Raw genomic sequence first — 101,661 nt, 5'->3', positions numbered from 1 at the left:
TCACGTAGTTATGTATCTAGAATTGAAAAACGAGCGCTAATGAAGCTGTTTCATGAGTTTTATAAGCAGAGTCAAGGAAAAAACTAATTTTATAAGCAAAGATGAAGGACGGTCAAATAAACATGGATCGTCCTACTTTTATTGCCTTAAAATAGGGTTATTTGAGAGGTCAATAGAAAAGAACAGTTCCAAATGAAACAAGCTGAGAAGTATTACTTAAGAAAGATAATAATAAAAGAAGGACCGTTAATTGAGTAACGGTCCTTCTTTGTAGCAGGTTTCCTGCTCCTTTTAGGACGAGTTATTATGATGCCAATTCTTTATAATTAGCTTTCTCTGGTTTTTTAGTCAATACTGCACATAGTAACCCAATGATTGGAAATAAGAGAAACAGCATCAAAACTTGAGTGTAGCTCTGAAACACATCAAAACCTATCCCAAGTGGAAGTGGTCCAAATGAAGACGCTATAACGGTAACCGTAACAGCAACCCCTTTTATGCTTCCAAGATACTTACGTCCAAAGAAATTAGGCCAAATAATATTTAACGTGATTCGTTCAATACATCGCAATTGGTGCTCATTACTTGAAACCAATCTTTGATATTGTAAGAACAAATGGACTGCATAAGGTTATTACATGTACGGTTATCCTGATTTTTATGTCTGCAATTCCAATTAGGTCATTGGAACCAAGTATGGAGACTTATGCTGATGCTTTGTGGTGGTCTATGGTTACTGCAACAACGGTAGGGTATGGAGATATATCTCCAGAAACGGGTATTGGAAGGTTAATTGCACTAATTTTAATGGTGTTTGGAATTGGACTTTTAGGTATGATTACGGGATCGATTGCAACGTATTTCTTATCGGGTGAAAAACAAGATAACCCAACAATTGATTTCATCAAGAATGAATTGTCTCGTTATGATAACCTAAGTGAGGAAGAAATGGAGAGATTGATAATGTTAATGAAGCAATTGTCTAAAGAAAAGAAAAAAGTGGTGGAGTGATTATTTACAACGGATAGGTTATATGTTTTGTTTTTTAAATATGAAAGTTTGCATTAAACGGATGGCAGCGTTAGATTAGGACCACACATTTTAAGACAAAATGTGTAGTCCTAATTGATATAAGTCGTAACTCAATCAAAGATTACCCTATAATGAATTCCGATAAATATTGATCCAATTGGAACCGATAAAGAAGGAAATGAATTTACTTTGATTGATAGAGAGAACTCAACGGGAAATTGCAGAGAGTTAGGAATTTCTCGTCGTTATGTTTCTAGAATTGAAAAACGAGCTTTGATGCTGTTTCATGAATTTTATAAACAGAATCAGGGGAAGGGGGAATAAAATAAATAGAGAGAGCTAATTTAGTAACGATTTCGGAACAGAGAGATAAAACACTAAAAAACATTTTATTTCGAGATGTAAATCGAACCGATTTACGTTTCTTTTTTTTGTTATATCAAGTGTTTTGACACGTGACATTTCCGATCTTCTTGTTGGTCAAATTGAGTTTGTAGATATGCTGATTCTTGATGAAGTGGAAAAACTAGAGGAAACAGACAAGATTGAGTTAATGGATTTTATGACTAAATGGAATGCGGAGCAGATATAATTCCACATATGTTGAGGTTTAATAGTTTTTTACTATTCGTATTAGGTGAGGATAATTTTTTTAATCTCAAATGATCGTCTAAACAGATTTACATTTTGTTGCAGAAGGAACTGATGCGTGTTTTGTTCTATACGATTCTCACCATTGAAAGAAAAATTTTAGTGACATCGTAATGGTTGTATATGAAACGACACCGATAGCAAACGTAGGAAAATGTGCTTCCTCATCAGGAGGCAGTTCATATTTTAATACGTTCAATATCATAGCTCCTGAGATGAAAGCAAAGATAATGGATTCTGTTAAAGGGGATAAATGAATGGTTACTCCCATAATCCACCCTGCAACGATCCCGAGAGCAAGAACATACCTGCCGACTTTATTATAAATATCTGCGTATTCCCTCCATAAATCGTGAGCAACAGCAACAAAGTGAAGTCCGACGGCTAGTCCGTAAAATACTGCTTGTACCCCCAAAACATCGTGAGAAATAATCGTATAAGCAACTAACATATTATAAAAACCAAAGAATAGTATTTGTAACCAAAAAAGCGCTCTAGCTTTATTAGTTTTGTCGTTTAGCTGGGCTTTTCGTACAACTTTTTGAATACCATAAAAAATCAATACACCTATTAAACCAACAAAGTATAATTCAGATTCCATTGTAAAATAATCGCCATATTTCTTTACTAAAATTTGCTCTTTATGTAAAGTTGGGAGAACGTAGACAAAAACATAAGATACAGCTAAGCCACCTGAAAAAGAAAACCACTTTAACCTTCTAATTCTTCCTGAGGGAATAAGCTCATTAGCAAGCAAGTGGATTAAAATAAAGGCAAAACCCATAATAAAGGCGTCAAGGGACATAGTGAATACTCCTCTAATTAGTAAAGTCTTTTTAGAGTATCCAAATAAGGAAAACTAATACAAAGGGCAAAAGTTTATTGAAGTAATAGCCTTTCTAAGTCATGGTTACCCTTGCTTTAAGTAGAATAATTGTAGGAGCACATTTTCCTTCAGACATCTTTTCGGCGATAACGATTTCAATCAGTTGGTGTTTTGTCTGTTTAATAATGCTACGACAAATTTTAAGGATAAAAACGACATATGTTTAAAAAAGAAAAAAGGAAACACATCACTTTTAAAAAGGTGATGTGTTTAGCGGCGGCATTTGCTTAAAAGAATTCGCGATGAATTTCTATAAGTAAGATTAGACATTTGGAGTATGTAAAGGTAATTGAATTTCAAAGATGGTTTCATCCTGATTCGAAGAACAAGTCATTGTACCATGATGTTTTTCGATAATATTTTTACAAACGTACAAACCGATGCCTGTACCGAGATCTTTAGTAGTAAAGAAAGGTTCAAATATCGTTTCTCTCACTTCAAGTGGTATAGCTGGGCCGTTGTTGGAAATCTGAATAAGAACATTCTCTTCAGACGTGTACTCTACTGTTATTTTGATTTCTCTAGGCTTTTCTTTTTGTTGTAGAGCATCAATAGAATTCATCATTAAATTGACGAAAACTTGTTTGAATTCATCTTTATAAACCTCAATGTGCAAGTCCTCTTTTATAGTCAATGTAACATTGACGTCTACATCCACTAAGCTAGGGTACAAGAAGTTTAATATATCTTCTAACAAAGACTTTAATTGGATTTTTTTCTTTGAATCTCCAACAATATCCATCTTAGACGTGTGAAGAAACTGAGTGATTCTAAATTTTAATTGATCAAGTTCGAGTTCAATAATGTCTAGGTATCTTAAATTTGGATATTCGCTCCGAAGTAATTTATTAAATCCAATAATGGAGGTTAGTGGATTTCTAAATTCGTGAACGAAACTCGAAGACATCTGTCCAAGAATAGCTAGTTTATCCTTATGGGATTGACTGATGAAATGTTTATTTTGTTGTATTTCTTGGTTCTTAATTTCTGTGTATGTCGTTACCGCTTGGTAACAGAATTGGTCAAAATATTGGTTTACTAAAGAAACTGCTGATTTTAATTTTTCTTTATCAAGATCCGAATTTAGAATGAGTTTAACGAGTGTGCTTCTCCCTATGTTGACATTATAAACAAAATCACCAATGTTACTATTTGCTTCAAAGCGCTCGTGAGCTACTTTTATAGCTAGTTCTTTTAGTTGTGTCTCGTTATTTTTTCCAAAAAACGTGTTTTGCACAAGCTCGTACATCATAAACCCGTTCTTTTTTACGTTATCTTTAAAGATATAATGTGAGTCAATTTTAATTTTTTCTGTCCATTCTTGAAGGAAGCATGATCTGTGTTGTTCAAGGTATTCATATAATTCATCAAAATTAGTGTTAGAATCTGTTTCTGACAGCATTTTCGTCACTACTTTCTAAGAAAGGAATTATTAGTAGTATTAGACAATAAAGGAATTAATTCCTGCCAATTTGACAAATTTACAAAAAGGATGTTTTAAAAAGGCTATGATGACTTTTCAAAACATCCCTTAAAGGGTTTAACCATTTACAATCGTTCCACCATTAACATGAATGACTTGTCCAGAAACATAGGATGAATCATCAGAAGCAAGATAAACATAGGCAGGCGCTAACTCTGCTGGTTGTCCAGGTCGCCCCATCGGACTCGTTGTTCCAAAAGAGGCCACTTGATCTGCTGGAAATGAAGCAGGAATTAATGGTGTCCAAATAGGGCCAGGAGCGACGGCATTGACTCGGATCCCCTTAGACACAATGCTCTCAGAAAGTGACCGTGTCAGAGCAATCATAGCTCCTTTTGTAGAAGCATAGTCCATTAAGACAGGATTTCCTTTATAAGCTACTATAGATGCTGTATTAATGATCGTGCTTCCCTTTTTTAAATGCGGCATAGCTGCTTTAATAAAGTGGAAGCAAGAGAATATATTTGTTTTGAATGTGCGTTCAAGTTGTTCAGAAGTAATATCTTCAATATTCTCTTGATAATGCTGTTCGGCGGCGTTATTAATCAAGCAATCAATTTGCCCATATTGTTCGATTGTTTGTTGAATGGCTTGTTGGCAGAAGGATTCGTCTCCAATATCACCAGCAATTAATAAGCACTCTCCATTATATCTTTCCACTTCTGCTTTTGTTTTTGTTGCATCTTCATGCTCCTCAAGATAGACGATAGAAAGCTTAGCGCCTTCCTTAGCAAAAGCAATCGCAACAGACCTACCAATGCCACTATCGCCGCCTGTAATAAGGACCACTTTGTTTTTTAGTTTGTTACTCCCTTTATAATTTAAATCATCATATACAGGAGATGGGTCCATCTTGCTCTCTATACCAGGCTGATGGTTTTGCGTTTGTGCAGGTTGACCATTTACTTGTTTCGATGTGATTTCATTATAATCCACTTATCATCACTCCTCTATAAATTCATTCTTAGGGTTTCATATTCGTGTGGAATTTAACCATTATTTCTTGGTGTCTCGTCCGACTTTTATGTGTGCTGAAGGTTTAGAACAACACCGACACACATTAAGTCGGACTCTTCTTTAGCACAAAAATAAAGCTAGCTTGAATGACGCTCAAGCTAGCTGTGAAAATTCATATGAATAAAGGGAGGTCGAGATGATAAAGGCCTAAATGGCTATCTCTGTTTTTAAAATATATTATGCAGCATGTTCAGATGAAGATGATAAAGAGGGTTTGTTGCTCTTACGTATTTTATAAATATACCAAAGGGCAACTACTAGCGTCATTATTGCACCAATAGTTAAAGACGTTTCATAAGGCAGGGAAAAGCCCTCAGGAGCATATAGAAAATAAGTTGAGACAACAGCTGTCATGAACAAAGCTGGAATGCCACAAATCCAATGGAATTTTCGTGATTCAAGCAAGTACATGGCTCCAGTCCAAAGCATGATCGTTGCTACTAATTGATTAGTCCCACCGACGTATCTCCAGAGAAATGTATAATCAATGGTAGCAAGATAAAAAGTTGGAATGGTAACTGGAATCGTTGCTAATAATATCCCCTTCAAACCACGCACTTTAAAGAATTTCTCAAGTGCTTCCGTTACCATCATACGAGATGAGCGTAATGCAGTATCACCAGTTGTAATCGGTAAGATAATCACTCCTAATATAGCGAGGATGCCCCCTAAAGTCCCGAGTAGGGTCGTGGAAATCTCATTCACTACCCCTGCAGGGCCACCTAAAGCCAGAGCCTCTTGAAGACCGATGGTACCACCAAAAAAGGTCATACCAGCCGCAGCCCAGATGAGGGCAATGATCCCTTCAGCAACCATAGCCCCGTAAAACACTTTTCTTCCGTCTGACTCACGTTTAATGGTACGAGCAAGAATTGGGCTCTGGGTACTATGAAATCCAGAGATCGCTCCGCAAGAGATTGTGACCATTAATAGTGGCCAAATAGGTAAATCACCAGGATGCAAGTTGGTCAACGTTAAATTAGGAATGGAGCGATCAGTGAATAGTAAAGCAATTCCAATTGATACAGCCATAAAAATTAAAATCGCTCCAAAAAATGGATAGATTCTTCCTATAACTCGATTAACTGGTAAGACAGCTGCAACTAAGAAATACGCAAAAATTAGGACAAGCGCAAATGTAAATGATAGAGGTGTTAAACTAGCAATTAGTTGTGCAGGACCAGCAGTGAAAGCAGCCGCGACAAGGATCATTAAAACGATAGAAACAAGGTTAATAATGTTTTTCATATAACTACCTAGGTAACGTCCTACTAAACTTGGAAATTGCGCACCGTTATGACGAAGTGAAAGCATTCCAGAGAAATAATCATGCACAGCACCTGCAAACAAGCAGCCTACTACAATCCAAATGAAAGCAACAGGACCATATAATGCACCAGCAACAGCCCCAAAAATAGGTCCCAATCCTGCTATATTTAATAACTGAATTAAACTGGCTTTCCACCAAGGCATAGGTGTGTAATCAATGCCGTCTTGATTGGTGTAAGCAGGTGTCTTTTCTTGATCATTAATTCCGAAAATACGTTCCACGACTTTGGAATAAACAAGATAGCCTATAACAAGTAAAAGTATAGCGAAAAGAAATGTTAACATAATGAAAAAGCCTCCAAATATCAGATAAATCAAATCATGATAAGTATTGTAACGATATCTGACAATTGAATCAACCTATTTTCAGAAAAAACGAGATATTCTATAAATTAAAACGTTTTCTAACATAAAAAACGGTTTCATTTATATAACAATAAAATAATCTCACAAAAGTAAGACCATAAATGAAAAAGAACCTCTATAAAGGTTCTTGGTGAACAACTATTAATCTATAGATCTAGGGGATGTCGGATCACAGTCAGGTTCTTCTAGATGGGATGAACGAGCTACCTTCAACAAATAGTAACATTCTTCTCTAGCCATATGATCAGCCATAAGTTGGTCGAACGTTCCTAGCAATCGGTTGTTCATCTCCATTTCCTCAAGTTCATTAAGGAACACTTTAAATAAGGCAATTTCTAATTTCACATTTTCATTAAAACGATCTAAAGCAGGGAAGAGTTGAACATTAGATCTGAGGTAACCCGCCATTTCTACCGCTTTGATGTAAAACTGTTCAAACCTTTTTGTGAAGGCCTCGCTTTTTTCTTGGAGTTGTTTTTCAACTAAATCTAAATCGTCAGTAATTCCTCCCGCATGTCCGGCTGCATCCAATAACCAGACAAGGTGATGGTGAAGAGGGTGAGATAAAGGGGGATCCTGCTGCTTTAGTAGGTAAGGTAAAAGACGTAAGTACTCTTCTACTTCATTTACCATGTGATTGAGGAAAGTTGGCGATAAACCAATCGAAACGTCACCGACTAAATGTTCACGAATGATTTCGAGTTTAAATGATCTTATTTCTTGAGCTTGTTGATTGGCGGTCTCAGTTAGCTTGTTCAAAGCGTCCATTGAGAGATCTTGCCGACTCTCATGAAGAAGTTTGTCAAATATATCAATAAAGTCCAAGGATTTATTCACAAATTCGGTTTCAGTCGGCGAGAGAGTATCTCGAATAAACCTAGCATGATCACCTAATACTTGAAGCCAAAAGCGATGTTCAAACAAGGCATTTTCATAATATGAGTTCATATAAGCCACTCCAATCATAGTTAATCTCTTCACTCTATGAGGGAACACACTTTTTTATGATATAGATGTAATAATAAGTTTAAGCGGTTTGTATGAAGTGAGGGCAGGAGGCTTACACACTCAACTAAAATAAAAAAACGATGAGAGCTTGTCTCATCGTTTTATTAACTATTCGTTTACAGCATCTTTAAGTTGTTTACCAGGCTTGAAAGCTGGATTCTTTGTTGCTGGAATCTCAATTTCTTGTCCAGTTTGAGGATTACGGCCTTTACGAGCAGAACGCTCACGAACCTCGAAGCTACCAAAGCCAACAAGTTGAACTTTACCACCTTCAACTAGTGCTGATGTAATGCTGTCAAATACAGCGTCGACTGCTTTAGAAGCATCCTTTTTAGAAAGGTCTGCTTGCTCAGATACTGCGTTAATTAAATCTGTTTTGTTCATGAAAAAAAACTCCCTTTCATACCTTGTTTTGAAAAACACATCATCCGTAGGTGAAGTGCTCAATCTTCATTTTTAAATAATCCTGTCATTCGACAAGCTGAAAAAATAAAGCCGCAACTTAATTTAATAATGAAACCCTAAGTGTGTCAAGACTTTCCACGGAAAATAAATCTTTAGAACCCATATTTTTCACTTTTTTTGACATGATACCGTCAAAATTTGTAATTTTAATGAAGGTTTTGTCAAAAAAAGAGAGAGTGAATCAAACTCACAAAAATAAATTACATTTTTCTAACTTTAAATGAACTAATCATACATATTCCTAGAATTAATGTAGCGAGTAAAAAGTAAGGAGCTGGAATAAAGGGTACAAGTAACATGAGGAATGTTAACATACAACCAGCAGCTGTTATAGGAAGTCCAACAAAATAGCCTGTACTTTCTGTAATGTTAAATCGCGCTAAACGAATAGCCCCACATGCAATGAAGAAAATAGTAAGTAACATTCCAGGTAAGCCAAATGTAAATAATACGGCTTGGTAAATTAAAAATGCAGGTGCTACTCCGAAGGATAAAATATCGCTTAATGAATCTAATTGCTTTCCAAATTCAGATGTACTATTAAAACGTCTTGCTGCAGCGCCATCCAAACGATCTGTAAGTGCTGCAATTGTAATAAATAAAAGACCTAACCGTAATTCATCCTGTAAAATAAACATAATTGCAAAAGCACCAAGTCCTAAGTTTAAAATCGTTAGGAAATTTGCAATTTGCCCTTTTAGCTTTTTGACGGTATGATCCAATTGATGCAAAAGGAACACGACATCAACTCCTTACACGATTTTGTACATGATGACAACTAAAATTTACCGTTTGACCTTAAATCATAATCATACCATAGGTTTTATGAAACGACTAGGAAACAAAAACAAATAGCGCTGAATCACTTAAAATGGAGGAATATACATTGAAAAAACTATTATTTAGATCGTGCATTGAGTTAACCAATCATCGCTTATCCTCATCTGTACTACGAAAATTCTCGAGATCAAAGATTAGCAAACCGTTTATCAAACCATTTTCTACAACATTTAATCTAAATGAATCAGAAATGAATCGATCGCTTAACGAATTTGTCAATCTGCATGATTTATTCACCAGAGAACTAAAAAGTGGAGTGCGACCCATTGATACAGAGGAAGATGCGTTTGTTAGTCCTGTAGATGGGGTGGTTGCTCATTTTGGAAAGCTGGAGGAAAAGACATATTTTCATGTAAAAGGACAAACTTATACTATTGAAGAAATGCTTGGATCGAAAGAAGCGAGTCAACCCTATCTGGATGGCCACTACTTTATCTTATACTTAAGTCCGAGTCATTATCACCGAATTCACAGTCCAGTTGATGGAATAATTAAGAAGCAATGGGTGCTTGGCGGTCGATCGTATCCTGTAAATGATTTAGGGCTTCGTTATGGAAAAAAACCATTGTCTAAAAATTATCGTCTAATTACAGAAATGAATGTTAACGCTAAACATGTTGCTTTAGTAAAGGTCGGTGCGATGAATGTTAATACAATTGAAGTTACCCACAAAAATAATAACGTTAATAAAGGAGATGAAGTGGGATATTTTTCATTCGGATCAACCGTAGTATTACTTTGTGAAAAAGGATTGATTTTAGATATCACAACTAAAGAGCATGTCGATGTTCAAATGGGCCAACGTATTGCGATAATGAGTGATGATAAGGCGCAGAATCTATGAGGTTGCTTAAGCATGTAGCGCAAAGGATTGTTACAGAAGTATCGAAAGTGATAGATGAAGAAGTCATTGTAATAAATAATGAGGCCTTTATTATTGCAGGGAGTGATTCCAAGCGAATTGGTTCTTACCATGAGGGTGGAAAAGAAGTAATCAAAACGGAAAAGAAATTAATGATCTCAGAAAAGGATACACAAAGATTGAAAGGCGTTAAAGTAGGATTGAATTTGCCTATTAGGTTTCAAAAAAAAATTATCGGTGTTATAGGAATAACGGGTTCACAACCAGCGACTGTTCGATATGGAGAATTAATTCAGCGAATGACGGAGCTCATTATACAAGAGTCTTATGCCGCAGAAAGGCTTGATTCTAAGTTAAGGGGATTAGAAACTTTTGTTTATGAGTGGCTACATACCAAAAATGTGACGGAAGAATTTAGAGAACGTGGAGAGATTTTAGGCATTCACATGTCTGAACCACGTTATTGCGTGTTACTACAGTTGGATGATAAGACCAACACAGATATAGAACCAGATGTTTTAGAACGAATTCGAAATTTATATCCTAATGAAAGCAACGATGTTTTTGTTAGATGGGGAAACGGACGTTTTGTCCTTCTGATTTCCGCCATTCATCATTCAGAAAAAGAGATGTTTCATAGCTTACAAAACTTATTAAGTCATATTAATAACGTATATCATTCTGAAATGAGAGCGGGAATTAGCCGTAAGCACGATGACCCAACTGCATTGCATCTTGCTTATAAAGAAGCCAATCAAGCAATAAATGTGAAGAGTTCGATTGAAAAAGTTGTGTTCTATGACTCGCTTACTTTAGAGATTGCGCTTGGAGAAATAACTAAAGAGACTAGAGAGAAAATTGTAAACGAGGTACTAGGAAAGTTAATGGATGAACCTGAATTATTAGAAACACTACAGGCATATTTTCATCATCAATTATCGGTGAAGGAGACAGCGGCTGCTCTCCATGTTCACATTAATACATTGCATTATCGGTTAAAAAGAATTCAAGAATTATCAAGTATTCGAATGAAAGAAACGAAAGAACTTGTTACTTTGTTTTTAGCTCTGTGGTATCACCAAGACGAAATTGGGTGAAGGTATAAAAAAAATATGGTTTAATGCTTTTATTTTGTGTATTAATACATAGAGTAAGAGCTTTTTTTTATTTATACTTATCTTAAAAGAGGATGACAGGAGAGTGGAAATATGTTGGACGGAGAAGTAAGAAAGAAGCTTACGGCAATTGTTGGGGAAAGTAACGTACTAGATTCAGAGGAAAACTTGATCGTCTATTCTTATGATGCCACGCCTAACTATCAGGCAATGCCAGACGCCATAATTAAACCAGGCAATAGAGTAGAAATTCAAGACATTGTTAGAGTATGCAATGAGCACAAAATTCCCATTGTACCTAGAGGGTCTGGAACGAACCTATGTGCTGGAACTTGTCCGCTTGAAGGCGGAATTGTTCTTTTGTTTACTCGTATGAATGCCATTCTAGAGATAGATGAAGAGAACTTATCGGTCACTGTTCAACCTGGAGTTATTACTCTAGATATGATTCAAGCTGTCGAAGAAAAAGGGTTATTTTACCCGCCAGATCCTAGTTCAATGAAGATTTCAACCATTGGAGGAAATATCAATGAGAATTCAGGTGGATTACGTGGTTTAAAATACGGTGTAACTCGAGATTATGTAATGGGTCTTGAAGTTGTTTTGCCAAATGGTGAAGTCATACGTACAGGAGGGAAATTAGCAAAGGATGTGGCTGGCTATGACTTTACAAGATTAATGGTTGGCTCAGAAGGAACGCTTGGAGTAGTAACAGAAGCTACTTTGAAATTGATTCCCATTCCGGAGACGAAGAAAACGATGTTAGCTTTGTTTGATAGTTTAGAAGGAGCTGGAAAAGCAGTTTCTTCTATCATCGCTCATAAAATTATCCCTGCTACTCTTGAGTTTCTAGATCAGCCTACATTAGAAGTGGTTGAGGATTTTGCTCAGATTGGCTTGCCAACAGATGTGGGAGCAGTACTCTTAATTGAACAAGATGGACCTGTAGAAGTAGTCGAACGTGATATAGCTAAGATTGCTGAGATTTGTGAGCATATAGGTGCAACATCAGTTCAAGTTGCTAAAACGAATGAGGAGGGCTTAGCCCTTACTACAGCGCGTCGAGCAGCCTTATCTGCACTCGCTAGAAAGAAACCTACAACCATTCTAGAGGATGCAACGGTACCACGTTCCAAAATTGCTGAGATGGTTCGAGCGATTAATGAGATAGCAAAAAAGTATCAGGTTGAAATTTGCACGTTTGGGCATGCGGGAGATGGAAACTTACATCCAACGTGTATGACAGATTCAAGAAATGAAGAAGAAATGCATCGTGTCGAAGAAGCATTCTCTGAAATCTTTGCAAAAGCGATAGATTTGGGAGGAACGATTACAGGCGAGCATGGGGTAGGGGTTATGAAATCGCCTTATTTAGCTTGGAAATTAGGGAACGAAGGTGTTAATGCTATGAAAACATTAAAGTTTGCTTTTGATCCTAATAATATTATGAACCCAGGTAAAATTTTTGCTAAAGAAACTAAAAAGCGGGTGGTGGTACAAAAATGAACAAACACAAACAGCATGAACAGACAGTAGAAGACTTTAAAGAACGTATGAATTATGATGAGTTGATGAATTGCATGCGTTGTGGTTTTTGTTTACCATCTTGTCCTACTTACGTAGAAACAGATCAAAATGAAGCGGCTTCTCCAAGAGGACGAATTGCTTTAATGAAGGCGATTGTGGACGGCAAGAAGGCTCCTGACGAAGACTTTGAGCGCCAGTTGAACTTATGCTTAGGGTGTAGAGCTTGTGAGCCGGCATGCCCTTCTGGAGTCAAGTATGGTCATTTACTTGAAGAAGCACGAGATATTTTAAACAAACACAAAAAGCATAATGTAGCAGTTAGGGTCATTCGAAAATCAGTTTTCAATGGGTTATTTCCTCACCAAAATCGGATGAGGTCGTTAAATGGGATGTTATGGCTTTACCAAAGGTCAGGAGTTCAGAAAGTAGTAAGAGGAACAAGCGTCTTGAATCTGATACCAGGAAATCTTGGGACAATGGAGAGAATACTGCCTATAATCCCGTCACCACAGGAAATGAAAAAACGCCCACATCATATTAAACCTAAATCTCCTGTGAAAAAGAAAGTGGCTTTTTTCTCAGGTTGCTTGATGGATACAATGTTTATGAAAACAAATGATTCGACTTTGTTTTTACTTGAAAAAGCAGGTTGTGAAATTGTCATACCAGAAGAACAAAATTGCTGTGGGGCTCTCCATGCTCATTCCGGAGAGAAAGAAAAAGCACGTGAATTAGCAAAGAGAAATATTCTGGCATTTGAGAAGATGAATGCAAATTACATTATCTCAAATGCTGGTGGTTGTGGTGCATCTCTTGTAGAATACGATCATTTATTAAAAGATGATCCGGAGTGGTATGAACGTGCGGTATTATTCTCACAAAAGGTGACAGATATTTCAACGATATTATTGGAAGTAGGCCTGCCGAGAATGAAGTTATCTGAACAAGCTATCACTTATCAAGATTCATGTCATCTACGAAATGTTATGAATGCAGGTGTAGCTCCACGCCAATTGCTCAAACAGATTGAAGGTGTGACGTATCAAGAGATGAAGGAGTCAGACCGTTGTTGTGGTTCAGCAGGGATCTATAATATCATCCAACCTGACATGTCTACTCAGATTCTTGATCATAAAATGAAGCATGCTATAGCAACTGAAACGTCGACCATTGTAACGGCTAATCCAGGCTGTTTATTGCAAATGAAGATGGGGATTGAACGTGAAGGGCTGTCTGAATCGATGCGTTCGGTTCACATTGTTGATTTGTTAGCAGAGGCAGTTAGGGAAGCGGAAATAGAATAGAAGAAAAGGGCCGATGGATTAATCGGCCCTTTATTCATTTGAAAAGCTAGAAAAAAGACATATTAAAAACAGCATAGGAGTTATACGAAGAAGCTTTGAATGATTGATCAAGGAAGAGCAACGGCTCCACTGCATAAAAAGGCTAACGCCGTTTTCTATATTATTGAGGTTCATTCATTTTCTTTTCATACATTTCCTTTAAGTCATCTTGACCACTTTTCTCCCAAAGAGGAACTCCGGTGCGATAAGCCGCTCGTGCAACCATTAAAGCGGCAACTGGTGCTGTTAAGAATACGAATAAGATTGCTAGTAAAATCTTAACAGCGAAGACTCCTTCAATTAATAGAAAGAAGAAAAAAGTAGCGAGCATAATCGAGATTACTCCAAGTGTTGCGCTTTTCGTTGCCGCATGTGTACGTCCATACACATCTGGAAAACGAATTAACCCGATTGAGCCAAGAAGACTAAGAAACCCACCAAGAACAACAAAGATGCTTAAAAAGATTTCAATCGCGTTCAAAAACAACACCCCTTTCGATAAACTTCGATAGAGCAATCGTACCGATAAACGCTAAAATACTAATGACCAGGATGACTTCCGAATAAGCAAGAGTCTCTTGTAACATCATGAGAATACCAATGAAACCAATGAGATTAATCCCTAAGGAGTCAAGTGCGACAATTCGATCGGCCATACTTGGACCAATAACAGTACGAATAAAGCAGACGAACAATGAGATAGACATCACGACAAGAACAATCATTAAAATAGTCTGAAACATTACTTCGTCACCTCCAAGATGGCACGTTCAAACGTATTATGAATTTGACGGATCATTTCTTCTTTATCAGGTACATGAATGGAATGGATATAGATGTATTTATTATCATCTGAGAAGTCCATAGACAACGTTCCTGGTGTTAAAGAGATAAGCGAGGCAAGCAAGGTTAACTCCCACTCTGTATCAAGCTTGGTAGGCACTGCAATAATTCCAGGTTGTATATCCATTTTAGGACTTAACACGATTTTAATGACATCAATATTAGCCAAAATAAGCTCTTTAATAAACAGCAAAGTTAATTTGACTAAAGCCCAAATTCGTCTCATGTAAAAATCAAATTGTAGAAAACGTCTTAATACAAACAAAATCAAAATACCAATTACATAGCCAACTAGAAAGTCAACACCAGTATAGCTGTTTTGTAGCATGGCCCAAACGAGCGCAATGACAATGTTTAATAATATTTGATAGGCCATAGCAACTACTCCTTAAGAACAGATTCGATATAAATCGATGGATCTAGGATTTGTTCTGCCACTTGTAATGAATAGACGAAAACGGGTTCTGCAGCGAAACCTAAGATAATAGTCAGTGCAACAAGTGGAACAATTGGTAATAAGAGTTTCCCAACTTTGAAATTCGCTTGTTCCTCTGTGTGTTTTTGTTCTCCCCAGAAAGCATAGATAAAGATTTTCATCATTGAGAAAAGAGTGAGGAGCCCGACAGCTAAAGCGACAGCGGCTATGACATAATTTCCTTCTTCAAAACCAGCTAAAATAATCGGAAATTTACTGAAGAAACCACTTAAAGGTGGAATGCCAGCAAGAGAGATCGCTGAGATAAAGAACATCCAAGCTAAGTATGGGTGGGTTTTAAGCAGGCCACCCATTTTCTTTAAATCTGTTGTTCCTGTTATCCGTTGAGTAGCACCAGCAAATAGGAACAAAGCAGATTTCACGATAATATGGTGGGCAATGTAGTATATCGCACCAGCTACAGCTAGCTGAGAGAAGATACCAAGTCCCATCACCATATATCCAACCTGACTAATGATGTGATAAGAAAGAATTCGTTTAAAGTCAAATTGGGAAACGGCCCCTAATACTCCAAAGATCATTGTAAAACCAGCAATAGTTACAATGAGATAATGTGTAAATCCAGGATCATGATTAAAGATCAACGTAAAGGTGCGAAAAATCGCATAAATCCCAACCTTAGTTAGTAGCCCGCCGAATAAAGCGGCAATGGCTGCAGGCGGTCCATAGTAAGAGCGTGGAAGCCAGAAGTAAAGTGGGAATAAGCCCCCCTTCATCGCAAAGACGACGAAGAAAAGAACGGCAATCACATTCAATACACCTACTTGCTCAAGTTCTGCAACACGTTGAGCAATTTGAGCCATATTAAGTGTACCAGTGACTGCATAAATATATGCGACACCCACAATGAATAAAATAGATGCAAATACGTTGATAATGACGTACTTTATCGATTCGCGTAGCTGATATTTCGTACCTCCCATGACAATGAGAATATAAGAAGAAATCAGCATAACCTCGAAGAATACAAACAAGTTAAACAAGTCACCTGTTAGAAAAGCTCCATTAACCCCCGCTAATAAAAAGAGATAAAAAGGATAGAAAAAGTATTTCTCTCGTTCAGAAGATATCGTTTGAAATGCGAAAAACAAACAAACGACACCAACGATACTCGAGAGAATGACCATCATCGTAGCAAACATATCCGCAACAAATACAATACCAAATGGAGCGGGCCAGTTACCTAGTTCTAAAACGGTAATGCCATTTTGGTAAACAAAAATCGCTAAATAAATGGATAGAGCGAGCATACCAATAGCTGTGATTCCACTTATCACTCGCTGAAGGGTATGCTGTTTATTAAATAAGATTAAAACCGTTCCAATAATAAACGGGATTAGAACTGGTAAGATAATTAAGTTATTCATCAGCAGATCCCCTTAATTGGTCCAAATCATCTGTCTTATGTTCTTTGTATGTTCGATAAGCTAGGACAAGTAAGAAAGATGTGACCCCGAAACTGATTACAATCGCTGTAAGGATTAAAGCTTGTGGTAGTGGATCCGAATAAGCTTCAGAACCTAAACTTAACAGCGGTGGCGTTCCTCTTTGTAAGCCGGCCATTGTTAACAATAACAAATGAGCTCCATGTGACAATAGAATAAGACCTATAATGACACGTAATAAGCTTTTTGTTAACAACATATATGTACCAACCATGAAGAGGACCCCAACAGTGATGGACATTAAAATTTCCATTATGCATCATCCTCCGCAATTGTTAGTATGATTGTCAAGGCAATACCTACAACGACTAAGTACACACCTAAATCAAAAGGTAGTGCAGTTGTTAATTCTGTCTCTCCTAAAATAGGGAGTTGGTAGTATTCAAAGAATTGAGTTAAAAATGGATAACCAAACAGCATACTTGATACGCCAGTTGCAATGGCAATCAACAATCCAATTGCGATCATAGACGTATAGTTAAAGGGCAAGGCTTTTTTCATGCTTTTCACATCAAAGCCAAGGTACATGAGCAAAAGAGCTGATGCTGTCATTAAACCTCCGATAAAGCCTCCGCCGGGATTGTTATGTCCGGCGAAGAAAAGATATACGGAGAAGGCTAGGATGATGAAGGTGACAACTCTCGTTAACGTATGAAGCATGACGTCATTTGATTTTATTTGTTTCTTCATACATCTTCCCTCCCTGTCATTCGTAATTTAATCAGGGCTACAACTCCAAGTGCTGCTATTCCAAGCACAAGAACCTCAAGTAATGTATCAAGTCCACGGAAGTCTACAAGAATTACGTTAACCATGTTGTACCCACCAGCAAGTTCTTTTGAATTTTGAATGAAATATTCAGCAATGGATTCGAAATTAGCTTCGTTTCCAAGTGCAGCAGAACTTAATGCAATGACTGTGACTAGGCCACCAACCGCAATGGAAATGAGTAAGTTTACAATATTAAATCTAGGTTTAAACGATTCTTTACGCAATTCCGGTAAGTGGTAGAACGCAAGCATAAAGAGAACTACGGTTACGGTCTCAACTAACAACTGTGTCAATGCTAAATCTGGAGCACGGAAGACAACAAATAACAAAGCTAGTAGAAAACCGATAACACCAACAACGATAATCGCTGTAATACGGTGATTAATAAATGGAATAACGAGAGTTGAAGCAATAAACATAATCGTTATTACCCACATAAAAGGGTCAATCCCCGTAACATTGACGGTGTCAATTGCAAATGCATTATAACGATACATTGTATATCCAAATAGTAAGATCATAAACACGCACATATAAACAAAGTAATCTCGTAGTAAGCCAGTCATTTGAATACGAGTAACAAATTGTGAACCGCTAATTAATCCACTTAGAGAATGATCATAAAACCAGTTGAGTGGATCGCGTTCTTTTAAATAAATAGCCATCTTCGACCACTTTTTCATCATTAAGAAGATGAAAGTACCAATTAAAACCACACCAAGGGTCATAAATAATTCAGTATTAAAACCATGCCAGTGATAAATATCTACATGGAACACTTGATTTTCGGCTAGTAAGTTAGGCAAAATGGCAGCCATAGCAGGTTCAATTAAGGTGTAAGCCAATAAATTCGGGAATAGTCCGAAGATCACAACAAGTGATCCTAAAACGATAGGACTAATTAACATCCCAATAGGGGCTTCGTGCACATGAACATCATAGTTTTCGGGTTTGAATTTACCTGTGAAGGTTTTAAAGAACATGACCATACAGTAGACAAACGTAAAGACACTTGCAACCCAAGCTAAAACGATAAGTAATATACCCCAAGTTGGCATATTAAAGATTGTTAATTCAGACGCTCTTAGTAATCCAGTAAAAAACATCTCTTTACTTAAGAAACCATTAAATGGCGGTAGTCCTGCCATGGATGCGAGACCAATTAGTGAGATTGTAAACGTAATTGGCATAATCGTCATTAAACCGCCGAGTTTACGGATATCTCTCGTACCCGTTTCATGGTCTATAATCCCAGCTGTCATAAACAAACTACCTTTAAATGTTGCGTGATTAATTAAGTGAAATACAGCTGCAAGTGTGGCAGTTGTAAAAAATAAAGCTGTTTCAGTTTCAAATCCATAATAAAGTGAGGCTGAACCTAACCCTAATAAACACATAATTAATCCAAGTTGACTAATCGTTGAGAAAGCCAAGATGGATTTAAGGTCTTTTTGTCGAACGGCTGATATCGAACCCCAACATAAAGTAGTGATCCCAACGATCGTTAAAATCCAGAACCATTCAGCTGAACCGCCAAATACAGGAGTCAATCTGGCTACTAAATAGATCCCAGCTTTTACCATAGTTGCTGAATGCAAATACGCACTTACAGGTGTAGGTGCTTCCATCGCATCCGGTAACCATATATGGAATGGAAACTGAGCTGATTTTGTAAAGGCACCAAGCAAAATTAATAACATAGCAGGTAAAAAGAGTGTGCTTGTAGTAACTAAATCAACGCTTGCAATAATTTCACGAATGCTAAACGTTCCAGTCATGACGTAAAGAAGGGAGAATCCCCCAAGCATCGATAGTCCACCAAAAACGGTAATTAACATTGATTTTTGAGCGCCGTACGTTGATTTTTCACGATGGAACCAATAACTAATTAATAGGGAAGAGGCTAAACTAGTTAATTCCCAGAATACGTAGAGCACAATTAAGTTATCAGATAAAACAACACCAAACATGGCCCCCATGAACATGAGTAAATAGACATAAAAATTATTTAGCTGCTCTGTTTTCTTAGATAAATAATAAATGGAATATAGAACAACAAGCGTTCCAATACCCGATATTAATAGAGCAAATAACAAGCTCAAGCCATCTAGATAAACCGTGAAGTTAATCCCAAGCGATGGAACCCAAGGGACACTATATTCGATCACTCCACCATCGGATGTGACAGGTAAAAACCGAATGAAATAAATAAACAACACGAGCGGGAGTACAAGGACGAACCACCCCGTATGTATCGGTCTTGCGTACTTATACAAAAAAGGAATCAAAATGGCTAACAAAAATGGGGAGATTGTAGCCCAGTGTAAAACCGTCAAATCAAATACCTCCTTTTTTTCTTACGAATCATATTAAATTGTCCGACTGAATCCTTTTTCTGCCCTCTTTCTAGCTTTATAACCATGCCCTCTTTAGACTAAATAAAATTATAACCTAATTTTCAGACACGTGCATCCTAGAACATCTATAGGGTTATCCGATTTTCCCAGTCTTATTAAATATGAAGAAATGCGTGGAAATGGAGGAGAAAAAATTTTTTGTTCTAATTTGTTTCGATAAAATTGGAAAATGTATGTATATTTTTATAATGGGTACGACACTCTATAGGTAAACAACCCTTTTTAACGGAAAAGACTGTTTTCTCACTTAGGAGTGACAACCATGAATAATAAACAAAAGGGGTTAGCTGCCGTTAGTATTTTCCTTGTTCTCTTTTCAGGTGGATGGTACGCGAATGAATTTAACAAGCGTACTATTCATGAAAAGGGATTAGATCGGCCTGGCACTATTACTGTCCAAGAATTAGATAATCATATCGTGCCAATGACAGGACCATTTGAACCGAGAGAATATATTCGTATTGGCAGTCGTATCCCAAAACGAGCTGAATAATTGCCTAACAAAAAAACAGCTATCGTCAAATGATAGCTGTTTTTTTTGTTCTCCATGATTAGTGAAATGCTATAAGAAAAGTTAGAAAAAAAGCCCATCAACTCTTGGATTGAGATGTTGATGGGACCGAATCATAATCATGATGAAAGTTTTATTTTATCGGAGAGGGAACGTTTTGCAATTTCTACTCGAATTAGTTCAATGAAATCGTGATTTAAATTTAACTCAACTGCCTTATAGTAAGTCTCAATTAAAAGCTCGTCAGATAGATTTTGCATATGGTCCTGTCTGTATAACGACAGGTTCACCTCCTCGTCTTGGTTTGTCGAATTTTCAAGGAATATTCGTGGATTTATGTGAATAAATTAATACGTTATCCTGGTTGATTTAATCCTAACACGACTTCCAAAATAGAACAACCGTTCTGATTATCCACACTGATAGGTGGATAAGTTGTTAATTCCCTGTTTATTACCAGATGAAACCCTTATGTTTATTATGGTATAACGTGCATAAAGTTATCCACAGCTGTTGATTGCTGATTGTATTTGTCGAAAAGTTTTTTATATTGATGAAAATTATTGAGGTGTTGACAAAAAGGTATAAAAAATGACACGTGCCTACTTCTATGATTGAAAAAAAAAGTGAGTAAATGTATAGTTAAAGATTGGTAAGAGGTCAAGTGGTTGGATAAATTTTCTAACCTACTCTGTTTGAGTTTATAATTATGCGGGATGAAGGACTAAGTTGTCTCTAATAATATAAGAAGACTATAACTAAAAATAATCTTAGTAAAGAAAAGGGGAGGATTTCAATGGAAGAAAACAGACCTATTTGTTCTGGATGTGGTGTTGCGATTCAGACAGAAAAGAAAGAAGGATTAGGCTTCGCGCCACCTTCTGCATTAGAAAGAGAAGTGATTACATGTCAACGTTGTTTTCGTTTAAAGCATTACAATGAAGTTCAAGATGTTTCATTAACGGATGATGACTTTTTAAGAATTTTAAATGGATTAGGACAAAAAAAAGCACTAATTGTTAAAATTGTCGACATTTTTGATTTTACAGGTAGTTGGTTACCTGGCCTTCATCGTTTTGTCGGAAGAAATGACGTTTTGTTAGTTGGAAACAAAGTAGATTTGTTACCGAAATCATTGAATCACAATCGTCTAGTCAATTGGATGAAGAAATCGGCAAAGGAACTTGGTTTAAAGCCAGTTGACGTTCTACTTATGAGTGCGGAAAAGGAAGTAGGGATCGTTGAAGTTGCTTCTGAAATTGATCGTCTTCGAAAAGGTCGAGATGTCTATGTAGTAGGGTGTACGAATGTGGGGAAATCAACGTTTATCAATCAAATGATCAAAACATTTGGTGGGGACACAGAACAATTAATTACAACATCACACTTTCCCGGAACGACACTAGATATGATTGATATACCTTTAGAGGATGGACAAGCACTTTATGATACTCCAGGGATTATCAATCATCACCAAATGGCTCATCATATAGATAAACAAGAATTAAAGACCATTACTCCGAAGAAAGAGATTAAACCTATGGTATTTCAATTAAATGAAGGACAGACACTGTTTTTCGGGGGACTAGGTCGTTTTGATTTTGTACAGGGAGAGCGTACTTCTTTTACTTGTTTCTGTTCAAATGAGTTGCATATTCATCGAACGAAATTAGAAAAAGCAGAGGAACTTTATCAAAATCACTTAGGTGAATTGTTAACTCCTCCTGGACCAAAAACAAAAGAATCGCTTCCTCCTTTAGTAAAGCACTCTTTTCAGGTTAAAGGAAATAAAGTGGATATCGTTTTTTCGGGACTAGGTTGGGTCACGGTGAATGGGGCAAATTTAAAAGTAGATGGTTACGCACCTAAAGGAGTAAATGTTACCATAAGAGAATCTATTATATAAGCTAAGCGTAGAGAAAGAAATGATCGCTTCATTCAAAAAGGGTTGCTAAAGATGCTAAGCATAGGATGTAAGAACTCCTTTGTGCACTCTTTTTCCAATGCTTATTAATTAAGAAATTAACTTTTTTCTAGGGGGAGAAACAAATGGAGAAAGTATTTGGACTGTTAGGTCATCCTGTAGGACATTCAATGTCACCGCTTATTCATAATAATGCTTTTTTAAAATTGGGGATTGAAGCGAGATATCATGCATTTGATGTGAAACCAGAATTTGTTAAAGAAGCTATTGATGGAATCAGAGCCTTGAACATATCTGGTTGTAATGTCACCGTTCCGCATAAAATAGCAGTAATGGACTTTCTAGATGAAATTAATGATGAGGCTCTTCAAATTGGAGCTGTTAATACGATCGTGAACAAAGATGGCAAATTAATAGGGTATAATACGGATGGCCGTGGTTACGTTAAGTCGTTACTAGACGAGACTGAGGAAGATATTCGTGAGAAATCTGTCTTAATTATTGGTGCTGGTGGCGGAGCAAGAGGAGTGGTAACAGCACTCCTTCGTCATGGTGTTGGAAACATTGAATTTACGAACCGTACAATAGAAAAAACAATTCCATTAGTTAAATTGGCGAAAGAATTTCATGTACCGTCTGCTACTATTGAAAAAGAAGTAGCGGAGGAAAACTTAATCAACTACGATGTTATTATTAATACAACATCTGTAGGAATGAGTCCTAACATACATCATTCTCCTCTTTCCCTTAAATTACTAAAAACAGACACGATTGTAAGTGATTTAATCTATAATCCGTTAGAAACGAAGCTTTTACAAGAAGCGAAGGAACGTGGGGGAAAAACAGTTAATGGCATTGGAATGTTCGTTAATCAAGCAGCCCTTTCCTTTGAACATTGGACTGGAGTAAAACCAGATATTACACAAATGAAAAAAAATGTTTTACAACAATTAGGAGGTACAACATGTTAACTGGCAAGCAAAAAAGATTCTTACGTTCTAAAGCACATCATTTAAACCCTATTTTCCAAGTTGGGAAAGCTGGAGTAAATGACAATATGACAAAGCAAATAGAAGATGCATTAGAGGCTCGAGAGTTAATTAAAGTAAGTATTTTGCAAAATTGTGATGAAGATAAGGATGAAGTAGCAGAAAAAATCGTTTCACAAACAAAAGCAGAACTTGTTCAATTAATTGGTCATACGATTGTGTTATACAAAGAGTCAAAAGAAAATAAGGAACTTGTTCTCCCGTCTTAATCATAATTAAGAGGAGAGGAGTAGTGTAATGAAAAAAATTGGATTATTTGGTGGCACGTTTAATCCACCGCATTTAGGTCATTTATTATTCGCGCAAGAAGTTCTAGTTCAGTACAAATTGGATGAAGTTTGGTTTATCCCTGTAAATATACCTCCCCATAAGGAACGTGTAGATTTGGCGTCTAATGAAGACCGAATTGATATGCTAGTTGGTGCAATAAAAGATAATGAGTATTTTCATGTATCGACGATTGAGCTTGAACGAGAAGGTCCTTCTTATACGATTGATACGATTAAACAACTAAAACGAATATATCCAAATAATCAATTTTATTTCTTAATTGGTGGAGACATGGTAGACTATCTTCCACAATGGCATAAAATAGATGAGTTATTAGAACTTGTTACATTTATTGGGGTGCAACGTCCTGGTACATCAATTAAGAAAACTTATTATGCAGAACAAGTGCATCTGCTAGACATGATGCAAGTGGATCTCTCATCTTCTCTAATTCGTAACAGGATTCAAGAGGGCAAGCCGATTACGTATATGGTCCCCAAAGAAGTGGAAGCATTGGTGAAGGAGAGATTATTGTATGAATCAAGAACAGGCGTTGAAAAAGGTTAAACCTCATCTTACTGAACATCGTTACAAACATACATTAGGGGTTGTGCAATCTGCAACAGAGCTAGCGCATCGCTTTGGAGCAGATAGAGAAAAGGCGATGCTAGCGGCTGTCTTTCATGATTATGCAAAGTTCCGTGATAAGGAAGAAATGAAACGGCTTGTTCGGGAGAAACTAAATGATAAGAGCTTCTTAAATTATGGTGAGGAGCTATTACATGCACCATGTGGAGCTTATTATGTCGAGCATGAAATCGGAATTACGGATGACGATGTTTTAAATGCTATTCGATATCATACAACAGGTAGACCAGATATGACAGTTCTTGAAAAGGTCGTTTTTTTAGCCGATTATATTGAGCCCGGACGACATTTTAAAGGAATTGAAGAGGTTCGTGAGCTAGCAAAACAAGATTTAGATCAAGCGGTTATAGAAGCGTTAAAAAATACAACTAGTTTTCTAATGAGACGAAACCAATTAGTTTTTCCTGATACGATAGCAACGTACAACCAATTAATAGAAGAAAAAAGGAGAAGTGATGTTTAGTGAATGAAACACCAATTTTAGAACTTGCGGTTAAAGCCATTGATGATAAAAGAGCAGAGAACATTGTAGCGTTAAATATGAGAGGGGTTTCTTTAATCGCAGATTATTTTGTTATCTGTCACGGGAATTCCGATAAACAAGTGCAAGCAATTGCCTATGAATTGAAAAAAGTAGTTCAAGAAAAAGGAATTGAAATCAAACGTCTAGAAGGTTTTGATCAAGCGCGTTGGATATTAATTGATTTAGGAGACGTTGTTGTTCATGTTTTCCATAAGGATGAACGTTCTTATTATAACCTAGAAAAACTTTGGGGAGATGCTCCAGTTGTTGAATTAGAAGGAGTATTAGGTTAATGGATCTTAAAGCAGGATATAGTGTTAATCTTGAGGTGATTCGTCAATCAAACTTTGGTTTTTTTGTTAGTGATGGAACAACTGATGTTCTTCTTCATGAACGTGAGGCTACAAAAGACTTAGAAGTTGGTGAACGTGTCGATGTCTTTTTATATCACGACCACCAAGGGAGATTGGCTGCTACGATGGAAAAGCCACTTTTACAAGTTGGTGAGGTGGCATGGTTAGAAGCCGTAGAGGTAAAAACAGGACATGGAGTCTTCTTCCATAATGGTATTTCAAGGGACCTTTTCTTGTCTATGGACGAGCTTCCTTATGACCGTGAGCAATGGCCAAAGCCAGGAGATAAACTTCCTCTTTCCCTGACTTGGGATAAACGCGGACGTCTAATGGGAAAACTTGTTAAAGGAGAACCCATTGAGCGTCATGCTAGTAAGGCTCCCGCAGAAATGATGAACAAAGAAGTAACTGGACATGTCTATCATTTTCTTGATGAAGGGGCTCTCATCTTAACGGATGAAGGTTATATTGCTTTTCTTCATAATGATGAGATGCGAGGCGTTCCAAGGTATGGAGAACATATTCAAGCTCGTGTACAATTTGTTCGCGAGGATGGACGAATTAATGTAACAATGAACCCAATTCGGTCCGAACAACAAGAAGAAGATGCGGAGAGAATTTATCAATTCCTAAAAGAACGAGGAGGATCAATGCCTTATTGGGACAAGACACCTCCAGAAGATATTGAATTGCGCTTTTCAATCAGTAAAGCTAAGTTCAAACGTGCTCTTGGAAAATTGATGAAAGAAAAGAAAATAGAACAGCGTGATGGATGGACATACCTAAAAGAAGAGAATTAGAAGGAGCCTTTATGAATTATCAAGCTTTTGCTGCTTTATACGATTCGTTAATGGCGGATGCACCCTATGATAAATGGGTAGATTTTGTTCAGAGACAGCTTCAAAAAACGAGTTTAGACGGACTGTCTATTCTTGACATCGGTTGTGGAACGGGTGAGCTACTTGTTCTTTTACAACAAAGTGGGGCTAATGTATCGGGGGTGGATTTATCAGCTGAAATGCTTTCGCTTGCTAAAGAAAAGTGTGAAAAAGCGGGCTTTTCACCTCCTTTATTTCAACAATCTATGACCAACCTAGAAGGATTAGGCCAACATGATATTGTAACCATTTTTTGTGATTCTTTAAATTACTTAGAATCTGAAGAAGATGTTCGTGATACGTTTAAAAGTGCACATCAACAACTAAAAGATGAAGGCATTTTGTTGTTTGATGTTCACTCCATCACGAAGGTGAATAAAGGATTTATTAATCATACTTTTGCTGATGATACTGAAAAAATGGCTTATATTTGGACTTCTTTTCAAGGAGAGTATGAGAATAGTGTTGAGCATGAGTTAACTTTTTTTATTGAAGACGAAGAAACTGGTTTGTTTGAGCGAAGCTTTGAATTACATAAACAGCGTACATTTTCTATCGATCAATATAAAGGCTGGCTAAGTGAAGCTGGTTTTTGTCATGTTTCTGTTTATGCAGATTTTACTAACTCGGAGCCTATAGAGGATAGTGAACGACTATTTTTTTTCGCAAAGAAAAAGAAATAAAAGGATTTTGAAGATAGAAAGCGAAATAAAAAAGGAAGAGTGAGAACTCTTCCTTTTTCCTAGTAAGAAGCATGCATCATGGACGCCTATTAGCAGATAGGCTCTAGTTGTTTTCTTTATTTAACAGATTCATTTGAGAATGCTGCTGTTATTAATTCTTGATCTTCGTAGTATTTTGCATGTGTTTGTTGAAATAAGTGGTCAAACATTGATCCGATTTCTGCCTCAAGTACTTTAATTCCTTCACCTGTAATCCCACCTGGAACACATACTCTTTTTTGCAATGTAGGTAATGTGTAGTGTCCTTTCTCAAGTAATTTCCCCATACCAATCATCATATTAGTCGCAAGTGTTGTTGCATCTTCTTTTGAGATGTTTGTTTGTCTTACAGCTCCGTCAATAAACTGTTGCATAATGTAGCTGAAAAATGCAGGACCGCAACTAACAATATCGGAAGAGACACGAGTAATATCTTCATCGATAATAAGCGGTTCAGATATAGCAGACATCAGTGTTGTTAAGAACTCCTTATCTACGTCAGTGCACCTACTTCCAAAGCTTAAAAGTGACGATCCGGTTAACGCTCTATTCAAGATACTCGGTATGGCACGAGCAACTTTACAGTCAACTTTATCTTCTAACTGTTCTACTGAAATTGGACTAGTAATCGAGATCAAAAATTTGCTTACGTGACAAAAAGGTGCAATCTGATTAAGGACGATTGGGAATTGTAACGGTTTTGTACAGATAAAGATGACATTTGCTTCTTGAGCTACTTCTCGACCATCTCGCCCAACTGACAATTCTGGAAACCGTTTCTTCAGAGCTTCAGCTTTTTCTCTATTTCGGTTTGTAATAATCATTTGACTTGGTGATACCACACCGGACTCAATCAAAGACTCAATTAAAATGCTTCCCATGCTACCCGTTCCTATGATTCCTATCTTCAAGTTAGCCCCCTCCTTTTGCATGCTCAACGCGAACACCCGTTATGACTAAACGTATGATGGAAGGGACTCTGTTATGACCTTTTAACGAATGTTTACGTAATTTAATACCATTTCTCGAGTAACAAGCTTACGCGGAGGGAATTGAAATTGCATAGCGATTCTATTCATCTCTTCTGTTATTTGGTTGATCTCGGATGTTTGTACTTCTTTTCCTGCTTTTGCTAATTCAAGTGCTCTCTCAATGGCATGCTCTCTAGAAGCATCGAGGGCAAGAAATTGTTTTTGTGCTTCACGATGTTTTTTTACTTGTTCTGCAATTTGTAAATGTACAGCCATAGTTAGTTCGACTCCTTTATATATGTCTAATTTAAATGGTTTCTCTCGATTTATTATAACTCAATTAAGGAGAAAGAGTGTGATAATAATGGTGAAAAAGCAATATGTCGCGATTTCAGGAATTGTAGTACTATTAGTCAGTGTGGTGTTGTTGGTACATTTCCGTAATGCTGAAGAAGAAGCTATAGTTGACTTATTTCAAACTGAATTACAACCTGTTTCTTTGCAAACGGAACCTCCTTTATTAGATCAAGAGACAATTATTATGGTTGATATTAAAGGAGCCGTTACGCGACCGGGAGTATATGAATTAAAACACGGGGATCGTGTGTATCATGCTATCGATTTAGCTGGAGGTGTTCTGAATGAGGCGGATGAGCATCGGTTGAATCTGGCTCAACTTATTCAAGATGAGATGGTGATTTATGTGCCACTTCAGGGAGAAGAAGTACTGAACTTCCAAAGTACGACCGGAACGACTAGCCAAGATGGGAAAGTGGCTATTAATCGGGTAGATGCACTGGCATTAGAGCAACTTCCTGGCATAGGCCCTGCAAAGGCGGCGGCGATTATTAATTATCGTGATGAACATGGTCCCTTTACTGACATTAATGATTTGTTAAATGTTTCTGGAATTGGACCTAAATCTATTGGGATTTTAGAAGAATTAATGATATTTCATTAACTTGCATTGACGGTGGACAGGCATTTCACTAAACTGACCTTAATAACGTTTTAGGAGGATGAGATGGAACGAATATCGTGGGATCAATATTTTATGGCTCAAAGCCATTTACTAGCCTTAAGAAGTACATGTACACGTTTGATGGTAGGAGCGACAATCGTTAGAGAGAAGAGAATTATTGCTGGTGGTTACAATGGTTCTGTTTCAGGAGGAGCCCATTGTATTGATGATGGTTGTTATGTCGTCGATAATCATTGTATAAGAACCATTCACGCAGAAGTAAATGCTTTATTACAATGTGCTAAATTTGGTGTACCAACTGAAGGGGCAGAAATATATGTAACTCATTTCCCTTGTGTGAATTGTACGAAAGCGATTATCCAAGCAGGAATAAAAAGCGTCTACTATGCCACTGATTATAAAAATCATTCTTATGCCGTGCAGATGTTTCATGAAGCTAATATTCATGTAGTCAAGGTTGAGTTGGAAGAAGTAAGCCTAGACCAGTCTCATCTTGAAAAAAAGGAGTTTACTGTTTCGTTATTAAATAAATTAGATCAAGCTGGTTTAGAAAAGGACGAGCTCCTTCAACTAAAAGAACAAGCAACTCAATTATTTACACAAAGTTTTTATAAGGGGTGAGGGAAATAAGCCCATTTCTCTTCTTAATCCCTCTCTCTGCAACGCTCGGTCTGTTTCTTGCCCTCCGTGGATCGAGCCCTCTTTATCTCCTCATTTTGGTTTTCTTTCTATTTTTTTGTTTCATTCAACGTTCTTTTATAAAGAAAAGAATCATTTTCATTACGATTCCATTCATTATCTATTACTTAAATGGGTGCTTAGCTTGGAATCAGCCACTAACGGCCTATGAAGAGGGCATACAAAGTATATTTGGTGTGGTTCAGGCAATGCCTATAATAGACGGAGATACTATGTCCTTACGTTTAAAGACTAACTTGAGTGAGGTTATTCAAGTACAAGCATTTTTATATGAACGAGGTGATCAGGACAGGTTGAAACAACTCGAACTTGGAGATGCTTGTATGATTACTGGAAATTTAACGAGTCCTCTTCCATCAACAAATTTTGGTCAATTTGATTACCAAAGCTATTTAAAGGAGCAAACCATATTTTGGATCCTAAGACCAAATCGTGAAGGGATACAGTGCAAGAAAACAGAAGGGAATCTCTTTTTAGGTTTACAGCGTTGGAGGCAAGCTCAAATCCGAAAAGTTGAACAACACGTCCATCCGGAGTTTAGTGGAATTATGAATGCTTTATTGTTTGGAGATCGATCGTCGATAGATGGTGATGTTATGGAAGCATACCAACGTCTTGGGGTTATTCATTTATTGGCTGTATCTGGTATGCATGTTGGCATGATTGTAACGATGCTTTTTTATACATTGCTTAGAGTTGGGCTGATAAGAGAGAGGACGATTGATGTCCTGCTCGTGATACTACCCTTTTATATCGTAATTGCTGGAGCTGCTCCCTCGGTGATAAGGGCAGCCATTATGGCTATGGTCATTTTGATTTGTTTGCGATTAAAAACTAGGGTATCTCCTTTAACCGGGATTTCAATCGTTTATCTTAGTTATTTATTTATGAAACCACTGGCTCTCTTTCACCTAGGCTTTCAATTGTCGTTTCTTATTTCTTTTGGATTAATTATTTCAGCGCCTATCATTCAAAAGAGGTATGTCACTCGCTTTTCTCAATTATTAGCGGTAACTTTACTGTCTCAATGTTTGTCATTTCCTCTATTGCTTCTTCATACGTTTGAACTGACCCTGTTAGCCATTCCATTAAATTTGATTTACATTCCTTTTATTACCTTATTTGTTTTACCCCTAACTTTAATCTCGTTCTTTCTATCCTTTTCTGTTCCTTATGCTTTTAATTATCCTCTTTTATTGCTTGAGTTTGTTTTTCCATTTATTCATCAAATACTAAAAATATGCGCGGATGTCAGATTTACTTCAATTGTTGTCGGCAAACCTTCGATGATTCTTGTGTTTGCTTATTATCTATGTGTATTTTTTGGTTGTTTAATGTGGGAAAAGGGAATGAGAGGTTGGTGGAAAAAGCCAATCGCTGTATTAAGTTTAGTAGTTACCATCCAACTTGTGCTCCCTTATACAGACCCAAGAACGAAAGTAACAATGATTGATGTTGGTCAAGGGGATAGTATTTTAATTGAATTACCTCACCGTAAATCGATTTATCTTATTGATGTTGGTGGAACAATCTCTTTTTCAAATGAGGAATGGAGAAATCGAATTAGACCGTTTGAAGTGGGAACTGATATTGTTGTTCCGGCATTGAAGGCAACTGGGATATCTCGAATAGATAAACTTATTTTAACTCATGGGCATATGGATCATATAGGTGGTGCAGAGGCGCTTTTAAAAACAGTTACAGTTAAGGAAGTTTATTATGGTCAAGGGAGTGTGGACGGTGAATTTGAAAGGGAATTGTTAACTAATTTTGCCCGTCACAAGACGAACATTAAATTTGTTAAAGAAGGAGAGAGTTGGAAAGATGGTGGAGCTACATTTTTTATTCTGTCTCCAAATGGAACAGAACAAAACTTGAATGATCGTTCTATTGTTTTATATATGGAGATTGAGGGGCTTTCTTTTTTATTTACTGGTGATCTAGAGGAAAGTGGTGAAAGAAGAATTATTTCTAATTATCCCAACTTAAAAGTAGATGTATTAAAAGCCGGACACCATGGCAGCCGGACATCAACGACAGAAGCATTTTTAACACTTCTTAACCCAAAAATCGTTTTAATTTCAGCCGGACGAAACAATCGTTTTGGACACCCTCACCCTGAAGTAATTGAGCGCTTAGAGGAACGGGAGATGGTAATCTTAAGAACGGACATTTTTGGTGCAATAGAGTTAAAATTTAAAAATAAAAAAATTAAAGTGAAAACAGCGATTGAACAATAAAAAGAGGATGATTGAAAATCATCCTCTTTTTAGGTTATCAGGCTTATTTTAATTAGAAACCGCTAAATACATCAACAATTGTAGCGATGATGAATAATGTAGCGAAGAAACCAAAAGGAATGATAAACCCGACAGCAGAATCAATAGCATCGTTTCGTTTACATTGTACTTCTTTTTCAAAATGCATCAGACATTCCTCCTTTAACAAATTAAGTATAAGGGATGGGCTCTAAAATTGCTAGTTCGATTCTTTTGGTTTTTAAGAACGAGCACCAACATTGTTCAAGAAATTGTTAGAAAGTCTTGACTTCGTTGGTTCGTCTGTAAAGAGTTGTCACCTATAAGATTGCTTTGCATAGGATATCATAAATAGTGAAAGAGGTAGTGGTTATCGTCGTAGATAAGGCATCCCGGGATCTTCTTCTATGGCGTTTATCATAAATGGGGGTCTGGCATCTACGGGCTAGGCCCCTTTCTCATATTTCTTGTTTTTTTGATATACTTTGTCTATTCTTTAAAGAGGACAAGTATATAATCTATTGCGTAGTTTCTCCAATCTGAGGGAATTATGCAAGTGAAAATGAGGAATTATCTATGTCATATTTAGCAATAAAAAAAGAGGTAAAAAGAGGCGATATCAGACCGATTTATTTTATGTACGGAACTCAAACCTACTTAATGGAAGATTTAGTTTTAGACATTATTAAGCAAACAGTTGGATCTCAAGATGACCCTAATCTTATTTCTTTTAGTTTGCAAGATACGCTCTTAGATATTGCGCTTGAGGAGGCAGAAACTTTTCCTTTCTTCGGAGGGAAAAAGGTCGTAGTGGTAAAAGACTTTTCCTTGGTGACGACGCAAAAACAAGAGGCGAAATTGGATCATGATGTAACTCGACTACAGCAATACATAGAACATCCTTCACCTGAGTCGATCCTGATTTTTCTAACGCCTTACGAGAAATTAGATGAAAGAAAAAAGATAACAAAGGAATTGAAAAAAAAAGCTGCTGTTGTTGAATGTTGTCCCTTTGATGAGAAGATGTTGTCACAGTGGCTCGATGCTCAAGCTAAAATGAAAGGTTTTTCTTTCTCTGAAGATGGAAAAGAACGATTAGTAGAACGCCTTGGAGCCCAACTCCTTCTATTGGTTTCGGAAATGGAAAAGCTGGCTTTGTACGTTGGGAATGATGGAGTTGTAAATGGAGAAATAGTAGACCTTTTAGTCGCTCGTTCGTTAGAACAAGATGTTTTTGCTCTAATTGATTTTGCTGTAAAGAATCAATTAGATAAAGCTTTAATCATTTATCACGATCTGTTGAAACAAAAAGAAGAACCATTAAAATTACTTTCTTTGATTGCGAGGCAATTACGTATTTACTATCAAGTGAAAGAAATGAGTCGACGATCTTATTCTCAAAGAGATATGGCCTCTCAATTGAAATTACATCCATATGTAGTAAAACTTGCAAGTCAGCAAGTAAATCGGTTTGAGGATAAGCATTTGCTTCGATTACTCGAAGGAGCTGCAGACACGGATTATGCAATTAAGTCAGGAAAGATGGAAAAAACACTAGCTGTGGAGTTGCTCTTGATGAAATTGGCTACACTAAATACTAAATGAATAAGAAAAAAACACACGAAAGAGTCGTGTGTTTTTTTCTAATCGGCTTAATGTCTTATGCAGAAAGTCCGTTAAGCTTTTTAGCAAGACGAGACTTTTGACGAGATGCTGCATTTTTATGGATAAGGCCTTTGTTAGCTGCTTTATCAAGCTTTTTGCTTGCTTCAGTATAAGCTGCTTTAGCTACTTCCACATCACCAGCTTCTACTGTTGCTTCAAAGTTCTTGATTGCAGTACGTAGAGCAGATTTTACAGAGATATTTTGAGCACGACGCTTATCAGCTGTTTTTACACGCTTAATTGCAGATTTAATATTTGGCATATCTTTCACCTCCTAAGAAATGTTGTTCAGGTTTTGATCCCAGTCCATCTATTATGAACGGTTTCGCTTTCTTGTTCAAGGTACGGTTGACACATAATGTATCATTCATACAACAAATTGCATTCTATCAAATTCGACGAGAAAATGCAATAGCCAGAATGAAAACGAGCTGTGCCGGAAACACTACCATCAAAGAGATTCTATAGTAGGAGCGTGAATATAATGACTGAGCAATTAAATCTAAGTCAATATCAAATTCGAACGGACCTAGCCGTTGAAGCCCATCAAATGGTGATAGAACAAGAGGAGAAAAGTGGTAAAACCGCGAAGGAAGTCAGTGGGGTTCAAATAAATGAAGAAACCATTGATGATGTCACGGTTACCCATGTCATAATAGATGAAGTGGGTGCAAAACGATTAGGGAAGAAAAAAGGAAATTACCTCACCTTTGAATCTCTAGGTATTCGAAAAAAAGATACAGAAATTCAAGAAAAAATGGAACGTGTTTTTGCCGAAAAGTTCCATGCTTTTATGAAAGAAATTGGAATTAAAGATACGGATACATGTCTGGTAGTAGGTCTTGGTAACTGGAACGTCACACCAGATGCATTAGGACCTATTGCGGTTGAAAATTTACTTGTTACTAGACATTTATTTGAACTTGCTCCGGAGCAAGTTCAAGACGGATTTCGTCCAGTAAGTGCTGTTACACCGGGTGTTATGGGTTTAACAGGTATAGAAACAAGTGATGTCATTTATGGCATTATTGAAAAAACAAAACCTGATTTTGTGATTGCAATTGATGCATTAGCTTCACGTTCTATTGAAAGAGTAAATGCTACGATCCAAGTCTCGGATACAGGCATTCACCCTGGAAGTGGGGTTGGAAATAAAAGAAAAGAATTAAGTAAGGAAGCTTTGGGGATTCCAGTAATTGCAGTAGGAATTCCGACTGTAGTAGATGCTGTATCTATTACTAGTGACACGATTGACTATGTATTAAAACATTTTGGTCGAGAAATGAAAGAGGGAAGTGCTCCTTCCCGTGCCCTTGCTCCAGCAGGGATGACCTTTGGTGAACAACGGAAGTTAACCGATGAAGATTTGCCGAATGAGGCAAAGCGTGAAACGATTATGGGGATGGTTGGTAATTTACCTGAACAAGAGAAACGACAACTGATTCGCGAAGTTCTTGCTCCACTTGGTCATAATTTGATGGTAACACCTAAGGAAGTAGATGTATTCATTGATGATATGGCTAATGTCATAGCAACAGGTTTGAATGCAGCACTTCATCAAAAAATTAATCAAGAAAATGTTGGTGCCTACACACACTAAAAAATGGTTAAACCTCAACTGTTCGAGTTGGGGTTTTTTTGATCAAAACAAAAATAAAGGTTCTATAAGGCTCATGCTTCCCATATTAGTGAGGTAGAAACTCCTTTCATTGCAGCAGTGGACAAGGTTTCAATGGACAAGTTTATTTCACGAGGAGAAGGGATGAGACCATGAAAAGAAGACAAATTCGTAGCTTCACGGTTTCAATAAATCGGACGAGCTTTAAACGACTAATTGTAATGACCATTATCGGAATGGTGGCATTATTTATTTTTACGGGAATGTTAACCTCTTTTGAACCAGGATATGGATTAGCATCCAATCAAGTGCATGAATGGGCAACAGGTATTAGTGGTGAAGATTTTGTTTATGTCCTCGGAATGGAAAATAAATTTTTCACACAAGTGTTACCAGAAGATAGTCAGCCACCGAGTCTATCTAATTTAGCGTTTCAAGTGGCAACAAGTATTAACCCAAATGATCCTAGAAGTTTACTTGGTCGTGAATTACCGGGATTTTCGTTGTTTGATGGGCAAATCATTGTAGCGGGGGAAGGAACAGACTATACGAATTTACCAATTGAGTCCGCTCCGCCGATGGATGTCATTATGGCCGAACGTGAAGCTACCCAGGAAAGTTTAGCCAAATTAGAAGAATTAGAAAAAGAAGCTAAGCAATCTCGAGGAACAACAGACGGTCAAAAAGTGGTTCATATCATGCATTCACATAACTATGAATCATTTTTACCGGAGCTTGAAACAGATAAACCAAATGAGGCATTTCATAAGAAAATTAATATAACGTTAGTTGGGGAGAAATTATCTCAAGAGCTTGAAAAACGTGGAATAGGTACGAAAGTAGAGGAACGAGATATTCAAGCTACTGTCGAAGGACGAAGTTGGCAGTATTCGCAATCATATGATGCTTCTCGAGAGTATGTAAAAGAAGCGATGGCAAACAATGATGACTTGCAATTTTTCTTTGATTTACACAGAGATACTATCCCAAGAGAAAGAACTACAGTAAAAATCAATGGTGTGGAATATGCTCGTACCGTATTTGTTATAGGGGGTAGACACAGTAACCATCAACAAAACTTACAGTTAGCAAAAGAGCTTCATAATTTGCTTGAAGAACAGTATCCTGGATTAAGTCGTGGTGTCATTCTTAAAGATACACCTGGATCAAATGGGGTTTATAACCAAGACTTATCATCAAATTCAGTATTGATTGAAATGGGTGGACTTTACAATTCGTTGGACGAAACGTATCGAACAGCAGAAGCGATGGCAGAAGTATTTGCAGAGTATTACTTTAGCTCGGAAGCAGTAGACGGACAATAGGGGGAGATTTAGTTGAAAAGGCTAGCTGTGCGGATTTCGCTTATAGGGCTACTAATTTTATTTGGAGCATTATTTGGAGTTCAGATCATGAATGAAGAGCTTGGAATCTCGCAGCCTGTTCCCCTTGTTGTTGAGAAGAACGAAAAGAAAGTTATCGATCAAAAAACGCAAGTCAATGAGTTAGAAATAGGTACGCCATCGAAAGATGAACTTGCTGAAAAACGGAAAAAAGTAGAAGAGGTAGGTAGATTTAATTTCTTTTCTGATATGGGAAGCTATATTGCTGAAGGAATGAATCAAGCAAGTCGAAGCTTATTGTCTCAAGTGATGTCATTTGTTAATCATGTTCTAAATGGAAATGAAAAAGAGTGAATGGTATGGAGGAGGGCGTCTAAAGAGAACGCCCTCCTTTTTTGTTCTATACGGTTCCCGGAGTAGCCCAAGAAGCTCCAATAATCACTAACAAGATAAAAAGAACAACAATTAACGCAAACCCTCGTCCTGTACCAAATCCAGTAGCTGGAGCTGCGTATCCAGCGACAGGTGCCCCGTAGCCGTACCCTGTACCCGCTACTACTGGTGCTCCACAATCCGTACCGTACCCTGCACCATAGTCATACCCCGTATCAAACCCTGTTCCAAATCCAGTGCCAGTCATTGGGTCACCAAAATTATACATGAAGAAAACCTACCTTTCAGAGAAGATACTCTCACTGTATGCAATAGTTTACTAAGTGAGATAGTAAACAGAGCCCAAATTTAAGTAATCAAAAAACGAACAATACGATACTAAAGCGAAAGAGAGTTGTTGCTTGACTTCTAATCGATTGGTATAATTAGAAATAGTGTACATTGTACGAGAATGTAGGAGTGATCATGTCATGAATAAAGAACAAAGACTAGCACGTCAGGCGAAGATCCGGAACTTTTCGATCATCGCTCATATTGACCACGGGAAATCTACACTTGCTGATCGGATATTAGAGAAGACAGGTGCCTTAACGAATCGTGAAATGAAAGAACAAACGCTTGATGCGATGGATTTAGAACGTGAGCGTGGAATTACGATAAAACTAAATGCTGTACAGCTTACTTATAAAGCGAAAGATGGAGAAGAATACATTTTCCACTTAATTGATACACCAGGGCATGTTGATTTTACGTATGAAGTGTCACGTAGTTTAGCCGCTTGTGAAGGAGCATTATTAATCGTTGATGCTGCTCAAGGAATAGAAGCTCAGACTCTTGCTAATGTTTATTTAGCGTTAGATAATGACTTGGAAATTTTACCAGTTATTAACAAAATTGATTTACCGAGTGCAGATCCTGAGCGTGTAAAGCAAGAAGTAGAAGATGTCATTGGATTAGATACTTCCGATGCAGTTTTAGCTTCAGCCAAAAATGGTATTGGGATTGAAGAAATTTTAGAGCAAGTAGTTGAGAAAGTACCTGCTCCAACAGGCGATCCTGAAGCACCTCTTAAAGCACTGATTTTTGATTCACTTTATGATCCTTACCGTGGAGTTGTAGCTTACATCCGTATCATGGAAGGTACAGTGAAGCCAGGACAAAAGATTAAAATGATGGCGACGGGCAAAGAATTTGAAGTAAACGAAATTGGTGTGTTTACTCCAAAGACTGAAAAACGTGATGAGTTAACCGTAGGAGATGTTGGATTTTTATCAGCAGCCATTAAAAATGTTGGAGATACACGGGTTGGTGATACGATTACAGATGCGAATAATCCAGCTGAAGCGCCATTACCAGGCTATCGACGTATGAACCCAATGGTTTATTGTGGGTTATACCCTGTTGATACGAATGAATACAATGATTTACGTGAAGCTTTGGAACGTTTGGAATTAAACGATGCTTCTTTGCAATATGAGCCAGAGACATCACAAGCATTAGGTTTTGGTTTTAGATGCGGATTTTTAGGCTTATTACACATGGAAATTATTCAAGAACGAATTGAACGTGAATTTAATATTACGTTAATTACAACGGCTCCAAGTGTTATATACCAGGTGACAACGACAAGTGGTGAAGAAATTCGTATCGATAATCCAGCTAATATGCCTGAAACTCAAAAAATTGATTCAGTTGAAGAACCGTATGTAAAATCAAAGGTCATGGTACCAAATGATTATGTAGGTTCAGTAATGGAGCTTTGTCAAAAGAAACGTGGTATTTTTATTGATATGCAATACCTAGATGATAATCGGGTTCAAATTGTTTATGAAATCCCACTTTCTGAGATTGTGTATGATTTCTTTGATCAATTAAAATCCAATACCAAGGGTTATGCATCATTTGATTATGAGCTTATTGGATATAAACCATCAAAACTTGTGAAGATGGATATTTTATTAAATGGTGAGACGGTAGATGCGTTATCTGTGATCGTTCACAGGGATTTTGCTTACGAGCGAGGCAAGATTATTGTTGAGAAATTGAAAGAATTGATTCCGCGTCAACAATTTGAAGTTCCGGTTCAAGCCAGTATAGGTCAAAAAATTATCGCAAGGTCGACCATTAAAGCAATTCGCAAGAACGTCTTAGCCAAATGTTATGGTGGGGATATTTCTCGTAAGCGTAAGTTGCTTGAGAAACAAAAAGAAGGAAAGAAACGGATGAAATCAGTAGGGAATGTAGAAGTGCCTCAAGAAGCGTTTATGGCCGTTTTACGAATGGACGATTAATGATGACAGCAACCGCAGGATTTTCCTGCGGTTTTGGTTGTTACATAAGTAAAAATGTTGCTTAAGCTTTTTTCTACTTGATGTGGAGACTTACAGTAGGTCGAAGTACTTTTTTAGTTTTTGCAGAAAGATTAAGATATTACAACAATTTAGGGGCTAAATGAACCCCTTTAGAAAGGGGAGGCAAATGGTTAAAGCTGCATACGTACATATTCCATTTTGTGAACATATTTGCCACTACTGCGACTTTAATAAAGTATTTTTGAAAAATCAGCCGGTGGATAATTACATTACTTCCTTGTTACTAGAAATGGAAAGAATGATGGAAAGTCATCCTACATCTGCTTTGAAAACGGTATATATCGGTGGAGGGACACCAACAGCGTTAACACCTAATCAATTGAATACCCTTTTAAAAGGAATGAGAGAAGTTCTCCCTTTAACTGAAGTAGAAGAATTTACAATAGAAGTAAACCCAGATAGCATTGAAGAAGAGAAATTAAGAGTATTGAAAGATCATGGGATTAATCGTTTAAGTATGGGTGTTCAAACGTTCAAAGAAAACTTGCTAAAGGAAATTGGTAGAACACATTCGAGGGAGAGTGTAGTAGATGCTATTGCTAGAAGCAGAGAAGCGGGTTTTGAAAATATATCTTTAGATTTAATGTTTGGTTTACCAAGTCAAAAACCGAGAGACTTTCAAGAAACGATACTTGAAGCGATGGCTTTAGGTGTTGAACATTTATCTGCATACTCTTTAAAGGTTGAGGAGAAGACCGTCTTTTACATTCGGCAAAGACAAGGTAAACTGACTCTTCCACCTGAGGAAGATGAGATTATCATGTATGAACAATTGCTAGCAGAGACAAAAAAAGCTGGGTATCATCAATACGAGATAAGTAATTTTGCAAAAACTGGCTATGAAAGCAAACATAATCTTGTCTATTGGGATAATCAAGAATATTATGGTTTTGGTGCGGGAGCTCATGGATACGTAAATCAAGTGCGATATCAAAATCATGGACCGCTTCCTAAATATTTAAGAGCAATAGCAGCTGATGTGGCTCCGGTTCTGACAGAACATCAGGTTACCCCTATTGAACGAATTGAAGAGGCGATGTTCATGGGTTTACGGAAAAGAGTGGGAGTGAACCGAACCGAGTTTAACCGTATATATGGTCGCTCACTTGAAGAATGTTTCGGTGAACAAATTGAGCGATTACAGAAAAGAGGTTTATTGCAATCTGATGAATATGGCATTAAGTTAACGGAAGAAGGGTTATTGCTCAGTAATGAAGTTTTCGAGCAATTTATAGCTGTTTTAGAATCATAAGTCAAAGGGCATCTTCATTTTTACCCTTTTTTCTAAGTGAAATAAGCATTCTTTATTGACAAAGTGCTACCTTTTTGATAATTTATCATTAGATTTAGCACTCGAATGAAGTGAGTGCTAACAGAGGTGGTGAAGGGATGTTAACAAATAGACAATTGTTGATTCTGCATGCCATTGTTGATGATTATATCCGTTCTGCAGAGCCAGTCGGTTCCAGAAGCATCTCCAAAAGAGAGGATATTACGTTTAGTCCAGCAACCATCCGTAATGATATGTCAGATTTAGAAGAATTAGGTTTCTTAGAAAAACCACATAGTTCAGCTGGGAGGATTCCATCTCAAAGGGGATACCGTTACTATGTAGACAATCTTCTTATGCCTCATCATTTAACTGTCGATGAAAAATTAGATATTCGCTCGATCTTTTCAGAACGAATTCGGGAAGTAGAAGAAGTCATTCAACATTCAGCCCGAGTGTTATCGAATATGACAAGTTATATTTCTCTTGTTTTGGGGCCAGAGATGTTTGAGGCTACGTTGAGAAGTATTCAAATCATACCGCTTTCAAAGGGATCGGCTATTTTAATTCTTGTTACGGATACAGGACATGTTGAAAATCAAACAATAGCTGTACCAGATAAGATAGAAGCAGCGGATCTAGAACGAACGGTCAACATTCTAAACGAACGTTTAATGGGTGTCCCTTTGTTTAAGCTAAGGGAAAAACTGCAAACGGAAGTGAAGGATGTTTTGCGTAGTCATGTTGAAAACTATGACCATGTTTTAAGTATGCTTGGTTCATCTTTAGAAAGAGAAAAAGCAGAAAAAGTATTCTATAGTGGCAAAACAAACATTTTAGCGCAACCGGAATTCCGAGATGTCGACAAAGTTCGTATGCTTTTGAATATGCTTGATGAAGATGAGACGATGCATCAGATTTTACGTGTACCAACAACAGGTATTCAAGTGAAAATCGGACAAGAGAATAACTTAGAAGCCTTCGATAACTGTAGTCTAATCACCGCGTCGTATTCGATAGCGGGAAAGCATATGGGTACAATTGGAATTCTTGGTCCAACCCGGATGGAATATAGAAGAGTGATCGGAGTTGTTGATACAATCTCGAAGGATTTAACAAAGCTGTTAACAAACTTGTATCAACAAGGGTAGAAATGGTAATATTGACAATTAGTTGTGGTATTCTTAACTAATTGTCATACTACATAGATCTATATTAATTTTACTAGGAGGTGAATGAGTTGACAGAAAAAGAAACGCAAACAATGGAAGAAGAAACAGTTAAATCCGAAGAACTTGAAACAGAGGGAAACGGTGAAGTCGAAGAAACTGTGACTGAGATTATTGAGGAAGAAAATTCTCAAGCTGAAATCGCTGAACTCAATAACCGAATCCTACGTATTCAAGCTGATTATGATAATTTCCGCCGTCGTTCTCGCGAAGAAAAAGAAGCGGCTGCGAAATATAGATCACAAACCGTCATTGAAGCATTGCTTCCGGTGATAGATAACTTCGAGCGTGCTCTACTAGTTAAACCAGAAGCTGAAGAGGCTAAGTCGCTTTTACAAGGGATGGAAATGGTTTATCGTCAATTTCAAGACACATTGAAAAGTGAAGGTGTTGAAGTAATTGAAACAGTAGGTCAAATGTTCGATCCTCACTTGCACCAAGCAGTTATGCAAGTTGAAGAGGAAGGGTATGAGTCAAATCAAATCGTTGAAGAATTGCAAAAGGGTTATACATTAAAGGATCGCGTTCTCAGACCTTCTATGGTTAAGGTAAATGCGTAATCCTTACATAAATAGGTAAAGCCAATATAAATAAGAAAGTTATATATTGAAACGGAGGAAGAAATTCATGAGTAAAATCATTGGTATTGACTTAGGTACAACAAACTCTTGTGTGGCTGTCATGGAAGGCGGCGAAGCAACTGTTATTCCAAATCCAGAAGGTAATCGTACAACTCCATCAGTTGTTGCGTTTAAAGATGGTGAGCGTCTTGTAGGGGAAGTAGCAAAGCGTCAAGCTATCACTAATCCTAATACAGTTATTTCTATTAAGCGTCATATGGGTACAGATTATAAAGAGACTATTGAGGGGACAGATTTTACGCCTCAAGAACTATCTGCTATTATTTTACAAAAATTAAAATCTGATGCTGAAGCATATCTTGGTGAAAAAGTAACGAAAGCTGTTATCACAGTTCCAGCTTACTTCAATGATTCACAACGTCAAGCAACAAAAGATGCTGGAAAAATTGCTGGTCTTGAAGTAGAGCGTATTGTGAATGAGCCAACTGCAGCAGCGCTCGCTTACGGATTAGAAAAAGAAGAGGATCAAACAATCCTTGTGTATGACCTTGGTGGTGGTACGTTTGACGTTTCTATTCTTGAACTAGGTGAAGGGTTCTTCGAAGTAAAAGCAACATCTGGGGATAACAAGCTTGGTGGAGATGATTTTGACCAAGTCATTATTGATTACCTTGTTGACCAGTTTAAAAAAGACAACGGTATCGACCTTTCTCAAGATAAAATGGCTATGCAACGTCTAAAGGACGCTGCTGAAAAAGCAAAGAAAGACTTGTCTGGAGTGACACAAACACAAATCTCTCTTCCATTTATCACTGCTGATGCTACAGGCCCTAAGCACTTAGAGCTTAGCTTAAGTCGTGCAAAATTTGAAGAGCTTTCATCTAATTTAGTTGAGCGTACACTTGAACCAACTCGTCGTGCACTTTCTGATTCAGGTTTATCTGCAAGTGAAATCGACAGAGTCGTTCTTGTTGGTGGGTCAACTCGTATTCCTGCTGTTCAAGAGGCGATTAAAAAGTTAACTGGGAAAGACCCTCATAAAGGAGTTAACCCAGATGAGGTAGTTGCTCTTGGTGCTGCTGTTCAAGCTGGTGTCCTTACAGGAGACGTTAAAGACGTTGTTCTTTTAGACGTAACACCACTATCACTTGGTATTGAAACAATGGGTGGCGTATTTACAAAGTTAATTGAGCGTAATACAACGATCCCAACTTCTAAATCACAAGTATTCTCTACGGCTGCAGATAACCAACCGTCAGTTGATATTCACGTTTTACAAGGTGAGCGTGAAATGGCAGCATACAATAAAACACTTGGACGTTTCCAATTAACGGATCTTCCACCAGCACCACGTGGAGTTCCGCAAATTGAAGTATCATTTGATATTGATGCAAATGGTATCGTAAATGTTAAGGCAAAAGATCTTGGAACAAACAAAGAGCAATCGATCACAATTACATCTTCTTCAGGTCTATCTGATGAAGAGATTGAAAAAATGGTGAAAGATGCTGAAGCAAATGCTGAAGAAGACAAAAAACGTCGTGAAGAAGTAGAACTTCGTAACGAAGCGGATCAACTTGTTTTCCAAACAGAAAAAACGCTTAAGGATCTTGCTGATAATGTTGAACAAGAAGAAAAAGACAAAGCAGAAGCTGCAAAAGATAAGTTGAAAGCTGCAATCGAGTCTAATAACATTGACGAGATCCGCACAGCTAAAGACGAGCTTCAAGAAATCGTTATGGCTTTAACAACGAAGATGTATGAGCAAGCGGCTCAGGCAGCACAAGCAGCACAAGGGGCTGAAGGTGCAGATGCTGGCACTTCAAATACAGATGAAAATGTTGTAGATGCTGAATACGAAGAAGTAAAAGAAGAAGAAAAGAAATAAGCGTTCGATTAAAGGATTAGACAACGTTAGTTTTTAAACTTGTAGAAAGGTCAAAGTCAGCGTAAATGGCTTTGACTTTTTCTTCGAATATAACCAAAAAGAGGATAATGCTTCTTCTTACCTATGTCTTGCGGATTTAGACAGATTGATGATAAGATGAACGTTATGGAACTTAGTCGGGAGTGGATGACATGAGTAAAAGAGATTACTATGAAGTCCTTGGTGTCGATCAAAATGCTTCTGTTGATGAAGTGAAAAAGGCGTATCGCAAATTAGCGCGCAAATATCACCCAGATGTTAACAAAGAAGCGGATGCTACGGATAAATTTAAAGAAGTAAAAGACGCCTATGATACATTGAGTGACCCACAAAAGAAGGCGCATTATGATCAATTTGGCCATACAGATCCGAATCAAGGATTCGGTGGTGGCGGTGGAGACTTCGGTGGAGGATTTGGAGATATATTTGATATGTTCTTCGGTGGTGGCGGCGGTCGTAGAAACCCTAATGCTCCTCGTCAAGGTGCCGATCTTCAATATACGATGACGCTTGAGTTTAAAGAAGCTGTATTTGGCAAAGATACGGAGATTGAGATTCCACGAGAAGAAACGTGTCAAACATGTGCAGGTTCTGGAGCCAAACCAGGAACAAAACCAGAAACATGTTCGCACTGTGGTGGATCTGGCCAATTAAATGTCGAACAAAATACACCATTTGGCCGTGTCGTTAATCGCCGTGTTTGTCATCATTGTGAAGGTACTGGAAAGTTTATTAAATCTAAATGTTCAACGTGTGGTGGAAAAGGAAAAGTTCGGAAACGCAAGAAAATCAGCGTGAAAGTTCCTGCTGGTATTGATCATGGACAGCAATTACGTGTTTCTGGTCAAGGGGAAGCCGGAGTAAATGGTGGACCGTCTGGTGACCTTTACGTGGTCTTTAATGTGAAGCCTCATGAGTTCTTTGAGCGTGAAGGGGACGACATCTATTGCGAAATGCCGTTAACGTTCGCTCAAGTTGCACTTGGCGATGAAATTGAAGTACCCACTTTAAATGGAAAAGTTAAATTGAAAATTCCAGCTGGTACGCAAACAGGTACGAATTTCCGCCTTCGTGGCAAAGGTGTACCAAATGTTCATGGACGAGGACAAGGTGATCAACATGTGAAGATACGTGTTGTAACGCCTAAGAACTTGACTGAAAAAGAAAAAGATTTGATTCGTGAGTTCTCACAAATGTCTGGTGGGCAACCGGATGAGCAGAACGATGGTTTTTTTGCAAAAGTAAGACGCGCCTTTAAGGGAGAATAGCAATTTAAGGATGGAGTTGGAGATTATGATGAAGTGGTCAGAATTTAGTATTCATACGACAGAGGAAGCAGTTGAACCAGTTTGTAATATTTTACATGAAGCTGGTGCGAGCGGTGTCGTGATAGAAGACCCTATGGACCTTGTAAGAGAATGGGGCGATAAATTCGGTGAAATCTACCAGCTCTCTCCAGATGATTATCCTGAAGAAGGTGTTATTATAAAGGCGTACTTCCCGGTTAATAGTTTTTTAGCAGAAACGATTGATGAGATAAAAGAATCGATTAATGGTTTGCTGACGTATGATATTGACCTAGGACATAACAAAGTTCAAATTGCGGAAGTTCATGAAGAAGAGTGGGCAACTGCGTGGAAAAAATACTATAAGCCAGTTAAGGTGTCAAGCTCCATTACAATTACTCCGACATGGGAAGAGTATGAACCTACGGAGAACGAAATGATTATTGAGCTTGACCCTGGAATGGCCTTTGGTACAGGTACACATCCTACTACCGTTTTATGCATTCAAGCTCTTGATAAGTACATTAAAGGTGGAGAGCAAGTTGTAGACGTTGGTACAGGTTCAGGGGTATTGAGTATCGCTGCGGCAAAGCTAGGGGTTAAAAGTGTTTTAGCGCTTGATCTTGATTATGTAGCAGTTGAAAGTGCAACGCTAAATGTGAACTTAAATCGTGTTCAAGATGTCGTGACAGTTAAACAAAATAACTTACTAGAAGATGTTAATGGACACTATGAGATAGTAGTAGCGAATATTTTAGCTGAAGTCATAGTACGGTTTGTTCAAGATGCGGCAGCGGTTCTTAAACCTGATGGGTTGTATATTACTTCAGGAATTATTAAACGGAAAAAGCAAGAGGTGAAAGATGCGCTTGTAGATGGTGGCTTTACGATTGAGGAAATCGTAGAAATGGATGATTGGGTAGCCATTATTGCACGTAAAGCCTAAGAGTGTTTGTTGAAGGGCTTACCATTTTATAATAGTGAGGGCGATGTAAATGCAACGGTATTTTGTTGCGAAGGAGCAGATGACTGATCAGGTGGTAAAGGTGACAGGAGAAGATATGAAGCATATCTTACGAGTCATGCGCATGGATATCGGGGACGAAATTATTTGCAGCAATAATGATTTACGTACGGTCAGATGTGTCATTTCTGAGATTGAAAATCAAGAAATTATAGCTACTATAATTGAAGATCTAACTCCGAATTCGGAACTTCCTGTTGAGGTAACAATTGCTCAAGGACTTCCTAAAGGGGACAAGCTTGATCTCATTATCCAAAAAGGTACAGAGCTTGGAGCAACAGCGTTTATCCCATTTTCTGCTTCAAGATCAATTGTAAAATGGGATCAAAAAAAGGCGGGAAAGAAAATCGATCGGCTAGTGAAAATTGCGAAAGAAGCAGCAGAACAGTCTTATCGAGAAAAAATACCAACCGTTTTTGATATTCATTCATTAGCAGAACTTAAAAAGCAAATGCCTTTGTTTGACTCAATCGTTTTAGCTTACGAAGAATCTGCTAAAGAGGGAGAAAAAGCCCAATTTGCAACTGCATTAAATACACTTTCAGAAGGACAAAGAATTCTTATTATTATTGGTCCAGAGGGCGGATTAACAGATGAAGAAGTAGACCAGTTCCTTCTTGAGGGTGCTCAAGCTTGTGGGTTTGGTCCGAGAATATTACGTACAGAAACGGCTGCCATGTACGCACTTGCAGCCATTTCGTACCATTTCGAATTAATGAGGTGAAGACAATGCCTACTGTGGCGTTTCATACATTAGGTTGTAAGGTTAATCATTATGAGACAGAAGCGATTTGGCAACTGTTTCAAAATGAAGGATATGAGAAGGTAGATTATGAAGCTACTTCGGATGTTTATGTTATTAATACTTGTACAGTTACGAATACTGGGGATAAAAAGAGTCGTCAAGTGATACGTCGTGCTATTCGTAAAAATCCGGACGCTGTTATTTGTGTCACAGGTTGTTATGCCCAAACATCACCAGCAGAAATCATGGCGATCCCTGGGGTCGATATCGTTGTAGGAACGCAAGACCGTGTGAAAATGCTTGAATACATTGAGGAATTTAAACTGAAACGTGAGCCTATTAATGGTGTCGGAAATATTATGAAATCACGCGTGTATGAGGAGTTAGACGTTCCAGCTTTTACTGATCGTACTCGTGCTTCTTTAAAAATCCAAGAAGGGTGTAACAATTTCTGTACGTTTTGTATCATTCCTTGGGCTCGTGGGCTTATGCGTTCACGTGATCCAAAAGAAGTAATCAAACAGGCTCAGCAACTAGTAGATGCAGGATATAAGGAGATCGTTCTTACGGGAATTCATACAGGTGGTTATGGAGAAGACTTAAAGGAGTACAGTCTTGCTCGTCTATTAGAAGACTTAGAACAAGTAGAAGGCTTGAAGCGAATTCGTATTTCTTCGATTGAAGCAAGTCAACTTACAGATGAAGTAATCGATGTAATCGATCGTTCTGAAAAAGTCGTTCGTCACTTGCACATTCCTCTGCAATCCGGCTCAAATACGGTATTAAAGCGAATGCGTCGTAAATATACGATGGAATTCTTTGGGGAACGTTTAGATCGGTTAAAAGAAGTTCTTCCTGGTCTTGCTGTTACTTCAGATGTCATTGTTGGCTTTCCTGGTGAGACAGAAGAGGAGTTTCAAGAAACGTTTGATTTCATTGCTAAGCATAAATTTAGTGAACTACATGTATTTCCATATTCAAAGCGCACAGGAACACCTGCTGCTCGTATGGAGGATCAAGTAGATGAAGAAATTAAAAATGTTCGAGTTCATCGCTTAATTGAATTATCGAATCAGCTTGCCAAAGAGTACTCTTCTATGTTTGAAGGTGAAGTTCTAGAAATGATTCCTGAAGAACAAGACAAAGAAAATCCAGATAGCGGAATGTATATTGGCTATACCGATAATTACTTGAAAGTGAAAGTACCTGCAACGGAAGATATGGTTGGAAAACTGCTGAAAGTGAAAATTATGAAAGCTGGTTATCCTTATAATCAGGGGGAATTCGTGCGTGTTATGGAAGACCTGCCAGTTAAACAAATTGTAAATGGATAAAATAAAATCAGAAGTCAAAAGCTCTCTTTTCAAGGGAGCTTTGATTTTTTTATAATCACTTTGTACAGTTGTATAACCATACTATTTAACGAAGTTAGATATGTACATGCTAAAAATGGGGTATATTAATAACTAGTTGTTAATAAAAGAATTTGCTGTATCTGATTTGAATCTATGCTACGATTAGATGAGGTACGGACAACTTACATATAGAGAGGATGTTAACACGTGAGTCAATCCATTGCTAACCTAATTGATCACACGGCACTAAAAGCTAATACAACCCAAGAGCAAATTTTAGTATTATGTTCTGAGGCCAAAGAGTATAAGTTTGCTTCAGTCTGTGTAAATCCAACTTGGGTGAAACTTGCTGCAGAGCAATTAAAAGATACGGAAGAAGTAAAAGTTTGTACGGTTATTGGATTTCCACTAGGGGCTTCTACTCCGGAAGTGAAAGCGTTTGAAACTACGAATGCAATTGCAAATGGAGCAACAGAAGTGGACATGGTTATTAATATTGCTGCTTTAAAGGATAAGAATGATGAGTTAGTGGAGAGAGACATTCGCGCTGTAGTTGAAGCAGCAAGTGGTAAGGCATTAACTAAAGTTATTATCGAAACAAGCCTTCTCACAGATGAAGAAAAGGTACGAGCATGTGAAATAGCTGTCAAAGCGGGTACGGACTTTGTGAAAACCTCTACTGGTTTTTCAACAGGTGGTGCTACAGTAGAAGACATTATGCTAATGAGAAAAACAGTAGGTCCGAATATTGGCGTTAAAGCTTCCGGTGGAGTTCGTGATCTTGAAGGAGCAAGAGCAGTAGTTGAGGCAGGAGCTACTCGTATTGGAGCAAGTGCTGGAGTCTCTATTATTAAAGGAGAGACTGCAAACACTGATTATTAGAAACAAGACACCAAAGGTCAGCTATTTAACTTTGGTGTCTTGTTTATTAGTTATATTCGATCTTTGCGTGCTTTGTCTATTTGAGGAATAGTAATCGTAAAGGTTGTGCCTATTCCCAATTTACTACTCACAGAAATTTTTCCTCTCATGGCTTTTATAATGCTAGTCGTAACCATTGTTCCAAGGCCCGTACCAGTTGACTTCGTCGAGTAGTAGGGGGTACCTAATCTTCTAATTTGCTCCTCGGTCATTCCAATCCCTGTATCGATAATGGATATAGTAGCCATCTCATTAGAGTTACTTATTTGAAGTGTTAAATTACCGCCATCTGGCATTGCTTCAATGCCATTTTTTGCGATGTTAATTAAGCATTGATGTAGCTTTTGGCGTTCACCTGCTATGTAAATATCGTTTACTTGTTCAAACTCTATATGAACGTCTCTCATCGTAGCGTAAGGACTAATGACCTTTAAAATATAATGAACTTCTGTGTTTAATTCTAATGGTTCAATGTTCTTTAAGGATGGTTTGGCAAACGTTAAATAGTCAGAAATAATGATTTCAGCGCGCTCTAGTTCGTCTAGAGAAAGTTTAATATAGAAATCCTTTTTTTCATCTTGAAGGGTCTTATCTTGAAGTAATTGAAGAAATCCTTTTGTTACGGTTAGAGGGTTTCGAACCTCATGTGAAATACTTGCAGCAATCTCACTAACGACTTTTAGTTTTTCGAGTTCTTTTAATTCACTTAAGACAATACTCTCTTTTTTCGCTTTCTCAATAAAATAGATAAAGAAGAACATAACAACTAGCTGTAAAGTATAAAAGGAAGTTAAAGAAAACCAGCCGAATGTTGATAAGCGCACCTTAAACAAGTGGATGACTACTAAAATGATAATGATTCCTATTGTATTTGTAACAATAGCTAAAATAATTTTTCGTCTTAACTGCTTTAATTTATTAAAATGAGGCGATACCATACATAACAGGATGTAGATAAACGAATAGATGATGACAGATGAAAAAAAACCTACATCAAAGCTGATCATAAATCGATAGGTAAGCAGGACGACTAATAAAAAGAAACCGACTCTTTTCCCACCGTAAAAAGCACCAATGATAAATGGGATTAAGCGATAATCAAAAAAGAAGCCAGGGTAAGTTGAGAAAGGAAAAGACATACATAGTAATATGGAGATTGCAGATATAACACCTAAAAATATTTCATTAGATACTTTATTTATTTTACCCTCTATATATTTATGATGGATAAAGAAAAGAAGAAATATAAAAGAGAGGTTCAGTAATAAGACCTGTAGATCAAAAAATAGCTCGTTCATAATTCCCCTCATTTTGTCGATTTATTGTATCAGTACTAGTTCTCTATGCCTAGACTGAATTCCTTTTTATTTATAAAATGTTTGTTGCTAAAAAAATGACAAAAGACGTAGGACGTCTTTTGTCATTTTTATTGAATCATAAATTTGTAGACGGCCTTCTCTGTTTCCACCTTTAATCCGTCTTTTTCGTTAGTTGTAACAATATCGCCAAGGAGAGGAATTTCATAAGCTTCTTGAGGGATATCTTTCATTCCGTTTTGACTTTGAATGTTTCCATGTCCGTGGAGGATTAACTCTTGTTTAGGAATATAATCATCTACATTATTTTCATTTGAAATGAGTGAAATATGATCAAGTGCAAGTGTAACTTGATCAATATCAAAAATTTGTTGTAGTCCCGTAGATAACTCTTCTTTACGAATGAGTAATGTATTTCCCTTGTGTGATTCTAACCAATTTGACAATTCTTCAATATCTTGAGCCATATTCTACCTCCTCTATCTATACTGTACTTTTCCCTAATTGGATCTTGTTCATTCTTGTCCCCTTAAAAAACCCCATAATTAGAACTGATTTTTAAGAAATACAGTCACTGTTGATGTAACGTATGTAAAATGCAAAAACTACAGACACTAGAACAATTCGTTATTATGAAGAAGAAGGGTTGATACAATCAGATAGAAATTCGGCAGGACAACGGTATTGTCAGGAAAAAGTTTAACTAAAATAAACTGGTTAATGTGATGTGATAGTCAAATGAATAATTTGTTATAAATAGTAACAAGAAAAAGCCACTTAATATGCTAACTAAGTGGCTTTCCTATTTAAGCCAAAAGCAAGTGACGAACAATTGAAGAAAGTTATTAAACGTACGATTATAATTGTTGGTACGACAGCAATGATTGTTGCGTTAAACGTACAAAGTGTATACACTTTATGGTTTTTAGCATCAGATCTGGTTTACTGTATTTTGTTTCCTCAGTTAACCATGGCACTATTTTATAAAAATGCAAACTTATATGGTTCGTTGTCTGGATTAATTATTGCCGTATTTTTACGCATCGGTGGAGGAGAACCCGCATTTGGTTTACCTCACTTTTTACCGTATGAACGGGATCAAATACAAAAAGCGAGTTAACAGAAAGACACTTCCTTAACAGGGAGTGTCTTTCTTTGTATCGTATAAAGAAGGGTAGTTAATATTGGAATGATCTAAATTAAATATAACCTTATCATGTTGATCATAATAAGCTTTGTCCCAACTCAAGCAGTGTGGACTTGGTGTTTTATTTGGAGGTGCATGATTATCGATGGAATGTTATTCTTCGTTGTCATTGTGCTTGTTGCCGTACTGGGTGTTTTAGCTTTTTTCTTTCGAAATAAGCCTGAGCCGGCACCGGCATATATTGGTCGGACGGATTTGAACAATGTGAATCAAGAGCAATTTAAGGAGGAGTTTGGAATGGAAAGAAGTACAAAGGAAATCGTTGAACGTGCGGCAGAGCGTAAAGCAGAGGAAGAAATTGGTGAAGAAATCAACCCACTTAGAGGGCATTTAGAGACGATGCAGTCTACGCTAAATCAGCTTCAATCTACTCAACAACAAGCCAATTCAACTTTGTCTTCACAAGGCCAAGATCAACAACAAACTGAACAACTATTGCAGCAAATGCAGCAAATAAGCGCTCAAGCACAACAACAACAGCAAAAAACATTCCAACAGTTGCAGCAGTCGATTCAACAAGCGACTCAGATGCTAGGGAATGTCGGTCAATCTATCCAGTCCATTAATGTATTAAACCAGATGACACAACAAATCAATCAATCGCAACAACAATTACAACAACAAACGCAACAGCAACAAAAGCAACAACAAGAGCTTCAAAAATTACAACAAATGCAAAACCCACAAGGCCAACAAAGTCAATTTGGTCAAGACATGTATAATCAATATCAAAATTAATCAAGAAAAAGGAAACGATTTGACTTTTGTCCATCGTTTCCTTTTTCTTTAAACCTCTTTTACATGTAACCATTCGACAAACTTAGCGAAATATGTAACGAGTGGCAGCATGATAATGGAGCAAAGAACATTAAAAATTAAACTAGCATGAGCAAGTTGCATCATCGGTGATGAAGTAAGACTACTAGCAAAGGAACTTAACCAACCTATTAAGGGGATAAAGATAAGAACTCCAAATACATTAAGCCAAATATTAGCATAAGCAACGAGTTTCGCACTACGTCCGGAACCGATACTTGCAAGGTAAGCAGTGACACACGTTCCTATATTTGCTCCTAACATAATGGCAATACCGGCTTGAAGAGTTAAGACATTATCCGACATGAACCCCATAGCAATGGCAGTTGTTGCGGTACTTGATTGAATGATAGCTGTTAATACGGTGCCAATGCCAATCCCAAGTAATTCATGTTCATTCGTTAAATCAAAAAAAGAGTGAATAGAAGGGATCGATGCAAGAGGATAAGCTAGCGTCTCTAATCCGTCCATTGCAATAAAAATACAAGCTAGTCCAAAGGAAAGACATCCAATTGAATAAGCACGTGTACTAGGGAGTAACAAAGAAAGTAAGCCGATTAGCAAGAGAGGAACGATAAACATAGACAAATCTAGAGCAAGCAATTCAGTTGTCATGGTGGTTCCAATATTAGCACCTAAGATAATTCCGATAGAGTGACGAAAGGTTAACAATCCCGTTGCGACAAGTCCTACCGTCATAATGATAATAGCGGAGCTACTTTGAAGAATAGCTGTAGCAATTGCACCAACGATCATGCCTTTCCATGCGGAGTTTGTTAATCGGTATAAAATTTTTTGGAAGCTCGCTTGTCCGAGCTGAAAAAGTCCAGCTTTCATAACAACCATACCGAATAAGAATAAAGCTATAAAAACAGCCAATAAGGAAAATAGTTCTTTGATCACTGTGATCACCTCTCTATTCAATCTATGGACAAACTTGAACAAGCATGACTGAAAATCAAATAAAATAGTAATTGAATGTTCAAAATGTTTGTTGTATAGTGGAAGAGAATTAACAAATGAATTGCCACTCATTTTCATCCACCTAACATACTGACTGGTTAGTTAGTGAACTGAGTGTATAGTTTGAAAGGAGGAAATGTATGGATTTTTCTTATAATGATAAAGTTAAGCGCTTACAAAATGAACTAAAATTGTTTATGAGTGAAGTGATCTTTCCGAACGAGAAGAAGTTTCAGCAACAATTAGATCCAATAGATCGTTTCTCGAAAATACCTCCAGTAATGGAAGAGATGAAACGACAAGCGAAACAAGCTGGCCTATGGAATCTTTTTTTGCCTGATGCTAAAGAGGGTGCAGGTTTAACAAATGTAGAATACGCCCCTCTTTGCGAGATGATGGGAAGGTCGGCCATCGCTCCTGAAGTATTTAACTGCAATGCTCCTGATACAGGGAACATGGAAGTTCTTGTACGTTATGGTACAGAAGAACAGAAAGAAAAATGGCTAAAACCATTACTAAATGGAGAGATACGTTCTGCCTTTTCGATGACAGAACCAGAAGTCGCTTCTTCAGATGCTACCAATGTTCAAATTTCGATTAAGCGTATTGGAGATGAATATGTTATCAATGGAACAAAGTGGTGGTCATCAGGGGCTGGAGATCCAAGATGTAGGATTCTTATTGTAATGGGGAAAACAGATCCATTTGCCGAAAAACATAAACAACAATCGATGTTATTAGTTCCAATTGATAGTACTGGAGTCGAGGTTAAACGAATGCTTCCCGTATTTGGCTATGATGATGCACCTCATGGACACGCAGAAATTAAATTTAACCAAGTACGTGTTCCGGCGACTAATTTGTTGCTCGGTGAAGGAAGAGGATTTGAGATTGCACAAGGAAGACTTGGACCTGGACGAATCCATCATTGCATGCGAACCATTGGGGCTGCGGAACGGGCTTTAGAGCTCATGTGTGAACGGGTAGTGGGACGTGTTGCCTTCGGAAAACCACTTGCTAATCAAGGTGTCGTAAGGGAATGGATCGCCGAATCGCGAATTGAAATTGAGCAGGCAAGGTTACTTACTTTGAAAGCGGCTGCAATGATGGATACCGTTGGAAATAAGGTTGCCAAAAAAGAAATAGCGATGATTAAGGTGATCGCTCCAAGAATGGCTCTTCGTGTAATCGATCGTACTATTCAAGCGTTTGGAGCTGAGGGTGTGAGTGATGATCTCCCTCTAGCAGCTATGTTTGCTGGGATCAGAACCTTAAGAATTGCAGATGGTCCTGATGAAGTTCATCTCGAATCAGTTGCCAAACAGGAATTGAAACCATACTTAAACAACGGTTAATTAGGAGGGGAAAAATGGAAAAACGTTGGTTAGCACTGTACGATGAGCGGATTAATGAAGAGGCAAATATTCAGAATGAATCATTAAATGATTTATTAAATACTACTGTTAGAAAGTATGGTGATCATACTGCTATCACTTTTTATGGTCGGACTTGGAATTACAAAGAATTAAAGCAAATGAGTGAAATGATGGCAGGAGCTCTTCATGAAGATGGGTTCAAAAAAGGAGATCGGTTAGCTATTATGCTACCTAACTGTCCGCATTATCTATTTACTCTTTTCGGCACTTTTCGAACAGGTGGTGTAGTAGTTCAAGTGAATCCAATGTATGTTACACGTGAACTTGAATACTTACTTCTTGATTCAGAAGCAACTCACATCGTAGTTTTATCCAATTTATACCCAATATTTAAAGCAATTAGAAAAAATGTTCCAACTAAAAAAGCGATAGTCGTGTCATTAAAACCGGAAAGTGAAGTCGAGCTTGAAGAGGAAGATGTTCATTTTGAGTCTTTCTTAAAAATGATGGAACATCCAGCACCGGAAGTAGCCATTCAACCGAAAGAAGATATTGCAGTGTTGCAATATACTGGAGGCACAACAGGTGTATCAAAAGGTGTCATGTTGACTCATGCTAATTTTATTTCGAACATTGAACAAATCTATGATTTTATGTTCCGCACCTTAGAGAATAAACCAAAAAATTCGAGTGTAGTCAATGTTCTTCCGTTATTTCATATCTTCAGCTTAACTTGTTGTAATCTATTAACGATTAGTTATGGAGGGAACCAAATTCTCATACCTCGCTTTGAAATGAAAGAAGTCCTTGAAATTATAAAAAAAGAAAAACCTTTTCAATTTGCCGGGGTTCCAACGATGTATGTTGGATTTAATCAAGTTAACCAATATGAAGCATTTGGCCTTGATCAAATAAGTAGCTTTATAAGTGGTGGGTCTTCTTTGCCTGTTGAAGCTCTTGAAGCATTTGAGAGAGGTACAGGAAAGCAAGTGTGTGAGGGTTTTGGTTTATCAGAGGCTTGTCCGGTTACGCACTTTAACCCATCTTTTAGAGAGAGAAAAGCAGGGAGCATTGGAATTCCGTTGCCGAGTACAAATGCAAAAGTGGTCATAGAAACGGATACAGGGATACAAGAGGTTTCAGTAGGAGAAGTTGGTGAACTAATCATTCAAGGTCCACAAGTAATGAAAGGATATTGGAAAAAGCCAGAAGAGACGGCCAAAACCTTACGCGATGGTTGGTTGTTTACAGGAGATCTAGCAAGAATGGACGAAGATGGTTATTTCTATATTGTCGACCGAAAGAAAGATATGATTATTGCAAGTGGATATAACATCTACCCTCGAGAAATAGAGGAAATTATTTATCAGTACGAAGGAGTACAAGAAGTAATCGTACTTGGCGTACCTGATGAATATCGGGGAGAAACAGTTAAAGCATATATAACGCCAAAGCAAGATGCCATTTTAACAAGAGATGAAATCCTTTCATTTTGTCAAGAACACTTAGCTGCTTACAAGGTACCAAAGGATGTTGAGTTTCGAGCGGAACTACCTAAATCAGCGGTTGGAAAGTTGTTAAAGCGCAAGTTGCGGGATGAGGAACTTGAACGTTTTGAGCGCTCTAAAACGTCGTTATAAGGAGGGGTATTATGAATGCGTTATCATTATTTGACCTAAGTGGGAAAACCGCTATTGTAACAGGTGGAGGACGTGGTTTAGGGCGTCAGATGGCGCATGCCTTTGCTGATGCAAAGGCTAACCTAGTTCTTTGTTCTAGAAAGCTAGAATCCTGTGAGAAAGTTTGTGAAGAATTACGGGCAAAAGGAGTAAAAGCCATTGCAATTGCTTGTGATGTGACAAAAGAGAGTGATGTTACAGCTGTTATTAAAGAAACATTAAATACGTTTGGGACGATTGATATTGTTGTTAATAATAGTGGGGCCACATGGGGAACCCCTGCTGTGGATATGCCACTTGAAGCTTGGAACAAGGTTATGAATGTGAATGTTACAGGTACTTTTCTGATGTCGAAGGCTGCTGGACATGTGATGATCAAGCAAGGTGGGGGGAAAATTATTAATATTGCTTCCGTAGCTGGACTCGGCGGTGTTGATTCACGCTTTATGGATACGATAGGCTACAACACAAGTAAAGGAGCGGTCATTACTTTTACAAAAGATTTAGCATCAAAATGGGGGCAACACGGTATTAATGTTAATGCGATAGCACCAGGTTTTTTTCCTACCAAAATGTCAAAAGGATTAATTGATAAGGGAGAAGCATTTATTATAGAAAGAACTCCATTAGGACGCTTAGGAGGAGAGCAAGATCTTCAAGGGGCAGCTTTATTTCTTGCGTCAAGAGCTTCTGATTATGTAACCGGTGATGTGCTTATTGTTGATGGTGGAATGCATGCTATGTAGGGGAGTGGGATGAAATGGGAAAACGTGATGCAGTTATTGTAAGTGCAGTTAGGACAGCGATTGCAAGACAAGGAGGGGCTTTAGCAACATTAGAGGCTCATGAATTTGGTGCAATTGTGTTTAGAGAAGCGCTTAAAAGAGTCGACCTTGATGCCAATCTGATCGATGATGTGATTATGGGAAATGTGTCTAGCGGTGGGGGGAATATCGCACGTGTCACTGCTTTAGAAGCTGGATTTCCACTTAGGACACCAGCTTTAACGATTGATCGTCAATGTGGTTCAGGAATTAATGCGGTTTTACTTGCAGCGCAAGCTATTCAGGCAGGAGTTGGTGATATCTATCTTGCTGGAGGAATTGAAAGCTTAAGTAGAGCACCTTATTTAATGGACCGACCAACCAAAGCTTACTCAGCAGCACCTCCAAACTTCAGAGTTGCAAAATTATCACCAGCAACTATTGGCGATCCTCCTATGGGTATCACAGCAGAAGCTCTTGCGAAAAAATATGCCATCACTCGTGAGGAACAAGATGAATTTGCGTTTCAAAGTCAAATGAAAATGGCAAATGCAATGGAAAAAGGGTATTTCGATGAACAAATTGTTCCGGTTGCACTCCCAACCCGTAAAGGTAATCCGATCATCTTTAAGCTAGATGAACACCCAAGACCGCAAACCTCTATGGAAGGATTGGGGAAACTTTCACCGGCTTTTATTGAAAATGGAACCGTGACAGCAGGAAATAGCTCTGGATTAAATGATGGTGCTTCTGCCCTTGTTGTAATGTCACGTGAAAAAGCTTCTGAACTTGGCTTGAAACCATTAGCTGTAGTAAGCCAGTCTGCTATTAGTGGAGTTGATCCGAATATTATGGGGATTGGTCCTGTTCCAGCAGTAATGGCTTTGTTAAATAAATCAGGATTGTCTTTAGACCAAATTGACCTTATTGAATGTAATGAAGCATTCGCTGCTCAAACAATAGCTGTAAATCGTGAACTTCATTTTAATTCAAAAAAATTAAACGTAAATGGAGGAGCGATTGCGCATGGGCACCCACTGGGGGCTACAGGAGCAATACTGATGACAAAAGCTGTCTATGAATTATCAAGAAGGCAAGAGCGTTACGCTTTGATAACTGCTTGTATTGGTGGAGGGCAGGGAATTGCAGTTTTAATTGAGAGAGAATGATGGGAGGGTAGGATATGTCAAAAGTGGCTCTAGTAACGGGTGGTATTGGCGGTATTGGCGGTATTGGCTTAGCAACAGTACGAAGGCTTGCAGCGGATAAAATGAAGTTGGTGGTCGCTGATGTGAGTGATAAAGCAGAGCGTGTAACAGAAGAATTATCTAGTGAAGGAATTGATGTCGCTCTTATTCACTGCGATGTAGGAATTGAAGATGACGTGAAAAGAACGATGGATGAAGTAAATCATAAATATGGTCGGTTAGATATTCTCATTAATAATGCTGGAATAGGGAATACTGAAGTAAAACTAACAGATTTATCCATTGCTGAATGGCAACGTGTGATTGATATCAACTTAACGGGCGTGTTTCTTGGTATGAAATATGGAATCCCTTTATTAGAGTCGAGTGGCGGTGGAGCGATTGTCAATGTTTCTAGTTTGTTAGGTTTTAAAGGAAAGAAGCTCATGTCAGCATACAATGCTTCCAAAGCAGGTGTTATTACCCTAACAAAAAATGCAGCTCTGGAATTTGGAAGACAAAATATACGAGTCAATGCTGTTGCTCCTGGTGTTATTGATACGCCCATTGTGGATGGGTGGAGGGAGCAGGAGCAAAAGTGGAAGATTTTAAGTACAGCCAATGCACTAAGAAGAATAGGGACACCATTAGAAGTTGCCAATGCCATTCGTTTTTTGGTATCGGAAGAATCTTCTTATATAACGGGTACAACGTTAATGGTAGATGGAGGGGGTTTAACCTTTTAACATACCAATTCCTCGTAATAGGAACTCACAATGAACCCAGTTAGTTACCTATTTCATTAAAGTGGTGATGACATTTATGGTATACTAGAGCGGATGATTTTTGAAAGAGATTGTGAGGCGACAACATGAAGGAAAAAATAATTGAAGTGAGTATTGATTTATTTGGTCATAATGGTTTTACAGAGACATCCATTCAGGATATTGTAGAGGAACTGGGCGTAACGAAAGGGACATTTTATTATTATTTTAAAAGTAAAGAAGAATTGTTAATGGAAATTCATTTACGCTATATTGATGAGTTACTTCAAAATCAAGATGAAGTCTTTATTAAAAATACGAAATCTGAGCAAAAGCTATATGATATTGTATATATGATTATGAAACATATAGAAGGACATGGGCAAAGCGCTAGGGTGTTCTTTAGAGAAATGCAGCATCTAAATGAAGAACATTTGAAGGATATTTTTAAGAAGCGTGATTTATTTAGGCAAAACCTGAATAAGGTCATTCAAGAAGGGATTGACACAGGAGAGTTTCGTCAAGATCTAAATGTGGAGATTGTGGCACTGGCGATTCTTGGAGCGGTAAACTGGAGTTATCATTGGTTTGATCCAAAAGGAAAGTTAGATGAAAAAGCAGTATCAACCATCTATATTGATTTTATGCTCAATGGGCTAAAGGCAACATAAAGATCCTTCCATGTAGGATCTTCAACTCTAAACATACCAACTGGTTAGTATAAAAGGGGGATTAAGATGGGGAAAAGGACGATTAAGCATCTCGCAGTAATAGGAGCTGGATCAATGGGGCATCAAATAGCGATGCTTTCAGCTCTTGGAGGTTATGAAACGACTTTACAAGACATCGAGCAAGGCTCTCTTGAAAAAGCAAAGGAGAGTTTACATTTTCAATTAGGAAAGTGGGTAAAGAAAGGAAAAATCAGCGAAGAAAAATTACAGGCCGCCTTTTCTAGGCTCTGCTTTACTACGGATTTAACTGAGGCCGTATCTCATACTGATTTTGTAATAGAAGCTATTGTTGAAAAGTTAGATGTGAAGCGAGATCTATTTGAAAAATTAGATCAACTTGCGCCTCCACATGCCATTCTAGCTACAAATTCTTCAACCATCGTCAATTCAAAAATTGCGGATGCGACAAATAGACCAGATAAAGTGTGTAATATGCACTTCTTTTTTCCTCCACTGGTAATGGATTGTGTGGAAGTGGTAAAAAGCGAACATACATCCGGTGAAACGGCTGAGATCACGATGGAAGTAAGCAAGCAAATGAATCGGACCGCTGTTCTTTTACACAAGGAGATCTCTGGCTTTATTGCAAATCGAATTCTTGGGGCACTAACAAAAGAAGCTGTACAGTTGTATGAAGAAGGATATGCAAGCTTTGAAGATATTGATTTAATTTGTAAAAAGGCGTTGAATCATCCAATTGGACCATTTGCTCTCATGGATTTATCAGGAATTGATGTTGCCTATTTTGTCAATCAGCAACGGTATGCTGAAACAGGCGATCCTCAAGATAAACCTCCGACATGCATCGAGGAAAAAGTGAAAGCTGGTTTACTTGGACGAAAGACTGGTAAAGGTTGGTATGATTATAGCAAACTTGAGGTGAAATCATGAGTTTAGTAGAGGTAAAAAAAGAAAACGGAATTGCAACGATCACCATTAATAACCCCCCTTTAAATGTAATGAATCAGAAGGTTGTATTTGCTTTGCGAGAGACATTTCAAGTTCTTGAAGAAGATCAAGAAACACTGGTTATTATTTTAACAGGTTCTGGTGAGACGGCATTTATGGCTGGTGCTGATATAAAAGAGTTTCCACAATTGATGGATCATCCTAATATGAAGGCTCAGGTCATGGAGACCCATTCGGTCCTAAACCAGATTGACTTCTTCCCTAAACCAACTATTGCAGTTCTAAATGGATTAACGTTTGGGGGGGGATGTGAACTGGCACTAACATGTGATATGCGAATTGCTGAGTCTCATACACTGATTGGTTTACCTGAAATTAAGTTGGGCTTATTCCCTGGTGGAGGAGGAACTCAGCGTCTGCCAAGGTTAATCGGAGAAGCCAAAGCAAAGGAACTCATGTTTACAGGTGAACCGATTCCAGCAGAAAAAGCAGAAAAAATAGGACTTATCAATTATGTTGTTCCTACTGGTGGAGGGCTTGAAAAAGCAATGGAACTCGCAGGAAAGATTCGTCATCATTCATTGCCTGCTTTATCTTTCATTAAACGTGCTGTAGATGAAGGGACAGACATGAGCTTTCCTGCTGCGATAGAGCATGAGGCTACATTATTCACAGAGGTCTTCCAAACCGAGGATATACGAGAAGGCGTGCAAGCGTTTATTGAAAAACGTAAACCGGTTTTCCGTCACAGGTAGAGGAGGCAAAAATGAGAGATACAATTGTCGTACGTCAGGGGGAAGAACTCCCACTTGATAACTTAAAAAACTATATTCGAAGATCAATGACTGATGTCCCTGATGGAGACCTTGTTGTTAGCCAGTTTCCATCAGGCCACTCCAATTTAACCTACTTGCTTACTATCGGAAATTGGGAGGCTGTTCTGCGGCGCCCTCCCCTTGGCCCGGTCGCGGCCCGAGCACATGACATGGAACGAGAATCAACTATTATGGCAAGCCTACATGAATCCTATTCACTTGTACCAAAAACGTATATTTTTTGTTCTGATGAATCAATAATTGGAAGCCCTTTCTTTTTAATGGAAAGAAAAAAAGGAATCGTTTTGGACACTGAGTTTCCGCCCACACTAAACTCCACAGCCGAAATTGGACGGATAATCTCTGAACAAATGGTGGACCATCTTGTTGAATTACACCAAATTGATTACAAGAAAACGGACCTGGTTCACTTATCTAAACCAGATGGTTTTTTAGAGCGACAAGTAAGGGGGTGGATCGGCCGTTATGAACGATCCAAAACAAGTGAGCACGAGGGACTTGCTGACTTAACCTCTTGGCTTACCGATCATTTACCATCTTCACAATCAGCCACTGTCATTCATTATGATTACAAATTAAACAATGCAATGTTTTCAAAAGATGGTAAACGGATGATTGGTCTTTTTGACTGGGAGATGACAACGGTAGGGGATCCTCTTGCTGATGTCGGGGTAGCGTTAAGTTATTGGATTGAGGAGGATGACCCGATTGAACTTGTAAGAGGATTTGGGAAACCACCTGTTACGGTGCTACCTGGATTTTATACAAGAAGAGATTGGGCAGAGCGTTACGCTAGAAAGAGTGGACGTGATGTTTCAGACTTACATTATTACGTCACCTTTGGCTATTTTAAACTAGCGGTAATCGCTCAGCAAATTTATTATCGCTTTTATAAAGGTCAAACAACGGATCCGAGGTTTTCTCAGTTGGATCAAACTGTTGCTGCTCTTATCAAACATGGTCGCCAAACAGCTACAACCAAATTAAGTTAGGTAGACTCCTAGAGAAGGAGGGCAATATGTCAAAGATTCATGTCGTATTAAAAAAAGAAGATATCATTTCTGAAAAACTAAAAGGTCAAGTTGCAATAGTCTTAGATGTCCTTCTTGCAACGACAACGATTGCTGCTTGTTTAGAAAGTGGTGCAACGGAAGTGATACCTGTTCTAGATGAGAATGCTGCCTTAAAATTTTTAAGGAAGTTTCATCCCGATGAGTTCATTCTCATCGGAGAGAAGAATGGGAGGGTGCTAGACGGATTCATCGCTCCCAATCCAATCATTCTCTCCAAATATGTAAAAGGAAAATCAGTCATTTTAGCAACCACAAATGGAACTGTTGCGCTAAGGCGCTCAGAGATGGCAACGAAATTATACGCGGGATCGTTGAGAAATGGAGAAGCGATTGTCCAAGATGCTGTTAAATCGTTAAAGCCTACTCAAGACATCATCGTTATCTGTTCGGGGTCACAAGGACAATTTTGTTTAGAAGATTTTTACGGGGCTGGTTATCTAGTTACATGTTTTAATAAATTACTTCCCTCAGCTACGCTTACAGATGGAGCATTAGCTTCTCGTTTATTTTATCAACAAAACCATGCAGATCGTTATCAATTACTGGCTAGTTCAGCAGTTGGAAAGTTTTTACTAGAACATAATTGCGAAGAAGATTTGCAATATGTGATTCATGAAAACTGTGACCAGAACGTACCGATTTATGATAATTGCCACATTGTGTGGAAGGAGGAGAAGGAAGATGGAACAGTTGAAGAAGGAAATGAAGGGTGGACGCTTCCTCGTTGAAGGAATTACGGCAGAGGATCTGTTTACACCTGAGGATATAAGTGACGAGCAAGTGATGATTGGTCAAACGGCCAAACAATTTATTGAGAAAGAAGTTCTTCCAATGCGTGGGGAAATTGAATCTCAGAATTTCGAGGTAACCGTAAACCTCTTAAAAAAAGCAGGAGAGCTAGGTTTACTTGCGCATAGTATTCCTGAGAAATATGGTGGATTAGGTTTGGATAAGATCAGTAAAGGGATTGTTGGTGAGATGGTAGGGCAATCAAGTAGTTACGGGGTAGCTCAGTCTAATCATACATGTATCGCTACACTACCGATTACTTACTTCGGGTCGGATGCTCAAAAAGAAAAATATCTTCCTAAATTAGCATCGGGTGAATTTTTAGGAGCTTATTGTTTAACAGAGCCAGCATCGGGATCTGATGCATTAGCTGCTAAAACCACAGCGGTTTTAAATGAAGAAGGTACACATTACTTACTTAATGGAACTAAATTATACATCACCAATGCTGTATTTTCAGATACGTTCATTGTTTACGCAAAGGTTGACGGAGATCAATTTACAGCCTTTATTGTCGAGAAGGATTTCCCAGGATTATCACTTGGTCCAGAAGAAAACAAAATGGGAATTAAAGGTTCATCGACATGCAGCGTTATTTTAGAAGATTGTCAGGTACCTGTTGAAAATGTACTTGGCATTATCGGAAAGGGTCATGTGATAGCTTTAAATGTATTAAATTTAGGGAGATTTAATCTCGGATTTGCTTGTATGGGAGGAGCAAAAGGAGCCCTGGAATTAGCGATTCAACATACAAATGAGCGTAAGCAATTCAAGAGACGGATTAGCGAATTTGGTGCGACAAAAGAAAAGGTAGCCCAAATGGCTGCTCGAATCTATGCAGCTGAAGCAGTGCAGTATCGTACAGCCTCCTTACTAGAGGAAGCACTTGGAGATCTTGAAGATTCAAAAGATCTCTCTCTAGTTGGGAAACGAATGATGGAATATGCCTTAGAGTGTGCCATTTGTAAAGTCTATGGCTCTGAGACGCTAGATTTTATTGTAGACGAATCGTTGCAACTCCACGGGGGGGCAGGTTTTATCAAGGAGTACCCGATTGAACAAGCTTATCGGGATTCTAGGATCAATCGAATTTTTGAAGGGACCAATGAGATTAACCGCTTGTTAATCCCAGGAATTTTCTTTCGAAAAGGAGCTAAGGGTGAACTTCCGATTCAAGAGGCGATTGAAGGTGCAATCGCTAGATTACAAGAAAACCAACTGAACTCAAAGGATGGGAGGCTAGGTCAAGAACAAGAGGTTGTGGAAGGCATTCGCACAGCATACTTAGCTCTTGCTGGGTTAACATTTAAACAATTTGGGATGAACCTCGAAAATGAGCAGGAAACTTTGATGAAACTAGCTGATATTGCAATTGAGCTATTTGCATCAGAGTCTGCCGTACTAAGAGCTGTTAAATCAAATCAAGAGAGTGTGAACACTATTCCTGATCTTCTGGCAACAGCTGTTGTAGAAAGTAGTTTGATGAAGGTAAAAGTAATGACTGATCAATTGCTAGCTGGTTTTGACATGACACCAGAAGTGGAAGGTTTAAGAAATTTATTAAACAAACAGTTACATGGTCATTTGTTCTCTAATCGAACGAATCGTAACCGTTTTATCGCTGAATCATTAAATGAGACGGGACAATACATTTGTTCATAAGGAGGAAAGAATTTGAAACGATTTCAAAATCAGGTCGCAGTCATTACAGGTGCTGGTAGTGGAATTGGAAAAGCGACAGCAATCCAATTGGCAGATGAAGGAGCTACGGTCGTTTTAGTTGGGCGGACAAAAGAAAAACTAGAAGCGGTAGCCGAAATAGTATCCGAAAGATCAGATAACCAGCATGCGTACGTTTATGTAGCTGATGTAACGGCTGAAGAAGAAGTTGAACTATTGGCTGCCTATTTGAAGGATAATTTTGAGGTAGTTCATGTGCTAATTAATAACGCTGGTACTTCATCTAGCGGATCCATTCTTCAATTAGAAGAATGGGATTGGGAGTATGTTCAAAAAACGAATGTGACAAGTGTGTTTTTGATGGCTAAACATGTAGGACCGCTTTTAGCTGATGCCAAAGCAGAGAATAAAGCCATTGTAAATATTGCCTCATTATCAGGTCATAAAGCAGGTGCGAAAATCCCGCACTATAGTACTGCCAAAGCAGCTGTAATTCATTTAACGAAAGCGTTAGCTGGGGAACTAGCCTCAAATGGTGTGCGGGTCAACTCTGTTTCACCTGGATTTATTGAAACACCTATGACAAAAGAAAGCTTGGAAAATGCGTCTTTTAATCAAGCGATAGAGCTCCATACATTGTTAAAGAGAATAGGCAGAGCTGAAGAGGTGGCTAAAGCAGTGGCATTTTTAGCATCATCGGACTCTAGTTATGTGACAGGGACTGACTTACTCATTGATGGAGGTTGGTTAACCGTTTAAGAGGGGGGATAAAGGTGGAAACAACAGAAACAAAAGATCTTCTTGTTTCAATACAGGATGGGTTGATGGAGTTAACGCTGAATAGACCACAATCATTAAATGCTTTTAGTCCAGAAATGATTATAGGATTAAAGACGCATCTACAATTAGCAAGTGATGATGATGAAGTTAAAGTTGTTGTGATAAAAGGGGCGGGAAGATCATTTAGTGCAGGTGGAGACGTGAAGACGATGGGTGATGCAAGTCCAGTAGAGGTCTTTGATCACATCGGTCAGTTAAATGGGTTAATTGAACAAATGAGGCAGTTGGAGAAGCCTATTATTGCAGCCGTTCATGGTTTCGCTGCAGGTGCAGGCTTCAATCTTGCCCTTGCTTGTGATTTAATCGTTGCTGCAGAAGGAACTTCCTTTATTTTAAGTTTTGCTCAAGTTGGACTCGTATCCGATGGAGGTGGCCATTTCTTTATTCCACGTGCGCTCACCCCTTATCAAGCAAAAGAGATTTTGTTTAAAGCTGAACCACTTGATGCCAAACAAGCTCAACAATGGGGCTTAGTTAATCATGTATACCCTCTGGCTGAAATGGAAGAAAAAACAAGAGAATTTGCTCTTTCATTCACAAAGCAACCAGTAAAGGCTATTGGTTTAATGAAGAAGCTTACAAATCTAGCAGATACCGCGAGTTTACAAGAGATTCTAGAAGCTGAACGGATTACTCAATCGATGATGGTTACCACTAATGATCATCACGAAGGCGTAAGCGCTTTTAAAGAAAAACGAAAGCCAAACTTTAAAGGAAATTAGGAAGGATGAGAAAAATGAAAGCTGTTCAAATAACGACTTATGGAGGTCCAGATGTGTTAAAGGTAGTGAACCTTGATCGTCCGGCTCCCGAAGCGAAAGAAGTATTAATAAAAATAGAAGCCATCGGTGTGAATTATGCAGATACAGCGAGAAGAGAAGGGCAGTATGTAATACCAACACCGCTTCCATTCGTTCCTGGTGCTGAAGTGGCTGGGATTATTGAAGAAGTCGGTTCAGAAGTCAAAGCAGTAAAACCAGGTGACCGTGTTGTCACGTTACTTGGTTCCAAGCGTGCAACGGGCTATGCAGAATATTCTATTGCTGATGAAAGAGGGTTAATGCCTGTACCAGAAAACGTAAGCTTTGAACTTGCGGTTTCTCTTCCTCTACAAGGGTTAAGCGCTTATCATATTTTAAAAACAATGGGGCGAATTGAGCCAGGAGAGACGGTGCTCGTTCATGCGGCAGCGGGAGGTGTAGGAACCATTGCTGTTCAACTAGCCAAACTCTTTGGTGCGAATAAAGTGATTGCGACGGCTAGTACAAGTGAAAAGTTAGAGCTTGCTAAGAAGCTAGGAGCAGATGTTTTAGTGAACTATAGCGAAGAGAATTGGCATGAAAAAGTGCTCGAAGCGACGAACGGAAAGGGTGTTGACATTGCTTTAGAAATGGCTGGAGGACGTGTTTTTATCGATACCTTAAAATGTTTGGCTACTTTTGGTCGTCTCGTTGTCTACGGAGTCGCTAGTGGGGAGCAAAGTCCTTTTAATCCGTCCTCATTGATGGCCCGCAATCAATCCGTCATTGGATTTTTTCTGCCACAAATTATGCGTAAGCCAGCTTTATTGCAGTCGAGTATGAAGGAGTTATTAACCTTTGTTGGAAAAGGAGAATTAAAATTACAAATTGGTGGAATTTATCGGTTAGAAGAAGCCGCAAGCGTCCACACGCTCCTGCAAGGAAGAAAGACAGTTGGGAAGTTAATCTTAAAACCGTAGCGAATGTTGATTTAAGACTATGATCTAAAGAGCAATGAGTGTTTACTATTTTGTCTAAAATGGTAAGTGTCTCATAGATACGGGAAGCTCGCTCTCTATGAGAGGCTTTAATCTTCATGGACACTCATTGCTGTAACAAATTCTTAAAAGGAGGGTGAATCGTGGAACTATTCTTTCAACAATTATTAAACGGCCTTACTGTTGGAAGCGTTTACAGTTTAGTTGCTCTAGGATTGACGCTAGTATTTGGCATTTTGCATGTACCGAATTTTGCTCACGGAGCTCTATATATGGTCGGTGCTTATGTAGCCTTGACGGTAATGACGGCACTTGGAATCAATTATTGGTTGGCGATAGCAATTGCTGTAGTAGTTGTTGCTTTTCTGTCAATCTTGATGGAACGTTTGGTGTTTAGTCGACTAGATGCAAAAGATCCACTTCCTATTATGATTGCAGCTATTGGTATGCTATTTTTTCTAGAATCATTTGCTCAATATATTTGGGGAAGTCAGTATCAACGTATGGTGACTCCGTATGGTGATTCTATCCAAATACTAGGATTAACAGTTACAATTCAAAGAATTTTGGTTATTGTTGCTGCTGTTTTACTCATGATCTTGCTTCACCTCTTTTTGACTAGGACAATGACGGGAGCAGCTATTATTGCGATGTCTCAAAATCGCAGTGGGGCGTTTCTAGTCGGTATTCACTCTAGTCGAGTCGCGATGATGACATTTGCTATTGCAGGTGGTCTTGCCGCTGCCGCCGCTGCCTTATCCGCCCCTATTAATTTAGTTTTTCCAAGCATGGGTAATTTGGTTATTATGAAAGCCTTTGTCATCATTATTATTGGTGGAATGGGGAGTATACCAGGAGCTATTATAGGCGGATATATTTTAGGAATGGCGGAGAGTTTGGGTGCCACTTACCTTTCAGCTGATTATAAAGACTTAATTGCGTTCTTCCTATTAGTACTTATCTTAACCCTTAAGCCAACCGGTTTATTTGCAAAGGGGGTTAAATAAATGAAGATAGATAAGAAGGTTTGGTTATACGGTATATTATTAGCGGCCGTTATATTGTTTCCGTTGATTATTACGAACCAGTACTACATGCAAGTTTTAATATTGGTTTTTATATGGTCCATAGCGGTTTATGGATTAAACACGATAACAGGGTTAACCGGACAATTATCCTTAGCTCATGCTGGATTCTTTGCGATAGGAGCGTATGGTCTTGGACTTCTAACGGTTAAGGGTGAAATTCCTTTTTGGTTAGCGTTTATAGTGGCTATTATTCTAACAGCTATTATTAGTTTAGGAATTGGTTTGATCGCACTTCGAACAAAATCACATTTCTTTGCTATTTACACGATGTCTGTCGGTTTTATGATTTACCTGATTATCTACAAATCGAACTTAACAGGTGGGGTAAGAGGTCTTATCGGAATCCCCAATCCATCTCCAATTGGCCCATTGCGTTTTGAGTCAATGATTTCTTATTACTATCTAATGCTTTTCTTTTTAATACTTACGATTTTTGTTATGTACCGAATCGTTCATTCTCTCCTTGGTAAAACATTTGTTGCGATTAGGAACAGCGAAGAATTGGCTCAAACACTGGGTATCTCAGTTATGAAAAACAAACTATTAGCATTTGTTTTGTCGGCTGCTTTTGCAGGAATGGCTGGAGCTCTTTATGCGTCTCATGTTCGCTTCATTGGTCCACAAATGGCTGATATTCATGTTGCATTTGAGCTTTTACTTTATTTGTTAGTAGGTGGGATTGGTACATTAGCGGGTCCAATCATTGGAACATTAATCGTGGTTGTCCTTACACAGATGCTGCAATTTTTGGAAGAGTTTCGAATGCTCGTATTTGGCCCGATTGTCGTCTTACTTATTTTATTTTATCCAAGAGGAATTGTTGGTGGTTACCTTATGTGGAAGGCAAAACGTAATCGAAAAATGGATGTTGGAGTTACAAAAAGTAAAGAAGGTGATGCCCGTGCTATTAACGATTGATCAGTTGACGAAATCATTTGGTGGATTAACGGCTGTTCAAAACGTTAGTGCATCAATTGAGCGAGGAAAAATCACTGCTGTCATAGGTCCGAACGGGGCTGGGAAATCGACGTTTTTTAATTTGATTAGTGGTTTCCATTTACCAACAACAGGTAGGATTATCTTTAAAGGGCAAGACATCTCCAAGTTGAAGGCTGAAAATGTTGCCAGGCTTGGAATTGGTCGAACCTTTCAAACGACACATTTATTTGAGCAGGCGACGGTGCTTGAAAATGTTATTGTAGGCCATCGTTTGCGCACAAAGTCTGGCTTAATAGACGCTCTCTTCCGTACAAAAAGAGAGAGACTAGAAGAAAAGATGTGCTTGGATAAAGCTGAAGAAGTTTTAGATTTTGTAGGCGTTAGTTCGCTTGCTTATGCACCCATTTCTTCTATTACACAGGAACAACAGAAGCGAGTTGCGTTTGCATTAGCCTTGGCAACGGACCCAGAGTTGGTTCTGCTCGATGAACCTGCTGCGGGGGTTAATCCAGATGAAACAGAAGGCTTAGCAGATCTAATGAAAAAAATGGTCAACCATGGGAAAACGGTATGCCTTATCGAACATAAAATGCCCATGGTCATGTCTCTTGCCGATCACATTATTGTGTTAAATCACGGTCAGAAAATTGCTGATGGGTCACCAAAAGAAATCCGAGAAAATGAAAGCGTTATTAATGCTTATTTAGGGGGAGGAACAGATAATGCTAGTGCTTCGTAACCTACACGTTCACCAAGGTGCAAACGCTGTATTGAATGATGTGAATATTGAAGTAAATGAAGGCGAGCTTGTCGTTCTTTTGGGGGCAAATGGAGCAGGAAAAAGTACGTTATTTCACACCATAAGTGGGCTGAAAAGGCCAACATCTGGTGAGATTGAGTTTTCTAATAAAGGACTAATCCGATTATCTCCTAGTCAAATTGTGAAAGAAGGAGTCGTTCAATGTGCAGAAGGGAGAATGCTATTTGCCCAAATGTCAGTTCATGAAAATTTAAAAATGGGTGCTTACTCGTATAAAAGAGATAAAGCTGAAATAACAAGGCAATTGGAACGAATTTATGAATTGTTTCCTGACTTGATAGCCAAGCGCCAAGCACTAGCAGGAAGTTTAAGCGGGGGGCAACAGCAAATGGTGGCAATTGGTCGTGCTCTTATGGCTAAGCCTAAATTACTCATGCTTGACGAGCCTTCTCTTGGCCTTGCACCTTTAATAGTCAAACAGATGTTTTCGGTTATTCAAGATATTAATCAATCTGGTGTGACGGTTTTGCTTGCAGAACAAAATGCTTATGCAGCCCTCTCCATCTCGTCAAGGGGATATGTTTTAGAGAACGGAGCTTTAGCAATTGAAGGCACGAGGGAATCTTTGCTTGAAAATGACGAAATCCGCAAAGCGTATATTGGCGCCTAGGGGTTTCCATAGATATGAAATGGGGGAAATGATGATGAAAAAAAAGAATGGTTGGTTCCTATCGTGTTTGGCTGTTGGATTAATGGTATTATCAGCTTGTTCGGGTGGCGGGACGACACAATCAGGAGGTAGTAGTTCTCCTGCTCCAGAAGGGGAAGAGATGGAAATTCTAAAAACAGAAGCAAGGGAAGAAGTTCTAAACATCGGCTACACAGGACCACTAAGTGGACCAGCAGCGTTTTATGGCGAAAATACGGTGGCAGGAGTAAGGATGGCTACAGAAGAGATTAATGATTCTGGTGGCTTTGAAGTGAATGGCACAACGTATAAGATAAACTTAGTCACATTAGATGATATGTACTTACCGAACGAAGCAGGTACAAATGCAAGACGTCTTGTCCAGGAACATAACACATCTGTCGTATTTGTCCCGCATAGTGGTGGAGTATTCGCTACACAAGTCTTTAATGAACAAGATAATTTCTTGATTGCGGCTTACACAAGTGAACCCGATATCTTAACTCAAGGAAACGAATTAACCTTGCGCATTCCTCCTGCGTATGATCAATATCCAGAACCGTTTGTAACGTATCAGCAAGAACGCTTCGGTAAACGCTTAGCGCTACTTCCAACAGCGACGCAATACGGGAAAGATTGGACAGAGGAGTTAGTGCCAGTTTGGAAAGAACATGGTGGCGAAGTGGTTTATGATGGGGAAGTTGATTTCGGAAAAGATACAGACTTTTTTCCCATTGTAACTAATGCCTTAAATCAAAACCCTGATGTGATTTTTGTTGGTGGCCCTTCTGAACCTACAGCTTTATTAATGAAGGCGGCGCGTGACTTAGGTTTTGAAGGTGGTTTTATGGTGATGGATCAAGCAAAGTTTGAAGAAATGGACAGCATCGTTTCGTTAGAGGAAATCGAGGGAGCAATCGGAATGTTGCCAATTCGAGATAGCAATGCAGCTGGAGCAGCTAGTTTTATTGAGAAGTTTGAAGGGGAGTACGGACGTGTGCCGACAGCAGAATCAGCCTTTAATTACCAAGCCTTGTATGTTATTGTTGAGGCTATGAAATTAGCTGGTACAGTAGATGATCCTAATGCGATTATGGCACAAATGGATGCTGGTGTGAAAGCTTTGCCTGAAGATAAACTTGTTTGGCATTTAACAGGGGTTGAAAATAACGGTTTTGATTGGGTGGCTTCCATCGCGGCGATAGAAAATGGAGAAATTATGCATGTTGAGGATTAATTAATAAATCGATCGACCTCTTCTCTTTTTAATAGAAGAGGTTTTATTACGTATTTTTATAATTACACGACCCTAATCCGGTGTTGCATATCCATTCCCAGACAATAGCTTGCTTGTAGAGTTTACTATCTAAACAGATTCATGAGTTGTTAAGCGAGAGTAATTTGATAATACATGTTTTATTATTATCCCTAGAATTTGTAAAAACGAAGGAAAATGTCGTTTTTCGGTTGACCTATTGATTTCGATATATTATAATTCTATAAGACGTGCACTTGAATTATATGTACGTCCTGAGTTGGTTGTTTCGGAGGGAGGGAAATATAATGGCAGAAACTCGTGTTCGCAAAAACGAATCGATTGATGCTGCACTTCGTCGCTTCAAGAGATCACTCTCTAAAGAAGGAACGTTGGCTGAGGTTAAAAAGCGTAAGCACTATGAAAAGCCTAGTGTTAAGCGTAAGAAGAAATCTGAAGCAGCAAGAAAACGTAAGTTCTAATTGAAGTGAGAGGGTGCTTTCATTGAATCTTCTTGAACGTTTGAATCAAGACATGAAGAATGCGATGAAGAACAAGGAAAAGGATAGACTCTCTGTCATCCGTATGGTAAAGTCGTCGTTGCAAAACGAGCAGATTAAGCTCGGACGTGAGTTGACGGACGATGAAAGCCTTACGGTGCTTAATCGCGAACTGAAACAACGCAAGGATTCCCTCCATGAGTTTGAACAAGCTAACCGAGAAGATCTAGCTTCCAAGCTACGTGATGAAATTGCTGTGCTTGTGGTCTATATGCCAGAACAGCTTTCTGAAGAAGAAGTATCGAAGATTGTTGTAGAAGCAATTGCCGATGTTGGTGCTTCAACCAAAGCAGACATGGGTAAGGTCATGGGAGCAGTCATGCCTAAGGTTAAAGGAAAAGCTGATGGTGGTCTTGTGAATCGTCTTGTGCAACAACATTTATCATAATGACACACACGTCTCATCTCTTAAATTAAAGAGTTGAGACGTTTTTTTTTTTGTATAGATGATCGCTATTATATAACGCATTATTTCATGACATGAGCATGTTAGCTGCTTTATTCTAGTTAATAAATACGTGTAAGGTTAGAACACTGTTGTTTGTGTTCACTTCACTAGAGTTCGGTACATTCTCATGATATGATTTATAAGAATTGGTAAAACTAAGATAAAAAGTTTTCATGAAAAAATGAAACTATTTGAAGTTTGGTTCGTAAAGGTAAATATGACAATAAAGAGGGGAGGGTTTGTATGGCAACAAGACGTCGAAGATTAATGTTCTCTTTTGCATTTCTTATTTTAGCTGCTTTGTTAATACCCATTCAGTCTCTTGTACATAGCGAGAGAGCACATACAGAGGAACCGCTTGTTTATTATATTCCAGTTGAACAAACGGTTGAAAGAGGACTAGAAGCCTTTATGGCTCGCTCGTTCGCAACAGCAGTCGAAGAAGGTGCTACACATATTGTATTAGAGATGGATACGCCAGGTGGAGCGGTGGATGCGGCTGGTAATATCGCTACACTGATTCAAGAAACCGAAATTAAAGTGATTACCTTTGTCAAAAGCAAAGCGATTTCGGCAGGTGCGTATATCGCTCTGAATACAGATGAAATTGTGATGACACCAGGAGCGACAATGGGTTCTGCTGCTGTGATTGATGGAGCAGGAAATGCGGCTGAAGATAAAACTCAATCCTATTGGCTATCTGAGATGAGAAGTGCGGCTGAGTTAAATAATCGTGATCCGCAATATGCTCTAGCGATGGCAGATAATAGAATTGATTTACCTGAACTTGGAGCTCCTGAAGGGGATTTGCTTACACTTACGTCACAACAGGCGCTACAAGTAGGTTATGCAGAAGCGGTCGCATCCAATCGCGCGGAGCTTCTCGAGTATTTAGGGCTTGAGAATGCTGTTGAAAGAGAGATGGAAGTCAGCTTTTCCGAACAAATTGCAAGATTTGTCACTCATCCGGTTGTGATTCCCATTTTGTTATCCATTGGAAGTTTAGGGCTCGTTCTTGAGCTTTACTCACCTGGATTTGGCATTCCGGGCTTAATGGGAATATCTGCTTTGCTGCTATTTTTCTTTGGGCATATGTTTGCAGGTTTTGCAGGTTGGGAGTCGATGATTTTATTTATTGTCGGATTCTTACTAATTATGATAGAAATATTTGTCCCAGGTTTTGGTATATTCGGTTTGCTTGGTATAGCAGCCGTTATTGCAGGGATGCTTCTTGCTTCTTTCTCAACAGCTTCCATGTTGATATATATTGCGATAGCACTTGTAATTACTACGGTTGTGGCTATTTTGATTTTTCGTTATTTTGGCCAGCGTGGACCAATGCGAAAAATTATTCATACCGATTCAACAAGCACAGAGAAAGGTTATATCTCGAATGCAACAAGGAAAGAATTAATTGGTCAAATTGGCGAAACGTTAACCCCTCTCCGCCCTTCTGGGTCTGTGGTGTTTGGAAATGAACGCCTTGACGTTGTCTCTGAGGGAGGATATATTGGACAGGGAAAGAATGTCGAGGTTGTGTATACAGCGGGCTCACGTATTGTCGTAAGAGAAGTGAAAGAAAACTAATTAGAGGAGGAATTATTTATGACATTAGATCCTGGTAGTATCGGTCTATTGATTGGTCTTGCAGTTTTATTAATTTTACTTGCCGTATTATTTACGTTTGTTCCAGTGATGCTTTGGATTTCAGCTTTAGCGGCTGGAGTAAGGATTGGAATATTTGAATTAGTGGGGATGAGATTACGTCGTGTAATTCCGGCGCGTGTTGTAAATCCATTAATTAAAGCAGTGAAAGCGGGTCTTGATTTAAGTACATCAAAGTTAGAGGGACATTACCTTGCAGGTGGTAATGTAGACCGTGTTGTTAATGCATTAATTGCAGCACAACGTGCGAACATTGATTTAAGCTTTGAGCGTGCAGCGGCGATTGATTTAGCGGGTCGTGATGTATTAGAGGCTGTTCAAATGAGTGTTAACCCGAAAGTAATTGAAACACCGTTTATCGCTGGTGTAGCAATGGACGGGATTGAAGTGAAGGCAAAAGCACGTATCACAGTTCGTGCAAACATTGATCGTCTAGTCGGGGGTGCGGGAGAAGATACCGTTATTGCTCGTGTAGGGGAAGGGATTGTTTCAACGATTGGTTCAGCTAACAATCATAAGAAAGTACTAGAAAACCCAGATATGATTTCACAAACGGTTCTTTCAAAAGGGTTAGATGCAGGTACAGCTTTTGAGATTCTTTCGATTGATATTGCTGATATTGATATCGGTAAGAACATCGGTGCGGAACTTCAAACTGACCAAGCTGAAGCAGACAAGAAGATTGCTCAAGCGAAAGCGGAAGAGCGTCGTGCGATGGCTGTAGCGAAAGAACAAGAGATGAAAGCGAAAGTCGAAGAAATGCGTGCGAAGGTAGTGGAAGCAGAAGCGGAAGTACCAATGGCGCTTTCTGAAGCCCTACGTCAAGGTCACATGGGTGTAATGGATTATATGAACTATCAAAATGTAATGGCTGACACGGATATGCGTGGTTCCATAAGTAAAGCTACTGATGGAGATTCAAATAGTCCGAAGCGTGATTAATCATGAATCCTTTCCAAGTATTGAAAGGAGGAATTGTCTTTGACATTAGAGCAAATATTTGATTTGATCGCAAATAACTTTATCTTTGTAGCTGTGGTAATCGGTGGGTTAATTAGTATGTTTGGACGCTTGGCAGGTGCTGGTCAACAGCAGCAAGAGCAACGGCAAAATCGCCCGCAACGTGCGGGTCAACCACAACAGCAACAGGAAACAGTTGATTGGCGTGAAATTTTTAAACAAGAAGAAATAGAGCCGGAACCAACGGAGAAACGTGCTTCTACACGAGTAGAAACAACGCAACAGGCCTCTTTTGAAGAAGGTATAGTAAGTCGACAGCAAGAACTCCAAAATCAATATGAAGAGATGCAACGCAAAAGAGAAGTTTCTTCAAGAAAAAACAGGGAAATTCGAAAAGAAACGGTAGATCTTTTGGAGAAAAAAGATAAGCTAGATCTTCACTTAAATCATTTATCTAATAAAGAAGCGATGAAGGCAGTTGTTTGGGCAGAGGTCTTAGGGAGGCCGAGATCACGACAGCCTCATCCCACGTTTATGAAAAAGCGCTAACAATGACGTCAAGAAGCAGTACCTATACGGTACTGCTTCTTTTTTTGTATTTACGCTACTTCATGGTGAGTATCCAGAGAGAGTCAACCTAGTACAATCTACCTATACCTCTAAGTGAAGGTAGATCAATATTTTACAGTTTATAGAGGATTCATTGTGATATCGAGGAAAAAACGATCATAAAGATTAGAGGAAGGGGGTTCGCACATGAAGAAGATGAGACAACAAATGAAGAACTGGGTGACAAAGCAGATGCAGCTTCCTGCAGATGTCATGATGGACCTACCGCGAATTACCATGATTGGCCAGTTACATATTTATATTGAAAACCATCGCGGTGTTTTACGATTTTCAAACCAAGAGCTCCGCTTGTTATTGAAGCAGGGTCAACTATTAATAAAAGGTGATAACTTTGTTATAAAAACGATTTTACCTGAAGAACTTCTACTTGAAGGACGGATCGATCAAGTTCTGTTTATAGAGGAGGAAAAAGGTACTTAGCTAATAGGCTCTAGTACAGGGTATACGCAAGCTCAGAAGGGGGAAAAACTATAAATGAATAATAATTGGACTAACCATATTAACGGTTATGTACGAGTGAGAATTGACGGAGATTATCCAGAGCGCTTTTTGAATAGATGTATTGAACATGATTTTAGCATTTGGCAAATTAAACGAATAGGTGAGCGAAGAATTGTTTGTTATATGGACGTAGAAGACGCTAAGCGAATTCGTCCCTTACTTAAGTTGACCAACTGTAAGGTGTCATTTGTACAACGGAGTGGATTACCATTCCTGCTCAAACGCTTCATGAAACGCTCTGGTTTTTTAGTTGGCATTGTTGCCTTCTTAGCGGTCATGTTCGTCTTATCAAACATGGTCTGGAAGGTTGAAATCAAAGGGGCCTCTCCACAGGTGGAGCATGAACTTAGACAAGTAGTAACTGAGATGGGGATAAAGAGAGGGACTTTTCAATTTTCATTACCGAGTGTAGAGTTAATTCAACGGGATGTCACCGAGTTGGTTCAGGGGGCAACGTGGGTGGGGGTGCGTCAAAAAGGGACGACCTTTGAATTTGAAGTTGTCGAACAACAGTTACCAGAAGAAGCTGAACGCTATAGCCCTAGACATCTTATTGCGACGAAAAAAGCTATTATTCATAAGATCTTTGTAGAACATGGGCAAGCTGAAGTGAAACCAAATGATTTTGTTCGCAAGGGAGAAAGGCTTGTCTCAGGTTATATTGGGAAGAAAGATGCCGAAGATGACGAAAAACAGTTAGTGCCAGCGCAGGCGGTCGTGTTAGGGGAAATTTGGTACAAGTCTGATGTGTCTGTGCCTCTAGATACTTTATTTACAACACTGACTGGTGAAAAGAAAGAAAAGCACTATCTATCATTTTTAGGATTTGATCTTCCGGTTTGGGGATTAGGTAAAGTTGAATTCTCAGAATATACAGAGTTTGAGCATGAACGTCCATTTCGATTCATTAACTGGTCAATACCCGTTAGTTATAAACGAATAGAATTTCTTGAAACTTCGAAATTCAATCGTACGTATACAAAAGAAGATGCAGTGAGAGCAGCTAGAGAGAGAGCTCGTGTCGATTTACAAAGGCATTTGCCTTTAGACGCAGAAATCATTGGCGAAAAAGTTTTGCACGAAGACGTGGAGAATGGTAAAGTTAACTTAAGGATACATTACCAAGTAATAGAAGATATTACATCGGAGCAACCGATTATTCAAGGAGATTGAGTCTATTGACAGAAACTAAAACGATACAGCTAGAAGTCAAGAGTGCCAATGAGACACAAGCACTTATTGGACCTCATGACAGACACCTTAAGCGAATGGAAGAACAACTAGGAGTAACGCTTGTAACACGAGGTGAAGAGGTACAAGTTACTGGAGATACCCCAAAGACAGAAATCGTTGGCAATGTTATTGCTGCCTTAATACAGTTAATCCGGAAAGGTATAACCATATCAGAGCGTGATGTGGTTTACGCTGTTCAATTAGCAGAGAATGATCGGCTTGAAGAATTATTAGAACTTTATGATGAAAAAATTGCGACAAATGTTAAGGGGAAACCAATTATCGCTAAGACTTTGGGGCAACGTCATTATGTGTCGGCTCTCAGGAAAAAAGATATGGTTTTTGGTATCGGTCCAGCAGGTACAGGGAAAACCTACTTAGCTGTTGTCATGGCAGTAACGGCCTTAAAAGAAGGTCAAGTGAAACGAATTGTTCTAACTCGGCCGGCAGTCGAAGCAGGTGAAAGTCTTGGTTTCTTACCTGGTGATCTAAAAGAAAAAGTAGATCCTTATCTACGTCCATTATACGATGCCCTTCATGATGTCTTAGGGATGGAGCAGACAGCGCGTTTAATGGAACGTGGAACGATAGAAGTAGCACCTTTAGCGTATATGCGTGGGCGAACTTTAGATGATGCTTTTGTCATACTTGATGAAGCACAAAATACAACTAAGGAACAAATGAAAATGTTCATAACGAGGCTTGGTTTTGGCTCAAAAATGGTCATTAATGGAGATTTAACTCAAATCGATTTACCACGAGGAAAAAAATCAGGTTTGAAAGTAGCGATGGAAATTCTTTCAAATGTGAAGGACCTTGCTTTTATTTATCTCCAACAGTCTGATGTTGTAAGGCATACACTTGTTCAGCAAATTTTAAATGCCTATGAACAACAAGAAGAGAAAATAGAAAAGTGAGAAAGAGTCACCTATCCTGCTAATCTGCTGATGAATGAGGAAGTCGATTGAATCAGAAAGCCTTTGCCTAAGAGGCGTTAATAAGAAGACCCTCTTTTAGAAAGAGGGTCTTCCTTTATAGATACAAATGTTGGATTGGATAGTGAGGTGATTAAATTGAAAAGAAGATCATCGATTGATCAACATAAGTGGTGGAAACAAGTTCGTGATCATCAATATTTAAGAGGTATTCTATTTTTTGCGATAGGAATTCTTCTTTATCTTCTCTTACTAGGCAACGTCATACCCGAAAAATTGGATGTACAACTATCGCAGATTGCTGAACAAGATATCAGGTCTCCGATTACGGCTGAACATAAAACCGCTACAGAGGAGCGAAGGAGTGCTGCTGTCGATGACGTAAGTCCCGTTTACGAATTGAAGCGAGAGTATGCTCAAAACCAAGTGCGAAAAGTGCATGATATTTTTGACTTAGTCAATCAAGTTCGCATAGATGAGGCAGAGGAAGAAGAACTCGGCGATAATACTGAAACTGATCGAGATGAGGAAGAAGTTCTAAATCGTCAAATTGATTTTGTGAAAGATGTGTTAACTCCAAGGACAAGCAATGATATATCTGATGAAACATTAAAAACATTCTTACAAGCAAGTGAATCACAAATACAAATTGCAAGAGAGACTACGAGTAACGCTGTTCATGAAATTATGAGTGAAAGAATTTCAATTAGAGATCTGTTACAGGCAAAAGAAGAAGTCCGTAGTCAGATTGCCATTTCAACCGTCAGCAATGATCTTCTTGAAGCGATGAAAGAGGTAGCTGAGTTCGCGATTATTCCCAATTATATCTACGATGCTAACGCTACTGAACAACTAAGACAAGAATCTGCAGAAAGCGTTGAGCCAGTGTTAATAAGGGAAGGACAGCTTCTTGTAAAAGAAGGCGAAATGATTAATCACGATATTTATGAGCAGCTAAGAATTGTTGGTCTATTGGATGATTCTTTCAATGTGTTTCCATATGTTGGACTCGCTCTTCTTATTGGATTAATCATAAGTATGCTTTCGTATTATGTAAATGAGGCCCAGACATCTGTTCAAAAGAATAATAGTCATTTATTGATGTTTACTTTAATCTTTATTGTTACAATTGTGATTATGAAGATTACAAGCATGCTAGAAGGATTAGAAATTCAAGGAATAGGCTTTGTTGTTCCTGTGTCGATTGGAGCTATGCTTATTACCTTATTAATTCATACTAGGCTTGCTTTGTTTACAGGAATCATGTTTGCAGTCATTGGAAGTATTATGTTTAATAATGAAACAGTAGGGACCTTTCATTTCAGTTATGGTTTCTATATTTTATTTAGTTCATTTGCGGGGGCTTATTTCCTAAGTAAATCGACTCGACTTTCTCGCATTCTTCGAGCCGGACTGTTTGTTTCCTTTGTGAATATGGTAGCCGTAATTGCATTATTGTTTATGAAGACCGTTCAAAGTGGCTGGTTGGAGATTGGCATGCATATTGGTTTTGCCTTTCTTTCTGGTTTTGTGGCTGCGGTTTTAACGATAGGCCTGCTACCATTTTTTGAAGAGGGCTTCGGTATTTTGTCAACATCAAAGTTAATTGAACTCTCTAGCCCTAACCAGCCCTTACTACGTAAAATCCTAGTAGAAGCTCCGGGAACTTATCACCACAGTGTTGTTGTTGGTAACTTGGCAGAGGCAGCATGTGAGTCGATTGGTGAGAATGGTTTGCTTGCTCGCGTTGGATCCTATTATCATGATTTAGGCAAAACGAAGAGACCGCACTTTTTCATTGAAAATCAAATGAGAATGGAGAATCCTCATGATAAGATCTCACCACAATTAAGTAGGACGATCATCATTGCACATCCGTATGATGGAGCTGATTTGCTTAGAGAATACAAAATGCCAAAGGAAATTATTGATATAGCTGAGCAGCACCATGGAACAACATTGTTAAAGTATTTTTATCATAAAGCTAATAAAGACTCGGAACAGCCTATACCTGAATCGCAATTTAGATACCCAGGTCCAAAAGCTCAAACAAAAGTTTCAGCAATTGTAGGAATAGCAGATAGTGTTGAGGCGGCAGTGCGAACGATTCAAAAGCCTACTCCCGATAAGATTGAAGCGCTAGTACGAAAAATTATTCAAGATAAACTTGAAGATGGTCAATTTGATGAGTCTGATTTGACTTTGAAAGAGTTGGACCGAGTGGCTGTATCTATATGTGAAACACTAAAAGGTACTTTCCATCAACGAATTGAATATCCAGAGGACGCTAAAGGAAAAGGAGATAAAAAGGATGAACGTAACAGTTGATTTCACTGATGAAACAAATGCCTTAACGACAGAGCATCAAGATCTTGTCGAGAACGTCATAATAAAAACGGCAGAAAAAGAAGGTTTGACTGGAGAGGTTGAGGTGTCAGTAACAATAGTAGATGAGGCACGTATTCAAGAAATTAATTTAGAATACCGAGATAAAAATGAGCCTACTGATGTTATTTCATTTGCATTAAATGAGCAAGCTGAAGATGAATTAGATGTAATTGTGGACCCTGATATGCCAAATATGTTAGGTGATATCGTCATTTCTCTTGCACACATTAAGGCGCAGTCAGAAGAGTATGAACATTCTTTTGAGCGTGAATTAGGTTTTTTAACTGTTCATGGTATGCTACATTTACTTGGATATGACCATATGACAGAAGCCGAAGAGAAAGAAATGTTCTCAAGGCAAGAGGACATTTTATCTGACTATGGGCTTACACGATAGAAATCGAAAAGGGTTTAAACGATTACTCAAATCATTCATGTATGCCAGTCAAGGTTTAGTGTTTGTAATCAAACATGAACAAAATATGCAAATACATATAATAGCAGCAGCGGTCATTTTATTATGCGCATACCTATTAAACCTACCAACCGTTCATTGGTTGATTTTATTGTTAGTTATAGCAGGGATGTTTTCTTTAGAGATTATGAATACGGCTGTAGAAAGAACTGTAGACTTAGTCACTGAGGATTTTCATCCACTGGCTAAAAGAGCCAAAGACATTGCTGCCGCAGCTGTGTTTGTGTATTGTGTATTTGCTGTTATTATTGGATTAATCTTGTTTGTTCCTGCAATTAAACAATTATTTTAAAGTAGTTCCTGAAAAAATTATCAAAAAAGACGATGTAAGTTCTTTTGATGGAACATTTTATAGATTGGTTGAGAGGAGTTCCCTCTATCATGTGGAAAAGATTTCAAAAGAATATTATAGCTGGAATCATTTTTTTACTTCCAGCTATTGCAACAATCTATGTTATCCAGTTGCTCTTTGGACTCGTAGATGCTTTTCTTGGCTCTTTTATAACAGATCTCTTAAAAGCGCTTAATGTCATTACGACAATTGAAGGACGTATCTATTTTCTCGGTGTATATACCCCATTTTCAGAACGTTTACTCGGAATTGGTTTTATCTTAACCATTTTATTAATAACTTGGGTAGGGGCGATGAGGATCCAAGGACGGGGACTTAGAATCTTTGGAACAATTGATCGCACCTTTCGTCGGATTCCAATCGCAAACTCAATCTATACTTCAGTAGAGCAAGTTATTCATGCTTTTGCTCAAGAACGTTCTTCATTTAAGAATGTTGTACTTGTTGAATATCCAAGGAAAGGACTTTATACAATCGGTTTTCAAACTGGAGAGTCTAAAGGGGAAGTTCAAAGAGTCACCTCTAGAGATTGTATAAATGTTTTTTTGCCTACAACGCCTAATCCAACATCGGGGTGGCTAGTTTTAGTCCCTAGAGAAGATGTAATTTTATTAAATATGTCGGTTGAGCAAGGACTTAAGTTTATTATATCTGGTGGAGTCGTTGTACCTCCAGATCCTGGTGCTGTGGTGGATGATATGGGAACGGAAGTGGACCATCAGAATATGATTGTTCATGTTCGTTCAAGAAGAAAGGATGAAGACAAATGAATAAGCATGAATTAATTGTTGAAGCTAAACGTGCGAGAGAACAAGCCTATGTACCTTATTCTAACTTCCAAGTAGGAGCAGCTCTTTTAATGGAGGATGGGACTGTTTTTCTAGGGGCTAATATTGAAAATGCTTCTTATGGTTTAACCAATTGTGCAGAACGAACAGCCTTGTTTAAAGCTTATTCGGAAGGAAATCGAAAAGTAGAAATGATTGCAGTTGTAGCAGCAACAGATCGACCGGTTCCTCCATGTGGAGCGTGCCGTCAAGTAATGGTTGAGCTTTGTTCTCCTGATACAAATGTTATACTTACAAATTTAAAAGGTGATATATTAGAAATGACGGTGGCTGAGTTGCTACCGGGTGCATTTACAGCGGAGGATATGAATGAATAATCAAAAAGGATTTAAATCAGGTTTTGTTTCTATTATTGGTCGTCCTAATGTTGGGAAATCAACGTTAATCAACCATGTCATTGGTCAAAAGATTGCCATTATGTCGGACAAGCCACAAACAACTAGAAATAAGATACAAGGTGTGTACACAAGTAATGAGTCGCAGATTATTTTTATCGATACACCTGGGATTCATAAGCCTAAACATAAATTAGGCGATTTCATGATGAAAGTAGCTCAAAATACGTTAAGAGAAGTAGACCTCGTTCTTTATGTTGTGGATGCAACAGAAGCGTTTGGATCAGGAGAAGAATTTATTATTGAACGATTAACGGAAATAAAAACTCCTGTATTTTTAGTCATTAATAAAATTGATAAAATCAAACCCGATGATATTCTTGGTGTGATTGAAACGTACAGAACGAAACTAGATTTCAAAGAGGTCATTCCCATTTCAGCTCTTCAAGGTAACAATATCCCTACACTTATGGAGCAAATCACTAAATATTTGGATGAAGGTCCACAGTACTATCCTAGTGATCAAGTAACAGACCATCCTGAACGGTTTGTTGTAAGTGAATTGATTCGAGAAAAAGTTCTTCATTTAACGAGAGAAGAAATTCCTCATTCTGTTGCAGTGAATGTAGAACAAATGAAAAAACGTGGAAATGGTGATACTGTTTATATTGGAGCTACCATTATTGTGGAACGTACTTCTCAAAAAGGAATCATTATCGGTAAACAGGGTTCGATGCTTAAAGAAGTTGGAAAGCTAGCAAGAACAGACATCGAAACGTTACTAGGTTCAAAAGTGTTTTTAGAATTATGGGTGAAGGTTCAAAAAGACTGGAGAAACAAAGCCACCCATTTGAGGGATTATGGTTTTAGAGAAGATGAGTATTAAAAAAAGAAGAAAAAGGTCGAGATTGACCTTTTTCTTCTTTTTTGTTTGAGCGGAACCGTTATTTGATTTAACGTGTTATAAGTGCCTTTATTGTATCGGGCTAGCGGGAGGGCAAAGGAACCAAAGTAAGATATTGCAATGAACGATTATCGAAAACAAGTTGCTGACCTCGAGTCAGAGTACCAAGAAGAACAAAAGAAGATAATAGAAGTGCTTAAGAAAAATCTATGTCTAGGCGTCTAGCCATTGTTTTTTTCTATTTGAACGCTTATCATTATAGTAATAGCGTGTTTGTAAGGGATATCTTAAAAAGTCAAGTGTTTTTAATTAACAATTATTCCTTAACATGATTTGAGAAAAGAAGGTCATCATACAAATATAGAGCGTTGAAGTCTTATGAAGAAGAAAGGTGGAATCTGATATGCTCGATTTTTCTTGGAAAGTCTTTTCAATGACAGGTAATGTGGATACGTATTTATTGTTGAAAGAACTAGAGCGAGATTCAGACGAACAATTCGGACAAGAAGACATAGAGGAAATAGAAACAACCGACTCGCCAACGCATTAACAGTATGTTGACACCTCACGAAGAATGTGTGGTGACAGGATGATTCAAAAAGTAGAAGGTTTAGTTATTCGTACGACAGATTACGGAGAGTCCAATAAAATTGTAACGTTATTTACGAGGGAGTTAGGTAAAGTTGGTGTGATGTCTCGGGGAGCCAAAAAGCCTAAAAATCGTTTGTCTGCAGCTTCCCAATTGTTTATGTATGGTACATTTGTCTTTCAGCAAGGTTCTGGACTCGGAACACTAAATCAAGCTGATATTTCAAATTCATTTCGAGAGGTTCGAAATGACCTATTTCGAGCCTCTTATGCAACATACATAGTTGAATTAACGGATAAATTAACAGAAGATAGACAACGAAATCCCTATCATTTTGAATTGCTTTATCAAACGCTCTATTATTTAAATGAAGGTATTGATCCAGAAGTGTTACTTCGGATCTATGAAGTGAAAATGCTTGCAGTTGCAGGTATTAAACCAGAGTTAGATCGATGTGTAAGTTGCTCTTCCACTGAGGTACCTGTTGCTTTTTCGATACGCCAAGCTGGTTTTCTATGTAGACAATGCAATCATCAAGATGAGCGTGCTTATCGGCTTACAGCACACGTAGCTAGACTGTTGCGGTTGTTTTACCATTTTGATTTAAAAAGGCTAGGCGATATTTCTTTAAAGAAAGAAACGAAGAAAGAATTACAAATCATTATAACGGCTTATTATGATGAATATTCAGGGTTAAGGTTGAAGTCTAGAAGGTTTCTTGAACAAATGGAACGAATGAATGGTTTTGAATGATGGTATGTTGACAGTTAAGTTATTTTTTTAGTATGATGCTAATAATAAGATATGGTGCATAGATGGAAAGTAGTATTTACTCTCTCTTAAGAAAGCGAACCTAGGGCGGTGTGAGCTAGGGCTTAAGAATGTAATGAAGGCGTTCCGGAGCATATTCGTTGAAAGTGATTAAATAGATGCTAAAACCATTTATTTAATAATTAGGGTGGAACCGCGGGAAAAGCTCTCGTCCCTATGTCGTTTTGGCATAGGGATGAGGGCTTTTTCTATTTCATTTATGTGCGAATGTCACCATGTAAGAATAAGGAGGTAAGTGAAAATGAATGTTCAAAATATGATATTGACCTTGCAAGAGTATTGGTCAAAACAAAACTGTATGATCATGCAAGCGTACGATACCGAAAAAGGGGCTGGAACGATGAGCCCATTTACTCTCTTACGTACAATTGGACCAGAACCATGGAATGTGGCTTATGTAGAGCCGTCCCGTAGACCTGCTGATGGGAGATATGGTGAAAACCCCAATCGTTTATACCAACATCATCAATTTCAAGTAATTATGAAACCATCGCCTATTAATATTCAAGAGCTTTATTTAAAAAGTCTTGAGGCACTGGGGATCAATCCACTAGAACACGATATTCGTTTTGTTGAGGATAACTGGGAAAACCCTACCCTTGGTTGCGCTGGTTTAGGTTGGGAAGTTTGGTTAGATGGAATGGAAATTACTCAATTTACCTATTTCCAACAAGTTGGAGGCCTAGAAGCCAATCCGGTTTCTGCAGAGATTACGTATGGACTTGAAAGACTGGCTTCCTATATTCAAGACAAAGAAAATGTCTTTGACCTTGAATGGGTGGAAGGTTTTACTTATGGTGATATCTTCAAACAGCCAGAATATGAACATTCTAAGTACACATTCGAAGTGTCAGATAGTCAAATGCTTTTTTCGCTGTTTGGTACATATGAGCAAGAAGCTAAACGAGCTTTAGATGAAAATCTTGTTTTTCCAGCATATGACTATATTTTGAAATGCTCACATACTTTTAACCTGCTTGATGCAAGAGGTGCCATCTCCGTTACAGAACGTACGGGTTACATCGGTCGTGTTCGAAACTTAGCTCGAGCTGCTGCAAAACTATACTATAATGAACGTGAGAGATTAGGATTTCCAATGTTAAAAAAGAAGGAGGGTGAAAATAATGACTAAACGTGACTTTTTATTAGAAATTGGACTTGAAGAATTGCCTGCTCGTTTTGTAACGGATTCAATGAACCAATTAAAAGATAAAATAGTAACATGGTTAGCAGAGGAACGTCTTGGGTACAGTGAAATTCAAGCCTTTGCTACACCAAGAAGATTAGCGATTCTCATTGAAGATTTAGACGAAAGTCAACCAGATGTAGAGGAAGAGGCTAAAGGCCCAGCTAAGAAAATTGCTTTTGATGATAATGGAAGTTGGACGAAAGCCGCATCCGGGTTTGCGAGAGGACAGGGAGTAAGCACGGAAGATTTATTCTTTAGAGAAGTTAAAGGCGTTGAATACATTTATGCGAATAAATTTATTCAAGGTAAAAAGACGATTGAACTACTTCCAGCATTAAAGGAAATGATCACATCTATGCACTTTCCAAAAAATATGCGTTGGGGTAATAATGACCTTCGTTTTGCTCGTCCAATTAGATGGCTTATTGCGATGTACGGCAAAGAGGTTATTCCTTTTTCGATTACAGGGATTGAAACAGCAACTAAAACTTATGGACATCGTTTCCTGGGCAAAGAAATGGAGATAAGTGAGCCTAAAGATTATGTATTCTCTTTACTGGGTGAATATGTCATTGTGAATCCAGAAGAGCGAAAGAGAGCGATTCGAAATCAGATTGAATCAATGACCGAAGGGAACAATTGGGTTGTTCCGATTGATGAAGAGCTTTTAGAAGAAGTAACCCATTTAGTTGAATATCCAACTGCCCTTTCCGGAAGCTTTGACGAGAGCTTTCTTCAGTTACCAAAAGAAGTGTTAATTACGTCGATGAGGGAACATCAACGTTATTTCCCAGTCCAAGATCAGTCAGGTGATTTACTACCCTTTTTCATTACCGTGAGAAATGGTGATCATCAACATCTAGACAATGTTTCAAAGGGGAATGAGAAGGTACTAAGAGCTCGGTTATCGGATGCAATGTTCTTTTATACAGAGGATCAAAAGCTTAAAATTTCTGATGCTCTTACTCGATTAGAGCAAATTGTCTATCACGAAGAACTAGGGTCTATCGGTGATAAGGTACGCCGTGTAAGCCTAGCTGTTACAAACATGTCTCAATTGTTAGCTGTAGATAACACGACTGAGAAGACAGCTAATCGAATTGCTGAAATAGGTAAGTTTGACTTAGTTACACAAATGGTTAACGAATTTCCAGAGTTACAAGGTAGAATGGGTGAAGTATACGCTGAACTAGCAGGTGAAGATCAAGCTGTCGCACTAGGAATAAATGAACACTACAAACCTCGGTTTGCTGGAGATGAGAGCCCATCGACTTTAGCTGGTACAATTGTCAGCTTAGCGGAAAAGTTAGATACGATCGTGACTTGTTTTGCAATCGGATTGATTCCAACAGGCTCACAAGATCCGTACGCTCTTAGAAGACAAGCGGCCGGAGTTGTTCAAATGGTTAATGATCATAAACTAGACGTAAGCCTTGAGCAACTGATTGAAATTAGCTTAGAAGTGGCTGAAACAAGAAAATTATTAAAACGTGAAGTGGAAGAGATTAAAACGGATTTGCTAGAATTTTTTAAACTAAGAGTAAAGACCCTACTACAAGACCAAGGGGTACAATACGATGTAATTGACGCTGTGTTAAATGATCAGATAGGTCATATACCAACGTTGATCTCAAAGGCCGTCATCATAACAGAAATGCGTCAGGAAGCTGCATTTAAGAAAGTGGTAGAAGGGTTAAGTCGTGTTACAAATATTGCTAAGAAGGCGAAAGAAAATGGAACGATCAATGTTGAATTATTTGAGAAAGAAGAGGAAACTCAACTCTATTCTCATTATAAAGAATTAGCGATGCATGTAGAGCAAGCCTTAGCTCAAGGCGATGCACAAAAAGCTTATGGAGCACTAGCGAGTTCTGAACCAATCATTAATCAATATTTCGATCACATTATGGTTATGACTGAAAATAGTGAAATTCGCGAAAATCGATTAAATCAGATGAGAGAATTGTCAAAAGTCATTCGTTCTTTTGCACAATTTCAAGCTATTGTTTTTGCCTAAAAGTTGAAAATAGAACAATTTCAAGAAATAATTGTTTGAAGTCATCGTCTTTTTCGAATCTATTTAAGAGCAAAATTGTGTAAGACGAAGATCATTCTACAAACTTCTTATTGATATTCCTTTTCATAAAGGCTTTCATTCGTATATAATAATTTCATATTAGTATGGCACTTTTGTGCTAAGGACGGTGAAAACTAATCGAACTGACAAGCCGGCAAGAAAAAATTGTAGAAATTGTAAAAAATAATGGACCTATTACTGGAGAGCAAATTGCTGACCAACTTTCATTAACACGTGCTACTCTTAGACCTGATTTGGCTATTCTGACAATGGCAGGATATTTAGATGCAAGACCAAGGGTTGGTTATTTTTATACAGGAAAATCAGGTACTCAGCTTTTAGCGGATAAAGTAAAACATATCACGGTAAATGATTATCAATCACGACCAGTTGTTGTACAGCAATCTATAACGATTTATGATGCAATATGTGCAATGTTTTTAGAGGATGTTGGAACACTGTTCGTAGTCGATACAGATACGACACTAGTAGGAGTGCTTTCAAGAAAGGATCTATTAAGAGCTAGTCTTGGAAAACAAGCACTTGAATCAATGCCTGTTAGTATTATAATGACTCGCATGCCAAATATAACTGTTTGTAAGAAAGAAGATCTAATTATTGAAGTCGCTAATAAACTAATCGACAAACAGATTGATGGATTACCTATTGTTGTAGAAGTTGATCGTGGTTCAGGTTATGAAGTGGTTGGGCGGATAACGAAAACGAATATAACCGCACTGCTTGTAGATTTAGCAAACGATGAAATGATCTAACTAATGAAGGAGGGGATGGAGAATGGAAGAAATCAAGTTGCGTCCTGTGGTCTATGTTGTCTCCGATTCAGTCGGTGAAACTGCTGAACTTGTCGTTAAGGCAGCAGCTAGTCAGTTTAGTAGTGCAGGGCTTGAAGTAAGACGCATTCCCTACGTTGAAGATAAAGAAACAATTGAAGAAGTTGTTATTTTAGCAGGGAAAGCAAAAGCATTAGTCGCTTTCACTTTAGTGGTTCCAGAGATAAAAGAACATTTACTAGCATTAGCAAAAGAAGCTAAGGTAGAGACTGTAGATATCATTGGACCTATGTTAGAAAAAATAGGAACACTGACCAATAAAGCACCTCGATATGAACCAGGCCTAATTTATCGTCTTGATGAGGATTACTTCCGTAAAGTGGAGGCAATTGAGTTTGCTGTTAAATATGACGATGGAAGAGACCCGAGGGGAATTATTCGAGCCGATATCGTCCTCATTGGAGTTTCAAGAACTTCTAAAACGCCACTATCACAATATTTAGCACATAAGCGTTTAAAAGTTGCGAATGTCCCTCTTGTTCCTGAGGTTGAACCTCCTAAAGAATTGTTTCATGTAGCACCCAAAAAATGTGTAGGCTTAAAAATTAGCCCTGAAAAGTTAAATGACATTCGGGCAGAACGTTTGAAAGCATTAGGCCTTAAAGCGCAAGCTAATTATGCTAATCTAGATCGAATCAAAGAAGAATTAGCGTATGCTGAAAAAATTATGCAACGAATCGGTTGTCCTGTGATAGATGTTTCTAATAAAGCTGTTGAGGAAACCGCTAATTTGATATCAAGTATGTTTTTAAAAAAATAAAAAGAAAGAGTACCTTGTAAAAACAAGGTGCTCTTTTTGATGAAACAGTTAAAAATCCTCTATGAAAGGATTTTTAGATTTTTTTTCGTTTCTCAGAACGGTTAATTTTACATATTAAAAAGAACCTGAGTGGGAGTCAAGGTTAGCTGAGATCTTTTTACTATGCAAAGCAGGAAAAGTTGCGTATAATAAAGAATTGTGATTCTAAAGGATTATTTTTTAGGCATAAACAAAAAAAGAACAAATAAATTTTAAAAGTCAAGACTTTTTCTTCGTTTTTTGGTAATGATAGTAAGGATAAAAAGAACGAGGTACGTAAAAGTTATTTCGTTCGACAAATATCTACGAAATTCTTTAAAAAGGTAGCAGGATTTTCGAGAGGAATGTTGAATTCAACTATTATGAATCCTTCAGAACGTACAGTATTCGTCGATGCGGATGCTTGTCCAGTAAAAAAAGAAATAGTGGAAGTGTGTGAACAGGTACAAGTTAATATGGTTTTTGTTTCTTCATATTCTCATACATTAACCCTACCGTCTACTGCAAGTGTAGTAACAGTGGATAATGAAAAAGAAGCTGTCGATCTATATTTGATGAACAAAGCTCGCAAGAATGATATTTGCGTCACGCAAGATCATGCGTTAGCTTCAATCCTGCTTTCAAAAGGAGTAAGTGTAATATCGCCACGTGGACTTGTCTATCAAGAAGATAAGATTTCACAGATGTTAGACGCACGCTACTTGTCACAAAAACAAAGGCGAATGGGTGAGAAAACCAAAGGACCAAAACCATTTCGACAAGCAGATCGAATAAAGTTTGTGGAGCAATTTCTAAAAATTCTTTCGTGAAAAGAAGGAATTTAGCAAAAAAGCTCGAATTTAACAGTTTTGTGATGGTGATGATATTGTGAGCATACGGATACCGGATGAACAGGTTGATCTTATTAGGCGCTCAGCGGATATTGTCGAAGTAATTAGTGATTATGTACAACTAAAAAAGCAAGGTCGACAGTATATTGGATTATGTCCCTTTCACGGTGAAAAGTCTCCCTCATTCTCTGTTTCACCGGACAAACAACTTTATCATTGTTTTGGTTGTGGTGCGGGAGGCAATGTTTTTTCATTTCTAATGGAACTTGAAGGACTCTCGTTTATTGAATCCGTTAGAAAACTGGGTACGAAGCTAAATATTGACTTACCCGAAGCAATGACTTCAGAAAGAAATGCTGTTGATGGGCCTCATGAAACAATGAGAACCGCACATGAATTAGCTGCAAAACTTTACTACCATGTTTTAACGTTAACGGAACAGGGAGCCGACGGTCGTGAGTATGTAAAAGAAAGAGGGTTCACCAGGGAACAAATAGAGCAATTTCAAATTGGTTTTGCACCAGACCGCTGGGATTCTCTTACTACGATTTTGGATAAACGAGAGTATTCTCTTGATTTAATGGTAGAAGCTGGACTATTAGGTGAAAGAGAATCAAAAGATGGTTATTTTGATCGTTTCCGTAACAGACTTATGTTTCCGATATGGGATGGACAAGGAAAAGTCATCGCATTTGGTGGTCGAACCGTGTCTGATGAAAAGCCTAAGTATTTAAATAGTGCAGATACTCCCATTTTTCATAAAGGACAAACGCTTTATGGGATACATTTGGCTCGTCCGTCTATACGTAAAGAAGGATCTGTTATTTTATTCGAAGGGTATGTAGATGTAATCGCAGCATGGGGAGCGGGTCTAACCAATACGGTTGCAACATTAGGTACAGCTCTAACAGAAGAGCAAGGACGTATAATAAGACGTAACGCGGAAACAGTCACAATTTGTTATGACTCTGACAATGCAGGAATTAATGCAGCTTTTAAATCAGCAAGTATTTTAAAACAAGCAGGTTGTATCATTAAAATTGCAGATATGCCTGAAGGTATGGACCCCGATGACTATATTCGTACATACGGTGCTGAACGTTTTAAATCGGATGTAATAGGGGCTAGTATGACATTTATGTCATTTAAGATGCGTTATTTGCGAAGAGGAAAGAATTTAGCAAATGAAGCAGAGCGTATGCGTTACATTGAGGAAGTTCTTTCAGAGATATCGACGCTCACTCGAGCTGTTGAACGAGATCACTATTTGCGACAAATAGCAGAGGAATTTTCACTCTCTCTTGAAGCACTGAAACAAGAACTTCAGCAAAACATTCGTTCCAACAAAAAGGAAAATCAATATTCATCGGTTGATAAACCGAAGCCAACACGCAAAACGTTTGAGACTAAAAGACTTTTGCCAGCTTATCATAATGCTGAACGCTATTTACTTGCTCACATGATGAGGGATGTTGAAGTAGCAGATGCTGTTTTGGAACGAATTGGTGGAGAATTTAATATTGATGAACATCAAGCGATAGCCGCGTACCTCTTTGCTTTTTATGGAGAGGGAAACGAAGCAAATGCTAGTCAATTTATACAAAGCTTAAAGGATGAGAAGCTTATTAGAATTACTACTGAGCTTGCCATGCTTTCGGTAAATGAACAGTATCAAGAGCAAGAGTTGCTTGATTATATGAAACAGATTGAAACTTATCCAAAGCGGGTACAAATACAACAAAAGGAACTTGAAATGAAGCGGGAACAAGATCCTCTGCAAGCTGCGAAGCTGTTAATGGAAATAAACCGTATGAAACAAGAGCTTTATTAAGTATTACGCAAGAGCTTTGGTTGTGAACAATGGAAGGAGGGGATCGAATGGCAGATAAACCATTACGCCCATTAGCGGAAGGTGAATTGTCCATCGATCAAGTAAAAGAGCAGTTAGTGGAGATAGGTAAAAAGAGAGGTGTTCTTACGTATGCAGAAATTACAGAGAAACTTGCAGCGTTTGATCAAGACTCGGACCAGATGGATGAATTCTTTGAATACCTTGGTGAACAGGGTGTTGAAGTGTTAAATGAAACGGAAGATGGTCCTAATCTCCAACAAGCAGTAAAAGATGAAGAAGAATTTGACTTAAACGATTTAAGTGTACCGCCGGGAATAAAGATTAATGATCCTGTGCGTATGTATTTAAAGGAAATTGGTCGTGTTCCCCTTCTTTCGGCTGAAGAAGAAATTGAGTTAGCAAAGCGAATTGAACAGGGCGACGAAGAAGCCAAAAGACGATTAGCTGAAGCGAACTTACGTCTTGTTGTCTCAATTGCAAAACGCTATGTCGGCCGAGGAATGCTGTTTCTTGATCTTATCCAAGAAGGTAACATGGGTCTTATAAAAGCAGTTGAAAAGTTCGACTATGAAAAAGGGTATAAGTTCAGTACGTATGCAACTTGGTGGATTAGGCAGGCGATTACTCGTGCTATTGCCGACCAAGCACGTACCATTCGAATTCCCGTTCATATGGTTGAAACCATTAACAAACTTATTCGTGTTCAACGTCAGCTTCTCCAAGACTTTGGTCGAGAACCTACTCCTGAAGAAGTTGCTCAAGAGATGGAATTGACTCCGGATAAAGTACGTGAAATCTTAAAGATCGCACAAGAACCGGTATCATTAGAAACACCTATTGGTGAAGAAGATGATTCACATTTAGGTGATTTTATTGAAGACCAAGAAGCTCTTGCTCCTTCAGATGCTGCAGCTTACGAGCTACTAAAAGAACAACTAGAAGATGTTCTGGATACACTAACAGACAGAGAAGAAAATGTTTTACGTTTACGCTTTGGACTTGATGATGGACGTACAAGAACATTAGAAGAAGTAGGGAAAGTCTTTGGAGTTACTCGTGAACGCATTCGTCAAATTGAAGCTAAAGCATTAAGAAAGCTTCGACATCCAAGCCGTAGCAAGCGTTTAAAGGATTTCTTAGAATAGAAAACACAAGTGTTCTTTTCATAGTAGAGTTCACATGATAAAAGGATATTGTTTCTATGGGTCTTGTTCAATACGATTAGCAAATGTAAAGAAACGTTCTATTTCTTTGTAGTTGTTAATCGGTGAACAGGACTTTTGTTTTGTACGTATTGGTTTGGTATTCGGAGGCAAGAGATGGACAACAAAAGAAAAGATATCATTTTAAAAGAAATTAAATATTGGAAACAGTCTAGGCTTTTACCTGAACACTACTGTGATTTTTTACTCACTCTTTATTCAGAGGGAGAAACCCTTGATCAAAGGTTAAAAGAAGACAGTCAAGTATCAAAACTTAAGCCGTTCCTTTGGTTTATAACAGCCCAAGCATTGTTTCTTTTAGCAGTTCTTGTCATTTATTTTACTGATTTTTCTTTAATAATGCAAATAACTATCTGTCTTTTTATTTCAATGACGTTATTAATCATTGCAAAAAAGTCGATAAATGAACTGTTATCTAATCTCTATTTAATGATGATCGCTTTTATTTTTCTTTTGTTAACTGTCGAGAGTGTATTAAGGTTTACGGATGGTAATTTTCACTATATACAAGTAGTTATTTTATTTCATTGTTTGGTTTGGTTTATTATTGGTTGGAAGGGGTCAATTAGATTTTTTACCATTTCAGCTGTACTGGGGTTAATCGTTTTGCTATTTTTCCTTTTCAGATAAAAGAGTGACAAAAAAAGCAAAACTAGCAAGTATCCCTTTTCATTGAGATTAATTTCGAGTAGAATGAGAAGGGAATCTTTAAGCGTCTACATAGCTGTTTGACGATATGTGTTGATCCGATATAACTGAAAAGGAGGATATGACAATGAAGGGAAGACCACTTTTACCTTTTGCAGTAACTGCAATTGTTGGTATTTTGCTTATGATTTCTCTTTCGATTGTAGGTTTAAATCAACGTGCAGAAATGAATGCAGATCCTGCAGAAGAAGAAGCGCCAACAGAGTTTGAAGACCCGGTTACAGCTGGCCAAGAGCTTGCTCAACAATCATGTATTGGCTGTCACGGTGGAGATCTTGGTGGCGGCGCAGGTCCAGCCTTAACAGGACTTGATGGAGTATATTCTGTGGAAGAAATTGCTGATATTATTTTAAATGGTAAGGGTTCAATGCCTGCTATTACTAATTTAAATGATGTTGAAGCAGACGCAATTGCACAATATCTATTAGCTGAAGCTCAATAATAGTATCAAGGCGGGAGTGGGTTAAACTCTCGTCTTTTCTTTTTGTGAGTTGAAATCCTCTTCTACAATCAGTAGTATGGTAAGAAAAAGGGTTAGAAATGATCTCATGACATAAATGGTTGGTTTAAAAAATGTAGAAACAGCACATTACTCTAAGACACATATATAGGTGATAACATGAATGAGAAACAATTATCTGAGAGACTAGTTCGAGTGGCAAGTTATGTTCCAAAAGTAGCACGAGTAGCTGATATCGGTTCTGATCATGCCTACTTGCCTTGTTATTTATGTTTACAGGATGCAGACACAACTGCAATTGCAGGAGAGGTGAATGAAGGGCCTTTTCAATCTGCTAAAAGCCAAGTGGAAAAAGTAGGTTTAGAAAATCGAATTGACGTTCGAAAGGGCAACGGCTTAGCTGTTCTTAAGCAGGGGGAAGTTAATACGATCACCATTGCAGGTATGGGTGGCGGGTTAATCGCGGAAATCCTTAATGAAGGGAAAGAAAAGCTATTAGGGGTAGAGACGCTTGTACTCCAACCTAATGTTTCAGCTGATATCATAAGAAAATGGTTGAGAGAAAATGGGTGGTTCCTTTCTGCAGAAGAGATCATAGAAGAAGATGAAAAGATTTATGAAGTCCTTGTTGCGCACCCTGGTGATGATTCAGAGTTATATAGAGAACAAACGAAAGAAAAACTCTTATTAGGCCCCTATTTAATGAGGGAGTGTAATGAGATTTTTAAGAAAAAATGGAACTATGAAGTAGCTAATTGGAATCGTATTTTAGCCAATTTTGACAAAGCCGCACAAACTGACCAGGTCAAACAAAAACGCGCATCACTTAAAGAAAAGATCAACATGGTTATGGAGGTTTTAAAATGAGCAAATACATAAACGGCCAAGCCATGATTCAACAATTTGAAGCTTGGTCGCCTAAATCCTTTGCTGTAGAAGGAGATAAAAATGGATTAATGATTGGAACGTTAAACAAACCACTCAAAAAGATTATGGTAGCATTAGATGTGTTGGAAGAAGTGATTGATGAAGCGATTCAAGAAGAAGTCGATTTAATTGTTGCCCACCATCCATTATTATTTAGACCGTTGAAGAAAATTGATGTTGATACACCACACGGCAGAATTGTAGAAAAGGCGATTAAGCACGATATTACGATTTATGCGGCTCACACTAATTTAGATGTGGCTAAGGGTGGTGTAAATGATATGATGGCTGAGGCACTTGGGTTACAACAAATTGAAGTACTTTCTCCTACTCAAACGCTGAGTTTAAAGAAAATTGTGGTCTTTGTACCAGAAACGCACGCAGTGTCCCTGAGAGAAGCACTAGGGAAAGCTGGTGCTGGCCATATCGGAAACTATAGTCATTGTACGTTTAATTCTGAGGGGGAGGGTATATTTAAGCCCGAGGATGGCTCAAATCCTCATATTGGCCAGCAGGGCAAATTGGAATATGTAAAAGAAATAAAAGTAGAAACGATCATACCAAGTCATCTTCAAAAGAAAATTATTTCAACGATTATAAAAAACCACCCATATGAAGAGCCTGCTTTTGATATCTATCCGCTAGACAATCAAGGGGAGATGCTCGGACTTGGACGAATAGGTATTCTTAAGAGCGAGAAAACGTTAGCTGAATTCGCTTCTCATGTTAAAGAGGTCTTTGATGTAAAAGGGGCTCGAGTTGTTGGTGATTTACAGACTATTGTTCGAAAAATAGCGGTTTTAGGTGGAGATGGTAACAAATACATGAACGATGCGATCTTTAAAGGGGCAGATGTATTTGTAACAGGAGATGTCTATTATCATGTAGCTCATGACGCGATGATGGATGGATTAAATATCATTGATCCAGGCCATAACGTGGAGAAGATTATGAAGGACGGGGTAAAGCAATTCTTTGAACGTTTCTTAGAACAAACAAAATACGATACAAAGGTCATAGCATCCAAACCCAATACAGACCCGTTTCAATTTGTATAAGAGAATAGAATCCAAAACAGGTTAGTCTTTACCTGTTTTGGACTCTATTCGAAGCAATGAATTCACTTTTTTTATTAAAAAAGCCATCCTAGTCGTAACGAAACTAAATGCCAGAATATCAGTATATTAATCTTCTGCTTACACAAAAAAACGAATAAGGCACTTATTAATAAGTGTTCCTTATTCGGTCTATAGTTCACCACTAAGCTAGTACGATAACTGGTTTACTTGGTTTTAAATGATAATTGTTCACCATTCGTTTCAATGACCTTTTTATACCAGTTAAATGAATCTTTCTTATATCGCTTCATCGAACCGTTTCCCTCATTATCACGATCGACATAAATCATACCATAACGTTTTTTCATTTCACCTGTTGTAAATGAGACGATATCGATGATTCCCCATGGCGTATAACCCATTAGATCAACCCCATCGTACGTTACGGCTTTTTCTAATGCTTCGATATGTGATTGTAAATAGTCAATTCTTTGTGCGTCATAGATGGAACCATCTTCTTCTACAGTATCGATAGCACCAAGTCCATTTTCTACGATAAATAATGGAATTTGGTATCGATCATAAAAACGATTTAATGTATATCTCAATCCTGTTGGATCAATCGCCCATCCCCAATCACTAGATTTAATGTATGGGTTCTCTACACTATTAGGTAAGCCGCCGTTTACGACATCTCCCGAATTGTCATTTACTACATCACTTTTAACGGTTGTGGACATATAGTAACTGAAACCTAAATAATCAACCGTACCATTTCGCAAGATTTCCGCATCTCCGTCTTCGAACTTGATATTATATCCTTCCCTTTCAAATTCTTTTAACGCATAGCTAGGGTAATAGCCGCGAACATGTACATCAGGAAAGAAGTAGCGTTGTCTCATGACTTCTTCGGCTAACATTACATCTTCTGGATTTGATGAATAAGGATAGATCGGTACATGTGAAACCATTGCTCCAATTTGGAAGTCTGGGTTAATTTCTTTTCCTTTTGATACAGCTAAGGCACTTGCAAGTAATTCATGATGGCCCGCTTGATACATGACTTCTTTAGCGTTTTCACCTTTTTCGACCACAACACCTGAGTTGGTCCATAAGAATAGTGGATTATTCACATCCATTTTGTTATTGATTTCGTTAAAGGTCATCCAGTATTTCACTTTATCCTTATAACGATCGAAACAAACTTCAGCGAATTTCGAGAAAAAGTCTACTACTTTTCTGCTTCTAAAGCCGCCATATTCTCTTGCTAGATGTAAAGGCATTTCAAAGTGAGACAATGTAATGACAGGTTCAATTCCGTGCTTGAGTAATTCATCAAATACATCATCATAGAATTGTAAGCCTTGTTCGTTCGGTTCAGCTTCATCCCCTTTTGGAAAGATTCTGCTCCAACCGATCGAAGTTCTTAAACATTTTAATCCCATTTCAGCAAATAACGCGATATCCTCTTTATAGTGATGATAGAAATCAATGGCTTCATGGTTCGGATAAAATTCATTTTCTTCAATGGTATCTGTGATTTTTCTCGGTACGCCATGTGCCCCTGCTGTCATGACATCGACTACACTTGGTCCTTTACCTCCTTGATTCCATCCACCTTCGAATTGGTGAGCGGCCAAAGCTCCGCCCCATAAAAAATCTTTTGACATTTTTCCCATTTTTTATTCCTCCTTATTTCACTACCGTAAATAATTCTTGGTCTAATGCACTTGTAATTTCCTTATGGCTTTCAATGATTACTTCTTTATAAGCATGTGAATTCGTTATGATCATAGATGTAAAGATTTTTAATCCTTCTTTTAGAATTAGTTCTTTATCAAAATCAATAAGTAAGTCACCTTTTTTGAATTTATTGCCATCTTCTACATGTAACGTAAAAGGCTTTCCATCTAATGTCACTGTATCTAAACCCATATGCACAAGTAAAACTCAACCCACCTGTGTCTGAACGTAAGCCAATTGAATGCTTTGTAGGGGCAATCATTACAACCGTTCCAGCAAACGGAGCAAATAATTTGTTGTCGGATCTCAATCGCTCCCCCTTTCCCCATAGCACCTGAGCTAAATACTTCATCCGGAACCTCTAAAAGTGGGATGATCTTCCCGCTAAATGGAGCATCTATGGTTTCTTCATTTTTAGAATGATGGGTTTGTACATTTCCTCTACTTTGTCCTTGCTTTTCTACTATGTCACTGCCTGCTTTTTGGGATGTTTCTTCACCATATCCGGATATTTGAATTAAAATGACAGGAAGAATAATGGCAAATGGCAACCCCAATTAAAATTCCCCAAATCGACATCGGATAGTCTAAATTGATCCCAATTATGATGGTTAGCGGACAACTTGGAATTGGTCGCTGTTTTCTACTACTGTAATTACGCCAGGCATTGATGCTACTTTTTCTTTTGCTTTTGAGTTAGATCGCTTCAGTACTAATCGAAGTCTGGTTGCACAACGTGTGGCTCCAATAACATTCTCTTCTCCGACAACAGCTTCTAAAATGTCTTTCGCAAGCTTTGAATAATCTCTAACTTTTCCTGACATCTAAATCCCCCCTTCATTTCTTTGTACACTCACATTATAATTATACAGGTATAATCAATAAATAACCAAATAATAATTTTGTAAATATATAATTTAATTGGATGAGCTTTTGAAAAGTTTATGCTATAATTCTGTTATTAAAGTGAGATAAACCAACTAAACGGGGAGTGCCTATGTTAAAGTACCAGCAAATCGCAAATGAAATTGAGAAGTATATAGAAGAACATGCGCTTCAACAAGGAGATAAGCTACCCGTATTGGAAACCTTGATGACTCATTTTGAAGCGAGTAAGAGTACGATTATTAAATCCTTAGATCTATTGGAGAAAAAAGGGGTAGTGTTTCAAGTCAGAGGCAGTGGAATTTTTGTTAGAAGGCATAAGAGGAAGGGATATATTAGTCTCCTTTCTAATCAGGGGTTTAAAAAGGATCTTGAAGATTTTAACGTAACGTCAGAAGTGATTGAATTAGAAGTAAGGAAACCAACAGAAGAAGCGGCCCTTAATTTAAATATCGAACCAGGGGATGATGTCTATTATGTAAAAAGAGTTCGATATATTAACGGGCAAACATTATGCTTAGAAGAATCGTTTTATAATAAATCGATCATTACCTACCTAAATACCGAAATTGTTTCTGAATCGATCTTTAATTA

The 101,661-nt window shown here is 38.1% G+C and carries 107 protein-coding genes and 5 pseudogenes (1 of these 112 cut by a window edge); 85 read left to right on the top strand and 27 right to left on the bottom strand.

Features of this window, described 5'->3' with window-relative positions; genetic code table 11:
* A pseudogene (locus PQ474_RS07170) lies at nucleotides 1-87 on the top strand (RNA polymerase subunit sigma-70); the annotation flags it as partial.
* A gap of 217 nt (nucleotides 88-304) precedes the next feature.
* On the opposite strand, the gene PQ474_RS07165 reads toward PQ474_RS07170, so the two are convergent.
* A complete protein-coding gene (locus tag PQ474_RS07165; RefSeq protein ID WP_273841337.1) occupies nucleotides 305-571 on the bottom strand; it encodes a hypothetical protein in 267 nt (88 codons plus the stop codon).
* Nucleotides 572-585: 14 nt separating this feature from the next.
* On the opposite strand from PQ474_RS07165, the gene PQ474_RS07160 reads away from it, so the two are divergent.
* The 3 genes and pseudogenes from PQ474_RS07160 to PQ474_RS07150 all read left to right on the top strand — a co-directional run bounded on the left by PQ474_RS07160 (nucleotide 586) and on the right by PQ474_RS07150 (nucleotide 1,624).
* Nucleotides 586-1,011, top strand: coding sequence for a potassium channel family protein (locus tag PQ474_RS07160; RefSeq protein ID WP_273841336.1), 426 nt, complete (start codon nucleotides 586-588; stop codon nucleotides 1,009-1,011).
* Between the two features lie 171 nt (nucleotides 1,012-1,182).
* A pseudogene (locus PQ474_RS07155) lies at nucleotides 1,183-1,356 on the top strand (RNA polymerase subunit sigma-70); the annotation flags it as partial.
* Between the two features lie 124 nt (nucleotides 1,357-1,480).
* Entirely contained in the window at nucleotides 1,481-1,624 is a 144-nt protein-coding gene (locus PQ474_RS07150; RefSeq protein WP_273841335.1) for a hypothetical protein, read from the top strand.
* A 138-nt stretch (nucleotides 1,625-1,762) separates the two neighbouring features.
* Here PQ474_RS07150 and PQ474_RS07145 read toward each other — a convergent pair whose 3' ends face one another.
* Nucleotides 1,763-2,488: a hypothetical protein gene (locus PQ474_RS07145; RefSeq protein WP_273841334.1), complete on the bottom strand. Its 726-nt coding sequence runs from the start codon at nucleotides 2,486-2,488 to the stop codon at nucleotides 1,763-1,765.
* A 101-nt stretch (nucleotides 2,489-2,589) separates the two neighbouring features.
* Between PQ474_RS07145 and PQ474_RS26580 the strand changes: the two genes are divergently transcribed.
* Complete coding sequence (locus tag PQ474_RS26580; RefSeq protein WP_390185806.1) at nucleotides 2,590-2,736, top strand: phosphatase PAP2 family protein; 147 nt, start codon at nucleotides 2,590-2,592, stop codon at nucleotides 2,734-2,736.
* 95 nt (nucleotides 2,737-2,831) lie between these two features.
* Here PQ474_RS26580 and PQ474_RS07140 read toward each other — a convergent pair whose 3' ends face one another.
* From PQ474_RS07140 to pssA, 6 genes are all read right to left on the bottom strand, one after another.
* Entirely contained in the window at nucleotides 2,832-3,971 is a 1,140-nt protein-coding gene (locus tag PQ474_RS07140) for a histidine kinase N-terminal domain-containing protein (protein WP_273841333.1), read from the bottom strand.
* 138 nt (nucleotides 3,972-4,109) lie between these two features.
* Entirely contained in the window at nucleotides 4,110-4,988 is an 879-nt protein-coding gene (locus tag PQ474_RS07135) for an SDR family oxidoreductase (protein WP_273841332.1), read from the bottom strand.
* Nucleotides 4,989-5,246: 258 nt separating this feature from the next.
* Complete coding sequence (locus PQ474_RS07130) at nucleotides 5,247-6,683, bottom strand: carbon starvation CstA family protein (protein WP_273841331.1); 1,437 nt, start codon at nucleotides 6,681-6,683, stop codon at nucleotides 5,247-5,249.
* Between the two features lie 222 nt (nucleotides 6,684-6,905).
* Nucleotides 6,906-7,712 (bottom strand): DUF2935 domain-containing protein, encoded by an 807-nt coding sequence (locus tag PQ474_RS07125; RefSeq protein ID WP_273841330.1) that lies wholly within the window; start codon nucleotides 7,710-7,712, stop codon nucleotides 6,906-6,908.
* Nucleotides 7,713-7,880: 168 nt separating this feature from the next.
* The gene (locus PQ474_RS07120; protein WP_227934874.1) at nucleotides 7,881-8,156 is read right to left on the bottom strand and encodes an HU family DNA-binding protein; all 276 of its coding nucleotides are present in this window, start codon (nucleotides 8,154-8,156) and stop codon (nucleotides 7,881-7,883) included.
* Nucleotides 8,157-8,437: 281 nt separating this feature from the next.
* A complete protein-coding gene (gene pssA, locus PQ474_RS07115) occupies nucleotides 8,438-8,977 on the bottom strand; it encodes a CDP-diacylglycerol--serine O-phosphatidyltransferase (RefSeq protein WP_273841329.1) in 540 nt (179 codons plus the stop codon).
* A 146-nt stretch (nucleotides 8,978-9,123) separates the two neighbouring features.
* Here pssA and PQ474_RS07110 point away from each other — a divergent pair, with 146 nt between their 5' ends.
* The 4 genes from PQ474_RS07110 (at nucleotide 9,124) to PQ474_RS07095 (ending at nucleotide 13,885) form a co-directional block, all read left to right on the top strand.
* Nucleotides 9,124-9,921: a phosphatidylserine decarboxylase gene (locus PQ474_RS07110; protein WP_273841328.1), complete on the top strand. Its 798-nt coding sequence runs from the start codon at nucleotides 9,124-9,126 to the stop codon at nucleotides 9,919-9,921.
* Complete coding sequence (locus PQ474_RS07105; RefSeq protein ID WP_273841327.1) at nucleotides 9,918-11,036, top strand: CdaR family transcriptional regulator; 1,119 nt, start codon at nucleotides 9,918-9,920, stop codon at nucleotides 11,034-11,036. Before PQ474_RS07110 ends, PQ474_RS07105 begins: the two co-directional genes overlap by 4 nt.
* 111 nt (nucleotides 11,037-11,147) lie before the next feature.
* The gene (gene glcD, locus PQ474_RS07100; RefSeq protein ID WP_273841326.1) at nucleotides 11,148-12,560 is read left to right on the top strand and encodes a glycolate oxidase subunit GlcD; all 1,413 of its coding nucleotides are present in this window, start codon (nucleotides 11,148-11,150) and stop codon (nucleotides 12,558-12,560) included.
* Nucleotides 12,557-13,885 carry a (Fe-S)-binding protein gene (locus PQ474_RS07095; protein WP_273841325.1) on the top strand — a complete coding sequence of 443 codons (1,329 nt, stop codon included), beginning with the start codon at nucleotides 12,557-12,559 and terminating at the stop codon, nucleotides 13,883-13,885. Before glcD ends, PQ474_RS07095 begins: the two co-directional genes overlap by 4 nt.
* Nucleotides 13,886-14,045: 160 nt before the next feature.
* Here the strand turns inward: PQ474_RS07095 and mnhG are convergent, their stop codons facing one another.
* Genes mnhG through PQ474_RS07060 form a run of 7 tightly spaced genes read right to left on the bottom strand, consistent with a single transcriptional unit; the run spans nucleotide 14,046 to nucleotide 19,815 of the window.
* Complete coding sequence (gene mnhG / locus PQ474_RS07090; protein WP_273841324.1) at nucleotides 14,046-14,405, bottom strand: monovalent cation/H(+) antiporter subunit G; 360 nt, start codon at nucleotides 14,403-14,405, stop codon at nucleotides 14,046-14,048.
* Nucleotides 14,392-14,667, bottom strand: a complete 276-nt coding sequence (locus tag PQ474_RS07085; protein WP_273841323.1) for a Na(+)/H(+) antiporter subunit F1 — start codon at nucleotides 14,665-14,667, stop codon at nucleotides 14,392-14,394. The genes mnhG and PQ474_RS07085 overlap by 14 nt, the downstream gene beginning before the upstream one ends.
* Nucleotides 14,667-15,143 (bottom strand): Na+/H+ antiporter subunit E, encoded by a 477-nt coding sequence (locus PQ474_RS07080; protein WP_273841322.1) that lies wholly within the window; start codon nucleotides 15,141-15,143, stop codon nucleotides 14,667-14,669. Before PQ474_RS07080 ends, PQ474_RS07085 begins: the two co-directional genes overlap by 1 nt.
* 5 nt (nucleotides 15,144-15,148) lie before the next feature.
* Complete coding sequence (locus PQ474_RS07075) at nucleotides 15,149-16,630, bottom strand: Na+/H+ antiporter subunit D (protein WP_273841321.1); 1,482 nt, start codon at nucleotides 16,628-16,630, stop codon at nucleotides 15,149-15,151.
* Nucleotides 16,623-16,961: a Na(+)/H(+) antiporter subunit C gene (locus tag PQ474_RS07070; protein WP_273841320.1), complete on the bottom strand. Its 339-nt coding sequence runs from the start codon at nucleotides 16,959-16,961 to the stop codon at nucleotides 16,623-16,625. The genes PQ474_RS07075 and PQ474_RS07070 overlap by 8 nt, the downstream gene beginning before the upstream one ends.
* On the bottom strand, nucleotides 16,961-17,398 hold the full coding sequence (locus tag PQ474_RS07065) for a Na(+)/H(+) antiporter subunit B (RefSeq protein ID WP_273841319.1): 438 nt from the start codon (nucleotides 17,396-17,398) through the stop codon (nucleotides 16,961-16,963). The genes PQ474_RS07070 and PQ474_RS07065 overlap by 1 nt, the downstream gene beginning before the upstream one ends.
* Entirely contained in the window at nucleotides 17,395-19,815 is a 2,421-nt protein-coding gene (locus PQ474_RS07060; protein WP_273841318.1) for a Na+/H+ antiporter subunit A, read from the bottom strand. The genes PQ474_RS07065 and PQ474_RS07060 overlap by 4 nt, the downstream gene beginning before the upstream one ends.
* A gap of 343 nt (nucleotides 19,816-20,158) precedes the next feature.
* Between PQ474_RS07060 and PQ474_RS07055 the strand changes: the two genes are divergently transcribed.
* Entirely contained in the window at nucleotides 20,159-20,389 is a 231-nt protein-coding gene (locus tag PQ474_RS07055) for a hypothetical protein (protein WP_273841317.1), read from the top strand.
* 137 nt (nucleotides 20,390-20,526) lie between these two features.
* On the opposite strand, the gene PQ474_RS07050 is transcribed toward PQ474_RS07055, so the two are convergent.
* Nucleotides 20,527-20,667 carry a sporulation histidine kinase inhibitor Sda gene (locus PQ474_RS07050; RefSeq protein ID WP_227934884.1) on the bottom strand — a complete coding sequence of 47 codons (141 nt, stop codon included), beginning with the start codon at nucleotides 20,665-20,667 and terminating at the stop codon, nucleotides 20,527-20,529.
* Between the two features lie 536 nt (nucleotides 20,668-21,203).
* Here PQ474_RS07050 and yqeH point away from each other — a divergent pair.
* From yqeH to PQ474_RS07010, 8 genes are all read left to right on the top strand, one after another.
* Nucleotides 21,204-22,313, top strand: a complete 1,110-nt coding sequence (gene yqeH / locus PQ474_RS07045) for a ribosome biogenesis GTPase YqeH (protein ID WP_273841316.1) — start codon at nucleotides 21,204-21,206, stop codon at nucleotides 22,311-22,313.
* Nucleotides 22,314-22,456: 143 nt separating this feature from the next.
* Nucleotides 22,457-23,302 (top strand): shikimate dehydrogenase, encoded by an 846-nt coding sequence (aroE, locus tag PQ474_RS07040; protein ID WP_273841315.1) that lies wholly within the window; start codon nucleotides 22,457-22,459, stop codon nucleotides 23,300-23,302.
* The gene (gene yhbY / locus PQ474_RS07035; protein ID WP_273841314.1) at nucleotides 23,296-23,589 is read left to right on the top strand and encodes a ribosome assembly RNA-binding protein YhbY; all 294 of its coding nucleotides are present in this window, start codon (nucleotides 23,296-23,298) and stop codon (nucleotides 23,587-23,589) included. Before aroE ends, yhbY begins: the two co-directional genes overlap by 7 nt.
* 28 nt (nucleotides 23,590-23,617) lie before the next feature.
* Nucleotides 23,618-24,217, top strand: a complete 600-nt coding sequence (locus tag PQ474_RS07030) for a nicotinate-nucleotide adenylyltransferase (protein WP_273841313.1) — start codon at nucleotides 23,618-23,620, stop codon at nucleotides 24,215-24,217.
* Nucleotides 24,186-24,761 carry a bis(5'-nucleosyl)-tetraphosphatase (symmetrical) YqeK gene (gene yqeK / locus PQ474_RS07025; protein ID WP_273841312.1) on the top strand — a complete coding sequence of 192 codons (576 nt, stop codon included), beginning with the start codon at nucleotides 24,186-24,188 and terminating at the stop codon, nucleotides 24,759-24,761. Before PQ474_RS07030 ends, yqeK begins: the two co-directional genes overlap by 32 nt.
* Nucleotides 24,761-25,114, top strand: a complete 354-nt coding sequence (rsfS, locus tag PQ474_RS07020) for a ribosome silencing factor (protein WP_273841311.1) — start codon at nucleotides 24,761-24,763, stop codon at nucleotides 25,112-25,114. The genes yqeK and rsfS overlap by 1 nt, the downstream gene beginning before the upstream one ends.
* Nucleotides 25,114-25,974, top strand: coding sequence for a CvfB family protein (locus tag PQ474_RS07015; protein ID WP_273841310.1), 861 nt, complete (start codon nucleotides 25,114-25,116; stop codon nucleotides 25,972-25,974). Before rsfS ends, PQ474_RS07015 begins: the two co-directional genes overlap by 1 nt.
* Nucleotides 25,975-25,985: 11 nt before the next feature.
* A complete protein-coding gene (locus PQ474_RS07010; protein ID WP_273841309.1) occupies nucleotides 25,986-26,735 on the top strand; it encodes a class I SAM-dependent DNA methyltransferase in 750 nt (249 codons plus the stop codon).
* A 116-nt stretch (nucleotides 26,736-26,851) separates the two neighbouring features.
* Here the strand turns inward: PQ474_RS07010 and comER are convergent, their stop codons facing one another.
* Both comER and PQ474_RS07000 read right to left on the bottom strand, forming a co-directional pair.
* Complete coding sequence (comER, locus tag PQ474_RS07005; RefSeq protein WP_273841308.1) at nucleotides 26,852-27,685, bottom strand: late competence protein ComER; 834 nt, start codon at nucleotides 27,683-27,685, stop codon at nucleotides 26,852-26,854.
* A gap of 81 nt (nucleotides 27,686-27,766) precedes the next feature.
* Nucleotides 27,767-28,021: a DUF2533 family protein gene (locus tag PQ474_RS07000; protein ID WP_273841307.1), complete on the bottom strand. Its 255-nt coding sequence runs from the start codon at nucleotides 28,019-28,021 to the stop codon at nucleotides 27,767-27,769.
* An 88-nt stretch (nucleotides 28,022-28,109) separates the two neighbouring features.
* Here PQ474_RS07000 and PQ474_RS06995 point away from each other — a divergent pair, with 88 nt between their 5' ends.
* The 3 genes from PQ474_RS06995 to PQ474_RS06985 all read left to right on the top strand — a co-directional run bounded on the left by PQ474_RS06995 (nucleotide 28,110) and on the right by PQ474_RS06985 (nucleotide 31,666).
* Entirely contained in the window at nucleotides 28,110-28,706 is a 597-nt protein-coding gene (locus tag PQ474_RS06995; protein ID WP_273841367.1) for a helix-hairpin-helix domain-containing protein, read from the top strand.
* Between the two features lie 63 nt (nucleotides 28,707-28,769).
* The gene (locus PQ474_RS06990; protein ID WP_273841306.1) at nucleotides 28,770-29,348 is read left to right on the top strand and encodes a ComE operon protein 2; all 579 of its coding nucleotides are present in this window, start codon (nucleotides 28,770-28,772) and stop codon (nucleotides 29,346-29,348) included.
* A complete protein-coding gene (locus PQ474_RS06985) occupies nucleotides 29,345-31,666 on the top strand; it encodes a DNA internalization-related competence protein ComEC/Rec2 (RefSeq protein ID WP_273841305.1) in 2,322 nt (773 codons plus the stop codon). Before PQ474_RS06990 ends, PQ474_RS06985 begins: the two co-directional genes overlap by 4 nt.
* A 52-nt stretch (nucleotides 31,667-31,718) precedes the next feature.
* On the opposite strand, the gene PQ474_RS06980 is transcribed toward PQ474_RS06985, so the two are convergent.
* Entirely contained in the window at nucleotides 31,719-31,853 is a 135-nt protein-coding gene (locus PQ474_RS06980) for a YqzM family protein (protein ID WP_390185819.1), read from the bottom strand.
* Nucleotides 31,854-32,260: 407 nt separating this feature from the next.
* Here PQ474_RS06980 and holA point away from each other — a divergent pair, with 407 nt between their 5' ends.
* Nucleotides 32,261-33,289: a DNA polymerase III subunit delta gene (gene holA, locus PQ474_RS06975; protein ID WP_273841304.1), complete on the top strand. Its 1,029-nt coding sequence runs from the start codon at nucleotides 32,261-32,263 to the stop codon at nucleotides 33,287-33,289.
* A 55-nt stretch (nucleotides 33,290-33,344) separates the two neighbouring features.
* Here holA and rpsT read toward each other — a convergent pair whose 3' ends face one another.
* The gene (gene rpsT, locus PQ474_RS06970; protein WP_273841303.1) at nucleotides 33,345-33,611 is read right to left on the bottom strand and encodes a 30S ribosomal protein S20; all 267 of its coding nucleotides are present in this window, start codon (nucleotides 33,609-33,611) and stop codon (nucleotides 33,345-33,347) included.
* Nucleotides 33,612-33,833: 222 nt separating this feature from the next.
* On the opposite strand from rpsT, the gene gpr reads away from it, so the two are divergent.
* The 3 genes from gpr to PQ474_RS06955 all read left to right on the top strand — a co-directional run bounded on the left by gpr (nucleotide 33,834) and on the right by PQ474_RS06955 (nucleotide 36,664).
* A complete protein-coding gene (gene gpr, locus PQ474_RS06965; protein ID WP_273841302.1) occupies nucleotides 33,834-34,949 on the top strand; it encodes a GPR endopeptidase in 1,116 nt (371 codons plus the stop codon).
* A gap of 170 nt (nucleotides 34,950-35,119) precedes the next feature.
* Nucleotides 35,120-36,292, top strand: coding sequence for a stage II sporulation protein P (gene spoIIP / locus PQ474_RS06960; protein WP_273841301.1), 1,173 nt, complete (start codon nucleotides 35,120-35,122; stop codon nucleotides 36,290-36,292).
* Nucleotides 36,293-36,304: 12 nt separating this feature from the next.
* Nucleotides 36,305-36,664 (top strand): DUF3679 domain-containing protein, encoded by a 360-nt coding sequence (locus PQ474_RS06955; RefSeq protein WP_273841300.1) that lies wholly within the window; start codon nucleotides 36,305-36,307, stop codon nucleotides 36,662-36,664.
* A gap of 46 nt (nucleotides 36,665-36,710) precedes the next feature.
* Here PQ474_RS06955 and PQ474_RS06950 read toward each other — a convergent pair whose 3' ends face one another.
* Nucleotides 36,711-36,971 carry a YjcZ family sporulation protein gene (locus PQ474_RS06950; protein WP_390185823.1) on the bottom strand — a complete coding sequence of 87 codons (261 nt, stop codon included), beginning with the start codon at nucleotides 36,969-36,971 and terminating at the stop codon, nucleotides 36,711-36,713.
* A 202-nt stretch (nucleotides 36,972-37,173) separates the two neighbouring features.
* Here PQ474_RS06950 and lepA point away from each other — a divergent pair, with 202 nt between their 5' ends.
* The 10 genes from lepA (at nucleotide 37,174) to deoC (ending at nucleotide 49,374) form a co-directional block, all read left to right on the top strand.
* A complete protein-coding gene (lepA, locus tag PQ474_RS06945; protein ID WP_273841299.1) occupies nucleotides 37,174-38,994 on the top strand; it encodes a translation elongation factor 4 in 1,821 nt (606 codons plus the stop codon).
* A 187-nt stretch (nucleotides 38,995-39,181) separates the two neighbouring features.
* Nucleotides 39,182-40,327, top strand: coding sequence for a radical SAM family heme chaperone HemW (hemW, locus tag PQ474_RS06940; protein ID WP_273841298.1), 1,146 nt, complete (start codon nucleotides 39,182-39,184; stop codon nucleotides 40,325-40,327).
* A 137-nt stretch (nucleotides 40,328-40,464) separates the two neighbouring features.
* On the top strand, nucleotides 40,465-41,496 hold the full coding sequence (hrcA, locus tag PQ474_RS06935; protein WP_273841297.1) for a heat-inducible transcriptional repressor HrcA: 1,032 nt from the start codon (nucleotides 40,465-40,467) through the stop codon (nucleotides 41,494-41,496).
* An 80-nt stretch (nucleotides 41,497-41,576) separates the two neighbouring features.
* Entirely contained in the window at nucleotides 41,577-42,134 is a 558-nt protein-coding gene (gene grpE, locus PQ474_RS06930; protein WP_390185826.1) for a nucleotide exchange factor GrpE, read from the top strand.
* A gap of 67 nt (nucleotides 42,135-42,201) precedes the next feature.
* A complete protein-coding gene (dnaK, locus tag PQ474_RS06925; protein ID WP_273841295.1) occupies nucleotides 42,202-44,043 on the top strand; it encodes a molecular chaperone DnaK in 1,842 nt (613 codons plus the stop codon).
* A gap of 191 nt (nucleotides 44,044-44,234) precedes the next feature.
* Nucleotides 44,235-45,350, top strand: coding sequence for a molecular chaperone DnaJ (gene dnaJ / locus PQ474_RS06920; protein WP_273841294.1), 1,116 nt, complete (start codon nucleotides 44,235-44,237; stop codon nucleotides 45,348-45,350).
* A gap of 28 nt (nucleotides 45,351-45,378) precedes the next feature.
* Nucleotides 45,379-46,314, top strand: a complete 936-nt coding sequence (gene prmA / locus PQ474_RS06915; RefSeq protein ID WP_273841362.1) for a 50S ribosomal protein L11 methyltransferase — start codon at nucleotides 45,379-45,381, stop codon at nucleotides 46,312-46,314.
* A 49-nt stretch (nucleotides 46,315-46,363) separates the two neighbouring features.
* Nucleotides 46,364-47,116: a 16S rRNA (uracil(1498)-N(3))-methyltransferase gene (locus tag PQ474_RS06910; RefSeq protein ID WP_273841293.1), complete on the top strand. Its 753-nt coding sequence runs from the start codon at nucleotides 46,364-46,366 to the stop codon at nucleotides 47,114-47,116.
* Between the two features lie 5 nt (nucleotides 47,117-47,121).
* Nucleotides 47,122-48,471, top strand: coding sequence for a tRNA (N(6)-L-threonylcarbamoyladenosine(37)-C(2))-methylthiotransferase MtaB (gene mtaB / locus PQ474_RS06905; protein WP_273841292.1), 1,350 nt, complete (start codon nucleotides 47,122-47,124; stop codon nucleotides 48,469-48,471).
* Nucleotides 48,472-48,699: 228 nt separating this feature from the next.
* Entirely contained in the window at nucleotides 48,700-49,374 is a 675-nt protein-coding gene (gene deoC / locus PQ474_RS06900; protein ID WP_273841291.1) for a deoxyribose-phosphate aldolase, read from the top strand.
* A 50-nt stretch (nucleotides 49,375-49,424) separates the two neighbouring features.
* Here the strand turns inward: deoC and PQ474_RS06895 are convergent, their stop codons facing one another.
* Nucleotides 49,425-50,711, bottom strand: a complete 1,287-nt coding sequence (locus PQ474_RS06895; protein ID WP_273841290.1) for a sensor histidine kinase — start codon at nucleotides 50,709-50,711, stop codon at nucleotides 49,425-49,427.
* 128 nt (nucleotides 50,712-50,839) lie between these two features.
* Entirely contained in the window at nucleotides 50,840-51,196 is a 357-nt protein-coding gene (ymzB, locus tag PQ474_RS06890) for a protein YmzB (protein ID WP_273841289.1), read from the bottom strand.
* 152 nt (nucleotides 51,197-51,348) lie between these two features.
* Here ymzB and PQ474_RS26575 point away from each other — a divergent pair.
* From PQ474_RS26575 to PQ474_RS06880, 3 genes and pseudogenes are all read left to right on the top strand, one after another.
* Nucleotides 51,349-51,432: pseudogene (locus PQ474_RS26575) on the top strand (MerR family DNA-binding transcriptional regulator); the annotation flags it as partial.
* A 99-nt stretch (nucleotides 51,433-51,531) separates the two neighbouring features.
* Nucleotides 51,532-51,819: pseudogene (locus tag PQ474_RS06885) on the top strand (high affinity choline transporter 1); the annotation flags it as partial.
* Nucleotides 51,820-52,011: 192 nt separating this feature from the next.
* On the top strand, nucleotides 52,012-52,674 hold the full coding sequence (locus PQ474_RS06880) for a hypothetical protein (protein ID WP_273841288.1): 663 nt from the start codon (nucleotides 52,012-52,014) through the stop codon (nucleotides 52,672-52,674).
* A gap of 48 nt (nucleotides 52,675-52,722) precedes the next feature.
* On the opposite strand, the gene PQ474_RS06875 is transcribed toward PQ474_RS06880, so the two are convergent.
* Complete coding sequence (locus PQ474_RS06875) at nucleotides 52,723-53,787, bottom strand: Na/Pi symporter (RefSeq protein ID WP_337956342.1); 1,065 nt, start codon at nucleotides 53,785-53,787, stop codon at nucleotides 52,723-52,725.
* A gap of 68 nt (nucleotides 53,788-53,855) precedes the next feature.
* Between PQ474_RS06875 and PQ474_RS06870 the strand changes: the two genes are divergently transcribed.
* From PQ474_RS06870 to PQ474_RS06645, 46 genes are all read left to right on the top strand, one after another.
* Nucleotides 53,856-55,070, top strand: coding sequence for an acyl-CoA dehydrogenase family protein (locus tag PQ474_RS06870; protein ID WP_273841287.1), 1,215 nt, complete (start codon nucleotides 53,856-53,858; stop codon nucleotides 55,068-55,070).
* A 14-nt stretch (nucleotides 55,071-55,084) separates the two neighbouring features.
* Nucleotides 55,085-56,731: a long-chain-fatty-acid--CoA ligase gene (locus PQ474_RS06865; RefSeq protein ID WP_273841286.1), complete on the top strand. Its 1,647-nt coding sequence runs from the start codon at nucleotides 55,085-55,087 to the stop codon at nucleotides 56,729-56,731.
* Between the two features lie 11 nt (nucleotides 56,732-56,742).
* The gene (locus PQ474_RS06860; protein ID WP_273841285.1) at nucleotides 56,743-57,516 is read left to right on the top strand and encodes an SDR family oxidoreductase; all 774 of its coding nucleotides are present in this window, start codon (nucleotides 56,743-56,745) and stop codon (nucleotides 57,514-57,516) included.
* Nucleotides 57,517-57,530: 14 nt separating this feature from the next.
* Nucleotides 57,531-58,703: a thiolase family protein gene (locus tag PQ474_RS06855; RefSeq protein WP_273841284.1), complete on the top strand. Its 1,173-nt coding sequence runs from the start codon at nucleotides 57,531-57,533 to the stop codon at nucleotides 58,701-58,703.
* 14 nt (nucleotides 58,704-58,717) lie between these two features.
* Complete coding sequence (locus PQ474_RS06850; RefSeq protein WP_273841283.1) at nucleotides 58,718-59,467, top strand: SDR family NAD(P)-dependent oxidoreductase; 750 nt, start codon at nucleotides 58,718-58,720, stop codon at nucleotides 59,465-59,467.
* A 125-nt stretch (nucleotides 59,468-59,592) separates the two neighbouring features.
* Nucleotides 59,593-60,156: a TetR/AcrR family transcriptional regulator gene (locus tag PQ474_RS06845; RefSeq protein ID WP_273841282.1), complete on the top strand. Its 564-nt coding sequence runs from the start codon at nucleotides 59,593-59,595 to the stop codon at nucleotides 60,154-60,156.
* A gap of 66 nt (nucleotides 60,157-60,222) precedes the next feature.
* Nucleotides 60,223-61,107, top strand: a complete 885-nt coding sequence (locus tag PQ474_RS06840; RefSeq protein ID WP_273841281.1) for a 3-hydroxyacyl-CoA dehydrogenase family protein — start codon at nucleotides 60,223-60,225, stop codon at nucleotides 61,105-61,107.
* Complete coding sequence (locus PQ474_RS06835) at nucleotides 61,104-61,880, top strand: enoyl-CoA hydratase (RefSeq protein ID WP_273841280.1); 777 nt, start codon at nucleotides 61,104-61,106, stop codon at nucleotides 61,878-61,880. Before PQ474_RS06840 ends, PQ474_RS06835 begins: the two co-directional genes overlap by 4 nt.
* A gap of 11 nt (nucleotides 61,881-61,891) precedes the next feature.
* On the top strand, nucleotides 61,892-62,953 hold the full coding sequence (locus tag PQ474_RS06830) for a phosphotransferase family protein (RefSeq protein WP_273841279.1): 1,062 nt from the start codon (nucleotides 61,892-61,894) through the stop codon (nucleotides 62,951-62,953).
* Nucleotides 62,954-62,979: 26 nt separating this feature from the next.
* Nucleotides 62,980-63,762, top strand: coding sequence for a 2-phosphosulfolactate phosphatase (locus tag PQ474_RS06825; RefSeq protein ID WP_273841278.1), 783 nt, complete (start codon nucleotides 62,980-62,982; stop codon nucleotides 63,760-63,762).
* Complete coding sequence (locus PQ474_RS06820; RefSeq protein WP_273841277.1) at nucleotides 63,716-65,485, top strand: acyl-CoA dehydrogenase family protein; 1,770 nt, start codon at nucleotides 63,716-63,718, stop codon at nucleotides 65,483-65,485. The genes PQ474_RS06825 and PQ474_RS06820 overlap by 47 nt, the downstream gene beginning before the upstream one ends.
* Nucleotides 65,486-65,497: 12 nt before the next feature.
* Nucleotides 65,498-66,262: an SDR family NAD(P)-dependent oxidoreductase gene (locus PQ474_RS06815; RefSeq protein ID WP_273841276.1), complete on the top strand. Its 765-nt coding sequence runs from the start codon at nucleotides 65,498-65,500 to the stop codon at nucleotides 66,260-66,262.
* A 14-nt stretch (nucleotides 66,263-66,276) separates the two neighbouring features.
* Complete coding sequence (locus PQ474_RS06810) at nucleotides 66,277-67,065, top strand: enoyl-CoA hydratase/isomerase family protein (RefSeq protein WP_273841275.1); 789 nt, start codon at nucleotides 66,277-66,279, stop codon at nucleotides 67,063-67,065.
* Nucleotides 67,066-67,079: 14 nt separating this feature from the next.
* A complete protein-coding gene (locus tag PQ474_RS06805) occupies nucleotides 67,080-68,063 on the top strand; it encodes a quinone oxidoreductase family protein (RefSeq protein WP_273841274.1) in 984 nt (327 codons plus the stop codon).
* A gap of 161 nt (nucleotides 68,064-68,224) precedes the next feature.
* On the top strand, nucleotides 68,225-69,088 hold the full coding sequence (locus PQ474_RS06800; protein WP_273841273.1) for a branched-chain amino acid ABC transporter permease: 864 nt from the start codon (nucleotides 68,225-68,227) through the stop codon (nucleotides 69,086-69,088).
* Entirely contained in the window at nucleotides 69,089-70,087 is a 999-nt protein-coding gene (locus tag PQ474_RS06795; protein WP_273841272.1) for a branched-chain amino acid ABC transporter permease, read from the top strand.
* Nucleotides 70,071-70,847, top strand: a complete 777-nt coding sequence (locus PQ474_RS06790) for an ABC transporter ATP-binding protein (protein ID WP_273841271.1) — start codon at nucleotides 70,071-70,073, stop codon at nucleotides 70,845-70,847. Before PQ474_RS06795 ends, PQ474_RS06790 begins: the two co-directional genes overlap by 17 nt.
* Complete coding sequence (locus tag PQ474_RS06785; RefSeq protein ID WP_273841270.1) at nucleotides 70,831-71,538, top strand: ABC transporter ATP-binding protein; 708 nt, start codon at nucleotides 70,831-70,833, stop codon at nucleotides 71,536-71,538. Before PQ474_RS06790 ends, PQ474_RS06785 begins: the two co-directional genes overlap by 17 nt.
* A 34-nt stretch (nucleotides 71,539-71,572) precedes the next feature.
* Nucleotides 71,573-72,793 carry an ABC transporter substrate-binding protein gene (locus tag PQ474_RS06780; protein ID WP_273841269.1) on the top strand — a complete coding sequence of 407 codons (1,221 nt, stop codon included), beginning with the start codon at nucleotides 71,573-71,575 and terminating at the stop codon, nucleotides 72,791-72,793.
* Nucleotides 72,794-73,119: 326 nt separating this feature from the next.
* Complete coding sequence (rpsU, locus tag PQ474_RS06775; RefSeq protein ID WP_003323311.1) at nucleotides 73,120-73,293, top strand: 30S ribosomal protein S21; 174 nt, start codon at nucleotides 73,120-73,122, stop codon at nucleotides 73,291-73,293.
* 22 nt (nucleotides 73,294-73,315) lie between these two features.
* A complete protein-coding gene (locus tag PQ474_RS06770; protein ID WP_273841359.1) occupies nucleotides 73,316-73,759 on the top strand; it encodes a GatB/YqeY domain-containing protein in 444 nt (147 codons plus the stop codon).
* A gap of 303 nt (nucleotides 73,760-74,062) precedes the next feature.
* A complete protein-coding gene (locus tag PQ474_RS06765; RefSeq protein WP_273841268.1) occupies nucleotides 74,063-75,406 on the top strand; it encodes an NfeD family protein in 1,344 nt (447 codons plus the stop codon).
* An 18-nt stretch (nucleotides 75,407-75,424) separates the two neighbouring features.
* Complete coding sequence (floA, locus tag PQ474_RS06760) at nucleotides 75,425-76,426, top strand: flotillin-like protein FloA (protein WP_273841267.1); 1,002 nt, start codon at nucleotides 75,425-75,427, stop codon at nucleotides 76,424-76,426.
* A 39-nt stretch (nucleotides 76,427-76,465) separates the two neighbouring features.
* On the top strand, nucleotides 76,466-76,993 hold the full coding sequence (locus PQ474_RS06755; RefSeq protein ID WP_273841266.1) for a hypothetical protein: 528 nt from the start codon (nucleotides 76,466-76,468) through the stop codon (nucleotides 76,991-76,993).
* A gap of 207 nt (nucleotides 76,994-77,200) precedes the next feature.
* Nucleotides 77,201-77,494 (top strand): sporulation protein YqfC, encoded by a 294-nt coding sequence (gene yqfC / locus PQ474_RS06750; protein WP_273841265.1) that lies wholly within the window; start codon nucleotides 77,201-77,203, stop codon nucleotides 77,492-77,494.
* 54 nt (nucleotides 77,495-77,548) lie between these two features.
* The gene (gene yqfD, locus PQ474_RS06745) at nucleotides 77,549-78,748 is read left to right on the top strand and encodes a sporulation protein YqfD (RefSeq protein ID WP_273841264.1); all 1,200 of its coding nucleotides are present in this window, start codon (nucleotides 77,549-77,551) and stop codon (nucleotides 78,746-78,748) included.
* A 5-nt stretch (nucleotides 78,749-78,753) separates the two neighbouring features.
* Complete coding sequence (locus tag PQ474_RS06740) at nucleotides 78,754-79,725, top strand: PhoH family protein (protein ID WP_273841263.1); 972 nt, start codon at nucleotides 78,754-78,756, stop codon at nucleotides 79,723-79,725.
* A gap of 147 nt (nucleotides 79,726-79,872) precedes the next feature.
* Entirely contained in the window at nucleotides 79,873-82,071 is a 2,199-nt protein-coding gene (locus PQ474_RS06735) for an HD family phosphohydrolase (protein ID WP_337956340.1), read from the top strand.
* Entirely contained in the window at nucleotides 82,055-82,528 is a 474-nt protein-coding gene (gene ybeY, locus PQ474_RS06730) for an rRNA maturation RNase YbeY (RefSeq protein WP_273841261.1), read from the top strand. The genes PQ474_RS06735 and ybeY overlap by 17 nt, the downstream gene beginning before the upstream one ends.
* Nucleotides 82,512-82,898: a diacylglycerol kinase family protein gene (locus PQ474_RS06725; RefSeq protein WP_273841260.1), complete on the top strand. Its 387-nt coding sequence runs from the start codon at nucleotides 82,512-82,514 to the stop codon at nucleotides 82,896-82,898. Before ybeY ends, PQ474_RS06725 begins: the two co-directional genes overlap by 17 nt.
* 89 nt (nucleotides 82,899-82,987) lie before the next feature.
* Nucleotides 82,988-83,728, top strand: a complete 741-nt coding sequence (locus tag PQ474_RS06720) for a DUF502 domain-containing protein (RefSeq protein WP_273841259.1) — start codon at nucleotides 82,988-82,990, stop codon at nucleotides 83,726-83,728.
* Nucleotides 83,725-84,123, top strand: coding sequence for a cytidine deaminase (locus PQ474_RS06715; protein WP_273841258.1), 399 nt, complete (start codon nucleotides 83,725-83,727; stop codon nucleotides 84,121-84,123). Before PQ474_RS06720 ends, PQ474_RS06715 begins: the two co-directional genes overlap by 4 nt.
* Nucleotides 84,116-85,027: a GTPase Era gene (era, locus tag PQ474_RS06710; protein WP_273841257.1), complete on the top strand. Its 912-nt coding sequence runs from the start codon at nucleotides 84,116-84,118 to the stop codon at nucleotides 85,025-85,027. Before PQ474_RS06715 ends, era begins: the two co-directional genes overlap by 8 nt.
* Nucleotides 85,028-85,448: 421 nt before the next feature.
* Nucleotides 85,449-85,595, top strand: coding sequence for a YqzL family protein (locus PQ474_RS06705; protein ID WP_273841256.1), 147 nt, complete (start codon nucleotides 85,449-85,451; stop codon nucleotides 85,593-85,595).
* A 39-nt stretch (nucleotides 85,596-85,634) separates the two neighbouring features.
* Nucleotides 85,635-86,387, top strand: a complete 753-nt coding sequence (gene recO / locus PQ474_RS06700; RefSeq protein ID WP_273841255.1) for a DNA repair protein RecO — start codon at nucleotides 85,635-85,637, stop codon at nucleotides 86,385-86,387.
* Nucleotides 86,388-86,706: 319 nt separating this feature from the next.
* Nucleotides 86,707-87,597, top strand: a complete 891-nt coding sequence (gene glyQ / locus PQ474_RS06695; protein WP_273841254.1) for a glycine--tRNA ligase subunit alpha — start codon at nucleotides 86,707-86,709, stop codon at nucleotides 87,595-87,597.
* Nucleotides 87,590-89,671 carry a glycine--tRNA ligase subunit beta gene (gene glyS / locus PQ474_RS06690; protein WP_273841253.1) on the top strand — a complete coding sequence of 694 codons (2,082 nt, stop codon included), beginning with the start codon at nucleotides 87,590-87,592 and terminating at the stop codon, nucleotides 89,669-89,671. Before glyQ ends, glyS begins: the two co-directional genes overlap by 8 nt.
* Nucleotides 89,672-89,868: 197 nt before the next feature.
* Complete coding sequence (ccpN, locus tag PQ474_RS06685; RefSeq protein WP_273841357.1) at nucleotides 89,869-90,504, top strand: transcriptional regulator CcpN; 636 nt, start codon at nucleotides 89,869-89,871, stop codon at nucleotides 90,502-90,504.
* Nucleotides 90,505-90,526: 22 nt separating this feature from the next.
* Entirely contained in the window at nucleotides 90,527-91,342 is an 816-nt protein-coding gene (locus tag PQ474_RS06680; protein ID WP_273841252.1) for a pyruvate, water dikinase regulatory protein, read from the top strand.
* Between the two features lie 383 nt (nucleotides 91,343-91,725).
* Nucleotides 91,726-92,190 carry a YaiI/YqxD family protein gene (locus tag PQ474_RS06675; RefSeq protein ID WP_273841251.1) on the top strand — a complete coding sequence of 155 codons (465 nt, stop codon included), beginning with the start codon at nucleotides 91,726-91,728 and terminating at the stop codon, nucleotides 92,188-92,190.
* 58 nt (nucleotides 92,191-92,248) lie between these two features.
* The gene (dnaG, locus tag PQ474_RS06670; protein WP_273841250.1) at nucleotides 92,249-94,042 is read left to right on the top strand and encodes a DNA primase; all 1,794 of its coding nucleotides are present in this window, start codon (nucleotides 92,249-92,251) and stop codon (nucleotides 94,040-94,042) included.
* A 47-nt stretch (nucleotides 94,043-94,089) separates the two neighbouring features.
* Nucleotides 94,090-95,208 (top strand): RNA polymerase sigma factor RpoD, encoded by a 1,119-nt coding sequence (gene rpoD, locus PQ474_RS06665; RefSeq protein WP_273841249.1) that lies wholly within the window; start codon nucleotides 94,090-94,092, stop codon nucleotides 95,206-95,208.
* Between the two features lie 174 nt (nucleotides 95,209-95,382).
* A complete protein-coding gene (locus PQ474_RS06660; RefSeq protein ID WP_273841248.1) occupies nucleotides 95,383-95,916 on the top strand; it encodes a hypothetical protein in 534 nt (177 codons plus the stop codon).
* 145 nt (nucleotides 95,917-96,061) lie between these two features.
* Nucleotides 96,062-96,436 (top strand): cytochrome c550, encoded by a 375-nt coding sequence (gene cccA, locus PQ474_RS06655; RefSeq protein WP_273841247.1) that lies wholly within the window; start codon nucleotides 96,062-96,064, stop codon nucleotides 96,434-96,436.
* Between the two features lie 177 nt (nucleotides 96,437-96,613).
* The gene (locus PQ474_RS06650) at nucleotides 96,614-97,321 is read left to right on the top strand and encodes a tRNA (adenine(22)-N(1))-methyltransferase (protein ID WP_273841246.1); all 708 of its coding nucleotides are present in this window, start codon (nucleotides 96,614-96,616) and stop codon (nucleotides 97,319-97,321) included.
* Nucleotides 97,318-98,439 carry a Nif3-like dinuclear metal center hexameric protein gene (locus tag PQ474_RS06645; protein ID WP_273841245.1) on the top strand — a complete coding sequence of 374 codons (1,122 nt, stop codon included), beginning with the start codon at nucleotides 97,318-97,320 and terminating at the stop codon, nucleotides 98,437-98,439. The genes PQ474_RS06650 and PQ474_RS06645 overlap by 4 nt, the downstream gene beginning before the upstream one ends.
* A 224-nt stretch (nucleotides 98,440-98,663) precedes the next feature.
* On the opposite strand, the gene bglA is transcribed toward PQ474_RS06645, so the two are convergent.
* From bglA to PQ474_RS06620, 3 genes and pseudogenes are all read right to left on the bottom strand, one after another.
* Complete coding sequence (bglA, locus tag PQ474_RS06640) at nucleotides 98,664-100,118, bottom strand: 6-phospho-beta-glucosidase BglA (RefSeq protein ID WP_273841244.1); 1,455 nt, start codon at nucleotides 100,116-100,118, stop codon at nucleotides 98,664-98,666.
* A 13-nt stretch (nucleotides 100,119-100,131) separates the two neighbouring features.
* Nucleotides 100,132-100,800 (bottom strand): annotated as a pseudogene (locus PQ474_RS26570) (PTS sugar transporter subunit IIA); the annotation flags it as partial.
* Nucleotides 100,794-101,006, bottom strand: a complete 213-nt coding sequence (locus PQ474_RS06620; protein ID WP_273841242.1) for a PTS transporter subunit EIIB — start codon at nucleotides 101,004-101,006, stop codon at nucleotides 100,794-100,796. The pseudogene PQ474_RS26570 and the gene PQ474_RS06620, both read right to left, overlap by 7 nt.
* Before the next feature lie 173 nt (nucleotides 101,007-101,179).
* On the opposite strand from PQ474_RS06620, the gene PQ474_RS06615 reads away from it, so the two are divergent.
* Nucleotides 101,180-101,661: the 5' portion of a GntR family transcriptional regulator gene (locus tag PQ474_RS06615; RefSeq protein WP_273841241.1), read on the top strand. Its footprint extends 229 nt past the window's final position; the window shows 482 of its 711 coding nt (coding positions 1-482); its start codon is at nucleotides 101,180-101,182; its stop codon lies off the right edge, out of view.

This window comes from Halalkalibacter alkalisediminis (genome assembly GCF_028610705.1).
Classification (GTDB): domain Bacteria; phylum Bacillota; class Bacilli; order Bacillales; family Bacillaceae_D; genus Halalkalibacter; species Halalkalibacter alkalisediminis.
This window is presented reverse-complemented; position numbering and strand designations above follow the sequence as displayed.

Bases quoted from the DNA above. Each gene is read 5' to 3' on its own strand.
- PQ474_RS07145 (WP_273841334.1), bottom strand. From the start codon at position 2,488: ATGTCCCTTGACGCCTTTATTATGGGTTTTGCCTTTATTTTAATCCAC.
- PQ474_RS26580 (WP_390185806.1), top strand. From the start codon at position 2,590: ATGGTTACCCTTGCTTTAAGTAGAATAATTGTAGGAGCACATTTTCCT.
- PQ474_RS07140 (WP_273841333.1), bottom strand. From the start codon at position 3,971: ATGCTGTCAGAAACAGATTCTAACACTAATTTTGATGAATTATATGAA.
- PQ474_RS07130 (WP_273841331.1), bottom strand. From the start codon at position 6,683: ATGTTAACATTTCTTTTCGCTATACTTTTACTTGTTATAGGCTATCTT.
- PQ474_RS07125 (WP_273841330.1), bottom strand. From the start codon at position 7,712: ATGAACTCATATTATGAAAATGCCTTGTTTGAACATCGCTTTTGGCTT.
- PQ474_RS07120 (WP_227934874.1), bottom strand. From the start codon at position 8,156: ATGAACAAAACAGATTTAATTAACGCAGTATCTGAGCAAGCAGACCTT.
- PQ474_RS07105 (WP_273841327.1), top strand. From the start codon at position 9,918: ATGAGGTTGCTTAAGCATGTAGCGCAAAGGATTGTTACAGAAGTATCG.
- glcD (WP_273841326.1), top strand. From the start codon at position 11,148: ATGTTGGACGGAGAAGTAAGAAAGAAGCTTACGGCAATTGTTGGGGAA.
- PQ474_RS07095 (WP_273841325.1), top strand. From the start codon at position 12,557: ATGAACAAACACAAACAGCATGAACAGACAGTAGAAGACTTTAAAGAA.
- PQ474_RS07085 (WP_273841323.1), bottom strand. From the start codon at position 14,667: ATGTTTCAGACTATTTTAATGATTGTTCTTGTCGTGATGTCTATCTCA.
- PQ474_RS07080 (WP_273841322.1), bottom strand. From the start codon at position 15,143: ATGGCCTATCAAATATTATTAAACATTGTCATTGCGCTCGTTTGGGCC.
- PQ474_RS07075 (WP_273841321.1), bottom strand. From the start codon at position 16,630: ATGAATAACTTAATTATCTTACCAGTTCTAATCCCGTTTATTATTGGA.
- PQ474_RS07070 (WP_273841320.1), bottom strand. From the start codon at position 16,961: ATGGAAATTTTAATGTCCATCACTGTTGGGGTCCTCTTCATGGTTGGT.
- PQ474_RS07065 (WP_273841319.1), bottom strand. From the start codon at position 17,398: ATGAAGAAACAAATAAAATCAAATGACGTCATGCTTCATACGTTAACG.
- PQ474_RS07055 (WP_273841317.1), top strand. From the start codon at position 20,159: ATGAATAATAAACAAAAGGGGTTAGCTGCCGTTAGTATTTTCCTTGTT.
- PQ474_RS07050 (WP_227934884.1), bottom strand. From the start codon at position 20,667: ATGCAAAATCTATCTGACGAGCTTTTAATTGAGACTTACTATAAGGCA.
- yqeH (WP_273841316.1), top strand. From the start codon at position 21,204: ATGGAAGAAAACAGACCTATTTGTTCTGGATGTGGTGTTGCGATTCAG.
- aroE (WP_273841315.1), top strand. From the start codon at position 22,457: ATGGAGAAAGTATTTGGACTGTTAGGTCATCCTGTAGGACATTCAATG.
- yhbY (WP_273841314.1), top strand. From the start codon at position 23,296: ATGTTAACTGGCAAGCAAAAAAGATTCTTACGTTCTAAAGCACATCAT.
- PQ474_RS07030 (WP_273841313.1), top strand. From the start codon at position 23,618: ATGAAAAAAATTGGATTATTTGGTGGCACGTTTAATCCACCGCATTTA.
- yqeK (WP_273841312.1), top strand. From the start codon at position 24,186: ATGAATCAAGAACAGGCGTTGAAAAAGGTTAAACCTCATCTTACTGAA.
- PQ474_RS07015 (WP_273841310.1), top strand. From the start codon at position 25,114: ATGGATCTTAAAGCAGGATATAGTGTTAATCTTGAGGTGATTCGTCAA.
- PQ474_RS07010 (WP_273841309.1), top strand. From the start codon at position 25,986: ATGAATTATCAAGCTTTTGCTGCTTTATACGATTCGTTAATGGCGGAT.
- PQ474_RS07000 (WP_273841307.1), bottom strand. From the start codon at position 28,021: ATGGCTGTACATTTACAAATTGCAGAACAAGTAAAAAAACATCGTGAA.
- PQ474_RS06995 (WP_273841367.1), top strand. From the start codon at position 28,110: ATGGTGAAAAAGCAATATGTCGCGATTTCAGGAATTGTAGTACTATTA.
- PQ474_RS06990 (WP_273841306.1), top strand. From the start codon at position 28,770: ATGGAACGAATATCGTGGGATCAATATTTTATGGCTCAAAGCCATTTA.
- PQ474_RS06980 (WP_390185819.1), bottom strand. From the start codon at position 31,853: ATGCATTTTGAAAAAGAAGTACAATGTAAACGAAACGATGCTATTGAT.
- holA (WP_273841304.1), top strand. From the start codon at position 32,261: ATGTCATATTTAGCAATAAAAAAAGAGGTAAAAAGAGGCGATATCAGA.
- rpsT (WP_273841303.1), bottom strand. From the start codon at position 33,611: ATGCCAAATATTAAATCTGCAATTAAGCGTGTAAAAACAGCTGATAAG.
- gpr (WP_273841302.1), top strand. From the start codon at position 33,834: ATGACTGAGCAATTAAATCTAAGTCAATATCAAATTCGAACGGACCTA.
- spoIIP (WP_273841301.1), top strand. From the start codon at position 35,120: ATGAAAAGAAGACAAATTCGTAGCTTCACGGTTTCAATAAATCGGACG.
- PQ474_RS06950 (WP_390185823.1), bottom strand. From the start codon at position 36,971: ATGTATAATTTTGGTGACCCAATGACTGGCACTGGATTTGGAACAGGG.
- lepA (WP_273841299.1), top strand. From the start codon at position 37,174: ATGAATAAAGAACAAAGACTAGCACGTCAGGCGAAGATCCGGAACTTT.
- hemW (WP_273841298.1), top strand. From the start codon at position 39,182: ATGGTTAAAGCTGCATACGTACATATTCCATTTTGTGAACATATTTGC.
- hrcA (WP_273841297.1), top strand. From the start codon at position 40,465: ATGTTAACAAATAGACAATTGTTGATTCTGCATGCCATTGTTGATGAT.
- dnaK (WP_273841295.1), top strand. From the start codon at position 42,202: ATGAGTAAAATCATTGGTATTGACTTAGGTACAACAAACTCTTGTGTG.
- dnaJ (WP_273841294.1), top strand. From the start codon at position 44,235: ATGAGTAAAAGAGATTACTATGAAGTCCTTGGTGTCGATCAAAATGCT.
- prmA (WP_273841362.1), top strand. From the start codon at position 45,379: ATGAAGTGGTCAGAATTTAGTATTCATACGACAGAGGAAGCAGTTGAA.
- PQ474_RS06910 (WP_273841293.1), top strand. From the start codon at position 46,364: ATGCAACGGTATTTTGTTGCGAAGGAGCAGATGACTGATCAGGTGGTA.
- mtaB (WP_273841292.1), top strand. From the start codon at position 47,122: ATGCCTACTGTGGCGTTTCATACATTAGGTTGTAAGGTTAATCATTAT.
- PQ474_RS06895 (WP_273841290.1), bottom strand. From the start codon at position 50,711: ATGAACGAGCTATTTTTTGATCTACAGGTCTTATTACTGAACCTCTCT.
- ymzB (WP_273841289.1), bottom strand. From the start codon at position 51,196: ATGGCTCAAGATATTGAAGAATTGTCAAATTGGTTAGAATCACACAAG.
- PQ474_RS06880 (WP_273841288.1), top strand. From the start codon at position 52,012: ATGATTATCGATGGAATGTTATTCTTCGTTGTCATTGTGCTTGTTGCC.
- PQ474_RS06875 (WP_337956342.1), bottom strand. From the start codon at position 53,787: ATGAGTGGCAATTCATTTGTTAATTCTCTTCCACTATACAACAAACAT.
- PQ474_RS06870 (WP_273841287.1), top strand. From the start codon at position 53,856: ATGGATTTTTCTTATAATGATAAAGTTAAGCGCTTACAAAATGAACTA.
- PQ474_RS06865 (WP_273841286.1), top strand. From the start codon at position 55,085: ATGGAAAAACGTTGGTTAGCACTGTACGATGAGCGGATTAATGAAGAG.
- PQ474_RS06860 (WP_273841285.1), top strand. From the start codon at position 56,743: ATGAATGCGTTATCATTATTTGACCTAAGTGGGAAAACCGCTATTGTA.
- PQ474_RS06855 (WP_273841284.1), top strand. From the start codon at position 57,531: ATGGGAAAACGTGATGCAGTTATTGTAAGTGCAGTTAGGACAGCGATT.
- PQ474_RS06850 (WP_273841283.1), top strand. From the start codon at position 58,718: ATGTCAAAAGTGGCTCTAGTAACGGGTGGTATTGGCGGTATTGGCGGT.
- PQ474_RS06845 (WP_273841282.1), top strand. From the start codon at position 59,593: ATGAAGGAAAAAATAATTGAAGTGAGTATTGATTTATTTGGTCATAAT.
- PQ474_RS06840 (WP_273841281.1), top strand. From the start codon at position 60,223: ATGGGGAAAAGGACGATTAAGCATCTCGCAGTAATAGGAGCTGGATCA.
- PQ474_RS06835 (WP_273841280.1), top strand. From the start codon at position 61,104: ATGAGTTTAGTAGAGGTAAAAAAAGAAAACGGAATTGCAACGATCACC.
- PQ474_RS06830 (WP_273841279.1), top strand. From the start codon at position 61,892: ATGAGAGATACAATTGTCGTACGTCAGGGGGAAGAACTCCCACTTGAT.
- PQ474_RS06825 (WP_273841278.1), top strand. From the start codon at position 62,980: ATGTCAAAGATTCATGTCGTATTAAAAAAAGAAGATATCATTTCTGAA.
- PQ474_RS06820 (WP_273841277.1), top strand. From the start codon at position 63,716: ATGGAACAGTTGAAGAAGGAAATGAAGGGTGGACGCTTCCTCGTTGAA.
- PQ474_RS06805 (WP_273841274.1), top strand. From the start codon at position 67,080: ATGAAAGCTGTTCAAATAACGACTTATGGAGGTCCAGATGTGTTAAAG.
- PQ474_RS06795 (WP_273841272.1), top strand. From the start codon at position 69,089: ATGAAGATAGATAAGAAGGTTTGGTTATACGGTATATTATTAGCGGCC.
- PQ474_RS06785 (WP_273841270.1), top strand. From the start codon at position 70,831: ATGCTAGTGCTTCGTAACCTACACGTTCACCAAGGTGCAAACGCTGTA.
- PQ474_RS06780 (WP_273841269.1), top strand. From the start codon at position 71,573: ATGAAAAAAAAGAATGGTTGGTTCCTATCGTGTTTGGCTGTTGGATTA.
- rpsU (WP_003323311.1), top strand. From the start codon at position 73,120: ATGGCAGAAACTCGTGTTCGCAAAAACGAATCGATTGATGCTGCACTT.
- PQ474_RS06765 (WP_273841268.1), top strand. From the start codon at position 74,063: ATGGCAACAAGACGTCGAAGATTAATGTTCTCTTTTGCATTTCTTATT.
- floA (WP_273841267.1), top strand. From the start codon at position 75,425: ATGACATTAGATCCTGGTAGTATCGGTCTATTGATTGGTCTTGCAGTT.
- yqfC (WP_273841265.1), top strand. From the start codon at position 77,201: ATGAAGAAGATGAGACAACAAATGAAGAACTGGGTGACAAAGCAGATG.
- yqfD (WP_273841264.1), top strand. From the start codon at position 77,549: ATGAATAATAATTGGACTAACCATATTAACGGTTATGTACGAGTGAGA.
- ybeY (WP_273841261.1), top strand. From the start codon at position 82,055: ATGAACGTAACAGTTGATTTCACTGATGAAACAAATGCCTTAACGACA.
- PQ474_RS06725 (WP_273841260.1), top strand. From the start codon at position 82,512: ATGGGCTTACACGATAGAAATCGAAAAGGGTTTAAACGATTACTCAAA.
- PQ474_RS06720 (WP_273841259.1), top strand. From the start codon at position 82,988: ATGTGGAAAAGATTTCAAAAGAATATTATAGCTGGAATCATTTTTTTA.
- PQ474_RS06715 (WP_273841258.1), top strand. From the start codon at position 83,725: ATGAATAAGCATGAATTAATTGTTGAAGCTAAACGTGCGAGAGAACAA.
- era (WP_273841257.1), top strand. From the start codon at position 84,116: ATGAATAATCAAAAAGGATTTAAATCAGGTTTTGTTTCTATTATTGGT.
- PQ474_RS06705 (WP_273841256.1), top strand. From the start codon at position 85,449: ATGCTCGATTTTTCTTGGAAAGTCTTTTCAATGACAGGTAATGTGGAT.
- recO (WP_273841255.1), top strand. From the start codon at position 85,635: ATGATTCAAAAAGTAGAAGGTTTAGTTATTCGTACGACAGATTACGGA.
- glyQ (WP_273841254.1), top strand. From the start codon at position 86,707: ATGAATGTTCAAAATATGATATTGACCTTGCAAGAGTATTGGTCAAAA.
- glyS (WP_273841253.1), top strand. From the start codon at position 87,590: ATGACTAAACGTGACTTTTTATTAGAAATTGGACTTGAAGAATTGCCT.
- PQ474_RS06680 (WP_273841252.1), top strand. From the start codon at position 90,527: ATGGAAGAAATCAAGTTGCGTCCTGTGGTCTATGTTGTCTCCGATTCA.
- PQ474_RS06675 (WP_273841251.1), top strand. From the start codon at position 91,726: ATGTTGAATTCAACTATTATGAATCCTTCAGAACGTACAGTATTCGTC.
- rpoD (WP_273841249.1), top strand. From the start codon at position 94,090: ATGGCAGATAAACCATTACGCCCATTAGCGGAAGGTGAATTGTCCATC.
- PQ474_RS06660 (WP_273841248.1), top strand. From the start codon at position 95,383: ATGGACAACAAAAGAAAAGATATCATTTTAAAAGAAATTAAATATTGG.
- cccA (WP_273841247.1), top strand. From the start codon at position 96,062: ATGAAGGGAAGACCACTTTTACCTTTTGCAGTAACTGCAATTGTTGGT.
- PQ474_RS06650 (WP_273841246.1), top strand. From the start codon at position 96,614: ATGAATGAGAAACAATTATCTGAGAGACTAGTTCGAGTGGCAAGTTAT.
- PQ474_RS06645 (WP_273841245.1), top strand. From the start codon at position 97,318: ATGAGCAAATACATAAACGGCCAAGCCATGATTCAACAATTTGAAGCT.
- bglA (WP_273841244.1), bottom strand. From the start codon at position 100,118: ATGGGAAAAATGTCAAAAGATTTTTTATGGGGCGGAGCTTTGGCCGCT.
- PQ474_RS06620 (WP_273841242.1), bottom strand. From the start codon at position 101,006: ATGTCAGGAAAAGTTAGAGATTATTCAAAGCTTGCGAAAGACATTTTA.